At 51.1% G+C, this 115,343-nt stretch carries 105 protein-coding genes (2 of these 105 running past the window's edge); 42 read left to right on the top strand and 63 right to left on the bottom strand.

Annotation, left to right across the window (positions count from 1 at the left end; translation table 11 throughout):
- The 7 genes from B0I18_RS08685 to B0I18_RS08655 all read left to right on the top strand — a co-directional run.
- Window positions 1-181, top strand: partial view of a class I lanthipeptide gene (locus B0I18_RS08685; protein ID WP_106522295.1) — the 3' portion only. Its footprint begins 68 nt before the window's first position; 181 of the gene's 249 nt are visible here — the last part of the coding sequence; its start codon lies off the left edge, out of view; its stop codon occupies window positions 179-181.
- Between the two features lie 71 nt (window positions 182-252).
- The gene (locus B0I18_RS08680; RefSeq protein WP_106522294.1) at window positions 253-477 is read left to right on the top strand and encodes a class I lanthipeptide; all 225 of its coding nucleotides are present in this window, start codon (window positions 253-255) and stop codon (window positions 475-477) included.
- A 352-nt stretch (window positions 478-829) separates the two neighbouring features.
- Window positions 830-1,084, top strand: coding sequence for a hypothetical protein (locus B0I18_RS08675; protein ID WP_106522293.1), 255 nt, complete (start codon window positions 830-832; stop codon window positions 1,082-1,084).
- 192 nt (window positions 1,085-1,276) lie between these two features.
- The gene (locus B0I18_RS08670; RefSeq protein ID WP_181358391.1) at window positions 1,277-2,263 is read left to right on the top strand and encodes a sensor histidine kinase; all 987 of its coding nucleotides are present in this window, start codon (window positions 1,277-1,279) and stop codon (window positions 2,261-2,263) included.
- Entirely contained in the window at window positions 2,260-2,979 is a 720-nt protein-coding gene (locus tag B0I18_RS08665) for a LytR/AlgR family response regulator transcription factor (RefSeq protein WP_106522291.1), read from the top strand. Before B0I18_RS08670 ends, B0I18_RS08665 begins: the two co-directional genes overlap by 4 nt.
- Window positions 2,980-3,090: 111 nt before the next feature.
- Entirely contained in the window at window positions 3,091-4,257 is a 1,167-nt protein-coding gene (locus B0I18_RS08660; protein WP_106522290.1) for a lanthionine synthetase LanC family protein, read from the top strand.
- Between the two features lie 112 nt (window positions 4,258-4,369).
- Window positions 4,370-4,942, top strand: a complete 573-nt coding sequence (locus B0I18_RS08655; RefSeq protein WP_106522289.1) for a pentapeptide repeat-containing protein — start codon at window positions 4,370-4,372, stop codon at window positions 4,940-4,942.
- Between the two features lie 62 nt (window positions 4,943-5,004).
- On the opposite strand, the gene B0I18_RS08650 is transcribed toward B0I18_RS08655, so the two are convergent.
- Entirely contained in the window at window positions 5,005-5,742 is a 738-nt protein-coding gene (locus B0I18_RS08650) for an SDR family oxidoreductase (protein WP_181358390.1), read from the bottom strand.
- 81 nt (window positions 5,743-5,823) lie between these two features.
- On the opposite strand from B0I18_RS08650, the gene B0I18_RS08645 reads away from it, so the two are divergent.
- Window positions 5,824-6,213, top strand: a complete 390-nt coding sequence (locus B0I18_RS08645; protein WP_106522288.1) for a winged helix-turn-helix transcriptional regulator — start codon at window positions 5,824-5,826, stop codon at window positions 6,211-6,213.
- Here the strand turns inward: B0I18_RS08645 and B0I18_RS08640 are convergent, their stop codons facing one another.
- The 7 genes from B0I18_RS08640 to B0I18_RS08610 all read right to left on the bottom strand — a co-directional run bounded on the left by B0I18_RS08640 (window position 6,214) and on the right by B0I18_RS08610 (window position 11,175).
- On the bottom strand, window positions 6,214-6,771 hold the full coding sequence (locus B0I18_RS08640; protein ID WP_106522287.1) for an AAA family ATPase: 558 nt from the start codon (window positions 6,769-6,771) through the stop codon (window positions 6,214-6,216).
- Entirely contained in the window at window positions 6,752-8,008 is a 1,257-nt protein-coding gene (locus B0I18_RS08635; RefSeq protein WP_106522286.1) for an RNA polymerase sigma factor, read from the bottom strand. Before B0I18_RS08635 ends, B0I18_RS08640 begins: the two co-directional genes overlap by 20 nt.
- Before the next feature lie 47 nt (window positions 8,009-8,055).
- The gene (locus tag B0I18_RS08630) at window positions 8,056-8,412 is read right to left on the bottom strand and encodes a YciI family protein (RefSeq protein ID WP_106522285.1); all 357 of its coding nucleotides are present in this window, start codon (window positions 8,410-8,412) and stop codon (window positions 8,056-8,058) included.
- Between the two features lie 25 nt (window positions 8,413-8,437).
- Window positions 8,438-8,902 carry a carboxymuconolactone decarboxylase family protein gene (locus B0I18_RS08625; protein ID WP_106522284.1) on the bottom strand — a complete coding sequence of 155 codons (465 nt, stop codon included), beginning with the start codon at window positions 8,900-8,902 and terminating at the stop codon, window positions 8,438-8,440.
- Window positions 8,903-9,035: 133 nt separating this feature from the next.
- Window positions 9,036-10,016, bottom strand: coding sequence for an NAD-dependent epimerase/dehydratase family protein (locus B0I18_RS08620; RefSeq protein WP_106522283.1), 981 nt, complete (start codon window positions 10,014-10,016; stop codon window positions 9,036-9,038).
- 161 nt (window positions 10,017-10,177) lie between these two features.
- Window positions 10,178-10,630, bottom strand: coding sequence for a carboxymuconolactone decarboxylase family protein (locus tag B0I18_RS08615; protein WP_106522282.1), 453 nt, complete (start codon window positions 10,628-10,630; stop codon window positions 10,178-10,180).
- Between the two features lie 26 nt (window positions 10,631-10,656).
- Window positions 10,657-11,175 carry an acyl-CoA thioesterase gene (locus tag B0I18_RS08610; protein ID WP_106522281.1) on the bottom strand — a complete coding sequence of 173 codons (519 nt, stop codon included), beginning with the start codon at window positions 11,173-11,175 and terminating at the stop codon, window positions 10,657-10,659.
- Between the two features lie 270 nt (window positions 11,176-11,445).
- Between B0I18_RS08610 and B0I18_RS08605 the strand changes: the two genes are divergently transcribed.
- Window positions 11,446-12,327, top strand: a complete 882-nt coding sequence (locus tag B0I18_RS08605) for a class I SAM-dependent methyltransferase (protein WP_106522280.1) — start codon at window positions 11,446-11,448, stop codon at window positions 12,325-12,327.
- A 1,273-nt stretch (window positions 12,328-13,600) separates the two neighbouring features.
- Here B0I18_RS08605 and B0I18_RS08600 read toward each other — a convergent pair.
- Both B0I18_RS08600 and B0I18_RS08595 read right to left on the bottom strand, forming a co-directional pair.
- A complete protein-coding gene (locus B0I18_RS08600) occupies window positions 13,601-14,341 on the bottom strand; it encodes an SDR family oxidoreductase (RefSeq protein WP_219905946.1) in 741 nt (246 codons plus the stop codon).
- 84 nt (window positions 14,342-14,425) lie between these two features.
- Window positions 14,426-14,995 carry a Crp/Fnr family transcriptional regulator gene (locus B0I18_RS08595; protein ID WP_106522279.1) on the bottom strand — a complete coding sequence of 190 codons (570 nt, stop codon included), beginning with the start codon at window positions 14,993-14,995 and terminating at the stop codon, window positions 14,426-14,428.
- Window positions 14,996-15,334: 339 nt separating this feature from the next.
- Here B0I18_RS08595 and B0I18_RS08590 point away from each other — a divergent pair, with 339 nt between their 5' ends.
- The 3 genes from B0I18_RS08590 to B0I18_RS08580 all read left to right on the top strand — a co-directional run bounded on the left by B0I18_RS08590 (window position 15,335) and on the right by B0I18_RS08580 (window position 17,411).
- Window positions 15,335-16,399, top strand: coding sequence for an ankyrin repeat domain-containing protein (locus tag B0I18_RS08590; RefSeq protein ID WP_106522278.1), 1,065 nt, complete (start codon window positions 15,335-15,337; stop codon window positions 16,397-16,399).
- A 35-nt stretch (window positions 16,400-16,434) separates the two neighbouring features.
- On the top strand, window positions 16,435-16,815 hold the full coding sequence (locus B0I18_RS08585) for a hypothetical protein (RefSeq protein WP_106522277.1): 381 nt from the start codon (window positions 16,435-16,437) through the stop codon (window positions 16,813-16,815).
- Between the two features lie 227 nt (window positions 16,816-17,042).
- Complete coding sequence (locus B0I18_RS08580; protein WP_106522276.1) at window positions 17,043-17,411, top strand: hypothetical protein; 369 nt, start codon at window positions 17,043-17,045, stop codon at window positions 17,409-17,411.
- Window positions 17,412-17,889: 478 nt separating this feature from the next.
- Here the strand turns inward: B0I18_RS08580 and B0I18_RS08575 are convergent, their stop codons facing one another.
- A complete protein-coding gene (locus B0I18_RS08575) occupies window positions 17,890-18,231 on the bottom strand; it encodes a hypothetical protein (RefSeq protein WP_106522275.1) in 342 nt (113 codons plus the stop codon).
- 105 nt (window positions 18,232-18,336) lie between these two features.
- Window positions 18,337-18,537 (bottom strand): hypothetical protein, encoded by a 201-nt coding sequence (locus B0I18_RS08570; protein ID WP_106522274.1) that lies wholly within the window; start codon window positions 18,535-18,537, stop codon window positions 18,337-18,339.
- 376 nt (window positions 18,538-18,913) lie between these two features.
- Between B0I18_RS08570 and B0I18_RS08565 the strand changes: the two genes are divergently transcribed.
- From B0I18_RS08565 to B0I18_RS08555, 3 genes are all read left to right on the top strand, one after another.
- Complete coding sequence (locus tag B0I18_RS08565) at window positions 18,914-19,510, top strand: RNA polymerase sigma factor (protein ID WP_106522273.1); 597 nt, start codon at window positions 18,914-18,916, stop codon at window positions 19,508-19,510.
- A 69-nt stretch (window positions 19,511-19,579) separates the two neighbouring features.
- Window positions 19,580-20,548: a FecR family protein gene (locus B0I18_RS08560; RefSeq protein ID WP_181358389.1), complete on the top strand. Its 969-nt coding sequence runs from the start codon at window positions 19,580-19,582 to the stop codon at window positions 20,546-20,548.
- Window positions 20,549-20,586: 38 nt separating this feature from the next.
- A complete protein-coding gene (locus B0I18_RS08555; protein ID WP_106522271.1) occupies window positions 20,587-23,217 on the top strand; it encodes a TonB-dependent receptor in 2,631 nt (876 codons plus the stop codon).
- Window positions 23,218-23,333: 116 nt separating this feature from the next.
- Here B0I18_RS08555 and B0I18_RS08550 read toward each other — a convergent pair whose 3' ends face one another.
- The 3 genes from B0I18_RS08550 to B0I18_RS08540 form a co-directional block, all read right to left on the bottom strand.
- Complete coding sequence (locus tag B0I18_RS08550) at window positions 23,334-23,606, bottom strand: DUF4342 domain-containing protein (RefSeq protein WP_106522270.1); 273 nt, start codon at window positions 23,604-23,606, stop codon at window positions 23,334-23,336.
- Between the two features lie 377 nt (window positions 23,607-23,983).
- Complete coding sequence (locus B0I18_RS08545) at window positions 23,984-24,622, bottom strand: response regulator (protein ID WP_106522269.1); 639 nt, start codon at window positions 24,620-24,622, stop codon at window positions 23,984-23,986.
- Window positions 24,623-24,653: 31 nt separating this feature from the next.
- Window positions 24,654-26,615 carry a tetratricopeptide repeat-containing sensor histidine kinase gene (locus B0I18_RS08540; protein ID WP_106522268.1) on the bottom strand — a complete coding sequence of 654 codons (1,962 nt, stop codon included), beginning with the start codon at window positions 26,613-26,615 and terminating at the stop codon, window positions 24,654-24,656.
- Window positions 26,616-26,901: 286 nt separating this feature from the next.
- Between B0I18_RS08540 and B0I18_RS08535 the strand changes: the two genes are divergently transcribed.
- The 3 genes from B0I18_RS08535 to B0I18_RS08525 all read left to right on the top strand — a co-directional run bounded on the left by B0I18_RS08535 (window position 26,902) and on the right by B0I18_RS08525 (window position 30,959).
- Entirely contained in the window at window positions 26,902-29,217 is a 2,316-nt protein-coding gene (locus B0I18_RS08535; protein ID WP_181358388.1) for a T9SS type A sorting domain-containing protein, read from the top strand.
- A 27-nt stretch (window positions 29,218-29,244) separates the two neighbouring features.
- On the top strand, window positions 29,245-30,309 hold the full coding sequence (locus B0I18_RS08530; protein WP_106522266.1) for a T9SS type B sorting domain-containing protein: 1,065 nt from the start codon (window positions 29,245-29,247) through the stop codon (window positions 30,307-30,309).
- A 188-nt stretch (window positions 30,310-30,497) separates the two neighbouring features.
- The gene (locus B0I18_RS08525) at window positions 30,498-30,959 is read left to right on the top strand and encodes a hypothetical protein (protein WP_106522265.1); all 462 of its coding nucleotides are present in this window, start codon (window positions 30,498-30,500) and stop codon (window positions 30,957-30,959) included.
- An 85-nt stretch (window positions 30,960-31,044) separates the two neighbouring features.
- Here B0I18_RS08525 and B0I18_RS08520 read toward each other — a convergent pair whose 3' ends face one another.
- The 22 genes from B0I18_RS08520 to B0I18_RS08420 form a co-directional block, all read right to left on the bottom strand.
- Entirely contained in the window at window positions 31,045-31,947 is a 903-nt protein-coding gene (locus tag B0I18_RS08520; RefSeq protein WP_106522264.1) for a helix-turn-helix domain-containing protein, read from the bottom strand.
- A gap of 73 nt (window positions 31,948-32,020) precedes the next feature.
- A complete protein-coding gene (locus tag B0I18_RS08515; protein ID WP_106522263.1) occupies window positions 32,021-32,623 on the bottom strand; it encodes a short chain dehydrogenase in 603 nt (200 codons plus the stop codon).
- A 27-nt stretch (window positions 32,624-32,650) separates the two neighbouring features.
- Window positions 32,651-33,421, bottom strand: a complete 771-nt coding sequence (locus tag B0I18_RS08510; protein WP_106522262.1) for an SDR family NAD(P)-dependent oxidoreductase — start codon at window positions 33,419-33,421, stop codon at window positions 32,651-32,653.
- A 150-nt stretch (window positions 33,422-33,571) separates the two neighbouring features.
- Window positions 33,572-35,032, bottom strand: a complete 1,461-nt coding sequence (locus B0I18_RS08505; protein WP_106522261.1) for a TolC family protein — start codon at window positions 35,030-35,032, stop codon at window positions 33,572-33,574.
- A gap of 32 nt (window positions 35,033-35,064) precedes the next feature.
- Entirely contained in the window at window positions 35,065-38,181 is a 3,117-nt protein-coding gene (locus B0I18_RS08500) for an efflux RND transporter permease subunit (RefSeq protein WP_106522260.1), read from the bottom strand.
- A 68-nt stretch (window positions 38,182-38,249) separates the two neighbouring features.
- The gene (locus B0I18_RS08495; RefSeq protein ID WP_106522259.1) at window positions 38,250-39,347 is read right to left on the bottom strand and encodes an efflux RND transporter periplasmic adaptor subunit; all 1,098 of its coding nucleotides are present in this window, start codon (window positions 39,345-39,347) and stop codon (window positions 38,250-38,252) included.
- 107 nt (window positions 39,348-39,454) lie between these two features.
- Window positions 39,455-39,721, bottom strand: coding sequence for a hypothetical protein (locus B0I18_RS08490; protein WP_106522258.1), 267 nt, complete (start codon window positions 39,719-39,721; stop codon window positions 39,455-39,457).
- Window positions 39,722-40,084: 363 nt separating this feature from the next.
- Window positions 40,085-40,930 carry a sialate O-acetylesterase gene (locus B0I18_RS08485; protein ID WP_106522257.1) on the bottom strand — a complete coding sequence of 282 codons (846 nt, stop codon included), beginning with the start codon at window positions 40,928-40,930 and terminating at the stop codon, window positions 40,085-40,087.
- Between the two features lie 46 nt (window positions 40,931-40,976).
- Entirely contained in the window at window positions 40,977-41,513 is a 537-nt protein-coding gene (locus B0I18_RS08480) for a TetR/AcrR family transcriptional regulator (RefSeq protein ID WP_181358387.1), read from the bottom strand.
- A gap of 94 nt (window positions 41,514-41,607) precedes the next feature.
- Window positions 41,608-42,957: a sigma-54-dependent transcriptional regulator gene (locus B0I18_RS08475; RefSeq protein WP_219905945.1), complete on the bottom strand. Its 1,350-nt coding sequence runs from the start codon at window positions 42,955-42,957 to the stop codon at window positions 41,608-41,610.
- Window positions 42,958-42,971: 14 nt separating this feature from the next.
- Entirely contained in the window at window positions 42,972-44,678 is a 1,707-nt protein-coding gene (locus B0I18_RS08470) for a sensor histidine kinase (protein ID WP_106522255.1), read from the bottom strand.
- Window positions 44,679-44,926: 248 nt separating this feature from the next.
- Window positions 44,927-46,006, bottom strand: coding sequence for a porin (locus tag B0I18_RS08465; protein WP_106522254.1), 1,080 nt, complete (start codon window positions 46,004-46,006; stop codon window positions 44,927-44,929).
- Between the two features lie 2 nt (window positions 46,007-46,008).
- Window positions 46,009-46,581: a K(+)-transporting ATPase subunit C gene (locus B0I18_RS08460; protein ID WP_106522253.1), complete on the bottom strand. Its 573-nt coding sequence runs from the start codon at window positions 46,579-46,581 to the stop codon at window positions 46,009-46,011.
- Between the two features lie 15 nt (window positions 46,582-46,596).
- Window positions 46,597-48,636, bottom strand: a complete 2,040-nt coding sequence (gene kdpB, locus B0I18_RS08455; RefSeq protein WP_106522252.1) for a potassium-transporting ATPase subunit KdpB — start codon at window positions 48,634-48,636, stop codon at window positions 46,597-46,599.
- Between the two features lie 27 nt (window positions 48,637-48,663).
- Window positions 48,664-50,376, bottom strand: a complete 1,713-nt coding sequence (kdpA, locus tag B0I18_RS08450) for a potassium-transporting ATPase subunit KdpA (RefSeq protein WP_106522251.1) — start codon at window positions 50,374-50,376, stop codon at window positions 48,664-48,666.
- 18 nt (window positions 50,377-50,394) lie between these two features.
- A complete protein-coding gene (locus B0I18_RS25485; RefSeq protein ID WP_106522593.1) occupies window positions 50,395-50,472 on the bottom strand; it encodes a potassium-transporting ATPase subunit F in 78 nt (25 codons plus the stop codon).
- A 110-nt stretch (window positions 50,473-50,582) separates the two neighbouring features.
- Complete coding sequence (locus B0I18_RS25055) at window positions 50,583-50,726, bottom strand: hypothetical protein (RefSeq protein WP_181358386.1); 144 nt, start codon at window positions 50,724-50,726, stop codon at window positions 50,583-50,585.
- A gap of 254 nt (window positions 50,727-50,980) precedes the next feature.
- Window positions 50,981-51,703 (bottom strand): class I SAM-dependent methyltransferase, encoded by a 723-nt coding sequence (locus B0I18_RS08440; protein WP_181358385.1) that lies wholly within the window; start codon window positions 51,701-51,703, stop codon window positions 50,981-50,983.
- A 147-nt stretch (window positions 51,704-51,850) separates the two neighbouring features.
- Window positions 51,851-52,501, bottom strand: coding sequence for a GNAT family N-acetyltransferase (locus B0I18_RS08435; protein WP_219905944.1), 651 nt, complete (start codon window positions 52,499-52,501; stop codon window positions 51,851-51,853).
- Between the two features lie 254 nt (window positions 52,502-52,755).
- A complete protein-coding gene (locus tag B0I18_RS08430) occupies window positions 52,756-55,986 on the bottom strand; it encodes an error-prone DNA polymerase (RefSeq protein WP_106522249.1) in 3,231 nt (1,076 codons plus the stop codon).
- Window positions 55,987-55,998: 12 nt separating this feature from the next.
- On the bottom strand, window positions 55,999-57,495 hold the full coding sequence (locus tag B0I18_RS08425) for a Y-family DNA polymerase (RefSeq protein WP_106522248.1): 1,497 nt from the start codon (window positions 57,493-57,495) through the stop codon (window positions 55,999-56,001).
- A gap of 1 nt (window position 57,496) precedes the next feature.
- Window positions 57,497-58,219 carry an ImuA family protein gene (locus tag B0I18_RS08420; protein WP_245882076.1) on the bottom strand — a complete coding sequence of 241 codons (723 nt, stop codon included), beginning with the start codon at window positions 58,217-58,219 and terminating at the stop codon, window positions 57,497-57,499.
- A 78-nt stretch (window positions 58,220-58,297) separates the two neighbouring features.
- On the opposite strand from B0I18_RS08420, the gene B0I18_RS08415 reads away from it, so the two are divergent.
- Both B0I18_RS08415 and B0I18_RS08410 read left to right on the top strand, forming a co-directional pair.
- Window positions 58,298-59,107 (top strand): XRE family transcriptional regulator, encoded by an 810-nt coding sequence (locus B0I18_RS08415; RefSeq protein WP_106522246.1) that lies wholly within the window; start codon window positions 58,298-58,300, stop codon window positions 59,105-59,107.
- Window positions 59,108-59,704 (top strand): alpha-ketoglutarate-dependent dioxygenase AlkB family protein, encoded by a 597-nt coding sequence (locus tag B0I18_RS08410; protein ID WP_106522245.1) that lies wholly within the window; start codon window positions 59,108-59,110, stop codon window positions 59,702-59,704. It abuts the gene before it with no gap.
- A gap of 159 nt (window positions 59,705-59,863) precedes the next feature.
- On the opposite strand, the gene B0I18_RS08405 is transcribed toward B0I18_RS08410, so the two are convergent.
- From B0I18_RS08405 to B0I18_RS08380, 5 genes are all read right to left on the bottom strand, one after another.
- On the bottom strand, window positions 59,864-62,278 hold the full coding sequence (locus B0I18_RS08405; RefSeq protein WP_106522244.1) for a TonB-dependent receptor domain-containing protein: 2,415 nt from the start codon (window positions 62,276-62,278) through the stop codon (window positions 59,864-59,866).
- 660 nt (window positions 62,279-62,938) lie between these two features.
- The gene (locus tag B0I18_RS08395) at window positions 62,939-63,535 is read right to left on the bottom strand and encodes an HD domain-containing protein (protein WP_106522242.1); all 597 of its coding nucleotides are present in this window, start codon (window positions 63,533-63,535) and stop codon (window positions 62,939-62,941) included.
- A 9-nt stretch (window positions 63,536-63,544) separates the two neighbouring features.
- Window positions 63,545-64,258 (bottom strand): phosphatase PAP2 family protein, encoded by a 714-nt coding sequence (locus tag B0I18_RS08390; protein WP_219905943.1) that lies wholly within the window; start codon window positions 64,256-64,258, stop codon window positions 63,545-63,547.
- A 38-nt stretch (window positions 64,259-64,296) separates the two neighbouring features.
- Entirely contained in the window at window positions 64,297-65,340 is a 1,044-nt protein-coding gene (locus B0I18_RS08385) for a sensor histidine kinase (RefSeq protein WP_106522241.1), read from the bottom strand.
- Window positions 65,337-66,011: a response regulator transcription factor gene (locus B0I18_RS08380; RefSeq protein WP_106522240.1), complete on the bottom strand. Its 675-nt coding sequence runs from the start codon at window positions 66,009-66,011 to the stop codon at window positions 65,337-65,339. The genes B0I18_RS08385 and B0I18_RS08380 overlap by 4 nt, the downstream gene beginning before the upstream one ends.
- Window positions 66,012-66,346: 335 nt before the next feature.
- Between B0I18_RS08380 and lpdA the strand changes: the two genes are divergently transcribed.
- Both lpdA and B0I18_RS25050 read left to right on the top strand, forming a co-directional pair.
- The gene (lpdA, locus tag B0I18_RS08375) at window positions 66,347-67,750 is read left to right on the top strand and encodes a dihydrolipoyl dehydrogenase (protein ID WP_106522239.1); all 1,404 of its coding nucleotides are present in this window, start codon (window positions 66,347-66,349) and stop codon (window positions 67,748-67,750) included.
- Window positions 67,751-67,911: 161 nt separating this feature from the next.
- Window positions 67,912-68,055: a hypothetical protein gene (locus B0I18_RS25050; protein ID WP_181358384.1), complete on the top strand. Its 144-nt coding sequence runs from the start codon at window positions 67,912-67,914 to the stop codon at window positions 68,053-68,055.
- Window positions 68,056-68,102: 47 nt separating this feature from the next.
- Here B0I18_RS25050 and B0I18_RS08370 read toward each other — a convergent pair whose 3' ends face one another.
- From B0I18_RS08370 to B0I18_RS08345, 6 genes are all read right to left on the bottom strand, one after another.
- Window positions 68,103-68,927, bottom strand: coding sequence for a helix-turn-helix domain-containing protein (locus B0I18_RS08370; RefSeq protein ID WP_106522238.1), 825 nt, complete (start codon window positions 68,925-68,927; stop codon window positions 68,103-68,105).
- Window positions 68,928-68,974: 47 nt separating this feature from the next.
- A complete protein-coding gene (locus B0I18_RS08365; protein ID WP_106522237.1) occupies window positions 68,975-69,946 on the bottom strand; it encodes an aldo/keto reductase in 972 nt (323 codons plus the stop codon).
- 86 nt (window positions 69,947-70,032) lie between these two features.
- Window positions 70,033-71,055 (bottom strand): phosphotransferase, encoded by a 1,023-nt coding sequence (locus B0I18_RS08360; protein WP_106522236.1) that lies wholly within the window; start codon window positions 71,053-71,055, stop codon window positions 70,033-70,035.
- A complete protein-coding gene (locus tag B0I18_RS08355) occupies window positions 71,055-71,489 on the bottom strand; it encodes a MarR family winged helix-turn-helix transcriptional regulator (protein WP_245882075.1) in 435 nt (144 codons plus the stop codon). The genes B0I18_RS08360 and B0I18_RS08355 overlap by 1 nt, the downstream gene beginning before the upstream one ends.
- 152 nt (window positions 71,490-71,641) lie before the next feature.
- Window positions 71,642-72,550, bottom strand: coding sequence for a helix-turn-helix domain-containing protein (locus B0I18_RS08350; protein ID WP_106522234.1), 909 nt, complete (start codon window positions 72,548-72,550; stop codon window positions 71,642-71,644).
- A 61-nt stretch (window positions 72,551-72,611) separates the two neighbouring features.
- On the bottom strand, window positions 72,612-73,427 hold the full coding sequence (locus tag B0I18_RS08345; RefSeq protein ID WP_106522233.1) for an SDR family oxidoreductase: 816 nt from the start codon (window positions 73,425-73,427) through the stop codon (window positions 72,612-72,614).
- Between the two features lie 403 nt (window positions 73,428-73,830).
- Here B0I18_RS08345 and B0I18_RS08340 point away from each other — a divergent pair, with 403 nt between their 5' ends.
- Window positions 73,831-74,397, top strand: a complete 567-nt coding sequence (locus tag B0I18_RS08340; RefSeq protein WP_106522591.1) for a hypothetical protein — start codon at window positions 73,831-73,833, stop codon at window positions 74,395-74,397.
- A gap of 18 nt (window positions 74,398-74,415) precedes the next feature.
- On the opposite strand, the gene B0I18_RS08335 is transcribed toward B0I18_RS08340, so the two are convergent.
- Both B0I18_RS08335 and B0I18_RS08330 read right to left on the bottom strand, forming a co-directional pair.
- Window positions 74,416-74,733: a DMT family transporter gene (locus tag B0I18_RS08335; protein ID WP_106522232.1), complete on the bottom strand. Its 318-nt coding sequence runs from the start codon at window positions 74,731-74,733 to the stop codon at window positions 74,416-74,418.
- A gap of 227 nt (window positions 74,734-74,960) precedes the next feature.
- Entirely contained in the window at window positions 74,961-75,194 is a 234-nt protein-coding gene (locus B0I18_RS08330; RefSeq protein WP_106522231.1) for a thioredoxin family protein, read from the bottom strand.
- Between the two features lie 414 nt (window positions 75,195-75,608).
- Here B0I18_RS08330 and B0I18_RS08325 point away from each other — a divergent pair, with 414 nt between their 5' ends.
- Together B0I18_RS08325 and B0I18_RS08320 are read left to right on the top strand one after the other, a co-directional pair.
- Window positions 75,609-78,839 carry a TonB-dependent receptor gene (locus B0I18_RS08325; protein WP_106522230.1) on the top strand — a complete coding sequence of 1,077 codons (3,231 nt, stop codon included), beginning with the start codon at window positions 75,609-75,611 and terminating at the stop codon, window positions 78,837-78,839.
- 114 nt (window positions 78,840-78,953) lie between these two features.
- Window positions 78,954-79,223, top strand: coding sequence for a helix-turn-helix domain-containing protein (locus B0I18_RS08320; protein WP_106522229.1), 270 nt, complete (start codon window positions 78,954-78,956; stop codon window positions 79,221-79,223).
- 30 nt (window positions 79,224-79,253) lie between these two features.
- Here the strand turns inward: B0I18_RS08320 and B0I18_RS08315 are convergent, their stop codons facing one another.
- From B0I18_RS08315 to B0I18_RS08300, 4 genes are all read right to left on the bottom strand, one after another.
- The gene (locus B0I18_RS08315; RefSeq protein ID WP_146146702.1) at window positions 79,254-79,730 is read right to left on the bottom strand and encodes a DUF6265 family protein; all 477 of its coding nucleotides are present in this window, start codon (window positions 79,728-79,730) and stop codon (window positions 79,254-79,256) included.
- A 65-nt stretch (window positions 79,731-79,795) separates the two neighbouring features.
- Window positions 79,796-80,611 carry a helix-turn-helix domain-containing protein gene (locus B0I18_RS08310; RefSeq protein ID WP_106522590.1) on the bottom strand — a complete coding sequence of 272 codons (816 nt, stop codon included), beginning with the start codon at window positions 80,609-80,611 and terminating at the stop codon, window positions 79,796-79,798.
- Between the two features lie 92 nt (window positions 80,612-80,703).
- Complete coding sequence (locus tag B0I18_RS08305; RefSeq protein WP_106522227.1) at window positions 80,704-82,116, bottom strand: S41 family peptidase; 1,413 nt, start codon at window positions 82,114-82,116, stop codon at window positions 80,704-80,706.
- 106 nt (window positions 82,117-82,222) lie between these two features.
- Window positions 82,223-82,717 carry a GNAT family N-acetyltransferase gene (locus B0I18_RS08300; protein ID WP_106522226.1) on the bottom strand — a complete coding sequence of 165 codons (495 nt, stop codon included), beginning with the start codon at window positions 82,715-82,717 and terminating at the stop codon, window positions 82,223-82,225.
- 275 nt (window positions 82,718-82,992) lie between these two features.
- On the opposite strand from B0I18_RS08300, the gene B0I18_RS08295 reads away from it, so the two are divergent.
- The 10 genes from B0I18_RS08295 (at window position 82,993) to B0I18_RS08250 (ending at window position 96,365) form a co-directional block, all read left to right on the top strand.
- A complete protein-coding gene (locus B0I18_RS08295; RefSeq protein ID WP_106522225.1) occupies window positions 82,993-83,427 on the top strand; it encodes a hypothetical protein in 435 nt (144 codons plus the stop codon).
- 45 nt (window positions 83,428-83,472) lie between these two features.
- On the top strand, window positions 83,473-84,096 hold the full coding sequence (locus B0I18_RS08290) for a globin family protein (protein WP_106522224.1): 624 nt from the start codon (window positions 83,473-83,475) through the stop codon (window positions 84,094-84,096).
- A 130-nt stretch (window positions 84,097-84,226) separates the two neighbouring features.
- Complete coding sequence (locus tag B0I18_RS08285) at window positions 84,227-84,910, top strand: response regulator transcription factor (protein ID WP_106522223.1); 684 nt, start codon at window positions 84,227-84,229, stop codon at window positions 84,908-84,910.
- A complete protein-coding gene (locus B0I18_RS08280; RefSeq protein ID WP_106522222.1) occupies window positions 84,907-86,274 on the top strand; it encodes a HAMP domain-containing sensor histidine kinase in 1,368 nt (455 codons plus the stop codon). The genes B0I18_RS08285 and B0I18_RS08280 overlap by 4 nt, the downstream gene beginning before the upstream one ends.
- Before the next feature lie 130 nt (window positions 86,275-86,404).
- Window positions 86,405-87,109, top strand: a complete 705-nt coding sequence (locus B0I18_RS08275; protein ID WP_106522221.1) for an MgtC/SapB family protein — start codon at window positions 86,405-86,407, stop codon at window positions 87,107-87,109.
- 83 nt (window positions 87,110-87,192) lie between these two features.
- The gene (mgtA, locus tag B0I18_RS08270; protein WP_106522220.1) at window positions 87,193-89,898 is read left to right on the top strand and encodes a magnesium-translocating P-type ATPase; all 2,706 of its coding nucleotides are present in this window, start codon (window positions 87,193-87,195) and stop codon (window positions 89,896-89,898) included.
- A 135-nt stretch (window positions 89,899-90,033) separates the two neighbouring features.
- Window positions 90,034-91,167: an efflux RND transporter periplasmic adaptor subunit gene (locus tag B0I18_RS08265; protein ID WP_106522219.1), complete on the top strand. Its 1,134-nt coding sequence runs from the start codon at window positions 90,034-90,036 to the stop codon at window positions 91,165-91,167.
- A 24-nt stretch (window positions 91,168-91,191) separates the two neighbouring features.
- Window positions 91,192-94,293 (top strand): efflux RND transporter permease subunit, encoded by a 3,102-nt coding sequence (locus B0I18_RS08260; RefSeq protein ID WP_106522218.1) that lies wholly within the window; start codon window positions 91,192-91,194, stop codon window positions 94,291-94,293.
- Between the two features lie 55 nt (window positions 94,294-94,348).
- Window positions 94,349-95,602: a TolC family protein gene (locus B0I18_RS08255; protein ID WP_181358383.1), complete on the top strand. Its 1,254-nt coding sequence runs from the start codon at window positions 94,349-94,351 to the stop codon at window positions 95,600-95,602.
- A gap of 10 nt (window positions 95,603-95,612) precedes the next feature.
- On the top strand, window positions 95,613-96,365 hold the full coding sequence (locus B0I18_RS08250) for a porin family protein (RefSeq protein WP_106522216.1): 753 nt from the start codon (window positions 95,613-95,615) through the stop codon (window positions 96,363-96,365).
- Between the two features lie 9 nt (window positions 96,366-96,374).
- On the opposite strand, the gene B0I18_RS08245 is transcribed toward B0I18_RS08250, so the two are convergent.
- Window positions 96,375-97,097 carry an AAA family ATPase gene (locus B0I18_RS08245; RefSeq protein WP_106522215.1) on the bottom strand — a complete coding sequence of 241 codons (723 nt, stop codon included), beginning with the start codon at window positions 97,095-97,097 and terminating at the stop codon, window positions 96,375-96,377.
- 313 nt (window positions 97,098-97,410) lie between these two features.
- On the opposite strand from B0I18_RS08245, the gene B0I18_RS08240 reads away from it, so the two are divergent.
- The 4 genes from B0I18_RS08240 to B0I18_RS08225 all read left to right on the top strand — a co-directional run bounded on the left by B0I18_RS08240 (window position 97,411) and on the right by B0I18_RS08225 (window position 99,194).
- Entirely contained in the window at window positions 97,411-97,785 is a 375-nt protein-coding gene (locus tag B0I18_RS08240; RefSeq protein ID WP_106522214.1) for an ArsR/SmtB family transcription factor, read from the top strand.
- Window positions 97,782-98,381, top strand: a complete 600-nt coding sequence (merTP, locus tag B0I18_RS08235) for a mercuric transport protein MerTP (RefSeq protein WP_106522213.1) — start codon at window positions 97,782-97,784, stop codon at window positions 98,379-98,381. The genes B0I18_RS08240 and merTP overlap by 4 nt, the downstream gene beginning before the upstream one ends.
- Entirely contained in the window at window positions 98,382-98,588 is a 207-nt protein-coding gene (locus B0I18_RS08230; RefSeq protein WP_106522212.1) for a GDCCVxC domain-containing (seleno)protein, read from the top strand.
- A 222-nt stretch (window positions 98,589-98,810) separates the two neighbouring features.
- The gene (locus B0I18_RS08225; RefSeq protein WP_106522211.1) at window positions 98,811-99,194 is read left to right on the top strand and encodes a hypothetical protein; all 384 of its coding nucleotides are present in this window, start codon (window positions 98,811-98,813) and stop codon (window positions 99,192-99,194) included.
- A 23-nt stretch (window positions 99,195-99,217) separates the two neighbouring features.
- Here the strand turns inward: B0I18_RS08225 and B0I18_RS08220 are convergent, their stop codons facing one another.
- The 6 genes from B0I18_RS08220 to B0I18_RS08195 form a co-directional block, all read right to left on the bottom strand.
- Entirely contained in the window at window positions 99,218-101,476 is a 2,259-nt protein-coding gene (locus tag B0I18_RS08220; RefSeq protein ID WP_106522210.1) for a DUF4838 domain-containing protein, read from the bottom strand.
- A 6-nt stretch (window positions 101,477-101,482) separates the two neighbouring features.
- On the bottom strand, window positions 101,483-104,362 hold the full coding sequence (locus B0I18_RS08215) for a tetratricopeptide repeat protein (protein ID WP_106522209.1): 2,880 nt from the start codon (window positions 104,360-104,362) through the stop codon (window positions 101,483-101,485).
- A 34-nt stretch (window positions 104,363-104,396) separates the two neighbouring features.
- Window positions 104,397-105,899: a glycosyltransferase family 2 protein gene (locus tag B0I18_RS08210; protein ID WP_106522208.1), complete on the bottom strand. Its 1,503-nt coding sequence runs from the start codon at window positions 105,897-105,899 to the stop codon at window positions 104,397-104,399.
- Between the two features lie 29 nt (window positions 105,900-105,928).
- Window positions 105,929-107,365 carry a glycosyltransferase family 2 protein gene (locus tag B0I18_RS08205; RefSeq protein ID WP_106522207.1) on the bottom strand — a complete coding sequence of 479 codons (1,437 nt, stop codon included), beginning with the start codon at window positions 107,363-107,365 and terminating at the stop codon, window positions 105,929-105,931.
- A complete protein-coding gene (locus tag B0I18_RS08200) occupies window positions 107,365-108,354 on the bottom strand; it encodes a HEAT repeat domain-containing protein (RefSeq protein ID WP_146146701.1) in 990 nt (329 codons plus the stop codon). The genes B0I18_RS08205 and B0I18_RS08200 overlap by 1 nt, the downstream gene beginning before the upstream one ends.
- Before the next feature lie 169 nt (window positions 108,355-108,523).
- Entirely contained in the window at window positions 108,524-108,904 is a 381-nt protein-coding gene (locus B0I18_RS08195) for a response regulator (RefSeq protein WP_106522205.1), read from the bottom strand.
- Between the two features lie 471 nt (window positions 108,905-109,375).
- On the opposite strand from B0I18_RS08195, the gene B0I18_RS08190 reads away from it, so the two are divergent.
- A complete protein-coding gene (locus B0I18_RS08190; RefSeq protein WP_106522204.1) occupies window positions 109,376-110,482 on the top strand; it encodes a sensor histidine kinase in 1,107 nt (368 codons plus the stop codon).
- A 128-nt stretch (window positions 110,483-110,610) separates the two neighbouring features.
- Window positions 110,611-111,702 carry a hybrid sensor histidine kinase/response regulator gene (locus B0I18_RS08185; protein WP_106522203.1) on the top strand — a complete coding sequence of 364 codons (1,092 nt, stop codon included), beginning with the start codon at window positions 110,611-110,613 and terminating at the stop codon, window positions 111,700-111,702.
- Window positions 111,703-111,944: 242 nt separating this feature from the next.
- Here the strand turns inward: B0I18_RS08185 and B0I18_RS08180 are convergent, their stop codons facing one another.
- The gene (locus B0I18_RS08180) at window positions 111,945-112,775 is read right to left on the bottom strand and encodes an AraC family transcriptional regulator (RefSeq protein WP_106522202.1); all 831 of its coding nucleotides are present in this window, start codon (window positions 112,773-112,775) and stop codon (window positions 111,945-111,947) included.
- A 92-nt stretch (window positions 112,776-112,867) separates the two neighbouring features.
- Between B0I18_RS08180 and B0I18_RS08175 the strand changes: the two genes are divergently transcribed.
- On the top strand, window positions 112,868-114,361 hold the full coding sequence (locus B0I18_RS08175; RefSeq protein WP_106522201.1) for an MFS transporter: 1,494 nt from the start codon (window positions 112,868-112,870) through the stop codon (window positions 114,359-114,361).
- Between the two features lie 98 nt (window positions 114,362-114,459).
- Here B0I18_RS08175 and B0I18_RS08170 read toward each other — a convergent pair whose 3' ends face one another.
- Window positions 114,460-115,343: the 3' end of an amidohydrolase gene (locus tag B0I18_RS08170; RefSeq protein ID WP_181358382.1), read on the bottom strand. 943 nt of this gene lie beyond the right edge of the window; only the last 884 of its 1,827 coding nucleotides appear in the window; its start codon lies beyond the right edge, outside the window; it ends in the stop codon at window positions 114,460-114,462.

The following is a 115,343-nucleotide window of genomic DNA, read 5'->3' as shown; positions in this document are numbered from 1 at the left end:
ATCAGAATCAGAAAACGTACAAGGTGGTAAACCTGCCTGGACCACATCCTTCGGTAATTGCAGCGGTTTCCTTTGCTGCTCACCTACGAAGTCAACCGTACTGATCGACGATTTTTTCCCGACTTTAAAGTGTACGACGGATAATAACGACAACGGCCTGGGTATGCAACCTCTCGTATAACCAGCACCATTACGCGGAGGTCCGCATTATTTCAATACGTATTTTCTTCCTTATACAAAAAACAAACGATCATGAAAAAAACAAACCTGGCCGGCAGTTCTAAACTGCAACTGAAAAAACAAGCCATCGCCAACCTGTCTAAAAATGAAATGACCGCAGTAGCCGGTGGTAAACCACAATTCACTACCTCTTATGGTAACTGTTCCGGTTTCCTGTGCTGCAACCGCGAAACAGGCCCTAAACCTCCCGGCGATTTCATCATCGACGTGATCGACCTGACCACTAAATTCATTTAATCATACGATGCCGTAGTTAACGGAACCACTGCAAGCCCCATGGCTTGCAGTGGTTTTTTAGAGATTATTGCCACGCTGCAGTGTCTTTTTTTCAATAAGATTGAAAACCAGCATTTTACTTTTTTTACAAGCGTTTACCCCGCTGCCGGGCCGGAGGAAATACGGCTATCTAAGCGATTATTTTTGAACACTTTAACACAAAAACAGGCCGATTTTGACCGCGAAAAAGGCCGATTGTACCCGAAATCCTGTCGTTTGTCACCAGTTAGTGATATTTCGCGTATTAAATTATATATATCATTAAATTGCGTTAATTTGCCACATCACTCATCATTTTAAACAGAAGTAAAATATGAAGCGTACGATCCGTAAATCTATGACCTCCAGGCTCGGTCTGAAAAAAATGGTAATTGCAGACCTTAGTGCAGCAGAAGCTGCCCAGATCAATGGCGGTGGTCCGCTTGAAGGCAAAAATACCGGAGGCCAGACCACTACAAGCGGCTTATCCATTTATAGCGGATACCTGGGCACCAACTGTCCTTACAAGCCGCAGAAGCCCGATACCGACAGCGATAAACAAGATAAACAATTGATCCAATACCCCTAATACCTGCCGGTAGCCTATGCAGCAGCATTACCGGGAACGTAACCTGATATTGTTTAACACCAATTACGCAAAGTATCGGCTTGCCGGTACTTTGCGTTTTAATATGACCAGGGGCAAGCGCCCCAACCGATTATGAAAAAAACGAAATGGCATCTTCTTGTCTTGTTATGCTACTCCGTCTGGGCAATGTCCATGGATTTTTTTTTCGCGCCGAGCTTTCATCTTCCTATCGAGTTCATTATCCTGTTCCAACAGTTCTGGGTATTTTATACGGCTTACGCCTTCCTGTACTTCCTGTTCCTGGCGCCCAAACGCAAGAAGCTGTACAGTATACCCCTGCTGCTGATCTGCGTTAGCGGCAGCTACTCCTTTACGCTGCTGTATGTTTTTGTTTACAATAAGCTGTACGAGCCTGTTGTATTTACCCAGCAGCAGATCATTTTTACCGTAACCCAGGTTACCACGCAGTTTTTTATCCCGGCCATAGGTTATTTCTTCGTGGTTAAGTTCTTTATGAAACAGGAGAAGGTAAAGGAGCTGGAACAGCAAAAACTGATCCTGCAGAAAGAGTTGCTGCAATCGGAAAACAACTTCCTGCGTGCACAGATCAACCCGCACTTCCTGTACAACTGTCTTAACTTTTTTTATTCCGAAACCTTCCAGCAACGCCCCGATGTGGCCGAAGCGATTATGCTGCTATCGCAAATGATGCGCTACTCGCTCACCGACTTCTCAGCCACGCGCGGCCTGGCCAACCTAGAAGATGAAATCGAACATATCCAGAATGTGGTTCAGCTAAACAAGTTCCGGTTCTCCGACAAGATACCCGTAAGCCTGAAGATCGAGGGCAATACGGAACATAAAAAGATCGTGCCCATGCTGCTGATGACCCTGGTAGAAAATATATTCAAACATGCCGACCTGAAAGACGCGGCCAGCAAAGCCGAAATAACCTGCACGATAGATGAAAAAGAAAAAAAACTGATCTTTACGACCGTAAATAAGAAAAACCCTGTAATTGCTGGCGTATCCCAGGGCCTGGGCATCAGCAACATCAGGCAACGCCTGGTGCTGCTGTACAACAGCGACAAAGGACTGCAAACGATAAACGAAGGAAACTTATTTAAAGTACAGCTGACTATCCCCTATTTCGAACCAGAACAAACCCTGCACAAATGATCCAATGCCTGATTATAGACGATGAGCAGCCGGCGATCAATATCATTGCTGCTTATGTAGAAAAAGTGCCCTACCTGAAGCTGGTAGCGACCACTACTGATCCGCTGGAAGGCCTGAGCCTGATTAACGAAAAGGATATCGACCTCATCTTTCTCGACATCCAGATGCCGGGCCTTACCGGTCTTGAATTCGTAAAGGCCATCAACGGGAAGTGTAAGGTTATTTTTACCACAGCCTATAGCCAGTATGCCCTCGATGGTTTCGACCTCGACATCATCGATTACCTGTTGAAACCGGTACCCTTTACCCGTTTTCTCAAAGCCACACAAAAGGCCAAGGAAATCATAGATGCACAAACCTCGCCCAAAGCCGGCGCCCACGAAGACTTTATCATTATACAAGGCGACAGCAAAGGCAAGCTTATCAAAGTAGAGATCAACGAGATCGACTATATCGAAGGCATGCGCAACTATGTAGCCATCATCTGCGGCGACCGTAAGCTGTTGTCGCTGATGAATATGAAAGACCTGGAAGAAAGTCTTTCCTCCAAACAGTTTATCCGGGTGCATAAATCCTTTATCGTACCGATTGCCAATATCGCAGCAGTAGACGGCAACGCGATCATTTTAAAACGGAACAACAAGGCAGAAATCATCCTGGGTAATGTATACCGGCCGGCGTTCCTGGAAATGATGCGGTCGCGTATGATCCATTAAGCAGGCTTTGTACCCCGCAAAGTCCGGCTGGCAACAGGAAAGCACAGGCTCGTACATCTTTTTTTTTACCGGGAGGGATTCTGTCCATTTTGCAGAAAAAACAGGCAACTTATGAAGGATCTTGCCCGGGAAAAGATACAGCGGATCAACGAGCTGCTGGCAACAAGCGATATACCCCATAATGGTTTGCTCAGCGGGGCTTTGGGCCTGGCGTATTACTATTATCATACCGGGGCTATACTGGACGATCCGGATTTGGTGGCGCGGGGCGAAAACCTGCTGATGACGGTATTTGAAGAAGTAAACGGCACCAATGCCCGCCTGAACGGTACGGCCTATGCCAATGGCGCTACCGGCTTTGCCTATACGGTATGCAACCTCCAGCGGAACGGGCTGATCGATTTCGATCTCGATGAAGAATTTGCCGACCTCGACGAATACCTGTTCGATAGCGCCTATGCACAACTCGAACAAGGCGAAACCGATTACCTGCACGGCGCCATGGGCGCCTTCCATTACTTTTCGGCACGCCGGCCAACAGCCGTTACCGACCGTTACCTCAACCGGTTAGCCACCTTGTTTATGGACAAAGCGGTAGTGACACCCGGGGGCATTTATTTTGTCAACAAGAGCCTGGAGCGGCTCAACAATAAGGCCGACCTGGGCCTGGCACACGGGCTCAGCGGTTTGCTGCTGCTGTTGATTGCTGCCTGGCCCCGCCTGCAGGACCAGGCCCGCGCCGAAGAGCTGATCAGGACCGGCATTGCATTTATCCTGCAACTGGAACTCCCTGCCGGCGCCACGCGCGAAGAGCTTACCCTGTTTCCTTTTACCATTGGTTCCGATGCGCCACCCAGTATCTCTAACCGCCTGGCCTGGTGTTATGGCGACCTCAATATAGCCCTGCTGCTGGTAAGAGCGGGCAACCTGCTGAACGAGCCGCAATACCTGGAAACGGCCGAGCGTATTGGCCTGCATACCTTAAGCCGCAGAACTGCCGAAGACACCCTCAGCACCGACAGCCACTTTTGTCATGGCAGTGCCGGTCTGGCACAGTTTTATAAATGCCTGTACCGGGAAACGGGTAACGAAGCTTATCTCGAGCCTTATGGATACTGGATCAGCGAAACCATTGCACAGACCGACAAGAACATGACCGAAGAGCAATACAAGGATAACCCGGTAAGTCTGCTGGATGGCTGGGCGGGCGTAGGTATCGTACTTGCCGACTACCTGTCCGGAGAACACCGCAACTGGTCAGAAGCATTTCTTTTATAATGACACCTCCCTATCGCTCCGGTTATCCCATCTTTGCCTGCTTTTTTTAATGGTCAGGGTTGATGAATTCTTTAGCTTTGCAGGCCACAACCCCAAAAAGAGTAAGACCAAGATGGAGCCGGAATATATTACAGACAGGATTTTCGATAAATGGGACGCCACCCTGCAACCCTTGCCCAAAGCCGAATACGAGCGTTGCACCTTTACCGGCTGCCAGTTCCAGGAGGCCGACCTGAAGCAACAGCTCTTCACCGGCTGCACCTTTATCAGCTGCAACCTCAGCCTGGCGAAACTTAACCAGGCATCCATTCGCGATACTCATTTCAAGGACTGTAAAATGCTGGGCCTGCAATTTCCCAATTGCAATACCTTTGGCATGACCTTCTCCTTCGACAACTGCCTGCTCGACCATGCTTCGTTTTACCAGTTGAAACTGACCAAGACCCGCTTCCGCAACTGCCAGCTGAAAGAAGCCGACTTTTCGGAAAGCGATTTCAGCAATGCGGTATTTGAGCAATGCGACCTGGCAGGCGCTACCTTCGATCGTTCGGTGCTGGAAAAAGCCGATTTCAGAACAGCCGTCAACTATGCTATCAACCCCGAAAAGAACCGGATCAAAAAGGCCCGGTTCTCGCTGCCCGCCGTTACCGGCCTGCTGGCCCATTACGATATTAAAATAGACTAACCCACCAAAGCCTGCTGTGACCTGTATCGTCGCGGCAGGCTTCGCCAATCCCTGCATACGGGTTATAACACCATACCACCGTCCATAATAAATTCGGAGCCCGTAATAAAGGAGGCGTGTTCACCAAAAAGATAAGCCACCATTTTAGCGACATCATCGGCCGTACCCATTTTAGCCAGGGGCACCCGCGCTACGATCTGCTCCTGCAATTGCGCCAGCGCCGAAGCGTCCAGGCCAGCCTTGTTCAACACTTCCGTTTGGGTAGGTCCGGGGCTTACCGCGTTTACCCGTATACCCAGCGGGGCCAGCTCGAGCGCGGCTACCCGCATGATAACATTTAATGCGGCCTTACTTGCCGAGTATACCGACGAGGCCGGGTGATTCATACTGGCCGTATTGGACGACAGGAAGATGACCGAACTACCCGCCTGCAACAAGGGAATAAAGCGGCTCAGGGTAAAATAAGCACCTTTAAAATTGATATCCATGATATCGTCGAAATGCTGCTCGGTAGCCGCTGCGATCAGCGAGGTTTGGGCAATGCCCGCATTGATAAACAGGAAATCTACGTTACCGTGTTGTTCCTTTACTGCTGCCACCAGTTGTTCTATATCTTCCAGCTTCGACTGGTCGGCGACTATAGCATCGACGCCGAGATCGGCCGCAGCCTCCTCCAGTGCGGCTTTACGCCTACCTGTTATCGTTACTTTTGCACCAAGCGATTTAAGTTCTTTAGCGGTGGCATAACCAATACCGCTGTTGCCGCCGGTAATGACGACTACTTTATCCTTCATGTTCATAATGTGTATTTTTTTAAATGAAAACACAAAGGTATCGGCCAGGTGGTATAACTTTGTAACCAGTATAACGCATGATACCAAATGAACAGTAAAGCCATAAAAGCGATATTATCCAGCCCGCGTAACCAGGCCGACGAGATACAGGCCCTGCAGGATACGATCTACGTGATCGGCGGCAAGTGGAAACTGCCGATCATCAATTCGATCTGCAACGGCAACCACCGTTTTCGCGAGATCGAACGCAGCATACCGGGCATTACCACCCGTATGCTTTCGCGGGAATTGAAAGAGATGGAGCTGAATAAGCTGATCCGAAGGATCGAAGATCCAGACTTCCCAACGAAGGTGGAGTATGTATCGACCGAATACTGTAAATCGTTCGGCAACATTATCCTCGAAATGATCAGTTGGGGCAAACAGCACCGGAAGAAAATCAGGGAGCAGGAAAAGCGCGACCGGCTGCAGGCCTGATCAGCCGCCGTTCGCAAGGGTTTGCAGCACAAAATCGGCACGAGCTGCTACCGGTCCGGTTGGCACCGTTACGGGCCTGTAGCCATAGTCAGTATAGGTCTGTTCCATAAGGGCAGCGGTACGCACCGCTTCCTGCCAATCTTGTTTACGCTCGCGATCGGTATGGTAAATGGCCTGCCAGGGCGGCAATAAAAAGACTGTAGTATGGTAACGCAGGCCGGCAGCCAGGACTTTCATCTCGTCGCTGATCTGTAATCCTTCCAGCGCCGCATAACATAAAGTATCGGGCAGGCCGCGGTCGAAGAACACCGGTTTATCCTCATCAGGCGTATCCCGGTAAGCGGCTACCGACCGGTCGAACATCAGTTGTTTATATCTTTCTTTGTCCTGCCAGGGCAAGGCATCGCCACCGGCTTCCAGTTGTTCGGCAATCAGCCGGCGTGCCACTTCTTCTATACAGCGGTAGCCACGCTGCTCCAGCTCGCGGATCAGGGTAGTCTTACCCGCTCCGGGGCCGCCGGTAATGACGATAAAATTGTTACGGGTTATGGGATTCATGCGCAGGGTTGCTTAAACGTTCCAGGTTGCGGAGCAGCGGCGCTTGTTCGGCGGGCGTATGCGCCAGCCGCAGCGCTTCTTCATAATAACCGATGGCTTGAGCGGTATCGATACCGGTATACAGGTGACCGAGCAAGGAATGGTAGAACTGGTTGCCGCTAAGCCCCAGTTGTAAGGCGGCGGCTATCGCTTCCTCTTTCCCGTTGGCTTTGGACAGGGCGTAAGTGCGGTTCAGCGCGGCTATGGGCGAGTATTCGAGCTGCAGCAATTGGTTGTAGAGCTGCAGGATCGCTTCCCATTTTTCGGCAGTATCCTCTTTGCGGGTATGCCAGTAGGCAATGGCCGCCTCGAGGTGGTACCGGGATAATTGCGTACCCTGCGAAGCCTTATTGAGGTAGAAGGTGCCTTTACCGACCAGTTCGGGACTCCACAAACGGGTATCCTGGTCGGCGTACAATACAATCTCGCCGCGCTCGTCGGTGCGCGCATCAAAGCGGGACACATGGAAGCACATCAGGGCCAGTAAGGCATTTACGGCCGGCGTATCGGTTATGGCATCTTCGGTAAGCAGGTAGGCCAGCCGCATTGCTTCTGCACACAGGTCCTTGCGTACTACAGAATCGGCAACCATCGAATAGTACCCTTCGTTGAACAAGAGATATAAGGCAGTAAGTACCCGGTCCATCCGGTCGCCCACTGCCGCTGCAACCGGCTTCTCGATCGCGATCTGTTCCTGTTTCAGTTTTTCTTTGGCACGGCTCAGTCGTTTATAGATCACCTCCCTGCCGGTAAGAAAGGCATCGGCAATTTCCTGTACACCAAAACCGCAAAGCAGGTTAAGTGCCAGCGCAATCTGCGCCTCCGGCGCGATACAGGGATCGCATACCGTAAAGATCATTGCCAGCTGGCTATCCCTGATGTTCTGCTCCGACAGGTCGAGTTCCGGCAACTCGCTTGCTGCCGTATGATACCGGATCTCCGGGCTTAGTTTATTGCGGAACAGGTCGTCGCGTTTCAACAGGTTTTTTGTTTTATTCTTCGCCACGGTGTATAACCAGGCTACCGGGTTGGGTGGCAGCCCTTTTAACGACCACAGTTCCGCTGCGGCCAGGAAGGTATCACTGACCAGGTCTTCGGCCGTTTCGATATGCTCGATACCAAAACTGGCGCAGAGTACCGAAACGATCTTCCGGTATTCCGTTCTGAATAAATGCGGGAGCAGCTCCTGTTCGTTCATAAAAAAAGAGGGTTGCCTTTGCAAGATACAAAGGCAACCCGTTTATATCAGAGTTCACGTTCCATCAACATCCTTACTTCCACACTGCCATTCCAGGGTGCGGTCAGTATAGGACAGGCTTTTGCCATCTCGGTAGCTTCATCGAAGTCTTCGGCGCGCACGATGGTAAAGCCGCCGATGGCTTCTTTAATATCAACATACGGGCCATTGGTCACCATATTACCGGGTTTTACGACCATGCCTTCGGCATGCAACCGGTTACCGGCGCTTACCAGTTTATTGCGTGCGGCAATACCGCCCAGCCAGTCCTGCCAGGGTTTGATGGATGCCTGCATCTGCTCGGGGGAAGGCTGGCTTTCCCGGCTTTCATTTTCTTTCCTGAAGATCAATAAGAACTCGTTCATTTTTTTATGGGTTTAGCGGGTTATTTTAAGAATTGAACTGGCCTACTTCGTAAGTACCTACCGGCGCTCCAAAGGCGATATTGATACGGTTATAACTGTTGATGGTTATGACAGCCACCGTAAGGTCGATCACCTCCTGTTCGGAAAACTCTTCGCGTACGGCGTTGTAGATACGATCCGGTACGGTACCGCCACCCAATTTGGTTAAGGCTTCGGCCCAGGTAAGCGCTGCACGTTCGCGGCCGGTATACAGGGGCGCTTCGTGCCAGGAACTGAGCAGGTACAGGCGTTGCTCGGTTTCGCCTTTGGCCCTCAGGTCTTTGGCATGCATATCCAGGCAGTAAGCACAGCCATTGATCTGGGATACCCTGAAGTAGATAAGTTCCAGCAGCATGTCTTCGATGCCGCATTTAGACAGGTATTTGTTCATTCCGAAGAGCGCAGCAAAAGCCTGTTTTCCATTTTCCTGCAAATTGATTCTTACGTCCATTGTTTTGATTTTTTAAGCGGTTTTAAACTGTTTTATAAATCAATAACAACCGGGCTGCCCGGTATTGGACAAGATCATTTTTATTTTTTTATATTTTTTTAAACAACACCCGTAAGCCGCTCAAATATAAAAGCTATACAGGATAAGGACCTTGTTCAAAAGTGCCGGGATGATAACCTTTACTACCGGTCAGCAGCGCCAGGGGACTACGAAAATCGACGTCCCGCGCCAGGCAGTCCAGTACATATCCGAAATCGTAACGCGGATGCCAGTCCAGTTCGGCCACAGCCTTATCATTTACATAAACACGGCCTATTTCGGGAAACATTTTCCAGCCCAGCTTTGCATACAGCTTTTCGTAACCGGGGTATAAGGCCCGCACCACGGCAGGCGCATCGCGATGCAAGAGTTCCAGGTGCTCCTGCCGGAAAGGTGTAGTAGCACTGATGATATAAGTACTGAAGCCGATCGCCTCTGCCCGTGCCATGGCCTGTATATGCGCCGTCACTACATCTTCGATATCGACCCTGCGGTACAGCAACTCGTTGGCCTTTATATTGGCATCGGCATAACTAGCTCTTACCGCGGCATCGTCGTCGGCCTCTGCAAAAAAGCGGGAAGTACGCAACACGATACAGGGCAGGTTGTATTTGCGGTGAAACAACATACACAGGTCTTCGCCCGCCGTTTTGGTAATACCGTATATATTTTTCGGCACCGGCTGCACAGATTCTGTGATCCAGGCAGCGGGCCGGTCGCGCGCCGGGCTGAGCGCAGCACCGAAAGTACTGGTCGTGCTGGTATATATAAAAGCGCGAACGCCGGCTGCCACGGCCTCTTCCAGCAGGTTGAGCGTGCCACTGATATTGGTATCGACAAAATCCTGGCGGCTATGTGTCGCTACATGGGGTTTATGCAGGGTAGCAGTATGCAGGATCACGTCGACACCTTGCAACAATTGCCGTACCAGGTCGCGATCGGTGATACAACCTGTATGGGTCGTAAAAGGAGCGGCAAGCCGGTCCAGGCCCAGCACTTCGTGATTGGCGGCCCGGAGCGTACGCACAAGCGCCTCGCCCAGGTGTCCGCTGCTACCGGTTACTACTATTTTCATCGTATATATAAGTTTAGTGCCGGCTTCTTTTTAACCCGGCAGATAAAGCGGGCACAGCCCTTTATATCTGTACCCGCTGTGGTAAACAGGTTTATCTCACAGCCTGCCCGGGTAAGAAAGGCAGGTATTTCCTGTTGTAATAAACAGTTCATACCCTGTTCCTAGCCAAACATACCCGGACGGTAATGCCCGGGAGTAGCGCGAAAGGCGATATTGATGCGATTCCAGCTATTGATATTGGCAATAGCCAGGGTGAGGTCCGCGATCTGCTGTTGGGTATAAAAACCTTTAAGCTGTTCGTACACCGCATCCGGCGCTTCCGCACGGGTTACGGCCTCGGCCCAGGCCAACGCCGCCCTTTCGGCCTCGCTGAAATAAGGACACTCGGTCCAGGCAGCCAGCGTATGCAGCCGTAACTCGGTCTCCCCCAGTTGTACAGCCTCCTGGTGGTGCATGTCCAGGCAATAGGCGCAACCGTTGATCTGCGAAACGCGGTAATACACCAGTTCCAGCAATTTCGGGTCGAGGCCCGATTTTTTGATATAAGCGCCTGATTGAAACAGGCCCGAGGCAAAACCCTGGGCCAGGTCGGGCAAAGCAATTCTCTGTTCCATATTTTTATTGATGCTTTTACAGTGATCTATCCCGCACCCGAAGTGCGCTGGCGGCTTTCGGCCTTCAGGGTGTCGCCACGTTGTTCGAAAGAGGCGCCCAATGCCGGGTGTCCGGGTACCCGTACGGCGGCCATCAAAGCGGTAAAGGCTTCGTCGTGTTCAGTCCTGCGACCGGTTTGCGCATCTATATAAGCAAACTGCATCCAGGCCAGGGCTTTGATGCGCTCCTGTTTTTGATCATACATAATCGCTTCCACCCAGAGTGAAGAAGCATCATATTGTACCAGGGCCGATTCGATTACTACCAATTCATTCATCAAAGCCGGCGCCAGGTAACGGATCTGGAAGGATGAAACCACCCAGCCTGTTTTTTGGATGGCCATATGCCGGAACAGGTCGAATGCATAAAAGTCCAGTACATGATCTTCGCGGGCACGCAGGAAATAACGCTGGTAGCTGATATTATTGAGATGGCCGAAAGGATCGCAGTCGTCGAAACGGATCCTGTGCGTACTTTGGGGCCTGGGATTTAAAGCTGCAGACATAGAAAACGGTTTAAGGCAGGTTAAACGTAGCACATCGCCCGGCAAGGATAATAGGTAATACCGTTAACCGGGAAGCGGCAAAGCTAGAAAAATAATTGCACACACAGCACCGGGAGCGTCCGGTTGGCCTGCGGGATAAACCAGGCAGCCGGAAAGCCTTGTCCGCAGCGGACTTAAATTTTGGCTGATGCAGGGATAAGGGATAGCTATGGCCGGACCTCTTGTTTACGTTGCAAAATGGCGGACATTTGAATACTCAAAACGTTTGTTATGAACAGTGATTCCTCCGCGAACCGCGACTATGCCACCATAAGTCCTTCGGCCAAAGTACTGTTACTGATGAAAGGGCATACGGGTATCCCCTTTGCCCGCGAGGCCGCAAGACTTATTAGCCTGCCGGACCATTTCATACCCGACTTCGAACGTAAAGACTTCGGTTACTGGGCCCGGGTGGTACATTTCGAAAGCCGCTACCAGCAGGTCAATGCCCTGCTGGCCGATATACAACCCTCCCATATCCTTGAACTCTCCTCCGGCTTTTCTTTCCGGGGCCTGCAGCTGAGCACCGAACAGGAAGTACACTTTATAGATACCGACCTGCCGGACCTTATTGCCGCTAAAAGACCCTTGCTCGAAGCGCTGCAGGCCGGCTTACCCGAAGCCAAGGGCAAACTGGAAATGCAGCCGCTGAACGCCCTGCACGAAACGGATTTCAGGGCCATTACAGACCGCTTTGCACCCGGACCGCTTACGATCATTAACGAAGGTTTGCTGATGTATCTCAATACCGAAGAGAAGAAACAGCTCTGTGCCATTATCCGTAACGTATTGCAGGAAAGAGGCGGGTATTGGATTACGGCAGATATCTACCTGAAGGATGAAGCCCGTTTTGCAGGGCTGCTGCCCAAAGACGAGCTACAACAATTTCTTGAAGCCCACCGTATCGATGATAATAAATTCGACAGCCTGGAAGCAGCCGCGGACTTTTTCCGTGGCGAAGGTTTCGAGATCGACCGGGAAGCGGAACCCGATTTCGGCAGCACCGATGCATTGCAATACCTCGTAGCTTCGGCGCCTGCGGAACTCCTGGAACAGCTGCAAAACGGTGGTCGGCGTATACAGGCAACATGGCGTTTAAAGCTGGCGGAATAAATTAAAGAAGCGGTTCGTAGTGGGATGCTACGAATAGGGGTCAAGGACAAAAGTTGTGGATTAAGTTTGATTAAGCGTAAAGTAGGATCAAGCGGAAAAGTTGTGGAACACCGGTATACCTACCCTGTTTTTTTTATTCTTCTTTGTCTTAATACAAAGAAGCAAAAATCAAGACTGTAGAAAAAGTGCTAAAAATGCCTTGTACGCCTAAAAGAAATAAGTCCGGGCAGTAGTAAGAAATGGACGAAGGAATGACGAACGAACTAAGGTACAGGACCAGACTGTGGGAACTGTATTTCTTTTTATACGGCGTCCTGCAGCATTTATTCGCTGTATTTTTTTATTTTTCTATTGGTGCTCATGAGCGCTACGCGGTTTATTAACGCCCTTTTTCTAAAGGTCGGTATGTTTTGACGTCCCGGCAGTGTATGTAACGGGTGATGAGCAAAGCATGTCTAGGCGGTTGGAGGTCAGGTATTACGACCAATATACACCCGTTCGCTGCGTCGCCGTATCGCTGCGAGAAAAAACGTATTCCGCTGCTGCAAATGGTAATAGCTGCCAGGCCAGGTAAATTCGTAGCGAAGCACTACAAATAGCTAAGTAAATAAATAGGGATTTGGCAAAATGATGATTCGTTTTAAGAACAAGGCTTTTTATTAATCCCACACGAATTCCGCTTGATCCTATCTCTTTTCATCCAAAAGCAAAAGCTATATCTTTTTTGAAAATCAACAACTTTTTACGTTGATCCACAAATAGTACATTAGCGGGACACTACGAACAATGCAGCTGCGGGCAACGGCTACATACAACAATGCCACCGGGATAGCCGGTGGATAGGATAGAGGATTTCGGGATATCAGGCAACAGTTGCCAGCGCGCAACCGATAAACAGCAGCGTGACAAAAAAGAAGAGACAAAGCAATTTGAAGAGTGTATTCATATCCTGCGGTTTTACACCACCATTGCCGGGGTTTGACGGCAATGGTGGTGAAAGGTGTAATGTTTTACTAGGTGGGTTTAGGGGCTTCATCGTTTTCTGATGCAAAGATGATACTATCCCCATGCCCCGGCAAGAGTGAAACTCCGGTTTCTCGACAGGGGAAATTTCCCCTACCCGTTATGACCCTGTTGATTTCCCGTTTACAGGGCATCAATCCCGTAATACATCATGCGTAACATTCCTGGCCTTTCGCCGCTTCCAAAAAAGGGCAGACCTTAACGATCTGCCCGGTTCTTGTCCCTATTCCTTAAGCTGCCTCACGCCGGTCTATACCAGTACGGAACCGCCATCTACCACCAGGCTTTGCCCGGTACAAAAAGACTGGGTCATGAGGTAAAGAAAAGCTTTAGCGATATCGTCGGCCTCGCCCACGCGTTTTACCAGGGCACTTTGGGCTACCGTATCGAATAAAGCGCTGCGATCCTGCTCGGCAAAGCCATTCCACAGGTTTGTTTTGATCACGCCCGGCGCTACCAGGTTGCCCCTTACCGGCGCAAGCTCTACCGCCATAGCACGAGTAAAGGCTTCCATAGCGCCACAGATACTGGCCCCTATCGACCAGCCCACCCCGGGCCGGGCAGCCGCAATACCACCGGTAAGATTAATCGATCCGCCGTCGCGGATAAGCGGCGCCGCATATTTAACCGCAGCCAGGGCGCCCCAGTAGCGAATGTTGAAAAAGGCTTTGGCGGCTTCAAGGTCCATACCCGATATAGGGTCCAGTTTCAGGTTTTCGCCGGCCGTATAGACCAGGTGGTCCAACGGGCCTGTTTTTTCGAATAGTTCGCGTATCGCCTGCTCCTCACCGAGGTTGGCGGTATAACCGGAACTACCGGATGGTAAGACTTCGAGCGCCGCTGCAACCCGGTCTGCATTGCCCGATGCTACGGTTACATGGGCTCCTTCGGCCGCGGCTGCCTTTGCAGTAGCCAGGCCAATACCTGAAGTACCCCCTAAAACAATTACTTTTTTACCTGCCAGGAGCAGTGCTTTTTCTGGTGTCATCATGATCACTTTATTTTTATAAAGCAAAATTCGGCACCGTAGTCTGCAGGTTATTTACCAAATGGTAAAAAGAGAAAACCGCTATCCTCAACGTATATTACGCCGGATGCGGCTGAGCGATTGTTGCGTGACCCCGAGGTAAGAAGCGATATCGGCCTGGGATACTTTGAGGGCGATATCCGGCTGCCGCATCAGGAATTTTCGGTACCGGGTAGTGGCGTCTTCGCCCAGGTAAGCATTACGGGCCTGTATCTTGGCCAGCAGGGCCTGTTGGGTAATCTCGCCGATCAGGGTTTTGAAATAAGGAAAGCGATCGTAAAGCCGGAACAGGTCGGCTCTCGGGAATACGATAAGGGATGCCGGGCAGGCCGCTGCAATACTTTCTTCCGCGATAACACCACGATTCAGGCTATCGAGAATGGTACAGAACTGGTGCTCCTTCAGAAAATGCAGGACGACATCAACACCTTTTTCGTTGGTAGTTACGATCTTCAATACCCCGCTGCAGATAAAGAAAAACTCGCGGGCAGGCTTGCCCGCCTGTAGTAAAACCTCCCCCTCGCCTACATCGCGCAACCGGGCACAGGCGCTGATCGCCTCGCGGTCTTCGCCGGGTATATGGGTAAACAGGCTGAGATAGTCGAATAGCGGATTCATAGTATTGAGATGTTAGATGTTAGATGTTGGAGGGTTGATGTCATCCTGAGCGCAGCGAAGGATCTCACCGGTTAGCTGGCTTTGATAAAGGGACATGTATTAGCAGAAGCGCTTCAGTTAGCTGGCTTTATTGAAGTAATTGTGACGAAGCATGACAGCTGCGGGAACACTTTTTCTCACATCTCCTATCCAACATCGAAAATAACACTTTTACGGTTGTCCGGCCAGCTGCCGGCTTTAGGCTATATTTGAACTTGTAGCCCTTTCCGGCGTTATATACCGGCGTTTTAGCCTAATAAAAGGAAACAGACGGCTGGCCTGCATTATAAACAACAAACCATGGCAAAGAAAAAAAAGACCTTACCCAAAGATTTTGACACCCTGATCGAAAAAAAAGATATGCCTGCACTGATCAGGGTATTTGACACCTGCGAACCGGATGCAAGAGGCGGTTATGGCAAAGCGACGGCACTGAGTTTTCATTGGGTACCAGGCGAACTGGTGCGCTGGCTGGTACAAAACGGGGCCGACCTGGAAGCCGTCGACACCTATAACCGTACCGCCCTGCACCGGCATGCCATGTCCCGCAGCGGCGACGTATCTGTATTGCTCGAACTGGGCGCCAATGTACACGCGGTGGACCAATACGGTTCTACCCCGCTACACTTTGCAGCAGGAAGCGGCTTTAATACCGCAGCTGCGGAACAATTGATCGCCCATGGCGCCGATACGCAGGCACTCGATGGGCAACGACAAACACCACTGGAATGCGCGCTGACCCGTGCCAGCAATATCGACCTGGTCAACCTGGTAACCCTGTCGAAAATGTTACTTAAGGATGGTGATCCGATAACGCAAAAGATGAAAGACGCCATTACCCGCCGGGGAGAAGATTTCGAATTTCACCGCCAGAATTTCAATAAGGACTACCTCGAAGATACGGACCGGGCCCTGACTACCCTGTACGAAATGTACCAGGTAACACCCGTTAAAAAACGCGTGATGCACGATGGCGTATCGCCCATTACCGTAAGCGGCGACACCTGGCCCAAACAGTTCGAGGAATTATGGGAACTGCTGGTACCGTCGAAAGGCCCGGCTAAAACAGTACAGGGCGAGGTGGTGCGCATTGCCGGCAAAGTGCGGGATGAAATATACCGCAATGGCGGCGGCAACTGGCATCTGGACTTTAAGAAAATGCTGGATGCTTACCTGCATCACCTGTCTTCGGGTAATGCGCTGGACACCGGTACACTTGCGGAACTTGCGTTACAGGTACACGATATCCGTAAAAGCGGCGACGCACCCACCGATACGCTTAATTACCTTTGTGAACTGGCCAACCGCTGGGTATTGATGAACCCGGACCCTGTTTTGCTGGACCAACCGGATTATAAACGATAACGATACCTTAGAGGTATTATCAAAACGAAGAAGAAATGGAAACCGTATTTCAGGAAAAAGCAGAACAGTTATTCCATACCGTCGTTACCGACCCGCGGTGGGACTTACAGGACGAGACCTTGTTCAATGTATTCGGCCTGACCTATTACGGGTATTGCTTTGGTGTAGGCCGCCTGCTTTGTTTCCTGGACATCGAAACCATTAACGGTTTCGTAGCCGGGAAATTAACCGGGATGGGCGCCGGCCAAAAATATGTCGACGGACTGGTAGACTATGCCTACAGCACTTTTACACAACCCGCCGAAGGACTTTATGCACAACTGGTCGGCATCGGGCATGCTCATTTTTCATCGGAAGACAGGGCTCTGCTCACCAACATTATTTTTGAAAATACTGCACGGGTAAAACAGGGCTGAGAACGGATCAAACGTAAAGGGAACAGCCCGCTGCGTCGCCGCATCGCTGCAAGAAAAAAACGCGCATTCCACGGATCAAGCGGAAAAGTTGGGGTACTCCGGTGTACTTACCCTGATTTTTTATTCTTCTTTGTCTTAATACAAAGAAGCAAAAATCAAGACTGTAGAAAAAGTGCTAAAAATGCCTTGTACGCCTAAAAGAAATAAGTCCGGGCAGTAGTAAAAAAATGGACGAAGGAATGACGAATGAACTAAAGTACAGGGCCAGACTGTGGGAACTGTATTTCTTTCTATACGGCGTCCTGCGGCATTTATTCGCCGTATTTTTTATTTTTCTGTTGGTGCTCATGAGCGCTACGCGGTTTATTAACGCCCTTTTTCTAAAGGTCGGTATGTTTGGTTGTTTCCTGGCTTGGCGTCCCGGCAGTGCATGTAATGGGCGTTGGGCAAAGCATTTCTACGCGGTTAGTGACCAGATGTTACGACCAATATGCACCCGTTCGCTGCGTCGCCGTATCGCTGCGAGAAAAAATGAAATGCACAACATCACATTCGCCGGCAAGGAACTGATATTACGGTATATTTATCTACCCTGAATAACTAAAGCGCTCCCTATTAATTTCCCTTGAATAAATAACATGCGAACAGATCTGCAGACTCGATCCTTAATCCCCCCCAGAAATTCCGCCTGATCCCATTCCACTGCTGCAAATAGTAGTAACTGCCAAGCTTGGTAAATTCGTAGCGAGACACTACGAATAGCTAAGCAAATAAATAAGGATCTGGCCAAATGATGATTCGTTTTAAGAACAACCCTTTTTATTAATCCCACAGGAATTCCGCTTGATCCCTGAGAACCCCGAAGCGCCGTTTTTTACAATACACAAGCACGATACAAAAAAGAAAAAGACGTACTCGCGTACGTCTTTTTTGAGTGCATAAAATCCAGTCTAAATCGCCTTGAGCTTATTCTATTGATCAACAAAAAAGGAGATGGTTCGGCCGGGCCGCCGTAAACGGCTATTTTTACCCCATTTAACCCGGAAGAACCATCAATATGTTCCGGAACGCTGCTTAGGATTCGAATCCCATTTCAAGCGCAATTCCTGTTTTATTTTTTAGTTCGGTATAGGCCAGGCTTAGCGATACATACATATCTCTCAGCCTTGCATTTTCCACCTCAAGTTCTTTTAACCGCTTGATATCGGCGATCACCATTCCGTTGTACTTTGAGTTGGAATCCCAGTATATTTCCATTTCTTTACAAATGTCTTCCCACGATCTGCCATCCTTAAATTCTTCAAATGCCTGGATCAGTTTTCTTTTGGTCGGTCTTGTCCGTTTTATCTCTTTTATTTCCATTGCGTAAACAGGATTATTGTTCATGTATTCCGGCATCTTACGGATACCGTACATAGGTTAATAATAATGTTCCCCCTCTATTGATGTTCGATATTACCTTTTTCCCTTGTTCCCGGCCTGCAAAGACCGTGCTCTATCGTTCCAAATTCAAACCTCACGTCACTTATCCCGCTCCGGGTTTACCATTTGTCCGGACACTTTCAGCACCATACCGCAGGATTTAACTACGAGGTCGGAAGTCGGAGTCTCCGCCTGTCGTTTACCCGGGATCGCCAAAGCGCCCACTTCTTTTCCCAAAAGAAACAATCCCAGCAACAGGAGCAGGCGCATACCGGTGATTATTACTTTTGACTTTTTCATAAAATCTTGTTTAAACAGAGTATTCCACTTAGTCCTCTCTTTCAGTTTCCGGCACCTGGCCTGCGAAATCCGGGAATACTTTTTATTCTTGCTATCCTTGCCGGCTTTTGTCCCGATCTGTGTCCCCCTGTACTGTTATACGTGCTGTATAACGGGGGGCTATACTTTAAAGACACAGCGTCAAAAAGATCGTACTAGGCAGACGCTCATTTTTTCGAAAAAAAAATCCGGGAAACCCTGAAAATGGCCGTGGACGGCCTCTTCAGGGTAAATATTTGTGCGTTACATTTTTGTATTATCTTTAGTGCTTTAATACGACAGGGGTCTTAAACCAATAGCCATCATTTTAATAACTCATTTGTTTTAATCATCTTTTTTGAACGCACTATCAGATATAGAACTCTGGCTTTTGGTCAAGCAGGAGGACGCTGCCGCCTTCGAAATCCTGTACAACAGGTATTGGGAGCAGTCGTACAAGACCTGCTACTGGCACCTGCTCGACCAGGAAAGCGCCAAGGACATCGTCCAGGAGCTATTCGTGGACCTTTGGGTAAAGCGGGAGCAGATCAATATAACGGAAACACTGGAGGGCTATATTAAGGTAGCGCTCCGCAACCGGGTTTTTAACCATATCCGGTCGCTCAATACCAAGAAGAAACACAATCATAATGCAGCGGTACAAGCGCCGGTGGCGGGATTCGAAGTACAGGAACGGTATAGTGAAAAGGAATTGCGGCAACTCTATCTCGGCGAAATCGGCAAGCTGCCCGACAAGATGAAAGATGTATTTACCCTGAACAAGGAAGAAGGGTATTCGATCGCCGAAGTAGCCCAAAAATTGTCTTTGTCCGAACAAACTGTAAAGAACCAATTGAGTAATGCTTTAAAACGAATCAGGTCGGGGCTGGAACATTACCGAATCATTATGATATTGTTAGGTATTTATTTATATATTTTTTTCAACGCGACCTAGTATTAAAGCCGCCGGGCTTTGTCTTTGTAACGAGCCCCGATGCAGGCATTTTGCAACGATACATTTTTTATGCGAATAATAGACAAAGAACAACTTCTTGTGCTGCTGGAAAAGCAGAGGCTGGGTACCTGTACGGAAGCAGAAGAGGCCCTTTTAAATCAATGGTTTGACGAGCCCCCGGTTATCGAGGCCCTTACCTTCGTTTCAGACGAAGAGAAAGAGCGCATTAAATCGGATATACATACGGCGATCCGCGCCCGGATCGCTACAGCTCCGCAAAAGTCTCGCCGGCTTACGTTCAGGATAAAGGCTATCGCAGCGGCTGCCGCCCTGCTGGTGTGCCTGTCCCTGCTCGGCGTTTATTTCTTTAGCGGTAACGGTACAGAACAAATGATCGAAGTAACCGCGCCCCAGGGCATCGCCCAGCTGCCGGTTACCCTGCCCGACAGTTCGCTGGTATGGTTATCCGGCGGAAGCAGTATCCGTTATCCCGAACATTTTGCCAGCCACGAGCGGCATGTCACCCTCGACGGCATCGCCCACTTTTCCGTTCAGCCTAACAAACAGGCGCCATTTACCGTCTATACTCCTGAACATGTTTCTGTGAAGGTGCTCGGTACCTCTTTCGTAGTTGACGTACGCAGGGGAACCAAACGCGTGGAGATTAGTGTTATTACCGGACTGGTACAGGTTGATGAGGACAAAGACAAACTCGATGTGCTGAAACCCGGGGAAAAATTATCGTATTCCTGCAACGATAAATCGTTCCGGAAGAAAAAATATGCCCCCGAGGAAGTTAAAGCCTGGAACAATAATGGAATTATTTACCTGAACGCTGTGTCGTTAAGCGAAATATCCGTATTATTACAAACCATGTATCATGTCAACCTGAAATACGATCCGAAGCAAACGGCTCCGTACCGGTTCAATATGAGCTTTTCCAGGGATCTTACGGTAGATGCCGTTCTGGATATGCTGCATTCGGTGAGTGGTCTCAGCTTTGAACATGATGGTAAGAACATTAAAATTACGCAATAGACAGAGTTTCCCCGGAGGAACAAAGAATTCTTTTGTGAATGGTATGTAGGTGGTTTGTAGCAAACACTTATTCCAGGCTGCTTCTTTCACTACTGACGGTCCTGCTTATAGGAATAAGTGCACATGCCCAGCTGCTGGACACCAGGGTCACCCTCGACCTTGGCCCCGGGAGCCTGGATAAATGTTTATTGCAACTACAGCAGGCCTCAGGTCTGCCTTTTGCTTACGAAACCACCGGGCTCCGCAATTTCCCCGTAGGCGCCAAAAGTTTCCAGGATGAAAAATTATCGGTCGTACTCCGCTACCTGTTAAAAGGTACCGGTTTCCATTTTGAAGAAAAACACAAAGTGATCCTGATCGGCCCCGCCGAACGGGAAGAACGTAACCCCGGCGCCGACCGGCTTTTTAAAGGCGTGATCGAAGACAAAGAAACCGGCGAACGCCTGCAGGGCGTTACCATCCTGGACCCGGAGCACCAGAATGGCGGCACCTTTACCGACAAGGACGGCTATTTCAGTATACCTGCCATATCGGACACGCTGAAGCTGCGCCTGAGTTATATGAGCTACAAACCCGTAGAGATCGTATTACACGGTGTAAATGCCCCGATGATCAAAATAAAAATGGATGTCGCCCACGAGGGCCTCGACTCTATCCTGGTGGTTGCCTCCTCCGATATTACCCCCTTTTCTCCCCTCAGCCGGATCAAGCTCTCTTTTAGCGAGCTCTCTTTCCTGCCCCGCTTTGCGGGCGATGTGGACCTGTTGAGTATGGTAAAAACAGCGCCGGGTATACAGGAAGCCTACGACGGATCGGGCAGCCTGATCGTAAGAGGCGGCTCGCCGGACCAGAACCTGCTGCTGCTGGACGATGTTAATATCTATGGCGCTACCCACCTGTTCGGCTTGTTATCGTCGGTAAGTTCCCGCGCGGTAAAGGATATCAATATCTACAAAGGTGCATTCCCGGCGCGTTATGGCGGGCGTATCTCTTCGGTATGGGACATTACGCTGAAAAGTGGCGACCTCGAACATTACCATGGCAGTGTTTCGGTCGGCACTATGGCCGCCGACTTTTCCCTCGAAGGCCCTATCGTAAAAAACAAGACCACATTTTCCATTGCCGGCAGGAGAAGTTACCACGATTATTATGTGCGGCTGTTTACCCCGGGGCTCAATTTTTATTTCCAGGACCTGAGCTTCAAACTGCGCCACCGTTTTTCGGATAAAGATCAAATTTTCCTGAGCGGGTATATTTCCCAGGATCGCTTCAAACTGACCAGCGACAGTATCCAGATCGCAGAGGGACAATACCTGAAGCAGACCATCCAGATGAATACCGAAAACCGGGCTGCGGTATTCCGTTGGCAGCACAATTATTCCGGTGCGCTTACCAGCAACCTGAGCATCTCCTACTCTGCCTATAAACTGGCGATCAGCAACCAGTACAACAATGTATCCCAGCTTGTCGACACCGTTTATGTAAGGCGGGGCAATGAGCGGATCACTACCGGTGTATCCGATCTGACCGCCAAGTTCCAGGCCCGCTATGCGCCGGGTGGCAAACACGAATTCGAGGCCGGCATATTTTACATGCGTCACAATTTCGACCCGCATAGTATCAGGCAGATCATTACCGTCGACTATACCCCGCAACGCCCGTTTATCTTTGTGCCTACCGTGCTGCAGGATATCGTTAATGACAATGGCGTGAACGAGGCCGGCTTTTTTGCGGAAGACAATATGATGCTTTCGCCCAAATTGCGGCTCTCTGCCGGCCTGCACTTCAACCGGTATTTTTACGAAAAGGTATCCTACTCATCGCTGCAACCCAGGTTTAATATGCGGTACCAGTTCAACGAAAAATGGTCGGCTAACCTGGCTTACGCGCGTATGCAACAGGCCCTGCACCGGCTCTCCAGGAGCCAGACCTCGTTGCCGGCCGACTTCTGGATTCCCTCATCGGACACCATCAAACCCCAGATATCCAACCAGGTCAGCCTGGGTCTGAACGGACAGATCTTTAACGGGCTGCTGGACCTCTGCATAGAATCTTATTATAAGGATTCCAGAAATGTAACGGAGTACCTGACCTTCAGGAGAGTGACCTCGGTTTCTTCTTACGGCTCCTGGGCTTCAAGGGTCGCCACCGGTGATGGCGAGGCTTATGGTGTCGAATTTTCGCTCCGTAAATCAAAGGGCAAATACCGCGGCTGGCTGAGTTATGCCCTGTCCTGGAGTACACGCACGCTGCCCGATGTCAACTACGGCCAGACCTTTTTGTATAAGTACGACCGGCGGCATAACCTGAACCTGGTCAATACCTATAAATTCAACAAACACCTGGAACTCACAGCTGTATTTTCGTTCCAGAGTAAGCCCAAGCCACCTACCCTGATTATCCGTACGGCCGATCTGCCCTGGTACGACAAGGAGGTCAGGGCCTTTATTGCCACTACCGACCTGCGGGCCTATCACCGGCTCGACCTTGGCGTCAACTGGTTGTCGCAGTTTAAAGAAGGGGTAACCGGGGTACTGAACCTGAGCGTACTGAATGTGTATAACCGGCAGAATCCCTTCTTCTACTTCGTAAGCAATACCGACGCCCAGCTTTCGGGCACTTCGCTCTTACCCATTGCCATATCGCTGGCCTATACCCTCAATTTCTAAGCGTAAAGCTTGTAAAATCCGGCAGGACTACATTGTCCCCAAAAAATTACCCCTGTACCGTGCCGGAGCAGCGGTAACAGGGGTATCGTACGTTTATACAAGGCAACTCAGCCAGATCAGGGCACTTTCGTACCTTCTGCTTCCTGCCCGGGCTCATTACGTTCTACGGTAATATTGCACTCGCTGACCAGGGCAGCCATAGCGCCGACCGCAGCCAGCACCGGCGCCAGCAATGCACCGACCAGGCCCAGGGTCATGGGGAAGGACATAAGTTCCTTACCGGACTTATCGGTAATGGTAATTTTACGGATGTTGCCTTCCGCGATCAACTCCTTTATTTTCTTAAGCAGGTTTTCGCCGCTAAGCGTAAATGTTTCTTTCGTAGTCATATTGCTGCAATTTTTTTTGACGGTGTTCGAGGCTTCAAATTAAGACAAATAAGTACACCGTCCGCCCGGCCCGCCGTATTTTTAACAGATATAACAGGACTGCCTTTATAAAAAACGGCGCAGGCAGTTACTCCCTTACTTAACCCACTGTCGCATTACAAGGCATAACAAATATAGAGGGACAGCAATAAGGCGGCGAGGATCAATGATATTTTACGGATCAAGACTTTCAAGATTTTAAAGATGGGGTTCTTTTCGGTTTACATCCGGCTTTAAGCCGGCTGCAAAGATCGGAACCCCTGGCGCTTTATACAACCGTGAAACACCGGTTTATGAACAGGGGAAATTTCCTCCGGACAGGCAGGACAGGAACCGGTTTACCGGATAATACCCATCAGTATCGCTTTTTTAACCAGGCCCGCCATATTTTTAGCGCCGAGTTTTTGCATAAGTCCCAGGCGGTAATTCTCAATAGTACGCTGGCTCAGGTGCAGCTGTTCTGCTATTTCCGGGCTGGTCAGCTCTTCGGCGATCAGCTCCAGGATGCGGATCTCGCGTTCCGTCAGTTCTTCGTTATAGGCCAGGTTACTTTTTTGCTTCAGGGCATTTTTGAGCAACAGCTCTTTTACTTCGGGAGAGAGCACCACCTCGCCCGCCATTACCTGGCGGATGGCATCGCTAAGCTGATCCTGGCCCGCCGTTTTAAGCAGGTAAGCCCTGGCGCCAGCATCCAGCATGGCTTTGACCAGGAACACGCTTTCGGTACTGGTAACGATAATGATCTTCAGGCCGGGAAACTGTTTGCGCAACGCTTTTACGATCTCCCTGCCATGCATATCGGGCAGGTGCATATCAAGCAGCAATACATCGGGCACATCCGTTTTGAGCCCGGCCAGCAAAGCATTACCCGAGGCATACTTTGCCGTAATCGTAATACCGCCCGCCGCCTGCAGCATTGCGGCAAGTCCGTCGCGTACCATCGGGTGGTCGTCCGTAATAGCTATCCTTACATCCATCTTCAGGGCCTAAAATAATAAAAACTAAGGATTAATGAAATTGCCGGCCCGAAGCCATATTGGCCCGTTGTACATCTTTGGGCAGGAAAATGCTGACGATGGTACCCTGTTGCCCGGCCGACTCGATCTGCATATTACCCGACAACAGGTCGACGCGCTTGCGGATATTGGTAAGCCCGATCCCTTTGCTGCCCGCGGTTTCGCTTATGCCGATACCATTATCTTCTACCAGGATACTGATCTCGGCGGGATGCTCATTGAGCAATACGATCGCCTCCGAAGCCCCGGCATGTTTGACGACATTATGCAAGAGTTCCTGTATGATGCGGTAGATATGCAGGGAAAGTACAGGCGCTACAAAACTGAAGTTGCCATAAGCATGAAACTCGATATCCAGGTCGCTGCGTTGCCCCAGGTCTTTACAATAAGCCTGTACCGCATCGGCCAGCCCGGACGAGCTGATAACACCCGGCAGCAGGTTATGCGCTACACGCCGCAAGTCGGCCGCAGTCTCGTTCAGGATCTGCCCCGTGCGGCGATAGTAGTGGTGTTCGGCCAGTTCGGGATGGGCATTACCCAGGGCCAGCAGGTACGATTTGGCACCTGCCAGCTGGCTGCCGATACCATCGTGCAGTTCCTGTGCCAGCCTTTGCCGCTCGTCGTCTTCGCCTTCCAGCCGGACTTGCAGCATTTCGATCTGCCGGTTGCGTTCGGTAATCTTATTTTTTTGCCGGGTATAAAACCAGGCCGCCCCACCCGACAACAGCAACAACAGGATGCCCAGGGCGGTAATGGCCAGCCAGAGGTTCTTTTGCGTGATCTGTTGTGCCTGCCGTGTAATATGTGCCTGCTTTAAGGCGATCTCCCGGTCCTTCTCCGCAGTGCGGTAGCGGGTTTCCATTTCGTGTACCTGCAGGGTTACCGCGCTGCTTTCAATACTGTCGCTCAGGGTTTCGTACTGCCTGCGCAAGGCCAAGGCACCTTTATAATCGCCGGTACGTGTTTTCAGTTCGGCCAGCTTCTGCAACAGGAACAGGCGCTCTTTAGGCAACTGGCCGCTACCGGTCCAGGCCATAGCGAAATAAGTCCGGGCCTTGTCCCATTGTTTGAGCTGCAGGTATACATCGCCGATACTGCTGAGCGTAACATTACGTTCGTGGTAGGCAATATGATGGACCGATTCCAGTTCTGCAGCTTCCAGGAGCTGTTGCAAAGCCTTGCGCGGCTCCTCCAGTTCCATGTATACGGCAGCGGTATTGACCCGGATCTTGTGCAGGCTTACAAAATCGTGGCCGTGCAGGGCCAGGGCTGCGGCTGCTTCGAGATACGACAGGGCCTGTTGAATATCTTTCTGCTCATAACTGATCACGCCCAGGTTCATCAGCTGGTTTACCTGCAGGGCGGTATCCCGGAGCTGTGTGGCTGCATGCAGCGCTTTAGCAGCATAGGCCAGGGCCTTATCGTATTGCCGGAGTTGTGCCAGTACGGTGGCCAGGTTGCTGTAAGCATAACTGGGCGGCAGTTGGCGGGCCGGGTATTGCTCGGCCAGTTGTACCGCTTTATAATAATAAAAAGAAGCCTGTTCATACCGGGCCTGCAGGTTGCATACATTGCCGGTAAGGTTATGGATAAGCGCTGCAAAAAGCGGTCTGGTAGCAGCATCGCAAGCAGCCAGGGCATGATTATAAAAAAGCAGGGCGGCCTCGTAGTTGCCATCCCGCACTTCCAGGTTGCCCGATTCGATACCCGATACAACGATCCCGTAGCTATAGGCCAGCTGCATACTTTGCTGCATCAGGTAACGGAACTTGCCGGCGGCCTGTACCGGGTCGGTAACCGCCATCTTTTTAGCCGCGGCTATACGGCTGCGGATATCGGCCGTATCGGAAAGCTGCAGGAAATTGCGCACGCCGCTTACCGGTTCCTGTGCAAAGGCAGGAGTGAAAGATACTGCCAGTAATAAAAAAAATAAATAGAGTTGCTTCAGCCTCATGAAATTGATCCTTCGGGAAAGTAATGCGTCCCTGTAAGTTAAGCATACTTTTCTGCAAAGCGCAAAAATACCGTATTGACAGCGCGCTTCACGAAGACCTTTGTCATTTTACTGTCCTTTTTACACACGACAGATACATTATTTTTCGCCCTATAAGTAGATCTACTCTTTCAAAATCGGGTACTCCCACTCTTATACCGGGCATATGGAAAAGTAATTTTGTATGCATTATCCGGCCTTGCATTTCCGCTACCGGCAAGGCCATTCACTTCAAAAAAGAATCTCTATGAAGGTAACACAACCTAAAGTCAATGCAGGACCACAGCGCGGCGTGTTGCGCAACAGCAAATACCTGTTGCTGCTGTTGCTGCTGCAGTGCTGCTTTATACCGGCACAAGCACAGTACCAGCTTACCAGTTGGGGCGTCCAGCACCATACCATGTCTACCGCCACAGGCACTACGGGCAGCGGCAGCGCAGGCCAGGTCTATATCCACAGGGTGGCTACAGACCGACAAAAAAACATATACAGTGTCGGCATCTTTGAAGATACCATCAAATTTGCAGGTGGGTACAGCCCGCTTATCGTCAATACACAGATGCCCACCGGCACCGGTCAATACGAGTTTTTCATCAGCAAGATGGATGCCGACTCCAATATGATCTGGGTAAAAAAGCTGGATAAAAGGAATTTCATCTTTAACCATATTTATAATGGCCCGTCGGCCCGCGGCCTTGTCGTAGACGACAGCGCCAATATCTATATCGCCGGCGACTTCCCGGGTGTAGTCGACTTTAATCCCGATCCGGCAGCCGAAGCCTTGCTTTCGGGCCCCGATACCACGCTGACTACCTCTAAAGCAGGCTTCGTACTGAAGCTGGATTCGGCCGGCAATTTTAAATGGGTGAAACAGATCGTATCGCGCAAGGTGCCTTTCGTGGGTATCTATAAAATGGCGGCAACTTTTGATGTGCAAAGCCTTGCGGTAAATACCTCCGGCGAAATGATCCTTTCGGGCACAGTACTGGGTACGGGCCAGAATGATACCCTGATCTTTGATAATGGCGGCGCCAATACACAACATATCATCAGTACGAATTCCGGTCTTACCGATCAGCGTTATGGCTTTTGGGTAAAGATGGACCAGGCCACCGGCGCCTTTAATTCGTTCCGGATTGTAAAGACCACCGAGAAACGCGGCGGCATTTACGACTTCAAGGCCGCACCGGATCCCTATGGTCATATCTATGTGGCAGGCTCGCTCTACGATACGGTTAATTTCGGTACCGTAACCCAGCCTCATATAGTCACCACGCCCATCTCCGGCACACAGCGTTACAGCCCCTTCCTCGCCAAGTATACCGATGCCGGCGATGTGTTATGGGTAAAGACCTTTAATTGCTACCAGGGCACCGTAAAGGATCTGAGCCTGGATACAGCCGGTGTACCCGTTATCGCCGGCACCTTCCTCGATACCCTGCGCCTGTCGCCCTCCTTATTGCTTACGGCCATTAACGGCGGTATGCCCGATGCACATATCAATGGCGGGTATATTGCCAAAACAGATACCAGCGGCGCCGTACAATGGGGCGAATTGCTGCAGCTCGGCATGCCGCTTACCGACAACCAGATCATACCTACCCGGTTAAAACACGACGCCCTGAATAATATCTATATCGGCGGCAGTGTAGTTGCCGAATTTAATATTGCGGGCATTACCTACCAGACCAATACCCACGGCTTTGTAAAGCGCTACAAACCGGGCGGCGCTACAGACTGGAGTATGCGCCTGGGCCAGTTGCCGCATATATCCGCACAACAGGTACCGGTCGGCGAAGTATTTCTTGATCAATCCAACAATATGTATATCGCCGGTACCCTGCGCAGGAATGCTGCCGACTTTAAAGGCCCGAACGATACCGCCCCCTATATGATGACCCAGGCGGGCAACAACTTCGATATGGGCGCTTACCTCGTTAAATACGCATGTGCCGATACTTTCCACAGCATTACCCAGGTATCGGCCTGTAAAAGCTATACACTGAACGGCATTACCTATACCACTTCCGGTATCTACAACCAGCATTACTGGAGCGATGGCGGCTGCGACAGCATCATCACCATCGATCTTACCATCAATGATATCGACGAACCTTTTATTACCGTAAACAATTTCGAACTGGGGGTAACCTCGGCTTATGATACCTATAAATGGATGCGCAACGGCATACTGATCAACGGCGCTACCGCAGCGACCTATACCGTAAACCAGAACGGCGATTACCAGGTGATCACCGGCCTTGCAAACGGCTGTACGGATACCTCCGAGATCTATACGGTCAACAATGTAACCGGTATAGACGATATCGGCAACCCTGCCTACAGGATCAGCATCTATCCTAACCCGGCGCAACACACCCTGTTTATCAATAGCCCCATACCAGTATCGCTCAGCCTGGGCAGTGTAGAAGGCCGTACGCTCCTGCAAAACGACAACACCGACAGGATATCGCTCGAAGCCTTGCCCGACGGTATCTATTTCCTGAAGATCGCCGATACCAAAGGACGCCTGCTCCGTGTAGAGAAAGTAGTAAAACAATAACCACAAACAGCATTAAACTGAAGCAGTATGAAATACGGGATAGCAAGACCTGCAGTGCTTATCGTTATATTCCTGTTGTCTGGCTATACCTTAGGGTATGGCCAGGCTATAACCTATACCGACGGCAGCCCGATCGCTACTAAGTATTGTTACCAGGATACTGCTTATGGCCTGAGCGGCATACCCGCAGGCGGGAGCTTCAGCGGATGCGGCGTAACACAGGAGAACGGCGTATGGACCTTTAATCCGCAGCTGGCGGCCGAAGGCCTCTCTGTATTTCCCTATCAATGCGCCCTGAAGTATACCGTAAACGGGCAAACCGTAAGCCGCAACCTGCTGATCCAAAAGCCGGTGGTGGTCTACCCGCCCCTGCGCGACTCGCAAACCTGCAACGGTTACCTGCACCTGCAAACCGGCACCTTATACGCCGGCGCTTACCAGTACCGCTGGGAGCCGGGCGCCCTGCTTGACCGTACGGATACCAGTGTCGCATCGGGGTATATTACCGGTACCCAACAATTCAGGATCAGGGTAACCGATGTCAGCAGCGGTTGTACCGGTTCCGATTCCATAACCGTATTTGTGCGCCCGGTGCCGGAACTGACCGTATCGGCCACCCAAACGATAAACCCGCGAGAAAACGTACAGTTACAGGCTTCCGGTGCTGCCAGTTACCAATGGTCGCCGGCCACCTGGCTGGATAATACCCGCAACGCATCGCCCATGGCCTCGCCCCGTACCCCCATCACCTATACCGTAGTAGGCGCTAACGAATACGGTTGCCGCGATACGGCCAGGGTAAGCATCCTGATCCGGGAACAGTTGTTTTTGCCCAATGCCTTTTCGCCCAATGGCGACGGGCTCAACGACCGGTTTGCCATTGCCAATTACGGCTACCAGGAGGTGAAAGCCTTCCGCATTTTTAACCGTTGGGGTAAAGAAGTGTTCAGCACCTTCGACGGGCTCGCGGGCTGGGACGGCCTGTACAACGGCAATCCCGGCGATGCAGGCACGTATTTTTACCATATCGAGTTGTCGGAACGCGATGATGAGGTAAAAACCTTTCGCGGCGAATTGCTGCTGATCCGCTGATGTTTTGTTTTTTTCGTTAGGGAGCCGCATACGCACAGGTATGCGGCTTTTTTATCCGGGGTAACAAAGAACGGCATAGACAAAGGCTTTGACCGCCCTGGTAAACAATTCTGGCCCGCTGACAAAAAACAGCCCGGCGAACAGATTAAAAAAACGGAAATTGGTCTTCCATCACAAACTATTTATCTATGAAGAAACTATTCGCTATGCTCCTGTTATCGGGGGCAGCGGTAAGCGCCAACGCCGCCTTGTTTATCACCAATAATACGAGCTGTATTATTGCCCTGGAGGCTTATGCGCACGATGCCAACCTGCCTGCATCCTGCTCGTACTACACCTGGTTTAAGATCAACCCGAACACCTCCGATGCCTACAACAACGTAAACTCCTTAAACGGGGGCACCGGCTGGCGTTATACCTCAGTAGGACCCAGCGGTTATGCAACCATGACGACGGCAGGCTCCGGTTGGGACGCAGCTACCTTCCACACCAGTATTACCGGCCCGACTGCGCCATTGGTAGGCAACACCGGCACCTGTGCTACCGGCACCTATTCCAGCCTGAACCAACCAGGAACAAGCTGCCCTACCCTGCAGATGACCTGGATGAACCTGGGTGGCAATAACGTATTGCTGACCATCGATCCCTAGGTTTTTAGCCTAGGATCGGCGATAAAGATACAGACAACAAAAAGCTGGCCGTTTACAACGGCCAGCTTTAATTTTTATAGCGCGCCTAACCCGCCCGGAAGGCTTTGGGCGATAACCCTGTTTTGTTTTTAAATACCCGGGTAAAATGAGATGGATGCTCAAAGCCAAGTGTAAAGGCTATTTCGCTGATCGAGCTACCGGAGCCCAGTAACAGGTGTTTGGCCTGCTCCACCAATTGCAGGTGTATATGCTCCTGCGTAGTTTTGCCGGTATATTTATTCAGGAGGTCGGAGAGGTAATTGGGCGAAAGATGCAGCCGGTCCGCAAAGTAGCCCACATCCGGCAAACCGTCCTCGATAAGCGTATCGCGGGAAAAGTAATCCCGCAACAGGGTTTCGAACTGCTGTACCACATCGTGGCTTACAGAAGCACGCGCCAGGAACTGCCGGTCGTAAAAGCGGCTGCAATAGTTCAGCAACAGCTCTATATGGCTCACGATAAGATCGCCCGTGTGTTTATCTAATTGCTGCGTGTATTCGCGCTTTATATGTTCACAGCAATCCCGCAGTATCTTCTTCTCTTCGTCGGAGATATGCAGCGACTCATGCACATCGTAATTAAAAAAGGAATACCCGTTTATTTTACGCCCCAGGGCAGTACGGTACAACAGGCCGGGATGAAAAAACAGGCCCCAGCCTTCATTGTAGGATAAGCGGCGCTGCGTGGATATAGCCTGGCCGGGCGCCGTAAACACCAGGGTGCCTTCGTCGAAATCGTATTGTGACCGTCCATACTTCATCGAACCTTTCAACTGTTTCAGGTACACGGCATAGAACCCGAGCCGGTAGGCCTGTTCGGTTTCACTGAACTGATCCCGGCTTATTTCCTGCAGGGATAAAAAAGAAACAAGCGGGTGCTTCGGCGGCGGACAGCTGTACAACCGGTGCAGGTCGCTGATCGTGGCCACATCTATAAAGGTCTGTTGCATGATGCTTATTCTGGATATAAATTTACGAAAAATCAGGAGACCGCGCCGCTACCCCACAGGAACCGCAACGTGTTTATACCGCCAATACCCGGCCATTAATAATACCCAGCAGCGACCGCTCATAGGCCTTTACCACACGCCAGGCCTCTACCGGTACAAAACCCGGGAAGTAAGGATGAAAGGCCACAGACTCGGCCAGTACATTAGGACACACACAATTGATCCGTATACCACGGGGCAGTTCATGCGCCGCAGCTTTTACAAAACCTTCCACCGCCCCGTTGACCATAGTGCCAATAACACCACCCAGGATGGGCTCGTCCGATAAGATACCCGATACCAGGGTAACAGAACCCTTGTCGGCGATATAAGGCAAGGCCGTACGGGCCAGGTTGATCTGTCCCATCATTTTGTTTGCTATGGCAAAGGCAAAATGCTCGTCGGTAAGCTGTTCCAGCGGATAGGCCACAACCTCGCCTGCGGCGCTCACTACGGCATCGCAATGTCCTACAGCCTTAAATACGGCCTCCATCGCTGTTTTATCCCCCATATCGGCTTTATAATCACCGGAGCTACGGGATACCCGGACCACCCGGTGGCCCTGTTGTTCCAGGCTGCTGCATAAGGCGCTGCCTATAGTACCGGCAGCGCCGGTAACGATAACTGTTTGTTTCATGACTATTGAGACATTGACTATTTATAATCAGAGATACATACCGCCGGCTACTTCGATACGTTGCCCGCTGATCCATTTCGCATCATCCGAACACAGGAAGGCCACCACACCGCCGACATCGTCGGCCTGGCCGATGCGGGGCAGGGCCGTAATGCTTTTGATCATATCCTGCACCTGGGCGTTATCGCGCAGGCGTGCGCCGTTGAAATCGGTGGCAATCGCGCCCGGCGCTACAACATTGGCGCGGATATACCGGTGGCCCAATTCTTTAGCCATATACCGGGTAAGGGTTTCCACACCGGCCTTCACACTGGCATAGGCGCCCGCGCCGGGATGAGTAAACCGGGTAAGGCCTGTAGAGATGTTCACGATAGCGCCGCCATCGTTGAGCAGGGGCAGCAGTTGCTGCGTGAGGAAAAACACGCCTTTAAGATGTACCTGCACCAGTTCATCGAACTGTGCCTCGGTGGTGTCGGCAAAAGAAGGTACGGTAATACCATGGCCTGCGTTGTTGACCAGGAAGTCGATGCCCTTTCTTCCGAAATCCTGTTCCAGCACCTGTTGCAGGTGCTGCACAAAGGCGGCAAAACTATCCGACCGGCCCGTATTGAGCTGTAGGGCCAGGGCTGAACGGCCCTGTGCGCGTATAGCGGCTACTACCTCCTGTGCTTCCTCTGCTTTGCTGTTATAGGTAAGGATCACATCGCGACCCTGTGCCGCAAGCTTTAGGGCGATGTCTTTACCCAATCCCCGGCTGCCGCCGGTTACCAATGCAATATGTGCTGTTGTGGTTTCCATATCTGTTGTTTTTTATACCGCAAAATTCGCCCGGACCGTACAACCGCACTTTACGTTTTCTCTGAATTACTGATACATTTCACGGATCTACCTATAAAAATGGCCTGGTCTTTGCAGAGACCAGGCCATTTATGCATAAGGAGTTGTTCGTTATTCGCGCCAGCCGCCGCCAAGCGACTTATACAGGTTGATGGCCGTATACAGCTCGGCCCTTTTCAGGTCGATCAGTTGTAATTCGGCTTCCAGCTTGCTTTTCTGCGCAGCCACAAGTTCGATATACGAAGCATAACCCGTTATATACAGGTCTTCCGAAATACTGACGCCATTACCCAGGGCCGTCACTTCCTCTTCTTTCAGATCGCTACGCTGCCCGAGGTTACGGATATTGCTGATATAGTTCAGCACTTCCTTATAGGCATTCAGTACCGTGCGCTCATAGTTGTAGAACTGCTCTTGCTGTCCGGCTTCGGCAATACGGTACTGCGAACGGATCTGGTGCTTCTGGAACAAGGGCGCTGTGAGCCCACCCAGGAGTTGGAAGCCCAGCGAACCGGCCGAGAAGAGCAAGTCGCCTTTAAAGGCGCTGAATGCAGTGTAGGCCGACAGGTTAAGCGATGGAAAGAACGCCGCTCTTGCAGCGCCCAGATCGGCATCAGCCGCAAGCATCTCGGCCTCGGCCTGCCGGATATCGGGCCGGTTGCGCAGTATAGCCGCAGGAATACCAGCCGCATCGAGTGCATCAAAGTTCTGATCGATGGTACGGAAAGCACTCCGACTGATGTGGCCTTCGTATTTGCCGGAAAGGGCATTCAGGTTATTTTCGGTTTCTGTAATACGCTGTTGTATACCCAGCAAATGGCCCCTGGAACTAAGCAATTGGGCATTGAACTGCTGAACGGCCAGTTCGGTGGCACGCCCGCCTTCCTTTTGTGCGACCACGATCTCCAGGGCACGCTCCTGCAGGGTGATATTTTCCTTCAGGATTTCCAGTTCGCGGTCGAGGGTGAGCAATTCATAATAGAAGAGCGCGGTTTGGGTAACCAGCATCGATTTTACCATGGCCGCGGCTTCGGCAGAGGCCATGAACCGGTGTCGGGCAGCCTTTTTCATTTTGCCCAGCCTGCCCCAGATATCCAGTTCCCAGTTGGTACTCAGTCCCAGCCAGAAGTCGGGCGTAGGATTGGTACCGACTTTCTGTTCCTCTTCGATATTGGGCGACAGGTTCGTATCGAAGTTACCTACACCTTCCATAGTATACTTCCCGTACTTGGTACCGCTTGCATGCGCATTCATGCTCAAAGAGGGCAACAGCGCGCCCTTGCTCATTTTCAGGTAAGCGCCGGCCGTACGGATGCGCTGCAAGGCAATCTGCATATCGGGGTTATGCTGCAATACGTCTTTAATCGCATTGCGTAAATGGGCATCCCGGAAAAACGAGTCCGGGCTGAGCAGGGCTATATTCTGTAAGCTGTCCCCGTCCGTGGCAAAACGCGCGGGGAGCGGCTTGGGATCGGGTAATTTTTTCCTGCCGGGTATCGCGCAGGAAGCAAGCAGTACAGCAGAGATTAACGAGGAGTGCAGCAGCAGCTGCTTATATTTTAAATAGGTCATAATGTAAACAGGATTATGCTTCCGGGTTATTTTTATTTTTTTTTCTTTCGCTCAGACAGGGTGGCAAACAGGACATAGAGCCCCGGAATAACCAGCACGCCGAATACCGTACCGATCAGCATGCCGCCGGCAGCAGCCGTACCGATGGAACGGTTGCCCATAGCGCCCGCACCAGATGCGATACACAAAGGAATAAGGCCCGCCACGAAGGCAAAGGAGGTCATCAGGATGGGCCGTAACCGTTGCGTAGCGCCGTCGATACCGGCCTGCAGGATACTCGCTCCCTCCTTGCGGCTCTTGATCGCAAACTCCACGATCAGGATTGCATTTTTACCCAACAGGCCGATCAGCATGACCAAAGCCACCTGTGCATAAATATTGTTTTCGAGCCCGGCCAGCTTCAGGGAAAGGAATGCGCCGAATATACCCGCAGGCAGGCTCAGGAGAACCGGCAGCGGCAGGAGGAAACTCTCGTATTGCGCAGCCAGCAAGAGGTATACGAATACCAGGCAGACCAGGAAGATCATGGTTGTCTGGTTACCCGAAAGGATCTCTTCGCGGGTCATACCGCTCCATTCGTAACTATAACCCCTCGGTAATACTTTGGCAGCTACCTTTTCGACCGCAGCAATGGCATCACCGCTACTGTAACCCGCACCGGCATTACCATTGATCATGGCCGACAGGTACATATTATAGCGCGTAAGCTGCTCGGAGCCATATACCCGTTCGATCTTTACGAAGGCGGAGAAAGGCACCATCTCTCCGAGGCGGTTCTTGACATAAAGTTTCAGGATATCTTCGGGTGCGGTGCGGTACTGCGGACCTGCCTGTACCATCACTTTATACATCTGGTTGAACCGGATAAAGTTGGTGGCGTAATAGCTGCCCAGCAAGGTTTGCAGCGTACTCATCGCATTGTCGGCGGTAACGCCTTTCTTGGCCGCCATATCCGGGTCGATATGGATCATATACTGCGGGAAAGAGGCATCGAAGCTGGTGAAAGCGCCGCTGATCTCCGGAGTTTTGTTCAGCGCATCCACCAATTGCTGCGTTACCGCTGCGGTTTGCTGCACATCGCCTTTGCCGGTCTTGTCCAGCAGGCGCAGCTCAAAGCCGCCGGTATTACCGAAACCAGGCACGGTAGGCGGCGCGAATACTTCGATCTTGGCATCATTGATCAGCTTTACCTTTTGTTCGATCGCAGCGATCACGGCGTTTACATCCTGGTCTCTTTCATGCCAGGGTTTCAGGTTGATCATGGCCATCCCATAGGAAGCGCCGGCAATTTCGTTAACTAGGCTATAACCCGCCAGGGTAGTCACATTCTCTACACCAGCCGTTTTACGGGCAATGGCCGTTACCTCATCCAGTACTTTATCCGTACGCTCCATGGTAGCGCCCGGCGGTGTGGTTACATTCACATAGATCATGCCCTGGTCTTCGGTAGGAATAAAGCCGCCGGGTAATATAGCGCCCGCGCCCCAGGTAGCGGCAAAAAACAGCGCCAGCAATACCAGGGTAAGCCCCCTGCGGCCGGCAATTTTTGCCAGTACCGACCGGTATTTATTATTGGTGGCATCAAAGCGTTTATTGAAGCCGTTAAAGAAACGGTTCAGCAAGCCCTTCTTTTGTACCTGGGTATTGTGTTTCAGCATCAGGGCGCATAAGGCCGGCGTAAGCGTCAAGGCATTGATACCGGATATAAAGATCGAGATCGCCAGGGTAAGGGAAAATTGCCGGTAGAATACGCCTACAGGACCACTCAGGAAGGCCACGGGAATAAATACGGCCGACATTACCAGGGTGATGGCGACAATAGCACCGCTGATCTCTTTCATGGCTTCTATCGTTGCCTCCAGCGGCGGCAGGTGTTTTTCGGTCATCTTGATATGCACCGCTTCGACGACCACGATCGCGTTGTCGACCACGATACCGATAGCCAGTACCAGCGCAAAGAGTGTAAGCAGGTTGATCGAAAAGCCCATCAGCATCATAAAAGCAAGCGTACCGACCAGCGCCACAGGTACGGCCAGTGCGGGTATCAGCGTAGAGCGGAAGTCCTGCAGGAAGATAAAGACCACCAAAGCCACCAGCAGGAAGGCTTCGACAAGCGTACGGATCACCTCGCTGATCGACGCATCGAGGAAGCGCGATACATCATAGGCCATATTGTAGTTCATCTTGGGCGGGAAGGAAGTTTCCTTCAGCTCTTCCATACGGTCTTTGATGTTCTGGATTACATCGCGGGCATTGGAGCCCGGCCGTTGTTTGATCATGATCGAAGCTGAAGGCCGGCCATCCGTTTTCGACACCATGCCATAACTCATGGAACCGAATTCTACATCGGCCACATCTTTAAGACGCAGTATCGCCCCATCGTTGTCGGCTCTCAATACCACGTTCTCGTATTGCTGCGGCTCGTACAGCTTACCGGTATACCGCAATACATACTGTACCGATTGCGGATTCTTGCCCGAGCTCTCGCCCGTCTTGCCCGGCGCGGCTTCCACGTTCTGCGCCCTCAGGGCTGCTACGATGTCATCGGCCGAGATGTCGTAAGCCAGCATACGCTCAGGTTTCAGCCATACGCGCATCGCATACTCCTGTTGCCCCATGATCTCTGCACGTCCCACCCCATCGATCCGCTTCAGCTCCTGCAGAATATTGATATCCGTAAAGTTGAAGATAAACTGCTCGTCGGCGGCATCATCGGCACTGGTGATATTGAGGTACATCAGCATGCTGTTCACTTCCTTTTCGGTCGTTACGCCAGCTTTGATCACCTCTTCCGGTAATTCGTCCAGTACGGTAGTTACCCTGTTCTGCACGTTTACGGCAGCCTGGTCGGGATCGGTGCCTACCTGGAAAAAGACCTGGATCATGGTGATCCCATCGTTGCCGGTAACGGTAGACATATACGTCATACCCGGTACGCCGTTAATAGCCCTTTCGATCGGCATCGCTACCGCCTTGGCCGACACATCGGCATTGGCGCCGGTATACCGGGCCGTTACCATTACGGAAGGCGGTACAATGTCCGGGAACTGCGTTACCGGTAGCTGGAACAAAGCCATGGCGCCGACCAGGGTAATGATAAGAGAAATCACGAGCGACAGCACCGGTCGCCTGATAAATGTTTCGATCATAATAAAAGGAGTCTGGGGCACAGGGAAACCTGTACCTTATAATGAGGTTAAGTAAATAGGTTGCGGTATTACAGGCGGGGCGCCACGGGACTTATCTTCTGCCCGCTCCTGATGGACTGTACGCCTTCGTAAAGGATCTTATCTTTTGCCGTAAGACCGCTTTCCACGATGTAATAACCATTGATGCGGCTGGACGGCTCAAAGTTTTTCATCTGTACGGTATTGTCGGCGCCCAGCACATACACATAGTTCTTGTCCTGTATTTCCAGCACCGATTTCTGCGGCACCATCAATACACGGGCATTGGGCCTGCCGATAATCAATGTACCGGAAGCGCCGTGTTTCAGCATTTTACGGGGATTGGGGAAATCGGCCCTGAAGGTTACCGAGCCGGTATTATCATCGATCTCGCTGCCATAGGTTTCTATTTTACCGGGATAAGGATACAGGGATCCATCGGCCAGTACGAGGCTTACACTTGCTGCCATAGTGCTGTCCCGGCCTTCCTGCATCAGTTTCAGGTATTCGCTTTCCGACACCTTAAAATAGGCCAGCATCGAATGGATATCCGAAATCGTGGTCAGCTGCGTGTTTTCGGGCAGGAAACTGCCTTCCTTCAGCGGTAACCGATCGATCACACCGTCGAAGGGCGAATGGATACGGGTATAGGAAAGACGTTTCAGTACGGTTTGCTTTTCCGACAAAGCCTCTTCTATCTTTGCTTTCAGGGCATTGAGCTTGGCTTCGGCCAGTTCCTGCTCGGTCTTGGAAATGATCTTTTTATGCACCAGGGTCTGTACACGCTGCAGCTCTACTTCTGCTACATGCGCATCCGCCTTTGCATTATTCCATGCCGCGTTGGCTTTGGATAAAGCGATCTGCAGTTCATCATCGTTTATGGTAAACAGCAATTGCCCTTTACGCACAGTTTCGCCTTCGTCTACATGGATATGCTCCAGGATACCCGGTACCCGGGCATAGATCTCTACATTTTTCCGGGCTTGTATATCTGCCACGTATTGGGCATGGAGTGCGGTGTCTTTTTCTATTACAGAAATAACAGGATAGGATTGGGGTTCGGCGCTATTATCGCGCGAGGCGTTAAGATCGGTGCATGCACTGACCAGGATCAATGCCGGAACGGCAATGAAATAGTTCTTGTTCATTATCGAAAATAGGTATACTGGCCCGGTGGTTCCGGGCGGATGGAATAATAGATGACCCCGGGTATGCGTATAAAGCCTACCCGAACAGATAAATGAATAGAACGGTATTAAAAGAGAGAGAGCCGGAAGATGTAGTCGTAACAGGAAGAGAGGCAGATACTATTATACGCAGTACTGCATATGGGTTTAGTATCGGTCACGAACATGACCATTACCGGGTTTACCCTTGCTTCCGCCTGCACGTTAAAGTAAGCCTGCAGCTGTTCCATATACCGCTGGTAAATACGGGCGGCTTTAGGTTGATGACGTTCTTCCGCATCGGTGCGGAACACCATATCATCCAGGTTATTGCCATCGTCCGCGGCAATGCACATCGAACCGTTTCCAGCATATTTTACTGAAAAGAACTGTGCAGCCCTGGACGGTGTTGCGATGTGAATTAACGCAACAAGACACAGGACAAAGGGTAGAAATATTCTGAATAAAGATTTCAACTCGGCGTACGTAATGGGATGGTCGTTGCAAATTTAACTGATACAACCGAGAAGGCCATCATTTTCCGGTGATAATAACGCTTTGTTTAGATTTACGATAGCATAAAAGCACAACACATCATGTTATCTACACCCGCAAAGCCTTACCAGCAAACAGGATCAGCGTTATAACCCCAAGCAGGCAATAACGCTGATCTCTTTCTGTAATTGTTATTGATAGTGATACCCGCCAGCAATAACGCACTACTGCTGCTTCAGTATTACCAATGCCTGCTGGTAAGCCTCGGACGTAAGAGCGCCGCTGGCAAAACGGTATTCCAGTAATGCGGTTTGTTCCTTCAGGGTGTAAGGCCGGGCATAGATACGTTGCAGCAGTTCTTCTTCCTGATCATCCGGGCCCGCATCAGTAAGCCGGTTAAAGGCATCGAAATAGCGCAAGCCGAACACACGCAGGGATGCGGCATTGAAATGAATACCGTCGGGATTGGCCGATAAACCGGCAGCGCTTACGAAATAACAATGGGCATGTGCATGGGCGAAATCCTGCAGGGCGGTATTGATAAGCGGATAACTTTGAAAGTACTGCCCGTATATGCCGGAAGCCAGGTAATCGCCCAGTCCGCCTACAATGAGCGGTACACCGGGTGCATCGAGTTCGCTGCGCAAAGCATCGATAATAACCTCCAGCCGCGCAGCATAAGTAGCGGCCAGTTCGGGAAAACAATCACTTTCGCCCTGGTGCCAGAGTATACCCGCCAGCTTGCTATCGCGCAAGGCAAGCCTGGCCTGGCTTACCGCATGATCAAACAATGCACCGCCCACTGCCCAATCTTTCAGACTGGCGCCCCCTTCCGCACAAGGGATCAGCCCGATCTCCCCATCGCTATGCTGCAGGCGCCAGGCGGCTGCAAAAGAAGCAGCAAGACTGATACCCGAAGTAGGCCGGTCGTAGTTTACGGGCTCCCACATGGTTTGCCAGCGGCCATTGCGCAGCATTTTTATATGTTCGTCGAAAACAGGCGGCGCCTCCTGCACAAAGCCGCGACCGGCCATATTCGACTGACCGATCATTAAAAAAGCATGTATCATAAGTTTTATATTTTCGGGAGGATACGTATGCGCCGGCAGCGCAGTATTATGCCATACCGATACTCCGGCGGAAGGAATACCAGGCCATTTTTTTTATATCATTAGGAACAACGCTGCCACTGCGCAAGGCCTGTATGGTGCTGCGGATCATTTGCACAAAGAGGATACGGATCCAGGGCACGGTAAGCTCTTTGCTGATCATGCCCTTACGCTGCAAGGCCGGCACATGCCGGAACCAGTTGTCCCGGGCCGCTGCATAGGCCTTATCCTGTGTGGTTGCCGGCGCCTGCTCCTGCAAGGTATCCAGGAAGGCATACTTCTCCCCGCAGTCAATACCGGCATAAAGCATCAGTTCCAGTTGCAGCACCGGATCTTTGCCCTGCCTGCAAGCCGCCATCATGGCCGTTTGCCAGGTGTGCATCATATCGACCCTGCAGGCTTCCAGCAGTTCGGCCCGGTCACGGAAATAGCGGTGCAGGGTGCGGCGGCTCAACTCTGCCTTAGCGGCGATCTTATCCAGCGGCGCCGAAAAATCCTCGTTCAGCACGGCTATAGCAGCATCGATAATTTTTTGTTTTGCCATAACAAGCGCAAAGATAGGACAAATATCACAAATGTGTGACACTATAAAAAAGGAGAAAATCATTTCTCTGCTGTATTACGTAAATGGCTGTTGCTTAAAGTTCAATTTTGTATTCTTCTATTTTCCGGTATAAGGTTGCGGTACCGATGTTCAGCAGTTTGGCCGTTTGTACCTTATTGCCTTTTGTATACTGCAGCACACGCTGTATATGCAACCGCTCTACGCTCGCCAGGTCGAATGCCGAAATCGTTTTGGATTGCAGGCTGGCATATTGCAGTTCCACGGGCAGGTGCTCGATAGACAACTGGCGGGTAGCACAAACGATCAGGGATCGCTCCAATACATTTTTGAGTTCCCTGATATTGCCACGCCAGTCGTATTGCCCGATCTTTTCTACAAAGGCCGGCGTCATACCTTTTACATGCTGGTAAGCATCGCGGGTCAGCTTTTCGATAAAATACCCGGCCAGTAAGGGGATATCGGCCTGGCGCTCGCGCAGGGGCGGCAGGTTAATGGTAACCAGGTTAAGCCGGTAGAAAAGATCTTCGCGAAACTTACCTGCTTTGATATCCTGTTTCAGGTTGCGGTTGGTTGCGGCTACGATGCGGATATTAACCCGGGTCAGCCGCGTATCGCCCACCTTGATAAACTCGCTGTTTTCCAATACCCGCAATAGTTTGGCCTGAAGGTCCAGGGGCATCTCACCAATTTCATCGAGAAACAACGTGCCGCCATCCGCTTCTTCGATCAGGCCTTTCTTATCTTTTATAGCGCCGGTAAAGGCCCCGGCCTTATGCCCGAACAGTTCACTTTCCAGCAGCTCTTTGCCGAATGCGCTGCAATTAAGTCCCAGGAAGGTTTTGGTATTGCGTTTACTGGCCGAGTGAATGGCCTGTGCAAAGATCTCCTTACCGGTACCGGTCTCCCCGAGCAGCAAGACAGGCGCATCGGTAGGCGCAGCAAGCCGGGCCAGCGATTTGGCCTCGGTTATCAGCACCGAATTACCGATAATGGAATCGAAGTTCGCGTAACGCGCAGCCGCTAATTGTTCCAATTGATGTACCCGCTTTTCGAGTTTTACTTTTTCCAGCGCCCGGTACAATAAAGGCAGGATGCGGTCATTATCGTTGGCCTTGGTTATATAGTCGAAAGCCCCGTTCTTTATGGCCTGCACGCTATCCGGTATATTGCCGTAGGCGGTCAGCATAATAATTTCCACGTAGGCATATGTGGCTTTCACCTGGGTAATAAACTCGACGCCACTACCATCCGGCAGTTTTACATCACACAAAACCAGGTCGATATTTTCGTGTTGTAATATTTTTTGCGCCGCCTTGCAACCCGCTGCTTCAAACACGGTAAAGCCTTCCAGGCTCAGCACTCTTTTCAGCAGTTGCCGTACATCGGTCTCATCTTCGACCAGCAATACATTCGCGATATCCATCTGTTCTATTCTTTTTATACACGTGTATTAATAACGATACTGAACCCGAAAACGCTTCCGGCGCCAAATTCAGAGCGGGCCCAGATCCGTCCGCCCTGGGCTTCAATAAACTCCCTGGATATGGAGAGCCCCAGACCGGTACCGGCCTGCTGTTTGCCGCCTGGCACTTTAAAGTATTTATCGAATACCTGGTCCAGGTAGCGGGGTTCGATACCCCGGCCCTGGTCGGTAACCCGGAAATGAATGTCTTGCTCCTCCCTGCTTACCTGTACGACCACCGTCCCGTTTTCATGGGAGTATTTAATGGCATTGGTCAGAAAGTTGATGAGCACCCAGGTAGTCTTTTCTTCATCCAGCGAAACATAAGGCAGATCTTTTTCTATGTCTTCCTTCAATTGAATATGATGTTCGCCGGCATGCACCTGTACGGCCTGCAAAGCCCTCAACACTATAGTCCCGGGCTTTACCCATTCTTTCTTTAACTGGATCTGTCCCGATTCCACCTGCGACACATTTAATAACTCGCCGGTTATCCGGAGCAGGCGGTCGGCATTAGCCTTGATGCTCGACAGGATATCCAGCTGGTCGGCATTATAGTCGCCTACTCTTTTGTCCTCCAATAGCTGGGTGCCCATTTTTATAGCAAACAAAGGCGTCTTCAACTCATGCGATATCGTGGCGATAAAATTTGTTTTGGCAACATCCAGTTCTTTAAATGGCGTAACATTACGCAGCAGGATCACCCGGCCGCCCACACTGTTTTCGGTCTGGATCACGATAGACTCCTGGGTAAAAAAACTTTCTTTATTATCTGCAAATATCCGGAGCTGCGTCTTCGGTTCGCTGTTCAGTACCGTCCGTAAAAGATCATTACCGGCAGCTATATCCGGGGCCAGCCTGCCGGTCACCTCGCTTTCTTTCAGACCGAAAATACGTTCGGCAGTGGCGTTGAAAAACAGGATCTCCATTTTATCGTTTAAACCGAATATACCATCGTTCATTTTATTGATGATGGCTTCAATCCGGCTCTTTTCAAACTTGATCTCGGCAAGATTGCTGTGCTCGTATTCATCCAGCTTTTCAGCCATAACGTTAAAGGTCTCTGCGAGCGTGCCAAATTCATCTTTCTGATCGAGATGGATCCGTTTACTGTAATTCTTATTGGCGATCTCCCTGATCCCTTCCGTAAGGGCTTTAACGGGTCTTGCAATAATGGAAGGAAAATTGATCACGAAGGTAAGCGCCGCCAGGCTCAGGATAGAAACGATAATGGTAAGCCAGAGCGTAGCCTGCGCAGCGGTTCCCGAAGCAATAACGTTTTTGTGAATAATGGCCATCTGGTTCACATCTTCGATCTTCAGGATGGCCTTGCGCATTTTTTTGTATTGCCCGAAAACGGCAGGATCTTGTTTTAAGGTTTCAAACAGGGCCCGTACTTCAGCAGTGGCTTCGGCCTCCCCGGGTTCGGTTATGTTCTGTTCCTCTAAGCGGAGGTTATGTTCAAAAACAGCGACCTGTCCGGGGTTCCCGGGTATTTCGTCCAGGGCCTTCAACATATGATTGCAGTATTCTACGCTGATATGGTTATCCTTCAGGATCATACCGGCATCGCTGCTGAGCCGGTTCACGTAAAAAATGCCCAGTCCGCCAAAGCAGATAATGACAACGAATAGGGAAAGCAGCCCGAAGGTAAGCTTGGTCTGCATTTTAGCCTTGATCATGATAACATAAAATCGGTTCCTGAATTTTTAATTGCCTTTAACCGGTTAGGGGTCGTTTGTGTAAAGGCATTGACATTACACCTGCAAAGCAAGGACAATTTTCTCTCTTGCGTATCTTTTTCCTGCATTTAAGGTAAGCTGCCCACCAACTTGACCCGCACCCGGATACGGCTTAAGCCTTGTTACAGGAACAAGGCTTAACAGGCCGGGCAGAAAGGCGTGACCGGCGCCGGTTATAAGGATATGCGTTAAAAACTTATGGCCAAAGCGGTAGAAAAAGCAAGGTTGTTTTTCCCGGGTCTATCACCGGCGCCGGTAAAGATCCGGTCTTTACTGTCCAGGTTCCGGATCTCCACCCGCCACAGTGCATTAGCGGACAGGGCATAGTCGAAGTTTGCAGAATACTCCCAGGTACGGAAGCCATGCGGTGTACCCGTGGCGATGATCACGGCGTTACGGTCGTCGAAATAGGCAACACGCGCCGCTATAGCTGCCCTTGGCGTGATTGCATACTTAACGATAAGGGCCGGCGTGTACCAGGTATGCATCGCCGAAGCGCCTGCCTGCTTTTGTTCTGCACCGATATCAAAAGCCGCGATCAGGCCCAGTCGTTTCGTTACCTGGATAATAACGTAGAGGTCGTGAAAATAACGCATCTGTTTTACGCTATCGGCCTTATCACTACCGATAAAAGTACTGCTATTAAGCGTTATCGCCGTATTCGGTTTATAAGTTACCTGGGTCCCGAAGGCCGGCGTACGGTTACCATCTACCCGTTGTATGCGCTGCCAGCCGTTCAACAACAACAGGCTGAAGAACCACTTGCCATTATCTGTAGTATAACCAGCTTTTACCCCCGTTTCGAAATAAGGCGAGTTTTCGGCAGCCAGGCTGCGGCTCAGGGTCCAGCAATCCTTACCCACGGCGCTCTCCCAGCCAATATGTGAAGCAAACAGGCCGGCATCCAGCCATATATCGTGTTTCCGCGACAACTTTACGCCTGCATTGGCTTCATACAGGTTTTTCAGCACACCGGGCTCTGCAGCGTAATTGGCATTCATATAAGTACCGGCAGCTACCGCCAGTGCAGCCCTGATGCCTTCTGTACGATAAGCTGCTTTTACAAAGGCCAGGTTCACGTTAATTTCCTGGCCCCGGTTGTGACTGTAAATAAATGCAGGACGGGTATTGTTGCCGGGCTTAGCAGCATCGTACGTGTAATAGGTTTCGAGGTATCCACTAAGGGTGAGTGGCGAAGATGCAGTTTGCTGCGCAATAGCGGCAATGCTGCCCGATAAGGCCATAATAAAGAAGAGGGGTTTCATCATGATTATTTTTTAAGACTGATTTGATCTAATGCGATATTGAGTTGCAGGACATTTACTTTTTCGGGGCCAAGGCAACCGGCCAATGGGCGCTGTACCTGTTTCCGGACCAGGTCGGCTATTAAGGTTTCGTTTAACTTGCGGGCCGCAGCTACACGCTTTACCTGTACCAGCGCGGCACGGGGCGAGATATGCGGATCCAGGCCGCTACCCGATGCCGTTACGAGCTCGGCTGGCAGCTCATTGCGTTTGACGGCCGGGTTATGTACCAGGAAGGAATCTATACGGGCCTGTACCGTTGCCAGGTAATCGGGATTGGAAGGCCCTTTATTGGAACCGCCCGAACCGGCGGCATTATAATCAACCGCCGAAGGGCGGCCCCAGAAATATTTATCCTCCGTAAATTTTTGTCCCACGTTGGCATAACCCACCACTTTTCCATCCAGGTAGGCTTTAGCGCCGCCGCCTTTGCCTGCAGCGGCTTTGGCGATCCCCGAAACCAGTAAGGGATACAGGGCGGAGCAGAGTACGATCATAACCAACGTAAGCTTGAGGGAAGGCATTATATACTTTTTCATTTTTTATTTTTTTAGTTACAGGAATAATCCCAGCAGGATATCGATCAGTTTAATACAGGCAAAAGGGAGTAATACGCCACCCAGGCCATAGATGAGCAGGTTCCTGCGCAACAGGGCGCTGGCGCCGATGGGTTTATAAGCCACGCCCCGCAGGGCCAGGGGAATCAAGGCGGGAATAATAAGCGCATTGAAGATAACAGCCGACAATATCGCGCTCTGCGGACTTTTCAGCTGCATAATGTTTAAACTTTTGAGCGCGGGTATGGCTGTAATAAAAAGCGCCGGCACGATGGCAAAGTATTTGGCGATATCGTTGGCTATGGAGAAAGTGGTCAGTGTACCCCGGGTCATCAGAAGCTGCTTGCCGATCTCCACGATCTCGATCAGTTTAGTAGGATCATTATCCAGGTCTACCATGTTACCAGCCTCTTTCGCGGCCTGGGTACCGCTGTTCATAGCAATACCCACATCGGCCTGTGCCAGTGCCGGCGCGTCATTGGTGCCATCGCCCATCATCGCTACCAGTTTGCCCGATTGTTGCTCCTGCCTGATGTAGTTCATCTTGTCTTCGGGTCTTGCCTCGGCAATAAAATCATCCACACCGGCCTTTTCTGCGATAAAGCGGGCGGTTAAAGGGTTATCGCCGGTCACCATTACCGTTTTTACACCCATCTTACGCAAGCGTTGGAAGCGTTCCTGGATACCGGGTTTAATAATATCCTGTAGTTCGATCACTCCGAGTATCTTACCGTTTTCGCAAACCACGAGCGGCGTTCCGCCATTGGAGGCGATGGTCTTTACCTCTGTTGCGGTTTCCTGCGGGAAGGCGTGACCAGCTCTTTCGGTGATTGTTTTTATGGCGTCGAATGCGCCCTTCCTGATGCTCCTGCCGGAAGCAAGGTCTACGCCGCTGCAACGGGTCTCGGCGCTGAAGGCTACAAACCGGGTTTCCCGCGTTGCCATACTACCCGTATCCAGGTTAGCCAGTTCCAATATCGATTTGCCCTCCGGCGTTTCGTCGGCCAGCGAGGCCAGCACACAGGCTTCGACAAACAGGGCTTTATCGATACCCATGGCCGGGTAAAAATGCGTGGCCTTACGATTGCCGATGGTTATGGTACCGGTTTTATCGAGTAAGAGGGTATCCAGGTCCCCAGCCGTTTCTACGGCTTTACCGCTTTTGGTAACTACATTGGCACGCAGGGCCCTGTCCATACCTGCAATACCGATGGCGCTGAGCAGGCCGCCGATCGTTGTCGGGATGAGGCAGACAAAAAGGGCTACAAAAGCAGCAATAGTAATAGGGGTATTGGCATAATCGCCGAAGGGTTTTAGCGTAACACAAACCAGCACGAACACCAGGGTGAACCCTGCCAGTAAAATGGTCAGCGCAATTTCGTTTGGTGTCTTTTGCCGGCTGGCGCCTTCTACCAGCGCGATCATCTTATCGAGAAAACTCTCGCCGGGCGCGGTCGTTACCTTAACTTTTATACGGTCGCTCAGGACCTTGGTACCGCCTGTTACCGATGACTTATCACCGCCCGATTCCCGGATCACGGGCGCCGATTCGCCGGTGATCGCCGATTCATCGATCGTGGCAATACCTTCGATAATTTCGCCGTCCATGGGGATCACATCGCCGGTTTCACAAAGAAAAACATCGCCTTTATTTAACTGCGAAGAAGGAATAGTCTTCAGCTCGCCCGAAAAAGTATCGATCCAGCGGGCCGGCGTTTCTTCCCGGGTTTTGCGCAGGCTGTCGGCCTGGGCTTTACCCCTGGCTTCAGCTATGGCTTCGGCAAAATTGGCAAACAGTAACGTAAATAACAGGATGATGAATACGGCAAGGTTATAACCGAAAGAACCCTGGTCCGTATGCCCCGAAAATGCAGTATATAAAGTAACGAAGAGCATTACGGCGGTACCCGCTTCAACGGTAAACATTACCGGGTTACGGAACAGGATGCGGGGATTGAGTTTTACAAAGGATTGCCTGAAGGCCGCACGCACCAGGTGCGGCTCAAACAACCGGGTTGTAGCAATAGCTTTTGACATGTCTTAATTTTTGCTGGGAAATAAATTTTATTTCAGATTAAAAAATTCTGCGATCGGGCCCAGGGTTAAAGCCGGGAAAAAGGCCAGGGCGGCTATTACCATAATCACCGCATAGGTCATAATACCGAAGGTGACCGTATCGGTCTTTAAAGTACCCGCCGACTCCGGGGTATATTTTTTGGCCGCCAGCAGACCGGCTATGGCCACAGGCCCGATAATGGGCAGGAAGCGGCCCAGGATCAGCACAAAGCCTGTCGTAACATTCCAGAAGATATTATTATCGCCCAGGCCCTCGAAGCCGGAACCATTATTGGCCGCCGCAGAGGTATATTCATAAAGCATTTCCGAAAAGCCGTGGCTGCCGGGATTATTGAGCCAGGACGAAGGTGGTACCGCCCAGGCCGCATTGGGATGATGGGCTACCACATAAGCCGACAGTGCAGTACCCGCAAGAATGATAAAAGGATGAAGCAGTGCGATGATCGAAGCAATCTTCATTTCGCGCGCCTCTATCTTTTTACCCATAAACTCCGGCGTACGCCCCACCATCAAACCGGAAATAAAAACGGCGATAACCAGGAAGACAAAATAGTTGAGTATACCTACGCCTACCCCACCATAAAAACAATTGGTCATCATACCCAATAGCTGCATCGCGCCCGACATCGGCATGGAGCTGTCGTGCATCGAATTGATGGAACCGGTTGAAATGATGGTGGTAACCACCTGCCAGTAAGCAGATGCCGTAACGCCAAACCGGACCTCCTTGCCTTCCATCGCTGTGGCATCCGCAAGATGCATACGCGCTATAGCCGGGTTGCCGCTATGTTCCGAAACCAGGTTGGGGATCATAAAGGACAGCATGCCTATGGTCATTACCCCGAAGATGATATAGGAAAGCTTTTTGCGTTTGATAAAGAAACCCAATGCAAAAACCATAGCTATGGGGATAAGCACCTGGGCAATTACTTCGATCATATTGGTCAGGTAATTCGGGTTTTCGAGCGGGTGTGTGGAATTGGCGCCGAACCAGCCGCCGCCGTTTGTGCCGAGGTGCTTAATAGCGATCATAGGCGCTGCCGGGCCACGGGAAACCTGTACGGTATCCCCCTGCAGCGTAACGATACGGTCCTTGCCTTCAAAACTTGCCGGCGTGCCGTTAAACACCAGCAGGGAAGCGATAACGATACAGAGCGGTAACAGGATACGGGTTATCGTCTTGGTAAAGAACACGAAGAAGTTGCCCAGCTTTTCTGTTGTCTTTTCAGCAAAGGCCCGGAACAAAACCACAACAGCAGCAATACCCGTAGCGGCCGTTACGAATTGCAGGAAGGTGATCACGATCATCTGGCTGAGATAACTCACGCCGGTTTCGCCGGAATAGTGCTGGAGGTTGCAGTTCACCAGGAAGCTGATATCCGTATTGAAGGCCAGGTCCGGCGTCATACCGGGATTACCGTCCGGGTTCAGGAAAAGGCTGCCCTGGCAAAGCAATACTACAAAAGCATAAACAAACCAGACCATGTTGATGGAGAGCAGGGCCAGCATATGCTGTTTCCAGTTCATCTCTTTCTGCGGATCGATACCGCAGAACCGGAAAATAAAACGCTCCAGGGGATTCAGGAAATCGGTCCAGGTACGTTCTCCTTTAAAGACTTTGGCTATGTATTTTCCCAGCGGTAGCGCAAGCGCCACCGTAAGCAGGAAGGTGACTACAATGCCCATCATTTCAGTATTCATGCTTTATTGATTTAACGTTTAAAATTTTTCGGGTTTAATTAATACATACAGCAGGTACAGGAATACCAATACGGATACGAAGAATAGCAGTATCATGTTTTTGATTTTAGAAGGGTTATACTTTTTCGAAGAAGCCGATGGATTTCATAAAAAGCCAGAAGCAAAACAGGCCGGCTAAAAGGAGCAGGAACGTCATCATGTGTTTTTTAGTTTTGAAACAGTTTAAATTTGAGCCAGGCGATATAACCCAGGGACAGGATAAACAACAGCAGGAAAAGGAACGCGAACACTTCGCGTAACAAGGCTTTGAATTTTGGCTTATTGATCATGCTGTGTTTGATTAAGGACATATGCCGTCAGGAATATATGCACACAGGCAAACCAGGCGCCAATACGCAACAAGAGCCAACTAAAAATATTTAAGCCACTCACAGACAAGGCAATAACACAACAACAACGACCTGTAACATAAAACAGGAAATCAGTAATAAGTGTATCATTATGAGAGCGTGTATCAAAATGATAGCGTAACCCCGACCGCGTACAATAAAAACAGCGGGACTACCCTTAGGCAGCCCCGCTGTATAACCGGCATGAGGCCGTATTATTTTTTACCCACGATGCCATAAAAACTTTCCAGGTATTCCAGTTCCGTTTCCGGCTGGCCTTCGGTTATCGATTGGATACCCGCTTCCAATTCATCTGCTGTAAAGGTCTCCAGCACCGACATATAGCGGTTGCGTACCATCTCGGTATACTTTTGCCTGGAAAGATTGATGGGATAAGCAAATACATCGAAGGAGACCGTAAAACCGGCGTGCTCCAGTTGCGCCATGATGGCTGTACGGGAAGGCTGCCCTTGTTCAAAGCGCCGCAAGGCTTCATCGAACAAGGGGTAATTGAGCCTGCGCGGTTCCATTAAAATGAGCAAAGAACCGCCGGGATAGAGTTGCCGGTAAAGCCCTTTAAATAATTCTTCCCGGGCTGCTGTATCCAGATGATGAATAAACTCCTTCATATATACCCGGTGATAGCGGGTGTCTTCGGCTGCAAAGCAAACCGCATCCCTGCAAACCCGTTTAATCGCCGTGTGTTCCGCGCTGCGCAGCATCGCGGCGCTGTTATCAACGCAGACCATATCCAGGTAAGGCACACGCTTTAAAATTTCCTGAGCAAAAATACAGGTGCCCGCCCCCAGCTCCACCACCGATTCCCCGGGCCGTACCGGTAAGGCTTTTATAATTTTATCGGTAAAGTAAGCGATATAACGATCCGAGTAACGATAGTATTCATCATAACGCGCGGCAAGTTTAAGATAATGGTCCATGCTTTTGGTTTTAAGTATACATTCTTTTTTGACAGTGGTTAGTATGCCCCTAACCCTGCGAGCGCAGGGCAGCAACAAGCCGGCAACAGGAACCTGCATTCCTGTTACCGGCCTGGTAGCATTGCTCGTATTTAATACATAAAAAGATTAGGCATGATGTTTCGGATCATATAACATGGCGGTACACAGGCAGTTCTTCCGGTCTTTACTATTTAATACCGGGCAGTTTACACAGGAGGCACAACCCGCCCAGAAAGCATCTTCAGTAGTCAGCTCCGAATAAGTTACCGGCTCGAAACCCAGTTCGTAGTTCATCTTCATAACCGCCAATGCACTGGTCAGGCTAAAGATGCCCGCCTCCGGGTATTTCAGCCGGCTCAGTTCAAATATTTTCCGTTTGATCCTTTTGGCAATACCGGTATGCCGGAACTCCGGGGCTACGATCAGGCCCGAGTTGGATACATACCGGCCATTATCCCAGGCAGAGATAAAGGCGAAGCCCGCCCAGCGGCCATCCGGGGCGAAAGCGATCACCGCCTCACCGGCAATCATTTTGGATTGTAAAAAACCGGGAGAACGCCTGGAAATACCCGTACCCCGGGCTTGCGCAGCAGCAAAGATCACGGCACAGATCTCCCCGGCCAGGCCTGTATGGCCTGCATCCGCGACCTCGACCCGGAAATCAGGTAAGGTGGCATGCCCCTGCACTGTAGCAGCGGCGGAACCGGGAAAGGGTTCTGGCAGGGAAGGGTTACTGCCGGGGAGTACGGGCACTTGTTGCCGGGTTTCCATAAGCATTGCAGTATTCCCGGTTTTAAGAAGGATACCCTATAGGTACCGGCCGGCAATACCCTTTACCTATGCCAAATGCTGTGCCACTATACGCTTTGCAGTGGCCGGCGGACATTAGGTATTGTCTTGCTATCACTTATAAAAACAAGTCCAAAAACAACCAAAGCAAACAGCCTATCAAAATGATAGGCTATTATCATTTTGATAGGCTGTTACACACAGGGAAGATCATTAAAACCGCTGCGGTTACGCGATACAGGTTATTTAAAATTACGGGAAGGAAACAATTCGCCCTGTACCACCTTGCGTACCGGGTTACTGCTTACGCCAGCAGGGCCGGGTGTTTCGTCCTGTACTCCGGCAGGGGGCACCGGTAAGGTTTCCGTTTCGGGAGCGATCATGCCCTGCAGCATCCAGGTCATATCAAAGCACCGCCGTACAACCACATGGATCACTTTGGTATCGCCTTCTTTACCCTCGCATTGTATATGGCCGGATACCATCAGGAGTCTTGCCTGCAGGATCTGTTTGCGGTACCGTTCAAATACATTGCGGAATACCACCAGGTTGGCAATACCGGTTTCATCTTCTATCGTAATAAAACAGATGCCCGTAGCTGTGCCCGGCCGCTGCCGTACCAATACCAGGCCGGCAACGCGTACCCGGGTGCCATCGCTCCAATCCCCCAGCTCTTTGGCAGCCAGTATCCTGTTGGCAAAAAGCTGTTGCCGCACAAAGCTTACGGGGTGCGCCTTAAGCGATAAGGATGTGCTGTTGTAATCCTGCAATACCTGCTCGGAGGCTTTCATCAGGGGCAGTTGTACTTCGGGTTCTGCTGCACTATCTGTAACCTGGCCTTTAAACATATCCCGGGGCAGATCGGCCAGGGCCGCCACTTCCCATAAGGCCATCCTGCGGTCGAGCCCGATAGATTGAAAGGCATCGGCATCGGCCAGCCGCTCGAGCGCCGCCTGCGATATGCCCACATAAGCCAATTGATGCAGGCTGGTATACCCTTGCTCCCTTGCGGCGATCAGCAGTTCCATTTCTTCCTGCTTCAAACCCTTTACCAGCCTAAAGCCCAGGCGCAGCGGGCATAAGCGGTCCTCTTTCGCTTCGAGTGTATGATCCCATTCCGAATAGTTGATATCTACCGGCCGCACGTTTACTTTATTTTTACGGGCATCGATCACCAGTTGTGCAGGCTGGTAAAAACCCATAGGAAGGCTATTGAGGATGGCAGCCGCAAATACATCAGGATAATGGTGTTTGATCCAGGAAGAGATATAGACCAGCAAGGCAAAGCTGGCCGCATGGCTCTCGGGAAAACCATAGGAACCAAAACCTTCCAGCTGCCGGAATACGCGCCGGGCAAAGTCTTCCTTATACCCTTTAGCCATCATACCGCCCACCAGTTTGGTTTCCCAATCGCTTACCTTGCCTTTGGCCTTAAAGGTGGCCATACTGCGGCGCAGGCCATCGGCCTCGGCCGGCGTAAAACCCGCGGCTACAATCGCGATCTCCATGGCCTGTTCCTGGAAGAGCGGTACACCCTTTGTCCTCTTAAGAATAGCTTCTAATTCTTTAGAAGGATATTCTATCGCCTCAAGGCCATCGCGCCGGCGCAGGTAAGGATGCACCATATCGCCTTGTATCGGTCCCGGCCTTACGATGGCCACTTCGATCACCAGGTCGTAAAACTCTTTAGGCTTCAAACGTGGCAGCATCGACATCTGCGCCCGGCTTTCGATCTGGAATACGCCGATGGTATCGGCAGCGCTGATCATAGCATATACAGCGGGATCATCTTCCGGAACGGTGGCCAGGGTAAGGCTGCGGCCATGATGCGTTCGCAACAGGGTAAAAGCCTTGCGGATACAGGTCAGCATACCCAATGCCAGCACATCCACCTTCAGGAAACCCAGGGCTTCGATATCATCTTTGTTCCATTCGATATTGGTCCGGTCTTCCATACGGGCATTGAGTATGGGACACAGGTCGGACAGGCGGCCCTGGGTAATTACAAAACCACCGGTATGCTGCCCCAGTTGGCGCGGAAAGCCCGTATACTGCCGGGTAAGCTCCAGAACCTTGAGCAGGTAAGGATCCCCGGCGGTAAAGCCATTACCCGCCACCTTACCATCAAACCAGTCGCCGTTAAATTCGTAAGCCGATTTGGCCAGGTGGTCGACCGCATCCTGCGAAAGCCCCATGGCCTTGCCTACATCGCGCACGGCGCCTTTCCAATGTACTTCGGTAACGGTAGCCACGATGCCCGCCCGGTCACGTCCGTATTTGTTATAGATATATTGCATCACCTCTTCCCTGCGTTCATGCTCGAAGTCGACATCGATATCGGGCGGCTCGTTGCGGGCATCCGACATAAACCGGGCAAACAGTACATTGAACTTGGCAGGATTAACAGAGGTAATACCCAGGCAATAACACACCACCGAGTTGGCCGCCGATCCCCTGCCCTGGCAAAGGATATCGCGATCCCGGGCAAACCGCACGAAGTCATATACGGTAAGAAAATAAGAAGCGTAATTGCGCCTTTCTATAAATGCCAGTTCCATCTCGATGATATCGCGTATTTTTTCCGGCACCTTATCACCAAAATGATCCTTAGCTCCCTGGCGAACCAGCATATCCAGCTCCTGTTGCGGGCTGCGCCCCTCCGTGGTCAGCTCTTCGGGATAGACATACTTCAGTTCATCGAGCGAAAAAGTACAGGCCTTTACGATCTCCTGGGTACGGGCCACGGCGCCGGGATATTTACGGAACAGGCGTTGTATCTCGGCTTCAGGTTTCAGGTAACGTTCCGCATTCTGGCAGAGCTTAAAACCGGCATTATGGATGGTGCACTTTTCGCGCACACAGGTCAGCACATCCTGCAGCTCCCTGCGGCTGGCCTCATGATAATACACGTTATTGGTCGCGATCATTGGTATGCCGTATAACCGGCACAACTGGTCGATACGGAACAGGCGCTTGGCATCGTTGCCGCTGAAGGTGCAGGATGCGCCCAGGTACAGGTCGGGCCCCAATGCGGCGCTGTATTCCTGTACCGAAGCCCTGAAGGCAGCCGTAAAGTCAAACTGCCCGTCCAGTTCATCTGGCGGGAGCATAATGAATTTAATACCGCCGGCATAACGGAATACATCGGCCTTATACAACACGCACTTCCCTTTTTCGGTACGCAGGTTGCCTTCGGTAAGTAATGCCGAAAGCCGGCTATAGGTGATAATATCGACAGGATAAGCCAGTAGTGGCGGCCCGTCGGCCAGGTTCAGCCGGCAGGCAGGGATAAGCCTTATCCCTGCAGCTTTTGCGGCAGTATGTGCCCGTACGATACCGGCCAGGGTATTGTGATCGGTAAGGGCGATCTCGGTATAACCCAGCGCCGCCGCATGTTCGGCCAGTTCATGCGGATGTGCGCCCCCCTGCAGGAAGCTGAAATTGGAGGTTACCTGTAATTCTGTATACTTCATCTATTGTGCATTTCAGGCGAAATAGCCATGTAAATACCATTCGGGTGTATGTTCATCGTATTGGCCCGACCGGAACAACCAATACCGCGCACCCTGCTCATCTTCTACATAATAATAATCCCTTACCCGGTCCTGGTCCAGCCACCATTCACATTCTACACGCTCGGGACCATCGGCTTTTTTAACCCGGTGCAATTGTCCCTTACTGGTGAAAGAGAGCGGCGGGTAATCCGGTATCGGCACGCTTACGGTTATTTTTTCGGGCAGGGGCAAAAGGCATACCGGCCGCGGCCGGTCGGTGCGCCAGGCCGTCGTGGTCTTATCCTGCAGCGACAGGGCTGCTTTTATGGCGCGTTCGGGCCAGTAATGTTCTGCAGGCAGGTAACGGTGTATGGCCCCTTCGCCCATACGCCCGGCGATACGGTCGAGCAGGCCGGCCAGTTGTGTATCCCGCTCCCCGCCCGGGTCCTGCCATAGTGTTTCCTGTTGTACCGGCAGTTCCTCTACTACCGGCGCTTCCAGTACGAACAACTCGATACCCAGCGCCGGTGTTATGGTGGCGAGCTGTTGTTCAAACAATTTCAACAGATGGGCCACATCGCGTACGGCACGGTTGGTACCAATGCTCACCTGCTCCAGCGCCCCATCGATCCGGTAGCCTTTAAACACGGCATGCCGCAAGCCTTTACGCTCCTGCAACAGCCGGTTGCACAGCTGTTGCAGGAGTTGCCGCAGTGCGATATCGATGGCCGTACGCGTCCTGACCGGCTCCAGGCAGGGCAGGCGCTCCTGGTATATTGGTGCAGGTAATACCGGCTCGCAACTTTCGATAAGCTGGCCGGTGGCCAGCCCGATGCGTTCGGTAAGCTGTGGCCCGAAACGCCGCCGTAGCACGGTACCCGGCATATGGATAAAATGACCGATGCGGTACAATCCCAACTTCTGCAGGCGTTCCAGTACGAGCGGCTCCAGCCGCAAAGCGGCAGGCGGCAGGGCCAGCAAGGCTTCCAGCTGCGTACCGGGACTGATGACCGGGTTGTCCTGTCCATACCGGGCCAGGGCCCAGGCCGCCCCTATCGTATCGGCGATAGCCGCACGGGCCCGGTAGCCCGCCTGCCGGAGCCGGTGGAGCAACTCCTTCAGGTAAGCCACCTCGCCGCCCCAGAGGTGCGCGCAACCCGATATGTCCAGTACAAGACCATCCGGCGGGTCGATGGCAGCCACCGGGGTAAACCGAAGGCACCAGAGGGCAAGCCCGGTGAGCAACTCCTCCGCCTGGCCCGGCTTATCGCCAAACACCAGCAGGCCGGGCAATACAGCCCGGGCATCGGCCAGTACCAAACCCGGCACGATCCCTTCTCTGATCGCTGCATCGCTCGCCACCAGTATCATTACCCGTCCGCGCTGTGCCCGGGTGAGTACAAAAGCCTTGTCCTGCAGATCCGGGTCAAGCAGGACCGTCCTGTCGGCAAGCAATTGCGGTAACCATATACTTAAATACCTGCCCATACTACGCCGTTCTTTGTAATACGGGAACGGCTGCAGCCTGCTCCAGGCAAGCGATCCGGAAACCGGACACGGTCCATTCCACCTGCCATACCCCCGGTTTGCCATTCCTTATTTTCAACAACTCTACCTGCCATCTCGGGAAACCCACACCAGGCAAGCCTTCTGCCGTCTGACTGGGCAGCGGCCTGATGCGCCAGCGCGATACACAGGCTGTAACACCGGGCAACCGGCTACCACTGCGATGGATCAGACCGGTTACCCGGCTCTGTTCTACAGCCAGCTGCAGGCGCCGGGACTCGGTAAAGGACAGGTCGCGTACTTCGCCTACAACGGCCGCCAGCGAAGCACATTTCAGCCCTTCTTCAATCGCCCAGAGTGCATCCCGGTTGCTGGCGGCATCTACAAAGATCACCTGGTCGGGGGCGAGGCCCAATAACCGGATGGCGGGGGGAAAGACAGTACGCCTGGTGCTTACCCAAAGGTAGCGGCCGCTGCGGTCCAGCTTGCCCAAAAGACCGGTCATAAAACCCGATGTAGCCGCAGCCTCTTCCGGGGCGCCGCTGATAAATTCGTGTACTGCATTTGCAGGAAAGGTATGATGTGGAAATGATTGGTTGATGATCCCCAAACCGGTATCCTGCTGCTCCCTTTCCGGCCGCACACGGAAACCCTGCATCGCCAGGATCTCCCGTTGCAGGGCCTGTACCTGCTCCGATTTTGACATAAAACCGTTCATTGGATAAAAAAATTTAAAAATGTTACTAATAGTAACATAACTTTGTTACCAATAATAACAAATAGTATGGCCGGAACAAAAATTTTTTTTCACACCAATATCCGTTTCCTGCGGGAACGGAAACGGTTCAGCCAGGACGATCTGTCGCAACTTATTGATATTTCAAGGATTAAGCTACAGGCCCTGGAGTCCGGCAGGACTAAAAACCCTTCGGCTGCCGACCTGGTAAAATTTTCGGAACAGTTCCGGATCAGTATCGATGCCCTGCTCAAGATCAACCTGCCCGTCCTGGGCGAATTGAAGATCCGGGAACTGGAAGCCGGTAATGATGTTTATATGACCGGCGGTAAACTGCGGGTACTGGCCATTACGGTCGACAAAAGCAATAAAGAAAACCTGGAATATATACCACTGAAGGCCAAAGCCGGTTATGCCAGGAGTTATAACGATCCGCAATACCTGGCGGGCCTGCCCCGGTTCAGCCTGCCCAACCTGCCCAAAGGCACCTTCAGGATGTTCCCGACCACGGGCGATTCGATGCTGCCCTTTCCCGAAGGCTGCGATATTATCGGTCACTACCTCGAAGACTGGAAAAACATAAAGGCCCGCACACCTTGTATCGTGGTCCTTAACGGCATGCAGGATATTGTCTTTAAACTGGTAACCCTGGGTACAGATCGCAATATCCTGCTGGAATCCTTAAACCCCGGCTACCAGCCTTATACCGTAGCGGCGGCCGATGTGCTGGAACTGTGGCAGTTTCACAGCTATCATACCCGGGTAGTACCCGAACCACAAGCCGATCTGCAACATATAGCCGGCAGCATTAAAACCATACTGACCGAAATACAGGCATTGAAAAGCGCGAAAAGATAAATGCAACAGAAATTATTTGACGACGACGAACAACTGTTATTACCCCCGGACCTGATGGAATACCTGCCTGCCTTTATCCCGCAACAGCAGGCCGACAACCTGTTCCGGCTCCTGCGGGAAGCCGCACCTTGGGAACAACATAACCAGGTATTGTACGAGAAAACAGTAATTACGCCCCGGCTCTCGGCCTGGTATGGCGAACGCAGGTCGAAAGAGGGCCTCAGCCAGCCGCCCATACCCTGGCTGCCCGAACTACTACAACTCAAAGAACAGGTCGAAAGCCATACAGGGCTTAACTTCCAGGGAGTATTACTGAACTATTACCGGAACGAAAAAGACTCTGTAGCCTGGCATGCGGATAAGGATACCCTGCCCGGTCGCAAAACCGAGATCGCCTCGGTAAGCCTGGGACAGGTACGCGCCTTCGATTTCAGGAAAAAGACCGATCACCGGCAACGTTATGCCCTGGACCTGGCCCATGGTTCCCTCCTGCTGATGAAAGGCGACCTGCAACTATACTGGGAACACCGGATCGCAAAAGCCACTGTACCCATGACCGGCCGCATCAACCTTACTTTCCGTAAGGTTGCGGGGTAGCAGGAGCCCGACTGTTTTTTCCAGCTTCTGTATCTGCTGTTCGCTGCAACAAGAACAAGAAACCAAAACCGCTACGGTCAAAGGTTTTAAGACATTACCGGCATACAAAAGCGGGCAGGAATATCCTGCCCGCTTTGCAAAAGTCTGTTGTACCGGTAGCTAGAATTTATAATTATACCCCAGGCGGAATACCTGCGTTTCATAATAATCGTTGCTGGTATACCGGAAGCCATTGCCCCTGATCTCTCTGCGGAGGTTAAGCGTATTGAAGATATCGGTAGCATTGAGGAACAATTCACCCTTGCCTTTCTGGATGCCTTTCTTAACGCCTATATCCACCGAAAAACGGGAGAAGGTCTTGCCCTGCGGCACCAGGTCGGGCGCCTGGTAAATGGCCACGAATTGCGCATCGAGTTTGGCCGGCAGGTGGAAAAAGCCGTTCAGCTTCGCATTACCGGAGAAGATGCTTTCCCGCGCAGCGCTATACGTTTGCGCAATGGGATACAGGTTGACTACAGTAAAGGCATCGATTATATTCTGGTAGCCGTTCAGGTTCATGTTCAGCGTAAACCAGGGCGTAACTTTTTGCGAAAACATCAGCTCCATACCGGTATTATAACTGTTGCCGGCATTCTGGAATACATTGTAGATAATCGTACTGCCCGGCACCGTGCTCCCGATACGGCTGATGGTACCTTCCATACGTTTGTGGTATACCGAAGCGAAGAAGTAACCCTGCTCCCAGCCGGATTTATAACCCAGTTCGAAGGTATTGGTAAATTGCGGGCGCAGCGCAGGATTGCCGACCTTAATGATTTCGGCGTCATCATACTTCGGGAAGATACGGATATCCACTTCATTGGGACGATCCACGCGGCGGTTATAAAACAAAGACAGCCGGTTATTTTCGTTTAGCTTGTAAGCCAGCCGCAGGTTAGGAAAAGGCTGGGTATAGCTATAACCGTCGCTTTTATACACCGGGTGCCCGGGGTTTACATAATAGTCCAGGCTTACATGCTCCACCCTGAGGCCCGCCTCGATTTCCAGTTTATTGCTTTCAAAAATATAGTTGCCGAACAGTGCCGGTATGGTCTCTGTATAGTTGGCTTCGCCGCCGGCGCTGCTGTCCAGTACAGAGTTAAGCCCCGGCTTGAATTGCATGTTTACCGGTATACTGCGCCGCCGGAGCTTGATGCCCGTTTCGAACCGGCCATACTTCAAGGGTTGTACATAGTCGATATTCAGATCGGCCACATGTTCGTCCGAAAGCAGTTTAAAAGAATCCTGCCCGGTATAGGCCGGCATGATATTGGTAAAAAAGTACTGTTCGTTTTCCCGGTGATAGGTATAGTTGAAACCTGCATTCAATACGCGGCCCGGTTGCCGAAACTTATGCTGCCAGCCCGCGGAAGCCGTAGCCGTGGTTTTCAGCTCGTCTTCCAGGAACTGCCACAGGCGCGCTCTTTCAGACATACCGGCATTATAGAATGGCTCATCGCCACGGTCCAGTATTTTCTCGCTGCTGAACAGGCCGGACAGGGTAAAGGTATTGGCCGCATCCGGCATCCAGTCTATACCCGCCTTGGTGGTAACGATATTGGTCGTCCGGTTCCTCTTGGTCTGCTGGTGTACGATATCGCCGTTATCGTAATACCGGTCTACAAATTCGTTCTTGTTGAGGGTCCTGGTATAGAGGTTATCACCCTGGAAAAACAAATTGACTTTGTTCTTGCGGTAGTTCAGCGACAAGGAAGGATTGATCTTGGGCGTAGCCTGGTATTGCGGCCTTATACCGGGCAGGTTTTCTTTTTTGATCCAGAGCGCGCCCAGGCCACCAGCCAGGCCCAGCTTGCCATTGAAGCCTTTCTGTTTTTCCTTTTTATAAATGATATTGATGATACCCGCATTTCCGTTCGCATCGTATTTCGACGAAGGGTTATTGATGATCTCGATCTTCTCGATAGCCGAGGCTGCCATATTATCGAGCCCGCTCTGGCCGCCGATGCCGGTCAGGGCCGTTTGCTTACCATCGACCAGGATCATCACTTTATCGCTGCCGCGCAATTGTACTTTGCCATCCTGCGAGGTCGTGATACCCGGCAGGTTCTTCATGGCTTCCAGTACCGAACCGCCCGCCTGGCTTACGTTATCCGCTACGGCAAATGTTTTCTTATCCATTTTTGCAGCGATCACCTCCTGTCTTGCGGTAACACTTACCTCCTGCAACATTTTTTCATCGGGAGTCAATACAATATTGCCCAGGTCCTGGAAGGCCGACAGCTGGCCTACAAGCACGGGTTGCTGCACCGTGCGGAAACCCAGGTAACTCAGGGTCAGTATATAATTACCACTGGTTATATCGGGTAAGGTAAAACGGCCGTCTTCGCCCGAAACCGTACCGGCCACGAAGGCGCTGTCTTTCAGGTGACGCAGGTTTACCTGTACAAAAGACAGGACAGCATTGGTTTGGGCTTCTTTGATTGCACCGGACAGTGTTACCCTTTTATCCTGGGCAAATGTGACCTGGAACTGGATACATAAAAAGATCAGCAGGGCCGTACATCGTAGTTTCATGAGCTGTGAGATATGAGATGTTAGATATGAGATGTTAGATATTAGATGTTAGGTGTCATCCTGAGCATAGCGAAGGAGCTCACCTTTTTAGTATCAAGTTTAAGTATCAGGTATCAAGTATTAAAGTGAGCGTTGTCATCCTGAGCATGGCGAAGGAGCTCATCCGTTAGCTGGCTTCAATGGCGTGTAAAGCATCAAGTACCAATAGGACGATTGTCATCCTGAGCATAGCGAAGGATCTTACTGGTTAGCTGGCTTTGATAAAGGGACATGTATTATCCTGGCTGGCTTCAATGGCGTGTAAAGCATCAAGTACCAAAAGGACGATTGTCATCCTGAGCATAGCGAAGGAGCTCACCTTTTTAGTATCAAGTATTAAGTATCAGGTATCAAGTATTAAAGTGAGCGTTGTCATCCTGAGCGTAGCGAAGGAGCTCACCTTTTTAGTATCAAGTATTAAGTATCAGGTATCAAGTATTAAAGTGAGCGTTGTCATCCTGAGCGTAGCGAAGGATCTCATCCGTTAGCTGGCTTCAATGGCGTGTAAAGCATCAAGTACCCAAAAGGACGATTGTCATCCTGAGCGTAGCGAAGGATCTCACCGGTTAGCTGGCTTTGATAAAGGGCCCTGTATTCCCCTGGCTGGCTTCAATGGCGGCATTACCGGTTATTACGGATCAATTGTTGCAGCCATTCCTGTTTAACGGGCTCCAGCTGTTGCTGCCCATAAGGTGTAAAATACCGGTGCGCTGCCATAAAAGCGATATTGAGCTCATCCCATTGCCGCTGGTCGTAAGGCTTTTTAAAATACCATTGCATTTCTGTTTTCAGGCGGCCGGTCATCTCCGGGAACAGCGGTCCGCCCAGGTGCGCCAGGTCTGCATCACAGATTACCTGGTCCAAAAGGCTAAGCGGCCGTTGCGGCATACGGGTCGCGGCAATACGAGCTGTAATAGCCGCAATCGTTTCCGCATCCGCATTATGCCGCTGCAGGAAACCGGAAGCGATCTCTATACTAATGGTTTCATGCCCTTCCAGGCGGCCTGCCGAAAAACCGGTATCATGAAACAGGCAGGCCAGCAGCACACGATCCCTTTCTACGCTGTTTATCGGCATCCCGGCCATAATCTGCCCCGCAGCCCGGGTTACCTGCAACGTATGGTCCAGGTTATGAAAAGTAAAGCCGGGCGACAGGCGGGCAAAAAGCGCAGTGACCTCTTCTGTAGCGGCAGCCAGTATTTGCGGGTAATTTTCCATAACAGGTGTTTAAATGGATTTAGGATCGAAGCCCCGGGGATGATGCTTAGGTTTACCCCATTTATACTGGTGTGTCCAGTAAGCCAGCTTCATTGATAAAATGCCCAGCGCCGCTCCCGCCAGTACATCGCCGAGGTAATGCCGGTTATTGGCCATACGCAAAGCCCCGACACAGGCAGCCGAACCATAAGCGGCATACGGCATCCAGGGGAAACGTTCTTTATATTCTTCGCTCAGGAAAGTAGCGGCGGCAAAGGCCTGGGCCGTATGTCCCGAAGGAAAAGAGTTATAGGCCGAGCCATCGGGCCGCAATACATGCGTGGTATTTTTCAGCAGGGTTACGACACCGGTCATGAGCAGCGTGCCTTTCAACAGGATCACGGTTCTGTTGAGCAGGTCGGTGCGGGATGGAATGCCCGCCGCATCCAGGCCATAAGCCACTGCTACCGGGGCATATTGCAGGTAGTTATCGATATGGGTACCGAAATTCCCGAAGTGCTCATTCCGCTCCTCTACCAGTTCCGTACCAATCGTTGCACCCGGGCGTACCGTGATAAGGACGCCCGCAGCGAGCAGCGCAGCGGGCACCACCAGGCTTTTGGGCTGGAAAACAGGTGGAGCGGGCTTAGCCATGCTGTCGGCAAACTGCCCTCTTGCCGGCATGGATAAGGTTAGCAGGAGGAGCAGGAGCAGCCCGGTATACCGTTGCATCATGTAGTTCATACTGCATAGGTACAACCCGATTTTGGAGAAAATCTGAATCAGAAGCGCAGGGAAAAGATATGTTGCCCGTTTTCAAAATGATAAGCGACCGTCCAGCCATAACGGTCGGCGACCTGTTTTACCAAAGCCAGGCCCAGACCGGTTCCCGGGGTTTCGGAAGACACCGTGCCGAATCGCTGGAACAAACGCCCGGTATGCAAAGGCACCCTGCCCGCATTCCGGAACTCCAGCAGCCCCGGGCTGAGTTGTACAAAAATAGCAGCGCCCGCAGCGCTATGCCGTATGGCATTACTCAGCAGGTTATGTACCAGGATGGTGACCAGTTCCCGGTTACCTTGTACGGTTACCGGTTCGTCCAGTTTTGCCCCTACCGCCATCTGCCGCTCTTTCAAAAAGGGTTCAAAATCTTCGAGCGTTGTTTGTAACAGCGTTGTCAATGCGATACTGGTTGCTTCGCCATACCGGTTATTATCGATACGGGCCAGCAACAACAGGTTTTTATTGATACGCCCCACCCGGGTCAGCGCTTTATGGGCATCTTCGATAAGGTCGTATTGTTCCTGTGTCAGCGGGCGGCTTTGCAGCAGGAGGTCAAGTTTGGATTGTACGATAGCCAGGGGCGTCTGCAGTTCGTGCGAAGCGTTATCGGCAAATTCTTTTTGTTGGGTATAGGCCGAAATGGCGCTCCCGATCAGCTTATCCAGGTTGGTGTTCAATTCGGCAAACTCGTCGATATCGGTATCGGCGAAGCGGATCTGTTTATGCTGCTGCAGGTCGAAGGTGCGGATCCTGGAAAGACTGTCGTAGAAAGGCGTCCAGAGTTTGCGGCCCAGGCGCCTGTTGAGCAACACCAGGCCGGCGAGCAGCAGTCCGAAAAAAAGTACGGTAAGGCCTGTTACTGCGCCAATGATCAGGAAACTATCCTCCCGGACGGCTTTGGCAGTAAGCACGATATTATGCTCATTGAGTTCGTATTGCCAGAGCTGGCTGAGGATGAAGTAATAAACGGGTATGCTGCAGCCCAGTACCAGCGCAGCATACTGAACGAACCTCTTGAGGGAACGGTTCTGGAGTTTACTCATATTACCCATTTATACCCCGTACCATACAGGGTCTTTAAATAATTGCCATAACCGGCTTCCTGTAATTTACGCTTCAGGTTTTTAACGTGCGCATAAATAAAATCATAACTATCGAACATATCGGCCATATCGCCGGACAATTGTTCCGCTATGGCGCTTTTAGAAATAACCTTATTCCGGTTGCTTACGAACAACAGCAACAGGTCATATTCTTTTTTGGTCAAGACCACTTCCCGGTCCTCTACCGTAACGGTTTTGGCAAGCAGGTCGATCTTCAGTTCGTTTTGCTCGATAACATTGGTCGTACCGAACTGTTTCCGACGGATGAGCGAATGTACCCGCGCCGCCAGCTCCGGCAGGTGGAAAGGTTTGGCCAGGTAATCGTCGGCGCCGGTCTGCAGACCGGCTACCTTATCTTCGATAGCATCTTTGGCCGAGATAATGATCACGCCATCCTGCTTCTGTTGTGCACGTAGTTCTTCCAGCAGCTTCAGGCCGCTGCCGCCGGGCAGCATCAGGTCGAGCAGGATACAGTCATAGGCATACAGGTCGATCTTCTCAAGCGCCGTGGCATAGTCGGCCGCAAACTCGCAACGATAGTGCTCGTCCGACAGGTAAGCACCGATGCTGGCCGCGAGATCGGGCTCGTCTTCTACAATCAGGATCTTCATAACCCCAAAGCTACAAAGCGATTTGGAAAACATTCTGAATACAACCCGCATAAAAGCGCATGAAGTATAACTACCAGGCGTTTAAATATTTTTTTTACATTACCCGGGTGAAAGGAAACGAGGCTTACCTTTCTGTATATGCCGGGCAAACCCGTTTTCTCTATGGGAACTGTCCGGAGCATTTATAAACTTTATCCGGTCTTTATTTTAAAATATACCGTTCGGTATATTTTTTATTACCTTTGCCCCAGCAACCTAGTCCGGGAAAATAAAAAGACTCCGGACTTTGCATCATAAAACCGATATTCAACAATACCTACAATACCAACAGGCATATGGAACAATATGATATAGCCGTAATCGGCTCCGGCCCGGGCGGTTATGTGGCCGCAATACGCAGCGCACAACTGGATTACAAAACCCTGCTTATCGAAAAATACAGTACCCTGGGGGGGACCTGTACCAATGTGGGCTGCATTCCCAGCAAGGCTCTGCTGGACAGCACGCATCATTACCACGACGCCCTGCATAAATTTAAAACACAGGGTATCGACATCGATGGCCTACAGCTCAATTTCGAACAACTGTACAAAAGGAAAACAGAGGTTGTACAGAAGAATACCCAGGGCCTGGATTACCTGATGAAGAAAAACAAGATCAGCGTACTGCAGGGCAAAGCAGCCTTTACAAACAATACGACACTGCAGGTTACCGGCAACGACGGCAATACGCAGACGGTACAGGCCGGTAAATATATTATCGCCACCGGCTCCAAACCCGCTACCCTGCCCGGTATTGTGCTGGATAAAAAACGGATCATCAGTTCTACGGAGGCCTTGTCCTTAAAAGAACAACCTAAAAGCATCATTATTATCGGCGGAGGCGTTATCGGCGTGGAAATGGCTTCGATCTTTAACCGCATCGGCACCCGGGTTACCATACTCGAATATGCAGACCGCCTGATCCCGAATATGGACAGCGAGCTGGGTATCGCCTTACAAAAACTATTGGTGAAAGAAGGCATCGATATCCGGTTGCAGCAATCGGTATTCCAGGCCGAAAATACCGGCAACACGGCGAAAGCGGGCTTCCGGGATGCCGCAGGTAAAGAAACATGGCTGGAAGCCGACTATGTATTGGTTGCCGTAGGCCGGAAGCCATATACCGAAGGCCTGGGCCTCGAAAACACCAGTGTACAGCTCAGCCAGCGGGGTATGGTCCTCGTCGATGAATCGCTGCAGACCGCCGCCCCGGGCATTTATGCGATCGGCGATGTGATCGGGGGCGCCATGCTGGCGCACAAAGCCGAAGAGGAAGCCGTATTTGCCGTAGAACGCATACATGGCGACAACCCGCATATCCACTACGACCGTATACCTTCGGTGGTATACTCCTGGCCCGAAGTAGCCGCTGTAGGTGCTACCGAAGAAGAGCTGAAACAGCAAGGCATCGCCTACACCACCGGTAAATTCCCCTTCTCGGCCAATGCACGCGCCAGGGCCGGTATGGATACCGAGGGTTTTGTAAAAGTACTGGCCGATCCGAAATATGGCGAGATACTCGGGGTACATATCATCGGGGCCAGGGCTGCTGATATGATCGCCCAGGCGGTAACTGCTATAGAATTTGAAGTTACGGCCAATGACCTGGCGCGGATCTCGTATGCCCACCCTACTTATGCCGAAGTGCTCAAAGAAGCTTATACCATAGCTTCCGGCAGGCCATCGTTAAATATCTGATGCAATTATAAGGGCTCAGGCAGCAAAGTTGGCGGCAGATCATGATGCCGCCCGATCAGGCGAAAAAAGGACAAAGGAGCATATTGGGCCAGGCAAAGCGATTCGTTTAACCTGTTCCTATTTTTTTCTCGCCGCGACGCGGCGAGAAAAAAATGAAAGTCATGAGATCACCTTCGCCCATCGGGACCTGGTATTGGGTATATGTATCTATCCTGGATAGCTGGAGTGCTCCCTACCTTCCGCAGGGCCGCTTTGCAGAAGACCCTGCAGCGAAATCTAAATTAGAATGGAGCCTGTACTCCTAAAAAAACAGGGAGCGGCCGTATAAGCCGCTCCCTGCCTGTGTTTCGTATCAGGCGGTTTTCCCGGGCGCCCATTCGGTAGGCGTCTTCCCGAATCTCTTCTTAAAAGCATGAGAGAAATGAGACAGGCTTTCAAAACCGAGATCGAGGTAAATGGCCGCGGGTTTCTTGTTCTTCTTTTCGATCAGGTAACGTGCCTCGGTCAGTCTTTTTTCCTGTAACCATTGCCGCGGTGCAGTACCGAATATACGCTGGAAGTCGCGTTTAAAGCCCGCCAGGCTGCGCCCGGTAAGCCGCGCAAATTTTTCCAGCGGCACATTAAAATGAAAATTACTCAGCATAAACCGTTCCAGGTCGATCTTGTAGGGCTCCGAAAAATCGAACAGTAAATTACGCAACTGGGGCATAGCCAGTAACAGCAGTTTGACGCCCTCTTTTACTTTGAGGATACCCATGGCCTCGGTAATATCTTCCGAAGGATTACGCACATAAGGCACAATGGATTGAAAATAACCTTTCAGGAAATCGTTTACCGGGATCAGCACATTGGGCGGCCCGGCATATTTCTCCTGCACTTCGAGGCCATCTTCCAGGGCGATCTTACGGAGCTGGTCTTCCTGCAGCGTAATCACGACGGTTTCATAATCTTCACCCGGCAAAGGTCCCTTAGTAATCTGGGCCAGTTGGTTCTTGCTGATCAGCAGCATTTCCCCCTTCCTCATCGTTACCGTTTGTCCCGAGGTTTCAAGCGTGAACTGCCCCGACACCTGCAATACCAGTGTATTATGCTGAATATGCCCCACCTTCTCCTTGCGCATGGCCGTGAGATAGGCATAAAAAAGGAAACCGGGAATAATGGCTGTCGGGTTGGTCATACGATAAAGTTAGGAAACGTGCCGTTCCCCCGCGTCTTTGTCTTGTGTTAACGTTGCAGGTAAGTACTGCCCAGGATGGCGCCCGGTGCAAAATGAGTATCCAGGATCTGCATTTCTTCAGGTGTAAACCGGATATCCATCGCTGCTGTATTTTCAGGCAGCCTGGACCGGCGGCTCATACTGACCAGGGGCATGATATGGTCGCCCTGTAAATTAACCCAGGCTATAGCCAGTTGCGCAGGCGTATACCCTTTGTCGGCAGCCATTTCCTCCAACAAGGTTACTTTTTCCAGGTTCTTAACCAGGTTATCGCCCTGGAAGCGGGAAAAATGATGATGATAGCTACCCTCGGGAAGCGGGGCCTTCAGGCTGCCGGTCAGCAGTCCTTCGCCGGTATTGGCAAAGGCCACCACACCGATGCCCAGCTCTTGGGCAGCAGGCAGCAAATCGCGCTCGATCTGGCGGTCAGCCAGCGAATAGCCGATCTCCAAAGCCGTTACCGGGTGTATGTTATGAGCCTGGCGCAATTGATCGGCGGTAATTTCAGAAACCCCGAGGTGCCGTACTTTACCTTCACGGATCAGGTCGGCTACCGTTCCGATTACATCTTCCATCGGCACACTGCCATCGAGGCGGCAGGGCTGGTACAGGTCGATGGTGTCGATACCCAGGCGTACCAGGGAATAGTTGATAAAGTTTTTGATGGCTACCGGGCGCAGGTCCAGGCCCAGCATCTGGCCGCCATAAAAGATCGCACCGAATTTAACGCTGATATAAGCGTCATCCCTGCGCCCCTTAATGGCTTTACCCACCAGCATTTCATTATGGCCCGCGCCATAAAAATCGCCGGTGTTCAGGAAGTTAATACCTTGGTCCAGCGCAGCCTGTATGGTGGCTATGCTTTCCTGTTCGTCGTTGGCAGGGCCACCCCATACGGGCGACATGCGCATACAACCTAAACCAAGTTTGGAAACAAGCGGGCCGTTCCGGCCCAGGGTTATCTTTGCTACTGTTGACATTGTTGCTTTGTTTTAAGAACACAAAGGTGAACCTTATTCCTACAGGGCCGATTGCCTCCACGGCTCAATTTACTTGTCTCCCTAGCTCATAGTGCCGGAACCGCCAGCCGGGACAAAGCCGCCTCAAACCTTTCGGAGCGCATGTTACGGAGGGCCTCGTTCCAGTTGGCCTTGGCATAAAACAACTGGCCTTCGTAGCCCGCCATGCTTATCGTACCGGCCTGTACCCTTTCCCCGAAGCGACTTAAGGTATAGTCTTCCATATCCTGGTTATGCGGGTAATCCTTCGGTTGCGCCCTGCCCGCAGCCTGGGCCAGCAATATACCGTAGATCATACGTGATACCTGGCGCGTCAGGAAAAAGCGATCCTTTTCTCCGGCCGACGGCTCCCGTTCGAAATAGGTACGCAGCAACAATTGCTCCTGCGCTTCCGAGTACACAAAGAAGTTAGCTACCGCGGCCAGATCGATATAACGGTTGTTGCGAAAGGCCGTGTCCCAGTCTATGATCCACAGGTCTTCGCCGTCACAGAGCATATTACCGGGGTTGAGGTCGTTATGGGCAAGTACCTGGTCGGCCTCAAGCCAGGGTCGGGCCTGCAGGATACGGGCATACAATGCCAGCACCTCGTCCATTACAGGCCCCTTCAGTATCGCCTGCTGCCGGTAAGCATTCACCAGGCCGGCTATCGTGGTTGCCAGTTCGGGTCCTGTTGCGGGTGCAGGCAGTGCATGCAGCCGGCGCAGTTGCCGGGCCAGGGTTTCAATAACCCGCTCCGGGGCCATTACCGTGCGTAGCGGGCGATTGTCGATAAAGGCAGTCAGCGTAATACCGGCTGCGGGGTTATAATAATAGAGCCCGGGTGCAATACCGGCCGCCGAGGTTTGCTCCAGGATATCCTGCAATGCAGGGTGCTCTTGTGCTGACGGCGTATCCAGCTTTAAGGTATAACATACGCCGTTTACCGTCATCTTATAGACGGCAGCACCCGATAAACCACCCGACAATAAGGTGATTGCGTCGATGGTGGTTGTTCCGAAACAAGCCTGCAAAGCAGCTTGTACAGTAGGCAGAAATGGAGCAGGGATCGTTTGTGTCGTATCTGGCATTATACCGTGATATTAGCGCCCAATAGTTTAAGGATACCGGGCAATGAAGCATTTGTTTTCAATTGTTCTTTGGGCAGCAGGTCGAGCGCTACTGCATTGGCCGTATGCAGGGCTTCTTTAAGCACCCTGCGGCCTGCGGCAGTAAGCGTTACCAGGCTTACGCGGGCATCCCGTGCATTGGCTTTACGCGCTACAAGCCCCGTTTTTTCGAGGGGCAACAACAGCCGGGTAATACCGGAAGCGGTCAGCCCGGTTTTGTCTGCCAGGTCGATACGTTTTATTTTACCTCCCGGGGCCTGCCCCACCAGGTACAGTAATACGAGATCGTTAAACCCGAGACCGTGCGCACTCAGGCTATCGAGCCGCCGCGCAATGATCGCCTGCGCCCGCGACAGGTTCATGAGTAATTGTAAGGAGGAATTAACCGTTGACATATGTTTGAGTTGTCAAGTATTTTGCAAAAGTAAGCATCTTTCTAAAAAACAGGATCCCTGCTCCTGTTTTTTTACAATTACCCCAAAATAGCATGCATAAAAGACGCCAGAGGGCGCCTTTTATGAAAATAGGATATCATGGTACGCGTTCTTCAGTTCCCGCCGCGGAACGCGAGCGGCGTCATGCCTGTTTTTTGTTTGAACAGTTTATTGAAATACTGGGGATATTCGAAGCCGAGTGTATAGGCAATTTCGCCGACGGGTTTGTCGGTACCGAGCAGGATATTTTTGGCTTCTTCGATCAGGTAAAAATGGATATGGTCCTGTGCCGTTTTGCCGGTCTGTTTCCGCAGCAGGTCGCTCAGGTAACCGGGCGAAAGATGTACCTGTCCGGCCAGGTACTTTACCGTAGGCAGGCCCTTATCGCTGATCGCTACGGTTTTAAAATAGTGCTGTAGTATTTGCTCCACCTGCGTTACCACGGCATGATCCGAGCTTTTGCGCGTAATAAACTGCCTGCCGTAGAACCGCTGGCAATACTGCAGTAACAGTTCTATGGTTGCAACCATAATGGCCTGGCTGTGCAGATCTATGTTTTCCTCCAGCTCGGCGCCGATCTTCCGGATACAGTCATAAAGCGCCTGTCTTTCTTTTTCGGACAGGTGCAAGGCTTCCGCTACCTCGTAAGAGAAAAAACTAAACTCCTGCATCCGGTTGCCCAGGGAGCTGATACGCACCAGGTCGGGATGAAAAAACAGGCCCCAGCCTTTATTCTCCGAAGCTTCGGCATCGGGATCCATTTCGAGCGCCTGCCCGGGCGCCATACAGATCAGGCTGCCATCCTGGAAGTCTACCGGCCTGCGGCCATAACGTATGGCATGATGCCGGTACTGTTTAAAAATAAGGGTATAGTATACCGAGGAAACATACAGGTGTTCCGGCACATGTTCTTTTACCGCGCTGAAATCGACGATGCAGATCAATGGATGCTGTACGGCATCTTCCAGGCCGAAGAAACGGTATACATCGGGAATGGTTTGCAGCTGCACAAATCGGCTCATATAGACCAGTTTATTTTTTACAAAAATAACGTCCTTGCCCGGCAGGGCAAGGACGTTTTATTCAGATACCGAATTGGGTTTTCATGGCAGCGATAAAAGCTGCGTCATCCGAGGCATGCCGGTTGGCAATAATAACACGGGCATCCTCGCCGGCGGTATATCGCAGCTGATCCGAATCGTCGGTAGCCGCTTCGTAGATCACGCCGGCCACAACCGTTGCAGGCGAAGCCTGGTCGAACAGCGCAGGCATGCCGGCCATAACGGTGCCGACCATAGGTTGGTACTCCGCCAGGCTTTCATCGTTGCTGAAGTCGAACGACCTGCCCGTAAAGTCGGTGGCAATAGCGCCGGGTTCTACGATCTTTACCCGGCAGCCAATCGCTCCGAGCTCATAACTCAGCGACTCGGAAATGCCTTCCACCGCAAACTTGGTGCCATGGTATAAACTGCCCAGGGGAAAGGTCATTTTACCCCCGATGGAGGAAATATTAATGACCAGGCCGTTTTGCTGCGTACGAAAATGCGGCAGCACGGCGCGCGTAACATCCAGCAGGCCGATCACATTGGTATTGAACTGGCGCAGTATGCCCTCGCGGCTAAAAGATTCGAGCGTACCATAAGCGCCATATCCTGCATTGTTCAGCAGTACGTCGATACGGCCAAAGCGGTCGATACCTTGCTGTACCGCCTGCCCGATAGAAGCAAGGTCAGTTACGTCGAGGCGGCTTACCAATACCCGGTCGAGGGCCGCAAGCTCCGTGTCCGTTCCGGGTTGCCGCATAGTGGCAATAACGTTCCAGCCCCTGGCCTGGAACAGCAGGGCAGTTGCTTTACCGATACCGCTGCTTGCCCCTGTAATTAAAATGGTCTTGTTCATGTTTTACCTTTTTATTGAGGCAGTAAAGGTCCGGCGACAAAGCCCCTTGCCAGTAATACAAAGCCCGGGAGTTTGTATACTTTTCCGGGATCGTATGCACGAAGTACAGGCAACAGGGGTATTGCGGTACCGCGATTGACCCGAAAAAAACGACAAAGCCATACACTACAGGGAACCAAAACCTTGTTTACAGGACCAGGAGCCATGGTCTGTAAAATTGTACCAGGTCTAAAAAAACATGCCGCTGTTTACCGGTAAGCTAAAGACCGCAACTTTGTATAAAGCAAGGTTACAGCAGCGGGTAGTACAACAACCGCAGCAGCCGGGACGCAGCCCCGGTGCTCTTCGCAGCCGGCTACAAACAAGTGGTTATTATACATTACACTACACTAAAACAACATTTATGAGCATCGATCAGATCAAAAAAGAAGCCGCAGGCGCCTGGCAAAGTTTAGCTACCGAAGTACGGCCAGGCAATCAAAAGAATGAAGCCGGCAGCCCGAAGCCCTTCTACCTGAAACGTAGGTTTAAACTCAACACAGATGATGTCTTTGAGCTGGAAGTGATCAATTATGCCGACGCCGAAGGCCGGGTAACCCTGGCTAAAATGGAAATCAAAGGGCATATAGAATGGCAGGGCGCACACCCCCTGGTGGGCGGCGCACAAAAGGCGGACTTTACGGCAGACCTGGACTACCTCGTAACGCCGCTGGCAGAGGCTTTTACGGGTTTGCTCAATACGGTTGCAACAGGCTTCGATACCTGGGAAACGGGCAAAAGTCAATCCGTTTTCAGGAAAAACTTTCCACCCTTCGGCTTAAAGGAAGGACAAATTTTTAAAGAATACGACCTGGTCTACCTGCAGGACAATTATATGTTCTGGGGCGCCCGCCACGTGGACGGCAGGGGTTTTGATACCGAGGCCAACAGGCCTGCTCACCTGCAGATCCCGATGAAACGGGCCTTATAGCTGCATGGTATCAGCAGGTTAGAAAATTTTCAACCCGATAATACCGGCAACGATCAGCATCGCCGACAAGAGGCGCAGGCCATTGGCGGCATCGCCGAAAAAGGATATGCCGACCAGGAAAGTGCCTACAGCGCCTATACCGGTCCATACGGCATAAGCAGTGCCGATGGGTATCGTTTTCTGGGCATAAAACAAGAGGCTGCCGCTAATGATCATAGATACGACCGCCAGGGCGATCCAGCCGATTTTATTGTTTTGTGGCATCTGCGCCATCTTTAAACCCAGGGGCCAGCCAATCTCGAAGAGCCCTGCGACGATTAATGCGATCCAGTTCATAACCTGTTTTTTAAGCATCCACGGGGATACCGTTGCAATAGGCAAACTTAACCAGGCCTGGCCGCCGGCAGGCACAATACCTGCCTCAAACGGTGATAATCCCTCCCGAAGGGCTCCTGGCAGGAACTGAAGCGATAGCTGTATACCGGCAAGCAACACAGTACCGCATACCAGGTAGCCTTGCCGAGACCGGCAAGGCTATCTTATTGTAAAAGGAACAAGCCTGCTTATCCCTTTACCGCTTCGAGCGCGGCGCCGAAATTGATATGCAGTACGTGTCCGGCAGGTGTTACCAATGCCGGTACCGATTGTACACCGGCCTCTTCCGCTTCGCCGATACGGCTTTTATCCTCGCCCAAATGTACGACCTCCACCTGGTCTGCACCGATAAGGGTAACAATATCCTGTTCGGAACTGACGCACACCGGGCAACCGGCATGATAGAAAACTGACTTTTTCATTCGTTTAATTTTATGTGGTTAATAATTTTATGATGCAAACTTAGATGGGCCTGCTCTTTGTACCGGGGACCAGTTTCCCGATTTACCTGCTTATCTGGATCGGGAACTCTTTTGTCACTACTTAGATTACCAACAGCAGTTATCGCAAAACCCATAAAGTGATAAAAAATTAAAATACATACACATAACAAGCCCCCTTTACAGCAAGCCAGCAACACCTACATAAACATGTACTACCAGCGCAGGACAAGGCATAAAACCACGCAAAAAATGCATTTCGCTGTATCCCCCTCCTGGTGGGGGATACAGCTTAACCAAAGATTAATTAAGGATTGGTTAGGTAACATTAAGGGAACATTCTGATCACATTCCGGAAACACAGCCCATCCACCTTTGTTGCTCAAAACGCGACAAATGAAACCATTTTACAGGTCACTAATTATTATCTGCATGCTCCTGGCGCCCCGCCTGCATGCGCAGATCACTTCAGCCCAGGTTGAAGGAAAGATCACGGATACCCAGGGAGAAACGCTGCCCGGCGTGGCGGTAACCCTGACCAATACCGCAACCGGTTTTAGCACCAGTACCCAAACCAATGGGGAAGGCCGCTTCCTGATCGCAAACGTAAATGCAGGAGGGCCTTACACTATTACCATCAGTTATGTAGGATTTCAACAGCAACAAAAAAGCGACATCAACCTGAACCTCGGCTCGGCTATCTTTAACTTCAAAATGAACGACAAAAGCCAGGACCTTTCAGAAGTCGTGGTGAAGGCGGATAGAGGCGGCACCAAAACCGGCGCCGGCTTACGCATGAACCAGGACGACATCAAACACATGCCGACCCTGAGCCGCAGCCTGCAGGATATGACCCGGGCTACGCCGCAAAGTAATAATAACTCCTTCCTCGGCACCAATTTCCGTTACAACAACGTAACACTGGATGGCGCTATCAATAACGATGCGATCGGTTTCAGTCCTTCGCTGGGCGGGCAGACCAATAGCTCCGGCCAGCCCGGCAGCAGTACCCGTACCAATCCCGTGTCGCTGGATGCGATACAGACCGTACAGGTATACCTGGCGCCATACGATGTGAAGATCGGCAACTTCCTGGGGGGCAGTATCAATGCCGTTACCCGCAGTGGTACCAACGAGGTGCATGCCTCTATTTATGGTTATGGCCGGCCTTCGTTCCTGGTAGGGCCCAATAATGCCGGCGACGGCAGCAAGGAGCCTTCATCTTTCCACGATTACCAGACCGGTATCCGTGTGGGGCTCCCGATCATAAAAAACAAACTGTTCTTCTTTACCAACGAAGAGATTACCCGCCGCCAGGATCCCGTGATCCTCGGGGCCGGATCGCCGGACATGACGATTATCAGCGCCGACCAGGCCAAACAGATCTCCGATCATATGCAAAGCGCCTATGGCGTAGATGCCGGCGCTTATGGCAATTACAATATCTATTCGCGTTCCAACAAGTTTTTTAACCGCCTGGACTGGAATATCAATGACAAGCACCAGTTATCGATCCGCAACAATACTATCTTTTCGCAGGCCACCAACCTCGAAAGGGATAACCAGAACTTCCGCTTTGGCAGCATCGACTACAAACAGGTCAATAACCAGAGCTCTACGGTAATGGAACTGAAATCACGGTTCTCCAATACCGTATCCAACAGCCTGGTATTGGGTTACTCCAGCATACACGACTACCGCGACCCGCTGTCCAACCCGGGACTGCCGCAGATACAGATCGCATCCAATGGCGGTACCATCTTCCTGGGTACCGACCGCGAGGCTTCTATATTTGATATGAAACAGAAAGTATTCGAGATCACCGACAACTTTACCTGGTTTAAAGGTAACCACACCATAACCGTAGGTACCCACAACGAATTATACAGCATCCAGTACGGTTTCGTGAACTCCTGGAACGGCCGCGTGGACTATGGCAGTGTTAACGATTTCCTGAATAATAATCCATCCCGTGTCCGGACCAATTACAACTATACCAATAACGACCGGGATTATATCCTCAACAACCCGCCTGCCAAGTTCAACGTAAACCTGTACAGCGCTTATGTACAGGACGAGATCCAGCTGGGCAATCATTTCAAGATCACACCGGGCCTTCGTTTCGACCTTGCCGCCCTGCCTAACAAACAACCGCTCAGCGATAAAACAACCAATGCCCCGGTTGATCCGAATTACGGCACTACTTATGCTTATACCCAACCTTCGGCAATCAAGAATAACTTCCTCGGAAAGGTACAGGCCTCGCCCCGCATTGGTTTCAACTACGATATCAAAGGCGATCAGAGCCTGGTGCTGCGTGGCGGTACGGGCCTGTTTACCGGCCGTATTCCTTTTGCATGGCTGGGTTATGCCTATTATAACAATGGTGTGACTTATGGCGCGTATGACAATAAATCATCCACCAAACCTTTTGCTCCCGGCTCCGACCCGGTTCGCGACGGCCTGACCGGTAAAGGCGAAGCTGGCTTTGTAACCAAGCAGGGCGTAAACGTAAACGATGCTACCGGCGCTACCCAGGTAGACCTGGTCGATAATAACTTTAAAATGCCACAGGCCTGGCGTAACAGCTTAGCCCTGGATTATACTACGCCTAACGGTTACAAGTTTACCATCGAAGGTATCTATACCAAAGTAATCCAGGACCTGAAGTTCCAGCAGATCAACTATGTCGACAACCCGACCTATATGATCTATGACAAAAACCAGCAACAGCCTATATTCTCCGGCAAAAAGATCAACCCGCTGTACACCAATGCCTACCTGTTGTCGAATACGCAAGACGGTTACCGTTACAGCATCACCGGCCAGGTAAGCAAATCGTTCAAAATGGGACTGGACGCGATGGTTGCCTATACTTACGGACAGTCTAAAGATATCACCAATGGTATCCGTAACTCCATGGAGTCCAACTGGCAGCTGAACCAGGCGCTGAACCCCAACAGCCCTACCCTGGCTTATTCCAACTTCGACATCCGTCACCGCATAGTGGCTATGGTGAACTATAAAGTGAACTGGCACCAGGATAACCGCTTTATCTCCAACTTCAGCCTGTTCTTCAATACCTCTTCCGGCTCACCTTATACTTATGGTTTCGTGAACTCGACTATAGATGGTACCGGCCAGCAGGTAAGCCTGGTGTACATTCCCAACAAGGATGAAGCCGCCAACTTCTTTGCAGATGCCGGCGGTGGCGAAAGCGCTGCACAACAGGCCGCAAAATTCAATGCCTATATCGATGGCGATAAATACCTGAAGTCCCGCAGGGGCGGCTTTACTGAACGTAACGGCGGCCGTACACCCTGGAACACGCAGCTGGACTTCCGTTTCAGCCAGGATTATAATTTCAAAGCCGGTAAACATGTGCATACCATCACCTTTACCTATGATATTATCAACCTGACCAACCTGCTGAACAAAAGCTGGGGTACGCAATACTTCTCGCCCAATACCTTCAACTCTATGGCAAGCGTAGGTCTGAAACAGGTAAAAGCCGGCACACCGACTTCCTATCCTGTGTATACCTGGAGCGACCCGGGTCGTCCTTATGCGATCGACTATTTCGGTTCCCGTTTCCAGATGCAGTTTGGCCTGCGTTACTCCCTATAAACCGGTTAGGATACCGGAAGGCTATTATAGCATGTCTTAACTTAAAAAAACCTGCCCGTTGACCTGTTCAACGGGCAGGTTTTCCTTCCCGCTCTATTTATTTATGCTGCTTATATGAACACAGGCAAGCAGTCCGCCGCGCATATGGGGACCAATATAAAGACCGTAAGAGAAATTCTGGGTATCTCGCGGGAGTTGCTTGCCTTCGAGTTTCACGTCAGTATTGCCGCAATTGAAAAAATGGAAAAACGGAAGATCGTATCGAAACAGGTGATCGCCAAACTGTCGGAGATCTTCCAGGTAGAGCACGACCAGATCGAAGCCTTCGAAGAATCGCGATTCCTGGTCTACATCGGCCGCCGCTGGCACAAAGACAAACGGTAGACAAGCCGGCACACCCGCTACTTCCCACTTTTACTGTATCTTTTTCATCGGGAACTGTTGTTTCCTTTCCTTACCCGCCACCTTACCTGAAATCGCGGCTACAAGCGCATCGGAGCCGGTCCTGTTATACGTAATGCGTTGCGGAAAATCGTGCTGCGGGTTTTCGAACACCATGCCCGAGTCCGAAGCCGATACCAGGCGGAAACGCACGGGTTGCCCACCATTCTGATTTTTCACTACCGGGATATAAAATAACTGCCCCTGTTCGCTTACGATCCGGATCTCTTCAAATACCAGGGTATCGCCGTCCTTAAGCCGGTAACTCCTGCCGGTCATCACGCTGTCATTGGTCTTTTGCCAGCTTTCATAGATACTGCCCCGCGGGGTTTTGTTTTCCCATATACCGGCAAGCCATTGCAGGTCATTCATACCATTATGCTGCGGCGGCCGGGCGCCCGCAACCAGGGCTGCACACAGGCCTATCATCGTAAAAAGTTTCGCCTTCATGTTTATATCGTTTCCGGCAAAATTGCGCCAGGCAAGCGGTTTAAAATTGTACAAACGCGACGTGGCTATTTTTCTTTGTAGAACAGGCCCGACAGTTTCAGTTGTGCGCCGAAAAAGGCTTTAGGCGAAACACCCGTAAATGCTTTAAAATCGCGGATAAAATGCGCCTGGTCGTAGTAATCGCCTTCGTGGGCCAGCGTGGTAAGCGTTTCAAATTGCCCGTCCAGCAACCTTTTCAATACATGCTGCAGGCGAATGGTTTTCGAAAGCTGTTTGGGACTCAGCCCTATAGCCGCAGCAAACCGGCGTTCCAGTTGCCTGCGGTGCAGGTCGGCACGGGCGGAGAGCTCCGCCACGTCCAGCTTGCCTTTTACCGCTAATACCAGGCTTACTGTTTCTTTTACGATATGATCGATGGTGACCGTATCCGTAAGCAGTGCCGATAAAAAAGTCTCCACCAGCGCGATCCGCTCCGTGGTGGACACCGGCGCGCAAATACCTTGCCCGATCGCAATGCCGGCTGCGCCGAAAAGGTCGCCCAGCGCTACCGCGCGGTTATCCATCTCTTTAAAAGGCATAGCGGTAAAGGGCCGGAAACCGTCCGGGCGGAAGCGTACCGCGAAAATTGCGGTCTTTCCCGTGGGTTCGATCACCAGGGGTTGTGTGAGCTGCCCGATCACAAAACAGGCCGGCTGCAACAGCCAGCTGTCTGCCCCGGTATATTGCCGGTACAGGTCGCCATAGTGAAAGATCATTTCCATACAGCCATCCGGTACGATGGTCTGTCGTTGCGGCAAGGCATCAGCCGCACTTTCCAGCGTCCAATAACATTGGATAAAGGGAGCAAGCATTGTCGCCGGTTCGAAGGTCTGGTAATTCATAAAGATCGGGCCTAATACCCTGCGGCTGTAAGATACGTAAAACGGCAGGCAAGCCCCATTTGAATATAGCAACGCAACCGCCCGTACCCGGTTTATTTCAAGTGTTCCAGCAGGCCTTCCATTATCTCATCCCGGTCATCGAGCAAATGATCTTTAATAACGATATCGGGTTGCAGGCCGGCAAGCCGTTCGTCGCCATTGGGCCGGATGATATAACCTTTAGGCACTTTTATCGTAATCCCGGTCCGGGGCAGATCGAAGGAGAACTGGGATGCATACAGCGTAGGTACATCACCGGTCTCTTCGCCCACGATGGTAGCAAAATGATAATCCTGCACCAGGGCCGCGCATACCACGGCCATAGAATAAGTCTGCCTGTTAACCAATACATAGACCCTGCCTTTAAATTGCCTGCCTTTATCGAAGGGTTGCTGGAGCGGCAATTCATAATTCACGATACTGCCTGCCCGATGTCCCAAGATGGTTCTGGTATAATAATCCGTGGTATCCTGCCGCTTCCGGGTCTGGTCCTGCAGCTGTTTGCTTATTTTGATCCGGAAGTTAGAAGACCAGTGAAAGGGCTGCGTTGCAAAGTAGCGGACCAGGTAATCGCTATAGCTGTCATGTCCTCCCGGATTGTTCCTTAGGTCGACCACGAGGTTTTGAGCATTCTGTTGCTGCAGTACGGCAAAAGCTGAATCTGCAAAAGACCGGAAACCGGCTTCATCCGAGGGTTCCAGGCTATTCATCAAGCCTGGGTTAAGATAGGCGGTCTTTCCATAGAAACGGAATTGCCGGACAGGGTTCAGGATCTCGCCTTTGCGTTGCTCTTCATATTGCATGACTGATATACCTTTCAGGCTGACCTGTTGCGCAGTAGTGGCCTTCTTTAGCGTTATATTCCAGGATTCTTTTTTACCCTCCAACTGGAACAATAACCGGGGGAAAGACCAGAATTCTATTTTTACTTTTTTAAAATATTCCCGTTCGGCCGACACCAGGGGATACATCTTCCGGATTATACGGTCTACCGGCACACCATCTACGGCAAGCACTTCATCGCCTGCCGCGATTTGCGTATTATCCGAAAAGTTTTTACGTACAAAAGCCTTACCGGCTTCCAGCGCAAGCTCCAGCGGAAAGAGCTTACCCCCTGTGTAGGCATATTCGATATATCCTTTTGCCGGGAAATCGATTTCGCAATGACCGGTATTGGCCAGGGAAACCAGGTGCTGGAAAAGCGATACGGTTTCTATATAACTGAGGCTATCTCCTTTGATGCGTTCTTTTAATTGTCGAAAATGCGCGTCGTAGGTCGTCCGGTCGGTATAGGCATACAAGTTATAATGCGTTTGCTGCAATGCGGGATACAAGGCCTCGAAATCCGCTTTTACGGCGTCTGCGGCGAACTTAGTATACTGCGCAAAACCGGCATGCGGTATCAACAAAGCCAGCAGTAAGGGATACAGCCGGTTACGCATAGCCGGTATATTTTTTAGTAACATGGTGGTCAAGGTGATTTAGGTTATAGGGTAACCAGGAATCCTGATCTTTCCGGGTCACAATCATTATATCATAAAAAAGTTTAAATTTCATGTTTCCGGCCAAAGGTCATTCCTCCAACTCCAGGCTGTAATACAAGGCATCTTCGCTTCCTCCATCCGGCCAGGTGGCAGCTTCGGCATGGCTATACCGGAAACCGGCTGCCTGTATGGCCGCAGCAGAAGCGGCATTGCCCGCTCTATGTGATACCAGCAGCAACCTGCAGTGTTTTTCACGGGCCCAGTGGAAACGTGCCCGGAAAAATAACTGCGACAGGCCCCGCCCCCGGTAGGCTTCGCGTATATAAGACGATACCAGTACCGCATTTGTGACATTTTCCTTTTTTAAAGTAATACCGGTCAGTCCCACGAGGGTCGTATCATCATACAAACCGAACAATGCACGGGACTCATCCGCTAAAAAAGCCGGCCAATGTGCATCCGTATAAGCCATTTCTTTTGCATAGCTACTGCCATACATGCCGGGGTCGCTTTGCAGGGCCTCGAGCCGGATAGCCCTGTATTCCTGCCATTGAGCAGGAGCCAGTCTTTTTAAGGTAATCATCGTTGCAGATTTTAAGCGGCTAAAATTAGTTAAACCGGGCCAGATGCTACCTTCTACCGGGGCAACGCACACTCCCGCTTACAACCATGCATATTTTTTTAGCCGCTAACACGCAGCAAACAAGCGGCTTAGCACCCGGTATTATACCGAACGGGTAATTTTTTTAAAAAAAATATGGTCCTGCTAAATCCGGGCGGTACAATATCCCGTAAATAATGACAAGCGCGATCTATAAGTTTATTATTCATCTACTTAAACCGTTACATTTTATGACAATGAAAAAGAAGCTGAAAGTGGCTGCGGGATCCCTGTTGGGCATCATGTTCCTTTTCTCCGCCGTATTGCTGATCCACATCGTTGTAATGGTAAAAAACCGCAAGCCCCTGCCTGCGGCCACGCTGCAAATGGCACGCGCCGACTTTAAACAACCGGTACCCGACCAGGTTATGCAGACCATACAACAGGCAGTAAGCAGGCAAAAGGGTGTAAAAGAAACTTATTATAATGCAGGCAGCAGGATGCTGGTATATACCTATGATAACAAGGTAAATACCGCCGAGGCTATTTATGCCAGCGCTATCCGGCCCTCCGGCATGTCCTCTGAGCGCCACCTGGTATCGCAAAGCGAAGCCACTAAAGGCTGCCCGGCCATGGACAATCATTCGTTCTATGGCAAACTGACCAATATGGTCGCCCGCGTCGTCAATTAAAACTGGTCCACGTTCATTTATATCTTAACACTCAAAACAACACGTATGCAAACGCAAAAAACAAAACTTCTCTTTATTATTGCAGCCATGCTCAGCTTCGCCGTTATACTCGGCTCCTGCAGCAAAGACGACAAGCCGGTAACGCCGCCTACACCCATTGCCACATCGCCCCTGTACGATACACTGGGCTGGTTTATACAAGGCGGCCAGGGCGCCGTGGAGGGCAATGGCACCAAAATGATCGCAGACCCCGACAACAGCGGGCAAACCATACAGGCCGGCCGCCTGGCCATACGCACCGTGGTGAATAAGGCGCTGATGGTGATCGCAGCCGATACTGCCATTAATATTTACTTCCCGACCTTACTGGCCGAAGTAGGCGCCGGTAATACAACCGGTTACGCACACCTGCGCGAAACCTTTACCGATTTCGTACAACAGGCGGTAAGCGGTCAGCAGATCTACAAAGGCATGACCATGAAAGCCGCGCATAACTTTGCCACCTATAACCGCTTCGGTTCCGCAGCCCACCCCACTTCCGACGAAGCAGACTTTAACCGCTTTATCGGCGATGTGGTGATCGCCGCACAATCCTATAATGTACCCAATAGCGTAATTGCCCAGCTCGGCGTATTATTGAGTTCGGTGAAAGGCGATATTGTTTATTAATTTTTTCCCTGTCTTTTTCGCGGGAAGCAGCACAGTGCTGCTTCCCGTTTTTTTTTCATAATACGCCGCTTAAAATTTTTAAACACGCGATACCACCTAATATCGGGACCGAAACTGTAAATTTGCATGAATGAAAATATTAATAATAGAGGACGACCAGCGGGTAGCAGAATTGATCAAACGGGGGCTGGAGGAGCAGGACTTTGCTGCCACCCTGGCCTATGACGGGCTTTCGGGCAGGAAGCTTGCCACGCAGGACGATTTCGACCTTATTATTACCGACATTGTTCTTCCCAGGATAGACGGCATAGACCTGTGCCGGCAGATCCGGCAAACCAAACCCGACATTCCTATCATTATGCTTACGGCCCTGGGCACTACCGACGATAAGGTAGAAGGCTTCGATGCGGGCGCCGACGACTACCTGGTTAAACCTTTCGAGATGCGGGAGCTACTGGTACGCATCAGGGCCTTACTCAAGCGCAACCGCAGCAACGGCAATGCTTCCGGCTTCCTGTTGCGTTACGATAACCTGGAAATGAACTTACATACCAAGATCGTAAAACGTGATGGACAGGAGATCAGCCTGACCCCCAAAGAGTTTAAATTGCTGGAATACCTGATGCAAAACCCTGACCGCGTCTTATCCCGGGTAGAGATCGCAGATAAAGTATGGGAAACCCATTTCGATACCGGCACCAATTTTATCGACGTATATATTAATTACCTGCGTAAGAAAATTGACCGGAACTTTGATAAAAAACTGATCCATACCAAACCCGGTATGGGCTTTATCCTGAAATCGGAAGCATGAACATAAAGACCCGGCTTGTTGTACTTTTCACCATCATTACGGCAATTATCCTGTTGCTGTTTGCCACTATTATCTACTGGTCTGCCAAACAAAACCGGGAAAAAGAATTTTACAGCCTGCTCAAAAAGGAAGCGGTAACCAAGGCCACCGTATTTCTTAATGCCAATGTAGACCGGAAGGTACTGCAGGACATTTACCACAACAACCGCAAAGTACTGAACGAGGTCGAGGTAGCCATTTACGACACCGGCTTCGTACTGCTCTACCACGATGCGGTCGATATCGACTTCGTAAAGGAGACCCGGCCCATGATCGAAGAGATCAACAGGAAAGGGGAGATCGAATTTTACCAGCAACACTGGCAGGTAATAGGGCTGCGTTATCCCTTTGCCGGCAAGAATTATATCATTACCGCTGCGGCCTACGACCAGTACGGGTACAGCAAACTCAGTCACCTGCTTACCAATAGCATCATCGTATTCGTCGCTTCGGTATTATTGATCCTTGTGGCCGGTATTCTCTTTTCCAGGAAAGCCTTTAAACCCGTAAGCGCCATGATCGAGAAGGCGAAGAATATAACAGCAACAAACCTGGACCTAAGGTTAAGCAGCAATGACAGCAAGGACGAACTGTCCGAACTCGCAGCTACCTTTAATGCCATGCTGGACCGGCTCGAACAATCGTTCGACGCCCAGAAACATTTTGTATCCAATATCTCCCACGAATTAAGGACGCCCCTGGCCGCCATGATTACAGAGCTGGAACTGTCGGCCGATAAAGAACGCAGCCGGGAGGAATACCGGGAAGCGATCCGCAATGCCTTAAGCGACTCCCGAAAAATCGTACGCCTGTCGAACAGCCTGCTGGACCTGGCCAAAGCCAGTTACGATCCTTCCGAGATCACCTTTAAAAAGATACGTATAGATGAAGTACTGCTGGATGCGATGCAACAGGTACAGCAGAGCAATCCCGGCTACCAGATGGACATTCATTTTGAAAGCGAATTCGAACAGGAGGAGCATATGACCGTAAATGGCAATGAATACCTGCTGAAAGTCGCCTTCAGCAACCTTTTTGAGAACGGTTGCAAATTTTCAGAGCCCCCCAAATGTACGGTGTCCCTTGCCTTCGATGAACAACACCTGACCCTCCGGTTCTCCGACCAGGGCATCGGCATATCTGCCGAAGACCTGCCCCATATCTTCCGCCCTTTTTACCGGGGCGAAAATAAAGAACGCGCTTACGGTCATGGCATCGGCCTGCCGCTTAGCGAAAAGATCATCAGCCTGCACCAGGGCCGGATCTCCGTCGTTTCGCATAAAGACAGCGGCACTACCTTTACCATCGTATTGCCCCATCTCTGAAACAGCCCTTGGTGGCCATTTTATCCTTTCTAATAAAATTCTAATTTTTTTCTATTCACGCTCTAACGGTCTTTCCGGGCGCGGTTGCTGAATTTTGCGGCATCGTTAACAGCAATCAACCGGAGACAAAATGGAAATCCTGGATTTCAGCATCAGGCTATTTACATCGCTTGCCCTGGGCGCGGCCATCGGCTTCGAACGCCAATGGCGGCAAAAAAGCGCGGGGCTCAGGACCAATACCCTGGTCGCTATGGGCTCGGCCGCCTTTGTATTGCTGTCCCTGCAGATCGGAGGCGACGCTACCGGCCGTATCGCCTCTTATATCGTAAGCGGTATCGGGTTCCTGGGCGCCGGCGTAATCATGAAAGACGGGCTGAATGTGCAGGGACTGAACACCGCGGCGACCATATGGTGCTCCGCCGCAGTAGGCTCGCTTTGCGGACTGGGTATGTTCGCCGAAGCCGCAGTGGTATCGGCCGCCGTGATGCTTACCCATATCGTGTTACGCCCCGTAGGCCTGCAACTGAACCGGCTCACCTTTACCCAATCGGCGGCGACACAGACCGACTACCTCTTTACCATAAAATGCAAGACAGACGTAGAAAACCACATCCGGGTACTGTTGATGCAGATGCTCGGCAACGATGACAAACTCTTATTGCAATCGCTGAGCAGTGACGAGCACCACGAGTCCGATGATGTGATCATTACTGCCGCAATAAAAGCGCTGACCCCGCAGGACAGCTTTATGGAACGGGTAGCCAGCCGGCTGACCATCGAAACCAAAGTGAATAAGGTAAGCTGGGAAATAACGGGTAAACAGACCGACCTGTAAAGCGCCCGGCATGCCCATGCCTTGAAAACAATCCTGCACGGCCTTCTTAATGGCTTATACTTTACCCAATAAAACAGGAAATGATGAAAACGCTGAAAGAAAAAATGAGGAAGCCCTTCCAATCCCTGATCAGCTCCAACGGCATGCATACCGGCACTGTGCTGAAATTGCAGCAGGCATCGATGCAGGATGAAAACTTTGTGTACGCCATGCTGGAAAGCAGTGCCGACGGCATTTCCAGGATTACGGCCGACGAACGCCTCTTGAAATTCGGACGGAACGAAGTCGCACATCAAAAGGCATCGCGCTGGTACATGCAGTTATTAAAGGCCTTTATAAACCCTTTCATCTTTATCCTGCTGGCGATCGCTTCCATATCGTTCGTGATCGACGTGGTGCTGGCGCCGCCTGCCGACCGCGACTTCAAAACCGTGATCGTCGTATCGATCATGGTTGTGGTAAGCGCCCTGTTGCGTTTTACACAGGAGTACCGGAGCAATAAAGCCGCAGACCGGCTGAAAAGCATGGTTAAAACAACAGCCACCGTACTGCGGAAATTCAACGGGCAGGTGGCCTTACCAATCAGCGAACTGGTACCCGGCGACCTGGTATACTTGTCTGCAGGTGATATGATACCCGCAGATTGCCGTATCCTGCGTAGCAAAGACCTGTTTATAAGCGAAAGCATGCTGACCGGCGAGGCCCTGCCTGTAGAGAAAAATTACCTGCCAATACGGGATGCCGACAAACATCAGCCAACGGAATTAAACAACCTGGCCTTTATGGGCACTAATGTGGTGAGCGGCACCGCTACCGCCATAGCCGTTGCCACGGGCAGTCATACTTATTTCGGCAGCATCAGCCGGTCCATTACCGGCGAACGTCCAGAGACCGCATTCGACAAGGGCATCAATAAGATCAGTTTCCTGCTGATCCGGTTTATGTTCGTGATGGTACCCGTCATCTTCCTGGTGAATGGCCTCGTAAAAGGCGACTGGCTGCAGGCCCTGCTCTTCGCCATTGCCGTAGCGGTAGGGCTTACGCCCGAAATGCTACCGATGATCGTTACGGCCAACCTGGCCAAAGGCGCCGTGAATATGAGCAAACGCAAGGTGATCGTAAAGCGGCTGAACGCCATCCAGAACATCGGCGCCATGGACATCCTCTGCACCGATAAAACCGGTACCCTGACCCTGGATAAGATTGTACTGGAAAAACACCTGAACGTTTTTGGTGTGGAAGACGATGAAGTGCTGAAATGGGCCTACCTGAACAGCTTCCACCAGACCGGACTGAAAAACCTGCTGGACAAGGCCGTGCTGGAACATGCCGAACTACACGACTACCTAGGTGTGGAAGAACGTTATGTGCAGGTCGACGAAATCCCCTTCGACTTCCAGCGCAGGCGCATGTCGGTGATCCTGAAAATGCACAACAACAAACACCTGCTGATCTGTAAAGGCGCCGTGGAAGAGATGCTGCCCTTATGCGACAGTGCCTTCGAACCGGGCGAGAACCGTAGCTTACATATCGAGAACGACCACGTGGTGCCTATGGATAAAACCATGCGCAATATCGTACTGCAGACCTCGAAAAAAATGAACGAGGAAGGGCTAAGGGTATTGCTGGTTGCCATTCGCGAGTTCGACCCCGCCCATCCGCTAACCTATGGCGTGAGCGACGAGCAGCACATGACCCTGACCGGTTTTATCGGTTTTCTCGATCCGGCAAAACCCTCGGCACAGCCGGCTATCGAAGCGCTTCAAAAACTGGGTGTTGCTATAAAAGTAGTTACCGGCGATAATGAAACCGTGACCCGGAAGATCTGCCGGGATACCGGTATCCCCGTACAGCAGATCATTAATGGCAATGAGCTCGAAGCCATGTCGGACGAGGCCCTCGACGCCAGCATAGACAGCGTTTCGGTGTTTGCCAAACTGAGCCCACTCCAGAAAGTGCGCGTGGTAAAAGCCTTGCGCAGCAAGGGACATACGGTAGGGTTTATGGGCGACGGCATCAATGATGCAGCAGCGCTTAAAGAGGCCGATGTGGGCATCAGCGTGGATACCGCGGTAGATATCGCCAAGGAAAGCGCCGATATTATCCTGCTGGAAAAAGACCTGCTGGTCCTGCGTAAAGGCGTGATCTATGGCAGAAGAACTTTCGGCAATATCATCAAATACATCAAGATGACGGCCAGCAGCAATTTCGGCAATATGTTCAGTATGCTGGGCGCAAGCGCCTTCCTGCCTTTCCTGCCTATGCTGCCCATACACCTGCTGGTACAAAATCTGCTGTACGACGTATCGCAGATATCCATACCCTGGGACAAAATGGATGACGACTTCCTGAAAACACCAAAGAAATGGGATGCGCGCGGGGTTTCGAGGTTTATGCTATTTATAGGGCCGATAAGTTCCATTTTCGATTTTGCAACCTTTGCGGTCCTGTTCTTTGTGTTTAAGGCGAACAGCCCCGCACACCAGACCTTGTTTCAAAGCGGCTGGTTTATCGAAGGCCTGCTTTCGCAAACGCTGATCATCCATATGATCCGTACCCGGAAAATACCTTTTATCCAGAGCTGGGCCGCAGCGCCTGTAGTAGCGCTTACCGCGCTGATCATGGCCATCGGGATCCTTATTCCATTTTCGCCTTTTGCACCGATGCTGAACCTGCAGGCCCTGCCCCTACACTATTTCCCCTGGTTGACCGGCATATTGGTGTCCTATTGCCTGCTCACCCAATGGGTCAAGAACTGGTTCATACGAAAGTTCCATACCTGGTTGTAACCCGGACGGCGCAAGGGGGCTGAAGGACAGTCCCCCCTGCCCTCCGCCTGTTACCCTGCTGATCACATACTCCCCGGCACCCCGGCGGAAGCGGCATCCTATTTTTTCCATCCACTTCAAAAAGTAACTCCAAAAATGAATAGCATTTTCTCCAGTACGGCGTTCAGAAAAAAAAGCCCGGTCCTGTTGATCGCACTGGCGGCGGCCGGTTGCGGCAATAAACAGGGAGCCGGCAAAACGGAAGATTTCCGGGTAAGCGGCGATACCGTTACCCTGTCGCCCTATGCCACCGTTAAGGCGCGGCTCCGTACCAGTACCATCACCTATGGCCCTTACAGTGCCGAGCTGGTATCCGGCGCCACCGTAAAAGCCATTCCCAACCAGTATGCCGAGATAGCGCCGCCCTTCTCCGGCAGGGTTACCCGGGTATACCTGCGCCTGGGCATGAAGACCCAACCCGGCACCCCGCTTTTTGAAATGACCTCACCGGATTTCATGGAAGCACAAAAAGCTTTTTTACAGGCAAAGACAGCCTGCCAGAATGCAGGCCGGGTATTAAAACGCCAGCAGGACCTGAAGGCAAACGGCGTAGGCGCGGCCAAAGACCTCGAAGAAGCGGAAACCGATTTCGACATGAAAGAAAAAGAGTACCAGAATGCGCTCGCCTCCCTTAAGATATTTAAGACCGATGTGCAGCAATTGGTTTTGGGTCAGCCCCTGGTAGTACGGTCACCTATAGCCGGCGAAGTGGTAGCCAACGATGTCGTGAACGGCCAGTATATAAAGGCAGACGATGCCCCGCATGCCAAGGTAGCCGAGTTGGATAAAATATGGGTAGCGGGTATGATCAAAGAAAAAGACCTGCACCTGGTGCGGGACCTGGCCGGGGCAGCAGTAAGCCTGCCGGCTTTCCCGGGCCGGACCATTACCGGTAAGATCTTCCACGTGGATGAAATTATGGATGAGGACACCCGGAGCGTACATGTGCTCGTAGCCTGCGACAACCCCGACCATGCCCTCAAACCCGGCATGTATGTAACTGTAAAGTTTATGGCAAACCCGCAACAGTCCATATTTGTAGCGGCCAAAGCCGTGATGCAGTTCAATGATAAAAGTTATGTGTGGCTGCAGTCGGGCAAGGACCGGTATATAAAACGGTATGTACAGACCGGCGTAACATATAATGGTAACGTACAGATCTTGTCCGGGCTGGCAAACGGCGATATCGTGGTCAGCGAAGGCGCCTATTACCTGTCAGATGCACAATAATTCAAAAGACAAAAACATACCCGTGTGAAAAATCTATTCAACATTACCCTGGCTAAACGCTGGCTGATCCTGGCATTGTTCACCCTGCTGGCACTTTTCGGTTATTATTCCTGGACGCAGTTATCCATCGAGGCTTATCCCGATATCGGCGATGTTACCTCGCAGGTGGTAACGCAGGTACCCGGTCTCGCGGCTGAAGAAGTAGAACAACAGATCACCATCCCGATCGAACGCGCGGTCAACGGCTTGCCGGGCATGCACGTCATGCGCAGCAAAAGCACCTTTGGCCTGTCGATGGTAACGATTGTTTTTGAAGACGGCACCGACGACTACTTTGCCCGGACGCGTATCCAGGAACGCCTGTCCGACCTGGCTTTACCTTATGGCGCATCGCCCGGGCTCGATCCGCTCACCTCACCCACCGGCGAAATATTCCGTTATGTGATCGAAAGCAAATCGCATGACCTGCGGGCGCTTACCGACCTGCAGAATTTCGTGATCGTTCCCCGCATCAGGCAGGTGCCCGGTGTGGCCGATGTTACCAATTTCGGCGGCATTACCACGCAGTTCCAGATCGAGCTGGACCCGCATAAACTCGAACAATACAATATCTCGCTCAATGATGTAGTAAGCAAGGTACAGGCCAACAATACCAATGCCGGCGGCAGTGTGCTGAACCGCGGCGACCAGGCCTATGTGATACGCGGCATAGGCCTGGTAAGGACTTTGGATGATATCGGCAGGATCGTAGTTAAATCGGCCAATGGTACCGCCATTATGATGAACGATATCGGCACTATAAAATACGGCAACCTGGAACGTAAAGGTGCACTGGGGTATTCGGACAAACGCGGCGCCAATTATTCAGATAATATAGAAGGCATCGTATTGTTGCTGAAACGCCAGAATGCTTCGGTGGTCTTACATGGCGTGAACGATGCCGTAGCCGACCTGAATAAAAATGTATTGCCCGAAGGCGTAAAAATACATGCCTTCCTCGACCGCACCAACCTGGTGGACACCACATTGCATACCGTATCCAAAACCCTGCTCGAAGGTATGGGCCTGGTTATCATCGTGCTGATCATCTTTCTCGGCAGCTGGCGGGGCGCGCTGCTGGTGGCTATCACCATACCCATATCCCTGCTCACCGCGTTTATCCTCATGCATTTCACGCATATACCGGCCAACCTCTTATCGCTGGGCGCTATCGATTTCGGGATCATTGCCGACGGCGCTATCGTGATGATGGAAGCCGTACTCAAGCAAAGAGAAGAAGAGGAAACAGCAACCATGACAGAAACCGGCGTGGCAGCATTGGTAAAACAAATGGCACGACCGATCTTCTTTGCAACGGTCATCATCATTACCGCTTACCTGCCTTTATTTGCGTTTGAACGCGTAGAGAAAAAACTCTTCACGCCTATGGCCTTTACCGTGGGTTATGCCCTGCTGGGCGCGCTGCTGGTGGCCTTATTCCTTATTCCCGGCCTGGCCTATGCCGTGTACCGTAAACCACAGAAGGTGTATCATAATAAATGGATGGAAAAGCTGACCGCCGCTTATCATCGCCGTGTAGCCAGGCTATTGCAAAAACCAAAACAGGTCGTACTGCCCCTGATACTAATCCTGCTGGGCGCACTGGCATTGACCTTTACGGTAGGCAAAGACTTCCTGCCACCGCTCGACGAAGGCTCCATCTGGTTGCAGGTATCACTGCCGCCGGGTATTACAGTCGACAAATCGAAAGAGATGAGCGATAGCCTGCGCGCCCATACGCTGAAATTCCCCGAGGTAACCTATGTGATGGTGCAGGCCGGGCGCAATGACGATGGTACGGACGCCTGGACACCTTCGCATTTTGAATGCAGTGTAGGCCTCCTGCCCTATAGCCAGTGGAAAGGCGGCAGGAGCAAGGCAGACCTGGTCGAGGAACTGGCGGCCGAGTATGCCCGTATGCCGGGTTACAATGTAGCCTTTTCCCAACCTATGATCGATGGCGTAATGGATAAGATCGCAGGGGCGCACAGCGAGCTGGTTGTAAAAATATATGGCGAGGATTTTAAAGAAACCCGCCGGATCGCCGAAGCCGTACTGGCAACCCTGCGCGGGGTAAAAGGTGCCGTAGACCTGGCCATAGACCAGGAGCCGCCCCTGCCCCAGCTACAAGTCATTGCAGACCGGGACAAGATTGCGCAATACGGCTTGAATGTATCCGATGTATCGGATCTTATCGAAACCGCGATAGGGGGTAAAGCCATATCACAAATCTTCCAGGGCGTTAAAGTATATGATATAACCTGCCGCTATAACGAAAACAGCCGCAGCACGCCCGAGCAAATAGGCAACCTGATGCTGACCAGCGAATCGGGGGCTAAAATACCCTTATCGCAGGTTGCAGACGTAAAGCTCAACACCGGCGAAAGCACCATATCCAGGGAGATGAACAAAAGACAGGTGACCGTAAGGCTCAACCTGCGGGGCAACGATCTGACCAACTTCATGAAGGAGGCCCAGGAGCGTATCGATAAAACGATCCGGTATGACCATGATAAATACAACATCAAATGGGGCGGCCAGTTCGAGAACCAGAACAGGGCCTACCGGCACCTGGCCGTTATCGTACCCATGGCGCTCGCGATCATGTTCATCCTGCTGTATGGCGCATTCGGTAATTTCCGGCAGGCAGGTCTGTTGATGAGCGTGGTACCGCTCGCGTTGTTCGGTGGTATGCTGGCTCTCAATATACGGGGTATGACGCTGAATGTTTCTTCCGCGGTAGGTTTTATAGCCCTCTTTGGCGTAGCCATTCAGAACGGTGTACTGATGATCGCTCAATTCAATATGCTGCGCAAAAAAGGATTTGCCCTGCAGGACGCCGTGCGCGAAGGCGCGCGGCAACGCTTCCGGCCGGTACTGATGACCGCTACCGTTGCGATACTTGGCCTGCTGCCTGCTTCGCTGGCCACAGGTATCGGTTCTGATGTACAAAGACCCCTGGCCACCGTGATCGTTTACGGCCTGCTCTTTGCCACCGTGATCACCTTGTATGCACTCCCCGCGCTCTATTACCTGCTTGAAAAAAGAAAGCATGGAAATAATAATAACCAGCAGCCTTCCGCCTAAAAAAAGAAATATGTTACACTCCTCCTTATTCCGAAAATATCTACCCGGCGCTTGTATGCTACTTTGGGCCACCGGCGTGGCTTACGGCCAGACCGATACTTTGTTCCTAAAAAAAACAATGCCTTATGGACAGTATATCGACCGGGTAGGCAAACACAACATTGCCTATGCCGCTGAAAAATTCAATATACCGGTTGCCGCCGCCAATATAGAAGCCGCAAAAATTTTTCCTGACCCGGAGTTAAGTGCCGGCTGGTTCGACAACGGCCAGCGCCGCCTGAATATGGGCAATGGTTACAGCGCCGGTATCGGCTGGACGGTAGAGTTGGGCGGTAAACGGAAGGCCCGGATCGACCTTGCTAAAAGTGAAAGCGAACTGGCCGGTTACCTGTTACAGGACTACTTCCGCAACCTGCGTGCCGAAGCCACCCTGAAATACCTGGAAGCGATACGCAACGGGCAACTGGTGCAGGTGCAGTTCCAGGCCTATGATGCGATGAACCGCCTGGCCCAATCGGACAGTATACGCGCGCACTCCGGCGCCATCAGCGACCTCGATGCCCGCCAAAGCAGGCTGGAAGCTGCAACCATGCGCAATGATGTGTACCAGGCCATCGCAGATTGGAAAACCTCGTTGAGCGAACTCGCGGTATTTACAGGCACGCTTACATCCGATACCCTTATGGTGGCCTCTGGCAACTTTACTCCTTTCGACCGCAACTTCGAACTGGCACGGCTGGTCAGCGATGCGCGGCAATACCGTGCCGACCTCGCCGCAGCCTTACAGGATAAAACGGTAGCAGAGAAAATGCTGGCGCTGGCAAAGGCCAGCAGGGTTATCGACCTGGGACTGAGCGCCGGGCTTACCTATGCCTCGTATGTACGCAATGCGATAGCGCCAACGCCTTCTTTTGTACAGACCAACCTGGGCCTGAGTATCCCGCTTAAATTCTCCAACAATAACCGCGGAGCGCTGAAAACCGCTTATTATACCACGTTGCAGACCGAAGCCCGGTATCAGCAGGCTGCCTTACAGGTACAGGCAGAAGTTACACAGGCGTTTTTTAATTACCAGGCTACCCGGCAACAGGCCTTGCAATTCAATACCGGTTTGCTCGCCGGTGCTCAAATAATACTGGAGGGGAAATTATACAGCTACCGGCGGGGAGAAACCTCGTTGCTGGAAGTACTGAATGCACAACGCACCTATAACGAAGTACAGCAAAACTATTATCAAACCTTATTCAATTGTGCCGCAGCGCTCGTTGCCCTCGAAAAAGCGGCCGGCATCTGGGACATCAATTTCTAAAACATAAGACATGAACCGACTACTAAAACCACTGCTGCTCCTCGTTTTGAGCGCCCCTTGTGCAGCACAGGATACGGCATACCCGGCAGGAAACAGGACTACCAATATAGATTTTGAAAAAACCGGTACCGAACCGGGCCGTCTATCCGTCGGTATTATAGCCGGTCTGAATTATAGCGGCCTTTATGGTAAAGACCTGGCCTATGTTTTTGGAGCAGGTCCGGCCGGCAACAAAACCGGCTATCATATAGGCCTGGTGCTGGATCATAATATAACCGCACACTTCGGGCTGAAACATGCCCTGCTCTTCAACCACATCCAAGCCAGTCTTACCCTCAGCGACAGCATCAACAGCCCTTATAACTCAGTTTTAAAAATGAGCTACCTGGAATTACAACCTGCCAATATCACCTACAGGCTCAAAGGCCTGCAGGTATATGCAGGACCTTATCTCAGCGCCTTGCTCAGTGCGGCCATCAACCGCAAAGACGAACAGGGCCGGTATTTCAGCGACAAGAGCATATATGGTACGCCGGGCGATAACGAAAGCAAGGACAAATACCTGCAGAAATTCGATTGCGGCCTTCATGCAGGACTGGCCTACCGCTTTGACTTCGGGCTATCCCTGAGTGCAGGCTATAGCCTCGGCCTGACGGATATTATCCAGTATGCCAACAGTTATACCCTGGGCGATAACCGGAATGATAATATACGGGTGTACAACCGGGGCTGCCGGTTGTCGATCGGTTATACCTTCAGGTAACCGTGTTATTTATGCCTCCGGCACCCAGGTACCCGCTTCCAGTTGTGCGATCAGCCTGGCTTTTACTTCGGTAAAGGCATAGTCTTTGGCTTCGGCAAAAGAGATATCGTAGATGCGGCCGATATCCCGTATAGCGGCTGGAAACGCAGCAAGCAGCTTATCGTAGTAAGCGTCGAGCATATCAGCCGGGGGCATGCGGAAGTCGATCCGCAGCTGGAAGCGCCGCATCAGCGCATGATCTATAATTTCGGGGTAATTGGTAGCCCCGATCAGGATCGCATTTTTGGGATAATAGTCGATCAGCTGGATCAGGCTGGTCACCAGCCTTTTCATCTCGCCCACTTCTTTTTCGTCATTATCCCTCGCCTTCCCGATATGGTCGAACTCATCCAGGAACAATACCGATTTTTCCCTGCCCGCTTTATCGAAGACCATTTTTATATTGTGGGAGGTCTCACCGATTTTCGCGCAAACGATATTGCTCAGGTTTAAGATATGGATGCTTTTGCCCAGGCTATGTGCAATGGCCTTGGCTGCCGTAGTCTTACCGCAGCCCGACTTGCCATAGAGCAATACCTTGTTGTTTACCGGCAGGCCGTAATGACTCAGCTCGTCCACGTATCTGTATTCCTTGATCAGCTGTTGAATCGTATGCTGGTTCTCCTCATCCAGGAACACATCGTCCAGGGCAACCACTTCTTTATCGTTAATGATAAGATCGAAAATATTCATAATCGTACTTTGTCCTTTATTGCGGTAGCATCCCTATTGGCGCCACTCTGTTAAGCGATCCCACCCCTGCATGCAGCAGCACTTCGTTTCGCTAAAACAGGCAAAATTATCTATTTCAGCGAACATCGGCAGGATATTACGGCTAATATCCTGCCGATAAGCCTGTAAAGCCCTTTGGAAGCAACTCCGGGCCTGGCCCTTCAGTATAAACAGGACTGTGCTGCTGCCCGCAAATCAGCGTATTCCAGGCAACAGCCGTAGCCAATCGTATTTAAGCAATTGCTTAAATAATAAAATACCGTATTTTTACACCATGGACCATCATTCCTGTCAACGGCAGCAGGCCGATATCACGCAGATCAACCGCTGTAAGGTGCGGGTAGCCGAACGAAGCGACACTTTTACCTACTTATCCAAGGCCCTGGAACTGGCGGGCAACCCCACCAGGCTGAAGATCCTGTACCTGCTCTATAAAGAAAAACAGCTCTGCGTCTGTGACCTGAGCGATATCCTCGACATGGGTATCTCGGCGGTATCGCAGCATTTGCGCAAACTCAAAGACCGGGAAATCATCAACATGACCCGGCAGGCGCAAACCTTGTTCTACTCGGTAAACCGGGAGTATAACAACCTGCTCAAACCTTTCTTCAGGATCCTTGATGACCAACCCAGCCTGGCCCTGATATGAACCTGAACCTGAAAATAATTACCGGCCTGGGTACGGCGCTTGCCGCTTCGCTCTGTTGTATTGCCCCGCTGCTGGCATTACTCACCGGTGTAAGCGGCATGGCTTCCGCGTTCTCCTGGCTGGAGCCAGCCAGACCTTATTGCATAGCGGCTACGGTTGTATTCCTGGCCCTGGCCTGGTACCGTAAGCTAAGACCCGCCAGGCAGCTGCATTGTAATTGCGAACAACCAGGCAAAACGAAATTCATCCACAGTAAGCTTTTCCTCGGTATCGTCACGGTGCTTGCCGGCTTCCTGCTTGCCTTCCCGGTATATGCTCATCTCTTTTACCCCGGTGTCCCGGCAAAGCCACAACAGGTGGCCGCGGGTATACCGGCTGCAACGGCAACCTTTAGGGTGAGCGGGATGACCTGTGCCTCCTGTGGCGAACATATCAGCAGCGCGGTCGGCGCATTGCCCGGCGTGCTGCAATGTACCGTATCCTACGAGGCCGGCCAAGCGACGGTAACCTGGGATACGACCCGGGTAAATCTTACAACCATCGAAAAAACCATAAACGCTACCGGTTATACCATAACGGATAAAAACAAACCTTAAATGGACCTATTACTGCAATCAACGATCACCTGCCCCGACTGTGGCTACGCTAAAGAAGAAACCATGCCCACGGATGCCTGCTGGTATTTTTACCAATGCGGGCATTGCGCTACCCTGCTCAAACCCAAACCAGGCGATTGCTGCGTGTTCTGTAGTTATGGCACCGTAAAGTGCCCGCCTATACAGGAAAACAAAAAATGTTGCTAAGCTTTACGCTAAATGCCCAGGGAGCAGCAACAGGCTTTACCGTTCATATACGGACATCCGTTTAAAAGACAAAGCAAAAGCGGTTTAAATCTCTGTTATTTCTACCCGTTCCGGTAAGCCTGCAAAATCGCCGGATGCCGCATAGATAATGGTTCACAAAGCATTTGTTGTTCGCCGAAAAAATTTATTTTTGTCGACCAAACCAACAAAGCCAAACCAAAGATGAAAGACCAGATGACCAAAATTGAAGAATTATGGGATAATGTAAGAGCCACCAAACTTCAATTGATCCGTAGTACCCGTTTTTTGCTCCTGGCACTGGAAGAAGCCGATATCAATAACCCGGGAGACTGGGAGTTGGAACACCAGATCGCTGTGGTGTCCAGGCGATTCGAAGCATTACAGGAGGAAATGGTCGACGACCTGGCCTTTATCAAGAAAGAAGTCAGCTCGGGATACAGTATCCTGCAAAAAGCGCTGAAGGATATGAAGACGCAACTGGAAAAAGAAATGAAAATTTTCGAGGTAGAAGGTAACAATGCAGACCGCTTGCTGGACCTCAACTTCAGGATACAGGAAATAGAAAATTCTATCGGCAGGCAATAGCCTGCCGGTGGCTGTTACCGCCTTCAGGGCAGTAGCATGATCTCGTCGCAGGCAATCATCGGTTTCTTATTGCTGTAATTCCGCCAGGCAGGCAACTCGCGGGCATTGATCGCTGTAACCCTTATCAGCCGGGCTTCAACGCCTGCAGGCAATTTAAAAAGTACATTAACGATGCCGGCTTCGTTATGTTCCACCGGTTTATCCATTGTTTTCGAAGCCAGGCGGGTAAAGGTTTTACCATCTGCCGATGTTTCCAGGATCACCTGCTCCGGTGGGAATATCCAATGCCGCGGATCGTCGAGGAAATTGATACTGATATTGCCGGCGCCCTTTATATTAGCGGCATCCAGCGTAGCCACCATATCCGTTCCATAAAAACATAACCAGTTATAACTGAAATCCGTGAAGCCCGTCATACCATCGGTAAGCGTGCGGTTGCCTTTTGCGGGGTAATCTTCCACATAAGGATACAATAGCGTTACTGCTGCACCGGCAGCGCGGTTAGCCGGCCAGGGCCGCGCTGCAATTTGCTTCCATTCCGCCCCGTATTGGTCCGGGCTTAAGCCGCCTTCCGACAGTTCGGTAACGCCGGCTTGTTTACAGGCCTGCACAAAGCGATTTACCCTTTTCATCCAATCCGGCTTCAATGGATAAGCCGCGCCCCCGTTATCGGTAAGGAACCCATACTGATCTTTACCAAAGTGCCGTGCCTGCTGTAATACCGTATAATCCAGCGACAGGCGTATCCTGCTCACCCTGGCCTCCAGGCCGGTTCCTTCCAGGGCCTGCGCCGCCTTCTCCAGCAACTGGTCGTAGCTATCGATCAGGGTAGGCGCTAAAAAGCCCCTGCTATCGGCAACCGGGCTGCCATAGATATCGAGATGCCTGCCCGACTGCTTCAGCGCCGCATCCCGGGCCTCCAGGTATTTGATTACATAAGGCGCCGCCTTGCCGTAATATCCCTGGCAGAAATCGGTAACGATAGCCTGCTGGTCTGCTGCCGGATCCCAGAGTAATTTGGCCTGTACATAACTGTTCAGCTCTGCTATATCGCTATAGGTATCGCCGCTGCCTTGTTCGAATATGCCTTTCACCTTATTCTTTTGCAGGTAGGTAAAATCGGCAGATAAGGTGTGCAGTCGTGGAAAAGGCGCCAGGTAGTTGGTAAACTCCGTTGCATAATCCCATATAAAAATATTGTTGGTTATAGCGCTCCAACCCGTTAGCGCCTTACGGAAAGCAGCCGCCGAAGCGATGTCGGCCAGGGACTGTTCGCGGAAAGCATCGATACTGCTCAGGAAGACATAGACATTACCGGCAGGTTTGGTTATGCGGGGAGGCTGCACCGTATAACCATAAGCCAGGGTCGTTATTTTTTTCGAAGGAAATGCTGCCGCTACTTTATTGACAAAACGGATGACCGAACCCTGCGGCCCACCCTCTTCTTCATCGGCCTTCCGGCACAGGGGACAGGTACAGTAACCAGCTTCGTCATTAGGGCTTACCGACCAGTATACTGCGTCGGGGCTATCCTGCATCAGCTCCCGGAGCCGGTCTACCGTGATCTGCAATACCGACGCATTGCTCAGGCAAAGCTGTGTTGTGCGGCGTTTGCCATTGACTAAAGCATAATATTCGGGATGCGCCTGGAAATAGGTAGCCGGTGGTACGAGTTTAAAAAAAGAATGTCCCCAAATCCCCCATAGTTCTTCGAAACGCTGCAACCCGTGCCAGTCGAGGTAAGCATTATTATTACTCATCGGGTAATAACTCTGCCGGTAGCCGAATGCGGGATTGGAGGTAATGCGGATATCGGGTGGTAAGGCCAGCGTGGCCTGCTGTGGCACAACCGCCGCCGAAGTATCGTATTTACGGGCCCGGAGAAAGCGTTCTGCAAAGGCATACACGGCGTATTCCGTTCCGCGTCCGGCACCCGCCAGTACCAGGTTATCTTCCTGCTGCAGCATCACGAAGCCATCTTCCTGCAGGGCATCGAGCAGGTGCGCGCCGGTAACGGCCTTGCAGTTGCCGATATAAATTACCTTTTTATAAGTATTGGCACTTTCCTTTACCACGGGCAACAGGGTATTGCCCGATTGTTTCAGCAATTGCTGTAATTGGTTGGCCGCTTTCAACTCGCCTTTCTTTGCCGCTTCGGGAATAACGATGGCATACTCCGATTTACCATTGGCCGTAAGCACCAGGTTACGGGCCATAGCGCCTGCCGGCATAACAGCCGCCAGGATACCGATACAAAAGGGAAGCAAGCGGGAGCGTTTCATGGGCGGCTAGAATTTTCTTAAAAATACGAGATAGATATCATATTGATTGCGATAACGCGAGGCGCCGATCTTCTGGTTGTACCAGGTACCATTAAGACTGACGATATTCCGGTAGTTAAACATTTTCTGGTACCCGGCGCCGATGCTGTACGTCGTGTATTTAACCGTCTCGCCAAGCTGGTACAGGCGGCTGAAATCATCGGGCGAGTTACCATAACCCACGTTTGCGTAGAAAAAGTCTGTTTTATTATTGAGGTACTGGCGGGCCGTAAGCACCCCTGCACCGTATTGCTTACCATTGTAGAAGATCGCATATCCCCGCAGGTTCAGCCAGAAGTCGCCGAGGTACCGCGACAGGGAGGCCACGCCCGAAATGGCATTCAGGCTATCGAAAGCCTGGAAACGGCCACCCAGCTCAGCTTCCCAGCTCGTTGCGAAATTATGAAACAGGGAATAGGAAGCTTTCAGCTTGGGGAATACCACCTTATTGGCGATACCCGCCGATGCGTAGGAGTACCATTTTTTGCCATGATATACATAGGCTTCCAGCTCACCTTGCAGGCCGGTTCCCTGTGCCCTGCCGGCAAAGTTCAACCTACCGGCCAGGCTGAAGTGTTTGAAGTAATGCGTGTATTGCAAGGTCGCTATATTGGCCGACTGCGTAGAATCGATATGCGAATTGAGGTAAGCAATACCAATCTGGTTTTTAAAATTCTTACTCTTCAGGTAAGACTGGTAATCCTTATAAGGCGCCCGGTCGGGATATAAAGTAACGACGGTATCCATCTGCCGGGCCGCTTCCTGGTAGCGTTGCAGCTGTTCCAGCGCCGATGCCTTTTTGATCATAAAGGAGGCATTATCGGGATGATAATACAAACCGGTATCCGAAGTCGATAATACCGCTTCATAGTTACCGCTATTGAAATACAGGTTGTTCATGGATTGCAGGGCGATCGTATCTTCCGGTTTTACCTGCAATACTTTACCATAACTCAGCAAAGCACCCGTGGTATCGCCGTTTTTCCTTTGTACGCCGGCATAGGTGGTCATCTGATCGCGGTAAGCATCCCTGATCCGGGTATTGTAGGGATATTGCTGCATCAGGTCGCCGGTAATGGTATTGGCCTCTTCATAGCGGCCGCTGTTGAACAATGCGGCAGACCTTTTCATCAGCAGCTCCCTGTCTTGGGGATAAGCGGCAATGGCATCGGCGGTATGTTGCAAAGCATCTGCAGCACCGGCGCGGCCCCTGGCCAGGTCGATATTGATAATGGTATTCAGTGTTTCTTTATGCTGGGGCTCCAATTCCAGTACTTTACGGAACTGAGCTGCGGCGCCATCGTAATCCATGGCCTGCATCATTTTGCGGCCGGTTACGAGTTGCGCTTCTACCAGGTTGCGGCTCACTTTTTCGCCCGGCCTGCGTGCCTGAAGGGTTTCCAGGATCGCGGTAGCTGCTTCGTCCTGGCCATCCTCCTGCAGGATACCCGCCTTTTTCAGCAACAGGCGTTCGTCGCCGGGGAAATACCCCAGGGCCTTATCTACCATGTCCAATGCTGCGCCGTACCTTTTCTGGCCGGACAGGATATTCACCGATCCGTTGAGCGCCAGCTCATTCGCCGGTTCAATTCTCAATATCCTGCCATAGGCATATAAAGCGCTGTCGGGCATTTGTTGCTGGGCGTATTCCCGGCTGGCCGCGCTATACAGGTCTATAAACGACTCCCTTAATCCTTTATCGGAGGACTGCTGGCCATATAAGCGATCGGCAATAGCAGCCGCTGCGATATACTTTTGCTGTTGCTCCAGCAGGCTCATTTTCTTTTTCAGCAGTTCCCGGTCGGAGCCTGTCTTACCCAGGGCTTTATTGATCCAGGCCAGGGCCTCATCATACATACCGCGGCTTATCGCGATATTGATCACGTTTTCCAGCGCCTCGCGGTTACCCGGCGACTTTTCCAATACGGCTACATACTGGGAATAAGGATCGGTGCTTTTGTAATACCGCGCCGCCTCCAGTCTCAGTTCGGTTTCCAACTGGGCGCTTTTATGATCTGCGGGAAATTTCTTACGGACAAACTGCAATGCGTCCAGCGCTTCAGGATATCTTTTCAGCTCCTGCAGCAGTCCTATTTTCTTCCATAAAAGGTCGTAGGCATTAGGATCCCGTACCAATGCAGTATTGACAATGGCCAGGCTGCTTTCAAGGTCTCCGGATTGCAGTTTGGTATTCATATTGCCATCGAAGGCGGTCTTGTTTTTGGGATCGATCTCCAGTACTTTCTGGAACTCGGCCGCTGCCTTCGACATATTACCCGCCTTCATGTAATAAGCCCCTGTCTCATTCCTGTAGTTGATATAAGTGGCAACCACATTCCTGTCGTTACCGAAATTATAGAGTAAAGAGTCGGCCTGCATGCCGGCCATGGTATAATTGCCTGCAGCCTGGTAGATCACCATTTTTTTCAGCCTCAGTTCTTTATCCCGGCCAAAGCGGTTCAGTCCTTTATTGATATAAAAAAGCGCACCGTTTTCATTACTGCGTGCCAGTTGGATATCGGCGCCCAACAGGTAGGCATCCCGGTATTCGGGCGCCTTATCGATAATCTCATCGGCCCGGCTTTGCGCCTTCTGCAGGTCTTTGTTCAACAGGTGGATCCTGCCCAGCAAGTACTGAAAGTCGGCATTACGCGGAAACTCCTTAGCGCCTTTACGGGCGAGTTCCAGCGCCTTCGCATAGTCCTTGCGTCCCTCCAGTTCCGCCTTGATCTGCCGGACAAGCAGGTCGCTGTTTGCCTGTTCCTTATTTTTTTGCGCGGCTACGGGAAAGCCGGCAAACAAGAGCAGGAGCAGGGCGATAAATGGAAAAAAATACTTCTGTTTCATGCGAAAGAAATATGTTGTTAGGAAAGCGGCACGATTATTTCTTGGGACGGCCAAAACCCTGGCGCTGCATATTGCCCCATACGTGTTTACGGCCGGTTATAAAGTTGTAATACCCTTTAAGCGCGAAGAACACGATAAGCGGGTGATAAATGATCGGCTCCAGGAAAGCCATCAGGCTAAGGCCAAACACCTCGATCCAGGTTTTATAGTTCCGGTTCACGATCTGGTCCCAGAACAGGGCTATCGTGGTGATCATTACCGAATAGAGGTATACGAACAACAACAGCAGCAAGGCATTCTGTGCATTGATCTGACCGGTGATAATAATGTAGATGTAGTAGATGATACCCAATACCTCGATAATAGGGGCCAGGAACTCGAACAAAAAGTTATAAGGGAATACGATAAGCCCCAGGCGGCCGTAACGCGGGTTGAACAGGATCTTTTTATGGATGGCCATGATCTGCATCAGGCCGCGGCCCCAGCGGGTACGCTGCCTGCCGAAGATCTTCAGGTTGGGCGGTCCCTCGGTCCAGCATTGGGTAGAAGGGATATACCGTATCGCGTATTTCTGTTTATTGTCGCGCATATAAGCGCACATACGCGTTACCAGGTCCATATCCTCACCAAAGGACAACGGATCATAACCACCGGCCTTGATCGCTATTTCTTTATCGAATAAACCGAGACCACCCGATACGTTGGGTACGCTGTTGATCATACTCCAGCCCATTTTACCCAATACATACGAACGGATATACTCCATTTCCTGGAACCTTGGAAAGAGGGCTTTAGGCGGTCGCATACGCACCAGCACCCCTTCCTCGATATCGCTGGAGTTGGCGATACGCAGTGTTGCACCCGTAGCGATCACCCGGCGCTTATCTTCTACGATATGCACATAACCACATTCGGGACAGGGTTCGCCCACTTCCTGTATTTTCTTACCCTCTTCGGCCATAAAGGGCTGGATCATTTTGATCAGGGTATCTTTTTCGATAATACAATCCACGTCGGTACACAGGAAGTAATCGAACGAAGAGGCATTGATGCCCGCGTTGGAGGCATCGGCCTTACTTTTACCATTCTCTTTATCGACTACCATCAGCTTTTCGTAAGCGGTATTGGTCGAGCGGAAAATGCGGCGTACCGGTTTGGACTTGATCTTTTCGTTATAGGCAAAGTCGATGGGCACCAGGTCGAATTCGGTAACCAGCTTCTCCAGGGTATCGTCGGTACTACCATCGTTGATGATGATCACCTCGTAACGGGCATAATTCAGGGTAAGCAGTGAGCGTACGTTCTGGATAATGGTTACGCCTTCGTTGAAGGCCGGGGCGATAACGGATATGCCCGGCGCCAGGGGCGAACTGGTCAGTTTACGGTAGTCGGTATATTGTTCTTTTTTACGGAAACGGTTTACGGCAATAAATGAAAGTACTGCAAGCAGCGCATAGGTCAACAGCATGACCATGCCGTAGACGAATACGCCACCTTGGAAAAAAGAACCGATATAATCCCAGATACTTTTGCTCATGTAGACTTGCCTTATTTTTGAATCGCCTGTTATGTTTTTTTCTTCTGCCCAAAGCCCTGCCGCTGCATATTACCCCAGGAGTGCTTCTTACCGGTAAGGAAATAGTAATAACCCCGCAATGAGAAGATCACGATCAACGGGTGATAGCATAAGAATTCCAGCAGGGCCGTAGAACACAGGTATACCACTTCTCTCCAGGACTTGTAATGCCGGAAAGCCAGCTGATCCCATAATATGGCCATGGTCGTGATCATTACGGAATAGGAATACACAAATGCCAGCAACAGGATCGCGAAGGTATAGTTTACGCCCCCGGTCAGGATCAGGTAGATATAATAGAGAATACCCGTCAGTTCGACAATAGGCGCCAGCAGCTCGAACAGGAAGTTATAGGGGAAGGTGATCATACCGGCCCTGCCATACTTCGGGTTGAACAGCATTTTAAAGTGGGCATACATCAGCTGGGCCAGTCCCCTCGCCCACCGTGTACGTTGCAGTTTAAAGATTTTGACGGTAACCGGGCCTTCGGTCCAGCAAAGGGTTTCGGGTATATACCGTATAGCGTAGTCGATATCATTGTCGCAGGCGTAGCGGCACATCCGCACCATCAGTTCCATATCCTCGCCAAAAGATTGCTGGTCGTAGCCACCGGCCTTGATCGCGATCTCCTTATCGAACAGGCCCAGGCCTCCCGATACGTTGGGCACGCAGTTGATAAAGCTCCAACCCATTTTACCCAGTACGAAGGCGCGTATATATTCCATCTCCTGGAACCTTGCCAGCAAATTACGCGGCGGCTTCATCCGGATAATAACGCCGTTGTCGATCTCGCAGGAGTTGGCGATACGCAGCGTAGCGCCGGTTGCGATCACTCTTTTACTCTGCTCTTCCAGCACGGGTTTCACCAGTTTTAATAAAGCGTTCTTATCCAGGATACAATCTACGTCGGTACATACGAAGTAGTTAAAGGAGGCGATATTGATACCGGCATTTACCGCATCGGCCTTACTCTTACCGTTTACTTTATCGATTACGGTCAGCTTACCGAATGCCGGGTTGGTCGATTTATAAATATGATTGATGGGCTGGGTCTTGATCTTCGGGTTATAGGCAAAGTCGACGGCCACCAGTTCGAACTGGCTGATCAGCTGTTCCATCGAGTTATCGGTACTGCCGTCATTGATCAGTACGATCTCGAACGTCGGATAATTGAGCGTTAACAGCGACTGCACATTCATAATGATAGACAGGCCTTCATTATAGGCAGGCGCCAGCACCGATATACCCGGGCTGAGCGGCGAGGTAAGCAGGTCGAAATAATTCGTATAGGTTTCCTTACGCAGGAAGTTGCGGATTGCGAGGTAAGAGAATAAACCCAGCAATGCATAAATAACCAGCAACACGGTACCGTAAACGAATACCGTGCTCTCGTAAAATGTAGTTATCCAGTGTCCGATACCGGCCATTAGTATTTGATTAAGGGGTTCATGCTGTGTTTCAGTATGAGCTGACCATCTTCAGAAGAAGAAGCCATCAGTTCTTCTATCAAAGCCTTGGGGGCATTTCTAACCAGTGACCTGGCGGCGTTTTTACGGATATCGAAATCGGTAGAATAAAGGAATTCCTGTTTCAGGAACAGCACGCTGTGCCGGGTCTCCATCCTGCCGATGGCTTTTAAGATTTCGAGCTGACAGTTAAGCGGTTGGTTACTGTAGATGTGCAGCAGTTGCTGCTCTACCTCTTCGTATTTGAGTTTACCCAGGCAGTTGATCGCCTCCGCACGCAGCACGTGGTCCTTGTTATCCAGCAATTTAACGACGGCAGGACCGGCATCGATCTGGTTATAATGGACAATCAGTTTAAGACAAAACGATACGATACTCTTATTGCTGGAATAGGTAACCCAACGTGCAAAGCTCGGCAGGGCGATATTCTCCGTGGTCGTAATGGTTTTGAACAATTCGATCTGGTCCCATTTCAGCAAAGGCTCCGTACTGATATCGAAAAACTTGAAGGGCTCATTCTTACTCAGTTTGATATACGCATTCCTGGCTTCCGAGCGCAATTCGTTACGCTTGCTGTTCGTCAGCGGCAGGATGTTTACATCGGAGATGGAGATGTCCATGTCCGTAAGCTCGCGGATCCCCCTGACCTTCGTATTCCACTGCGAACGTTTCATCTTTTTAAACGAAACCTTATCGAGGTCCAGTTCGAGATATAACCTTCGTAGCAGGGCGCCGGTACTGCCGCTGAATCCTTTCCGGTAACTGATCAGCCTGTCGATCAGGATCTGTTTGTTTCCTTTTTTCCGGAACTCGCGTAAGCGGAACGCATCGATATCCAGGTCGGCATTGTCGGCATGGACGCTGTTATTCATCACATCATTCCTTAAAATGATGTGCTCCGATATCAGGTTATCGATAAGCGGCAGCAGCACGGCCAGCCGCTTTTGCATACGGTGGCCTTTATAACGGGTAAACCATATCCTTACCTGTATAAAGACTATAGAGGCAGAGGATATAAAAATGAAAATCACTGCAATCTGGATGATTACAGGCAGCTCTAGGAAGGAATCCAGCAAAGGTATACGTACTGGTTCCTCCGGAGAGAAATCAGCAAATATATCAGGCATTGGATGGTCGGCTTAATAACAGCTTTTTGATACGGAGCAACAATTCCCCAACCATAATCGGTTTACGGATGTATTCATCTACTCCCAGTTTAAAACTATCCATAACAGATTCTTCGTGGGTGATTGAAGAAATAACGATAACCGCGGCATTGGCGGTGTTGGGATGTTGTTTCAGTTTGCTGATTATCTCAAACCCGTTTGCATAAGGCATCATCAGGTCGGTAATAACCAGGTCGTACTTGAGCAGATCAAATTTTGCAAGACCTTCTTTTCCATTCTGCGCACGCTCTACTCTAAAGCCTTCTTTTACAAGAATCTTCTCCAGTACATTTTGTATGATTTCATCATCATCTATGACAAGGATGTTTCTCATTTCTTTTCGGCGGTTTACTTTGTTGGTTAATGTAAGCGGTGGTTCTTTTCTATGTAAACTTTTGTTTATTAAACATGCATGGCTTTGCAGGCGGTAAAATCCATGCTAAGGCCCGTTATGCGACAAAAAAAAGCTTATGTGGCAAATGTATATAATCTGTAGGCAGTGTAACCGCTTTTACTAATAATTATGTTATACAAATTTAAATTTCAAAAAATATAAGTAAAGCACAACACATAAAAATACGCATAATCTATTCTTACCCTCATACTGCAAGCGGATCAGGTTTAAGTTATAGCTTTGCAAAAGAATAACCACAATTTACTGTCGGCCAGGATAAAAACAACAGTCCCTGAGCGGGTGGATGGCGGTTATTTTCAGAACCAACCAACCATATAACCAAACCAGCGAAACACCACTGCGTCATCGCAGGGGGCTTATTTATTCTAAATTGTTATGTCCTGACCTGTCATGAATAATAAAGGAGTAACCCAAAGTTTTACAATCTTACTGGTCGATGACCGGGAAGAGAACCTGATCAGCCTGGAGGATATGCTCGAAATGCCCGGCCGTGTATTCTTAAAGGCCAATTCAGGAAACGATGCGCTCAGGCTCATTATGAAAAACCCTGACATCGGCCTGATCATGCTGGATGTACAGATGCCGGACATGGATGGTTTTGAGGTGGCCAAAATTTTGAAATCCAATGCGAAGACCAAGGACATTTCCATCATCTTCGTTACTGCGATCAACAAAGAAGAACAGTATGTACTGAAAGGCTTCGAGGAAGGAGCCGTCGACTACCTGCAGAAACCCCTGGATATCCGGATTACGCGGGCCAAGGTCAATGTGTTCGAACATCTTTATTTCTACCAACGCAGGCTCCGGCAATCGCTGATCACGATCGAGGCCGTCAACAAACAGATGGAACGGTTTCTCTATACCGTTTCGCACGATCTGAAATCGCCCCTGGCCGGTATCGCTATGATCGTATCGGCGCTGGAGTACGAGCTCGATACGGTAAGCAGCGAGGAACTGGCCGTTAAAATGCAGCTGATGGGCAAGGCCTCCCTGCACCTCACACAAATGGTCGATTCCATCCTGGATTATTCCAAAAAAAGTTTTGAACAACAAACCAAAGAACTCGTTAATGTAGAGGAATTGGTGAAAGATACCGTAAGGCTCCTGTTTCCCCCCACGCATATCGAAATCAGGGTACAGGATAACCTGCCGTCGCTGGTAACCCGGAAACTCAAGCTGCAACAGGTGTTTCAGAACCTGATCAGCAATGCAATCAAGTTCAACAACCGGCGCGAAGGCCTAATCGAGATCGGCTATACCGATGCCGGCGCCCAGTACCGCTTTTTTGTAAAAGACAATGGTCCCGGCATCAAGGATAATGATGAGGACCGCATCTTCGGCCTTTTCAAAACCGGGCAGGCCGTAGCCCAGGGAGAAACCAGTACGGGTATAGGGTTAAACCTGTTAAAAGTGATCGTTGAAGAACAAGGAGGGCGTATTTGGGCAGAATCGGAGGAAGATAAGGGGAGTACATTTTTTTTCGATTGGGCGAAGTAGTACCTTTCCGTGCTGTTAGGCCGGAAGACCAATCTCATTCCAGGCAAACAGCATCCCGCCGGGATGCACTATTTTCATAAAACGAACGCAGGTAGGTTACTTTTATTAACCCTAATGAACGCAGCCGGATGAGCACAGGAAACGGTATCAAAATACTGTATATTGATGATGAGATCAATAATCTAATAAGTTTAAAAGCCTTGCTACGCCTGGACTACAAGGTATTGACCACTACCGATACCGAAGAGGTGGACCAGTTGTTGACTGCCAACCCGGATATCCGTGTTGTGCTTTGCGACCAGCGTATGCCGCAGAAAACGGGCGTACAGCTTTTCGCCGAACTCCGGGAAAAGCATCCCCTGCCTATCCGCATACTCGTAACCGCCTATACCGATGTGGAAGATATTATCGCCGCCATCAACCAGGGGCATATATTCCGCTACGTACGCAAACCCTGGGCACATGCCGACCTGGTAAGCGCCATCGAAGAGGCCGACAAGTTCTATACCGCTACTTCGCAGCTGGCCACCAGGAACCAGGAATTGCAGCTCGCCTACAACGAGCTGGATAAATTTGCCTACAATGTAAGCCACCATATACGAAGCCCGATCACCGGCATCCTGACGGCGCTTAATTACGCCCTGGAGTCCGACAGCATCGAAGAGATCAAAGACCTGGTATCGATGGTAGACACATCGGTAAAGAAACTGGACGGGCTTATCCTGAACATGTACGACTATTACAACCTGCAACAGGGCGAACTGACCATTTCGTTTATCGACCCGAAACAACTGCTGCAGGAAATGGAAGACAAGTACGGCGGTGCTGCGCGTGCAGAAGGTATAGAGTTTACCAGCAGCCTGGACCATACCGAACCCTTGCGCAGCGATGCGCCCAGCCTGAAATTCATCCTGACCAACCTGCTCTCTAATGCCTTTAAGTTCCGGGATCCGCAAAAGCCCGGGTCCTGGGTAAAACTGGAACTCCATGTAGAAAAGGCGAAGATCGGGATCAGGGTAAGCGACAACGGTAAAGGCATAACCGCCGATCAGTTACCGGCCTTGTTCGACATCAACGCTGCACCGGCAGACCATAAAGACGCCCATGGTTATGGCCTGTTGAACATTAAACACCTGTTAGTCAAACTGGGCGGCAGTATACAGGCCAGTTGCGAGCAGGGTATTACTACCTTCAGCGTTACGATACCCAACAAATTCTGAACCGTGCCGGCAAAACATGGCCCCGCAAGGATTTCAAAACATCTACCCATACAAATACCCCGGCCGTTAAGGACCGGGGTATTTTTTTAAGACCTATATACCATAAGTGCGCCGACCCGGAAGGGTGTCGAATAACCACATCATGCCGGCATCCGCACAGGAAGACAAACATTACCTGGTAACTGCTTAAAGCAACAGAAGTAGGTCGTGCCGGCTGGGACAATGTACAGCAATAGGGAGCCTCAGCTTACCTGTTTCCGTTTCCGGAACGCGGATGGCGTGGTATCGTGGTACTTGCGAAAAAAGTGGTTGAGGTGGCTTTCATCGGAAAAGCCGAGTTCAAAGGCGATCTCGCCGATGCGCCGGTTCGTGTAAAGCAGTTTATTACAGACCAGGTTAAGCCGGCACCGGGCGATATAATCCTGTAAGGTCTGATCCGTATGTTTCCTGAAATAGCGGCTTACATAAGTGGCCGAGAGGTTAAACATCTTGCCTACCTGTTCCTGTTTCAGCTTTTCCGGTTCGCAGATATGGTCCTGTATGTATTGCAGGATCGCCACGATCCGTTCCTCCGAATGTTCGGAGAGTTCGCCCGGAAGCGGCTCCCGGGACAGGTTACGGGCTACAACCAGGATCAGCGCATTCATATATTGTTCGATGAGCCGTTTACTGTACAGGTTATCATTAACCGATTCGCGAAGGATTTCCGCAGCCAGGTGTTTTACTGCAGCGTTGTCGGTACCGCCACGCAGGATACAGCCCCTGTTGGATTGCACCTTACCCAGCAGCAGTTCCAGCTTCAGGCTTTTATCCATAGCCAGCGCATCCTGTTCCAGGTATTGTTTGCTGAAACTGATAAACAGGAACTCAGTCGTCTGTTTAATATCGAAGGTGACGGCATCGGCAGGCAGCAGCACCAGCATATCACCTACCTGGTAGGGCACAGTATAATCGTTCACCAGTTGATCCCCGCTACCGGAAATGATATAAACCAGTTGATAGACGTGGTATACCCTACCCCTTACCGGGCATTCATCCTGTTTTTCGTACCGGATGGTATAAGGACTAAACATACGTTACAAAGACGGATTAATACAAATTAAGGATGCAATACTACAAATATTGCGAACAGGGCTTGTATAATTTTGCTTCGAAAATTTAAATCATGCCATCAAAGCAAACAATAACCCGGCATCCGCAATGCAAGCCGGAACCGGGAGAACAGCCGGCCAGGCAGGCTATAACGCTACAGGACAAGCTCCGACTGTTGCTGATTTCCATGTCTGTTTTCCTTTGTGTATTAGACCTCTTTATCGTCAATGTAGCGATCCCGCAGATCCGGCAAAGTATGGGCGGCAGCACTGCCGAAAGTCAATTCATCATTGTGCTGTACGTGACCGGGTATGGCGCCTTCCTCGTTACCGGCGGCAAGCTGGGTACCCGGTATGGGCACAAAAAAATTTTCCAGCTTGCGCTCCTCGCTTTTATGTTGTGTTCGCTTTGCTGCGGCCTGGCACAAACGCCGTTGCAACTTAATACCGGCAGGCTTCTTCAAGGCATTAGCGCAGCCTTTATGGTACCCCAGGGTGTGGCGCTGATCTCGGGTATTTTTATACAGGAAGCAGCGCGGTCCAAGGCCCTGGGCATTTATGGTGCCATTGCAGGTATCGCATCTGTGTTAGGGCAGGTATTGGGCGGTGTCTTGCCCGCGCTGCCGCTGGACTTCGGCGCCTGGCGGCTTATCTTTCTTATCAATATACCTATTGCCCTGGGCACAGTGCTGGCAGCCGCAAAACTGCTACCCGTAATACCTGCGCGCATACAGGAACCGGTACAGGTGCGGGCACAGCTGGTGCTCATTGTATTACTGGTGGTCTTTATCTGCCAGGTGGTATTGGCCGGCGAAAAGGGCTGGACACCGGTTACCGCACTGCTTATCTCAAGCACACTGGCCGGCCTGGTACTTTTTATATACCGCCAGTATAAGCAGTACCGCTCGGGTAGAAATGTACTCCTCAACGGAGCGCCGTTTAAATACCGGAGTTTTCGCCTGGCTATTGCAGCGGCAGCAACTTATAACCTGGTCCAGGATGCCTATTTCTTTATCAATGCCAATTATTTTCAGCAAGGGCTACGGCTGGGCCCGGCGCAAACCGGTATGCTGTTTGCCTTCCAGGGCATGGGCTATGTACTTGCCTCTTTATGCGCAGTCCGGTACCTCTATCGCTACCAGGAGCGCTTTATGGTTTCCGGCCTGTTCCTGATGATCGTTTGCCTGTTGCTGCATATCCTGTTTCTTAATGACGGGGTCGTTAGCCCGGTTACGGTTGCCGCCATCCTGTTTTTTTACGGGCTGGGTTGCGGTATCGTATTACCCTCGATGTTTACACATGCCATGCACCAGTTGCCCGCGGGGGTAACGCCGGTAGCTTCGGGCATTTACCTCACGGCACAGCAGATCAGCATTGCCCTGGGCGTAAGCCTGCTCGGGCGTATATATTTTCAATCTGGCAACGGTTATTACAGCGCTACCGGCGCTATGATCGCCCTGTTGGGCATCACGGCTTTGATCTTCTGCATGGGCCTGTACGGGGCCGGCCGGAAGCGGCATACCGGCACAGGAGTAGAAGCGCCGGATCAAAATCCCTGCCAGGTATAGCTTACAGCTGACACACTATAAAGCGCGGCTGTTCCCTCCCGGGTTACAGCCGCGCCTGTACCAGGCCCGCGCACAGCGGACCTTATTCTTACCTGTTATTACAGATCCGGATATACCTGTTCCCCGTTCTTAAACGTAAACTCGACTTTGACATCTTTAGTCGGCACGCGCCTGTCCAGCGGATTGGTGCTCAGCACCACGATATCGGCCTGGTGTCCTTCTATCAGCCAGCCCTTACGGTCATATTCGCCCCATTGTTTGGCCGCTTCCGAAGTAATGCCTTTAAACGCGGCGTAAAGGGAGATCCGCTGAGAGTTGCTGCTGCTATCCAATACCGTCATATCACCATAAGGCCGATACATCTTCCGGGTATTTGCGCTGTATACCGCCATCAGCAAATCGGGGGGCGTAATGGGAGAGTCGGTATGGAGCGTAAAGGGAATACCTTTATCGTACACATCCTTCAAAGGACAGATATACAACGCCCGCTCCCTGGGCAATACCGTCGACAGGTACCAGTTGCCCCAGATATAAGTATGTATCGGGAAAAAGCTTGGCATGACCTGGTCTTTTAAATCAATATAAGCGGCGATCTGGTCCTGACGCAACAACTGGTTATGTACAATCACATTCTTCGTTGCCGTTTGCGGCAACTGGTTGTTGGCTTTCAGTTCTTTGAAGATGGATAAGGCTTCCCCGATCGCCGAATCGCCGTTGCAATGGATGTGTACGGGCAAGCCGGCGGCCAGGGCTGCCTGTACATTCCGTTTGGCTACTGCGGGCTGGTATTCCAACCTGCCTTTGTAGGTTGCCGGGTCTTGTCCTATAGGCGGATTTTTATAGAGATAGGATAAGCAGGCATCCCTACCCTGGGGAGAACCATCGAAAGACAACTTTACGGCGCCTACTTTATAACGCCGGTTACCATAGTTATTATACAGGGCTTTAAACTGCCCGAGATTATTATTGACCACATTATTCT

The organism is Taibaiella chishuiensis (assembly GCF_003014535.1).
GTDB lineage: Bacteria > Bacteroidota > Bacteroidia > Chitinophagales > Chitinophagaceae > Taibaiella > Taibaiella chishuiensis.
Note: the sequence above shows the minus strand (reverse complement) of the source record. Positions and strands in the feature narration are given on the sequence as shown.

Bases quoted from the DNA above. Each gene is read 5' to 3' on its own strand.
- B0I18_RS08395 (WP_106522242.1), bottom strand. From the start codon at position 63,535: ATGGAAAATTACCCGCAAATACTGGCTGCCGCTACAGAAGAGGTCACT.
- B0I18_RS08585 (WP_106522277.1), top strand. From the start codon at position 16,435: ATGGAAACCGTATTTCAGGAAAAAGCAGAACAGTTATTCCATACCGTC.
- B0I18_RS25050 (WP_181358384.1), top strand. From the start codon at position 67,912: ATGAGATCACCTTCGCCCATCGGGACCTGGTATTGGGTATATGTATCT.
- B0I18_RS08180 (WP_106522202.1), bottom strand. From the start codon at position 112,775: ATGTTTAGTCCTTATACCATCCGGTACGAAAAACAGGATGAATGCCCG.
- kdpB (WP_106522252.1), bottom strand. From the start codon at position 48,636: ATGTCAAAAGCTATTGCTACAACCCGGTTGTTTGAGCCGCACCTGGTG.
- B0I18_RS08300 (WP_106522226.1), bottom strand. From the start codon at position 82,717: ATGATTACCTTAAAAAGACTGGCTCCTGCTCAATGGCAGGAATACAGG.
- B0I18_RS08380 (WP_106522240.1), bottom strand. From the start codon at position 66,011: ATGAAGATCCTGATTGTAGAAGACGAGCCCGATCTCGCGGCCAGCATC.
- B0I18_RS08350 (WP_106522234.1), bottom strand. From the start codon at position 72,550: ATGAGCCGATTTGTGCAGCTGCAAACCATTCCCGATGTATACCGTTTC.
- B0I18_RS08500 (WP_106522260.1), bottom strand. From the start codon at position 38,181: ATGATCGAAACATTTATCAGGCGACCGGTGCTGTCGCTCGTGATTTCT.
- B0I18_RS08425 (WP_106522248.1), bottom strand. From the start codon at position 57,495: ATGGGCAGGTATTTAAGTATATGGTTACCGCAATTGCTTGCCGACAGG.
- B0I18_RS08335 (WP_106522232.1), bottom strand. From the start codon at position 74,733: ATGAACTGGATCGCATTAATCGTCGCAGGGCTCTTCGAGATTGGCTGG.
- B0I18_RS08205 (WP_106522207.1), bottom strand. From the start codon at position 107,365: ATGGCCGGTATCGGACACTGGATAACTACATTTTACGAGAGCACGGTA.
- B0I18_RS08465 (WP_106522254.1), bottom strand. From the start codon at position 46,006: ATGATGAAACCCCTCTTCTTTATTATGGCCTTATCGGGCAGCATTGCC.
- B0I18_RS08665 (WP_106522291.1), top strand. From the start codon at position 2,260: ATGATCCAATGCCTGATTATAGACGATGAGCAGCCGGCGATCAATATC.
- lpdA (WP_106522239.1), top strand. From the start codon at position 66,347: ATGGAACAATATGATATAGCCGTAATCGGCTCCGGCCCGGGCGGTTAT.
- B0I18_RS08245 (WP_106522215.1), bottom strand. From the start codon at position 97,097: ATGAATATTTTCGATCTTATCATTAACGATAAAGAAGTGGTTGCCCTG.
- B0I18_RS08580 (WP_106522276.1), top strand. From the start codon at position 17,043: ATGGACGAAGGAATGACGAATGAACTAAAGTACAGGGCCAGACTGTGG.
- B0I18_RS08645 (WP_106522288.1), top strand. From the start codon at position 5,824: ATGAACAGTAAAGCCATAAAAGCGATATTATCCAGCCCGCGTAACCAG.
- B0I18_RS08535 (WP_181358388.1), top strand. From the start codon at position 26,902: ATGAAGGTAACACAACCTAAAGTCAATGCAGGACCACAGCGCGGCGTG.
- B0I18_RS08595 (WP_106522279.1), bottom strand. From the start codon at position 14,995: ATGAATCCGCTATTCGACTATCTCAGCCTGTTTACCCATATACCCGGC.
- B0I18_RS08190 (WP_106522204.1), top strand. From the start codon at position 109,376: ATGAATAATAAAGGAGTAACCCAAAGTTTTACAATCTTACTGGTCGAT.
- B0I18_RS08460 (WP_106522253.1), bottom strand. From the start codon at position 46,581: ATGAAAAAGTATATAATGCCTTCCCTCAAGCTTACGTTGGTTATGATC.
- B0I18_RS08495 (WP_106522259.1), bottom strand. From the start codon at position 39,347: ATGAACAAGAACTATTTCATTGCCGTTCCGGCATTGATCCTGGTCAGT.
- B0I18_RS08440 (WP_181358385.1), bottom strand. From the start codon at position 51,703: ATGGACCATTATCTTAAACTTGCCGCGCGTTATGATGAATACTATCGT.
- B0I18_RS08505 (WP_106522261.1), bottom strand. From the start codon at position 35,032: ATGACCTATTTAAAATATAAGCAGCTGCTGCTGCACTCCTCGTTAATC.
- B0I18_RS08655 (WP_106522289.1), top strand. From the start codon at position 4,370: ATGGAGCCGGAATATATTACAGACAGGATTTTCGATAAATGGGACGCC.
- B0I18_RS08590 (WP_106522278.1), top strand. From the start codon at position 15,335: ATGGCAAAGAAAAAAAAGACCTTACCCAAAGATTTTGACACCCTGATC.
- B0I18_RS08405 (WP_106522244.1), bottom strand. From the start codon at position 62,278: ATGAAACTACGATGTACGGCCCTGCTGATCTTTTTATGTATCCAGTTC.
- B0I18_RS08430 (WP_106522249.1), bottom strand. From the start codon at position 55,986: ATGAAGTATACAGAATTACAGGTAACCTCCAATTTCAGCTTCCTGCAG.
- B0I18_RS08410 (WP_106522245.1), top strand. From the start codon at position 59,108: ATGCAACAGAAATTATTTGACGACGACGAACAACTGTTATTACCCCCG.
- B0I18_RS08485 (WP_106522257.1), bottom strand. From the start codon at position 40,930: ATGATACATGCTTTTTTAATGATCGGTCAGTCGAATATGGCCGGTCGC.
- B0I18_RS08210 (WP_106522208.1), bottom strand. From the start codon at position 105,899: ATGAGCAAAAGTATCTGGGATTATATCGGTTCTTTTTTCCAAGGTGGC.
- B0I18_RS25485 (WP_106522593.1), bottom strand. From the start codon at position 50,472: ATGATACTGCTATTCTTCGTATCCGTATTGGTATTCCTGTACCTGCTG.
- B0I18_RS08640 (WP_106522287.1), bottom strand. From the start codon at position 6,771: ATGAATCCCATAACCCGTAACAATTTTATCGTCATTACCGGCGGCCCC.
- B0I18_RS08280 (WP_106522222.1), top strand. From the start codon at position 84,907: ATGAACATAAAGACCCGGCTTGTTGTACTTTTCACCATCATTACGGCA.
- B0I18_RS08650 (WP_181358390.1), bottom strand. From the start codon at position 5,742: ATGAACATGAAGGATAAAGTAGTCGTCATTACCGGCGGCAACAGCGGT.
- B0I18_RS08470 (WP_106522255.1), bottom strand. From the start codon at position 44,678: ATGATCAAGGCTAAAATGCAGACCAAGCTTACCTTCGGGCTGCTTTCC.
- B0I18_RS08545 (WP_106522269.1), bottom strand. From the start codon at position 24,622: ATGGATGTAAGGATAGCTATTACGGACGACCACCCGATGGTACGCGAC.
- mgtA (WP_106522220.1), top strand. From the start codon at position 87,193: ATGAAAACGCTGAAAGAAAAAATGAGGAAGCCCTTCCAATCCCTGATC.
- B0I18_RS08515 (WP_106522263.1), bottom strand. From the start codon at position 32,623: ATGAAACAAACAGTTATCGTTACCGGCGCTGCCGGTACTATAGGCAGC.
- B0I18_RS08525 (WP_106522265.1), top strand. From the start codon at position 30,498: ATGAAGAAACTATTCGCTATGCTCCTGTTATCGGGGGCAGCGGTAAGC.
- B0I18_RS08240 (WP_106522214.1), top strand. From the start codon at position 97,411: ATGGACCATCATTCCTGTCAACGGCAGCAGGCCGATATCACGCAGATC.
- B0I18_RS08625 (WP_106522284.1), bottom strand. From the start codon at position 8,902: ATGGACGTAAGAATCAATTTGCAGGAAAATGGAAAACAGGCTTTTGCT.
- B0I18_RS08615 (WP_106522282.1), bottom strand. From the start codon at position 10,630: ATGGAACAGAGAATTGCTTTGCCCGACCTGGCCCAGGGTTTTGCCTCG.
- B0I18_RS08420 (WP_245882076.1), bottom strand. From the start codon at position 58,219: ATGTCAAAATCGGAGCAGGTACAGGCCCTGCAACGGGAGATCCTGGCG.
- B0I18_RS08600 (WP_219905946.1), bottom strand. From the start codon at position 14,341: ATGATGACACCAGAAAAAGCACTGCTCCTGGCAGGTAAAAAAGTAATT.
- B0I18_RS08555 (WP_106522271.1), top strand. From the start codon at position 20,587: ATGGTATGTAGGTGGTTTGTAGCAAACACTTATTCCAGGCTGCTTCTT.
- B0I18_RS08225 (WP_106522211.1), top strand. From the start codon at position 98,811: ATGAAAGACCAGATGACCAAAATTGAAGAATTATGGGATAATGTAAGA.
- B0I18_RS08680 (WP_106522294.1), top strand. From the start codon at position 253: ATGAAAAAAACAAACCTGGCCGGCAGTTCTAAACTGCAACTGAAAAAA.
- B0I18_RS08250 (WP_106522216.1), top strand. From the start codon at position 95,613: ATGAACCGACTACTAAAACCACTGCTGCTCCTCGTTTTGAGCGCCCCT.
- B0I18_RS08635 (WP_106522286.1), bottom strand. From the start codon at position 8,008: ATGAACGAACAGGAGCTGCTCCCGCATTTATTCAGAACGGAATACCGG.
- B0I18_RS08265 (WP_106522219.1), top strand. From the start codon at position 90,034: ATGAATAGCATTTTCTCCAGTACGGCGTTCAGAAAAAAAAGCCCGGTC.
- B0I18_RS08360 (WP_106522236.1), bottom strand. From the start codon at position 71,055: ATGCCAGATACGACACAAACGATCCCTGCTCCATTTCTGCCTACTGTA.
- B0I18_RS08315 (WP_146146702.1), bottom strand. From the start codon at position 79,730: ATGAAGGCGAAACTTTTTACGATGATAGGCCTGTGTGCAGCCCTGGTT.
- merTP (WP_106522213.1), top strand. From the start codon at position 97,782: ATGAACCTGAACCTGAAAATAATTACCGGCCTGGGTACGGCGCTTGCC.
- B0I18_RS08255 (WP_181358383.1), top strand. From the start codon at position 94,349: ATGCTACTTTGGGCCACCGGCGTGGCTTACGGCCAGACCGATACTTTG.
- B0I18_RS08290 (WP_106522224.1), top strand. From the start codon at position 83,473: ATGCAAACGCAAAAAACAAAACTTCTCTTTATTATTGCAGCCATGCTC.
- B0I18_RS08490 (WP_106522258.1), bottom strand. From the start codon at position 39,721: ATGTGCATTGCCGCGGACGATGGCAATAACCTGGATGATATGGTGTTC.
- B0I18_RS08220 (WP_106522210.1), bottom strand. From the start codon at position 101,476: ATGAAACGCTCCCGCTTGCTTCCCTTTTGTATCGGTATCCTGGCGGCT.
- B0I18_RS08320 (WP_106522229.1), top strand. From the start codon at position 78,954: ATGAACACAGGCAAGCAGTCCGCCGCGCATATGGGGACCAATATAAAG.
- B0I18_RS08185 (WP_106522203.1), top strand. From the start codon at position 110,611: ATGAGCACAGGAAACGGTATCAAAATACTGTATATTGATGATGAGATC.
- B0I18_RS08365 (WP_106522237.1), bottom strand. From the start codon at position 69,946: ATGTCAACAGTAGCAAAGATAACCCTGGGCCGGAACGGCCCGCTTGTT.
- B0I18_RS08560 (WP_181358389.1), top strand. From the start codon at position 19,580: ATGCGAATAATAGACAAAGAACAACTTCTTGTGCTGCTGGAAAAGCAG.
- kdpA (WP_106522251.1), bottom strand. From the start codon at position 50,376: ATGAATACTGAAATGATGGGCATTGTAGTCACCTTCCTGCTTACGGTG.
- B0I18_RS08390 (WP_219905943.1), bottom strand. From the start codon at position 64,258: ATGAACTACATGATGCAACGGTATACCGGGCTGCTCCTGCTCCTCCTG.
- B0I18_RS08475 (WP_219905945.1), bottom strand. From the start codon at position 42,957: ATGGATATCGCGAATGTATTGCTGGTCGAAGATGAGACCGATGTACGG.
- B0I18_RS08540 (WP_106522268.1), bottom strand. From the start codon at position 26,615: ATGAGGCTGAAGCAACTCTATTTATTTTTTTTATTACTGGCAGTATCT.
- B0I18_RS08385 (WP_106522241.1), bottom strand. From the start codon at position 65,340: ATGAGTAAACTCCAGAACCGTTCCCTCAAGAGGTTCGTTCAGTATGCT.
- B0I18_RS08570 (WP_106522274.1), bottom strand. From the start codon at position 18,537: ATGAAAAAGTCAAAAGTAATAATCACCGGTATGCGCCTGCTCCTGTTG.
- B0I18_RS08620 (WP_106522283.1), bottom strand. From the start codon at position 10,016: ATGAAAATAGTAGTAACCGGTAGCAGCGGACACCTGGGCGAGGCGCTT.
- B0I18_RS08415 (WP_106522246.1), top strand. From the start codon at position 58,298: ATGGCCGGAACAAAAATTTTTTTTCACACCAATATCCGTTTCCTGCGG.
- B0I18_RS08630 (WP_106522285.1), bottom strand. From the start codon at position 8,412: ATGAACGAGTTCTTATTGATCTTCAGGAAAGAAAATGAAAGCCGGGAA.
- B0I18_RS08370 (WP_106522238.1), bottom strand. From the start codon at position 68,927: ATGACCAACCCGACAGCCATTATTCCCGGTTTCCTTTTTTATGCCTAT.
- B0I18_RS08675 (WP_106522293.1), top strand. From the start codon at position 830: ATGAAGCGTACGATCCGTAAATCTATGACCTCCAGGCTCGGTCTGAAA.
- B0I18_RS08195 (WP_106522205.1), bottom strand. From the start codon at position 108,904: ATGAGAAACATCCTTGTCATAGATGATGATGAAATCATACAAAATGTA.
- B0I18_RS08285 (WP_106522223.1), top strand. From the start codon at position 84,227: ATGAAAATATTAATAATAGAGGACGACCAGCGGGTAGCAGAATTGATC.
- B0I18_RS08230 (WP_106522212.1), top strand. From the start codon at position 98,382: ATGGACCTATTACTGCAATCAACGATCACCTGCCCCGACTGTGGCTAC.
- B0I18_RS08435 (WP_219905944.1), bottom strand. From the start codon at position 52,501: ATGCTTATGGAAACCCGGCAACAAGTGCCCGTACTCCCCGGCAGTAAC.
- B0I18_RS08345 (WP_106522233.1), bottom strand. From the start codon at position 73,427: ATGAACAAGACCATTTTAATTACAGGGGCAAGCAGCGGTATCGGTAAA.
- B0I18_RS08670 (WP_181358391.1), top strand. From the start codon at position 1,277: ATGGATTTTTTTTTCGCGCCGAGCTTTCATCTTCCTATCGAGTTCATT.
- B0I18_RS08520 (WP_106522264.1), bottom strand. From the start codon at position 31,947: ATGCAACAGACCTTTATAGATGTGGCCACGATCAGCGACCTGCACCGG.
- B0I18_RS08275 (WP_106522221.1), top strand. From the start codon at position 86,405: ATGGAAATCCTGGATTTCAGCATCAGGCTATTTACATCGCTTGCCCTG.
- B0I18_RS08175 (WP_106522201.1), top strand. From the start codon at position 112,868: ATGCCATCAAAGCAAACAATAACCCGGCATCCGCAATGCAAGCCGGAA.
- B0I18_RS08340 (WP_106522591.1), top strand. From the start codon at position 73,831: ATGAGCATCGATCAGATCAAAAAAGAAGCCGCAGGCGCCTGGCAAAGT.
- B0I18_RS08575 (WP_106522275.1), bottom strand. From the start codon at position 18,231: ATGTACGGTATCCGTAAGATGCCGGAATACATGAACAATAATCCTGTT.
- B0I18_RS08480 (WP_181358387.1), bottom strand. From the start codon at position 41,513: ATGGCAAAACAAAAAATTATCGATGCTGCTATAGCCGTGCTGAACGAG.
- B0I18_RS08510 (WP_106522262.1), bottom strand. From the start codon at position 33,421: ATGGAAACCACAACAGCACATATTGCATTGGTAACCGGCGGCAGCCGG.
- B0I18_RS08310 (WP_106522590.1), bottom strand. From the start codon at position 80,611: ATGAATTACCAGACCTTCGAACCGGCGACAATGCTTGCTCCCTTTATC.
- B0I18_RS08660 (WP_106522290.1), top strand. From the start codon at position 3,091: ATGAAGGATCTTGCCCGGGAAAAGATACAGCGGATCAACGAGCTGCTG.
- B0I18_RS08200 (WP_146146701.1), bottom strand. From the start codon at position 108,354: ATGCAAAAGCGGCTGGCCGTGCTGCTGCCGCTTATCGATAACCTGATA.
- B0I18_RS08215 (WP_106522209.1), bottom strand. From the start codon at position 104,362: ATGAAACAGAAGTATTTTTTTCCATTTATCGCCCTGCTCCTGCTCTTG.
- B0I18_RS25055 (WP_181358386.1), bottom strand. From the start codon at position 50,726: ATGTCCTTAATCAAACACAGCATGATCAATAAGCCAAAATTCAAAGCC.
- B0I18_RS08330 (WP_106522231.1), bottom strand. From the start codon at position 75,194: ATGAAAAAGTCAGTTTTCTATCATGCCGGTTGCCCGGTGTGCGTCAGT.
- B0I18_RS08305 (WP_106522227.1), bottom strand. From the start codon at position 82,116: ATGTTACTAAAAAATATACCGGCTATGCGTAACCGGCTGTATCCCTTA.
- B0I18_RS08530 (WP_106522266.1), top strand. From the start codon at position 29,245: ATGAAATACGGGATAGCAAGACCTGCAGTGCTTATCGTTATATTCCTG.
- B0I18_RS08325 (WP_106522230.1), top strand. From the start codon at position 75,609: ATGAAACCATTTTACAGGTCACTAATTATTATCTGCATGCTCCTGGCG.
- B0I18_RS08605 (WP_106522280.1), top strand. From the start codon at position 11,446: ATGAACAGTGATTCCTCCGCGAACCGCGACTATGCCACCATAAGTCCT.
- B0I18_RS08610 (WP_106522281.1), bottom strand. From the start codon at position 11,175: ATGTCTGCAGCTTTAAATCCCAGGCCCCAAAGTACGCACAGGATCCGT.
- B0I18_RS08550 (WP_106522270.1), bottom strand. From the start codon at position 23,606: ATGACTACGAAAGAAACATTTACGCTTAGCGGCGAAAACCTGCTTAAG.
- B0I18_RS08355 (WP_245882075.1), bottom strand. From the start codon at position 71,489: ATGTCAACGGTTAATTCCTCCTTACAATTACTCATGAACCTGTCGCGG.
- B0I18_RS08295 (WP_106522225.1), top strand. From the start codon at position 82,993: ATGAAAAAGAAGCTGAAAGTGGCTGCGGGATCCCTGTTGGGCATCATG.